The sequence below is a fragment of the Pseudomonas botevensis genome (genome assembly GCF_019145475.1).
GTDB classification, from domain to species: Bacteria; Pseudomonadota; Gammaproteobacteria; order Pseudomonadales; family Pseudomonadaceae; genus Aquipseudomonas; species Aquipseudomonas botevensis.
In genome coordinates, this window is sequence record NZ_JAHTKI010000016.1 from 1 (window position 1) to 115,343 (window position 115,343).

At 61.4% G+C, this 115,343-nt stretch carries 95 protein-coding genes, 1 tRNA gene and 1 pseudogene; 57 read left to right on the forward strand and 40 right to left on the reverse strand.

Annotation, left to right across the window (positions count from 1 at the left end):
• Positions 1-266: 266 nt before the first annotated feature.
• Positions 267-2,318 carry a putative bifunctional diguanylate cyclase/phosphodiesterase gene (locus KVQ74_RS19315; RefSeq protein ID WP_217832763.1) on the reverse strand — a complete coding sequence of 684 codons (2,052 nt, stop codon included), beginning with the start codon at positions 2,316-2,318 and terminating at the stop codon, positions 267-269.
• Between the two features lie 40 nt (positions 2,319-2,358).
• On the opposite strand from KVQ74_RS19315, the gene KVQ74_RS19320 reads away from it, so the two are divergent.
• Entirely contained in the window at positions 2,359-2,619 is a 261-nt protein-coding gene (locus tag KVQ74_RS19320) for a hypothetical protein (protein WP_217832764.1), read from the forward strand.
• Between the two features lie 40 nt (positions 2,620-2,659).
• Here the strand turns inward: KVQ74_RS19320 and KVQ74_RS19325 are convergent, their stop codons facing one another.
• The 3 genes from KVQ74_RS19325 to KVQ74_RS19335 form a co-directional block, all read right to left on the reverse strand.
• The gene (locus tag KVQ74_RS19325; protein ID WP_003227660.1) at positions 2,660-3,256 is read right to left on the reverse strand and encodes a superoxide dismutase; all 597 of its coding nucleotides are present in this window, start codon (positions 3,254-3,256) and stop codon (positions 2,660-2,662) included.
• Between the two features lie 176 nt (positions 3,257-3,432).
• On the reverse strand, positions 3,433-4,035 hold the full coding sequence (locus tag KVQ74_RS19330; RefSeq protein ID WP_217832765.1) for a LysE/ArgO family amino acid transporter: 603 nt from the start codon (positions 4,033-4,035) through the stop codon (positions 3,433-3,435).
• A gap of 5 nt (positions 4,036-4,040) precedes the next feature.
• On the reverse strand, positions 4,041-4,442 hold the full coding sequence (locus KVQ74_RS19335) for an ACT domain-containing protein (RefSeq protein WP_217832766.1): 402 nt from the start codon (positions 4,440-4,442) through the stop codon (positions 4,041-4,043).
• Between the two features lie 96 nt (positions 4,443-4,538).
• Between KVQ74_RS19335 and KVQ74_RS19340 the strand changes: the two genes are divergently transcribed.
• The 4 genes from KVQ74_RS19340 to KVQ74_RS19355 all read left to right on the forward strand — a co-directional run bounded on the left by KVQ74_RS19340 (position 4,539) and on the right by KVQ74_RS19355 (position 8,425).
• The gene (locus KVQ74_RS19340) at positions 4,539-5,432 is read left to right on the forward strand and encodes a LysR family transcriptional regulator ArgP (protein WP_217832767.1); all 894 of its coding nucleotides are present in this window, start codon (positions 4,539-4,541) and stop codon (positions 5,430-5,432) included.
• A 54-nt stretch (positions 5,433-5,486) separates the two neighbouring features.
• Positions 5,487-6,479 carry an NAD-dependent epimerase/dehydratase family protein gene (locus KVQ74_RS19345; RefSeq protein WP_217832768.1) on the forward strand — a complete coding sequence of 331 codons (993 nt, stop codon included), beginning with the start codon at positions 5,487-5,489 and terminating at the stop codon, positions 6,477-6,479.
• A gap of 120 nt (positions 6,480-6,599) precedes the next feature.
• On the forward strand, positions 6,600-7,460 hold the full coding sequence (locus KVQ74_RS19350) for an ATPase (RefSeq protein WP_217832769.1): 861 nt from the start codon (positions 6,600-6,602) through the stop codon (positions 7,458-7,460).
• Positions 7,461-7,576: 116 nt separating this feature from the next.
• Positions 7,577-8,425 (forward strand): cache domain-containing protein, encoded by an 849-nt coding sequence (locus tag KVQ74_RS19355; RefSeq protein WP_217832770.1) that lies wholly within the window; start codon positions 7,577-7,579, stop codon positions 8,423-8,425.
• A 25-nt stretch (positions 8,426-8,450) separates the two neighbouring features.
• Here the strand turns inward: KVQ74_RS19355 and KVQ74_RS19360 are convergent, their stop codons facing one another.
• Both KVQ74_RS19360 and pobA read right to left on the reverse strand, forming a co-directional pair.
• Positions 8,451-9,968: an MDR family MFS transporter gene (locus KVQ74_RS19360; protein ID WP_217832771.1), complete on the reverse strand. Its 1,518-nt coding sequence runs from the start codon at positions 9,966-9,968 to the stop codon at positions 8,451-8,453.
• 79 nt (positions 9,969-10,047) lie between these two features.
• Entirely contained in the window at positions 10,048-11,232 is a 1,185-nt protein-coding gene (gene pobA, locus KVQ74_RS19365; protein WP_217832957.1) for a 4-hydroxybenzoate 3-monooxygenase, read from the reverse strand.
• Positions 11,233-11,419: 187 nt separating this feature from the next.
• Here pobA and KVQ74_RS19370 point away from each other — a divergent pair, with 187 nt between their 5' ends.
• On the forward strand, positions 11,420-12,304 hold the full coding sequence (locus KVQ74_RS19370) for a helix-turn-helix domain-containing protein (protein WP_217832772.1): 885 nt from the start codon (positions 11,420-11,422) through the stop codon (positions 12,302-12,304).
• Between the two features lie 99 nt (positions 12,305-12,403).
• Here KVQ74_RS19370 and KVQ74_RS19375 read toward each other — a convergent pair whose 3' ends face one another.
• Both KVQ74_RS19375 and KVQ74_RS19380 read right to left on the reverse strand, forming a co-directional pair.
• On the reverse strand, positions 12,404-12,580 hold the full coding sequence (locus KVQ74_RS19375; RefSeq protein WP_217832773.1) for a hypothetical protein: 177 nt from the start codon (positions 12,578-12,580) through the stop codon (positions 12,404-12,406).
• A gap of 126 nt (positions 12,581-12,706) precedes the next feature.
• Positions 12,707-13,612, reverse strand: a complete 906-nt coding sequence (locus tag KVQ74_RS19380) for a LysR family transcriptional regulator (RefSeq protein ID WP_217832774.1) — start codon at positions 13,610-13,612, stop codon at positions 12,707-12,709.
• A gap of 115 nt (positions 13,613-13,727) precedes the next feature.
• Here KVQ74_RS19380 and KVQ74_RS19385 point away from each other — a divergent pair, with 115 nt between their 5' ends.
• On the forward strand, positions 13,728-14,606 hold the full coding sequence (locus KVQ74_RS19385) for an MBL fold metallo-hydrolase (protein WP_217832775.1): 879 nt from the start codon (positions 13,728-13,730) through the stop codon (positions 14,604-14,606).
• A 52-nt stretch (positions 14,607-14,658) separates the two neighbouring features.
• A complete protein-coding gene (locus tag KVQ74_RS19390; RefSeq protein ID WP_217832776.1) occupies positions 14,659-15,273 on the forward strand; it encodes an NAD(P)-dependent oxidoreductase in 615 nt (204 codons plus the stop codon).
• A gap of 202 nt (positions 15,274-15,475) precedes the next feature.
• Here the strand turns inward: KVQ74_RS19390 and KVQ74_RS19395 are convergent, their stop codons facing one another.
• Positions 15,476-16,357: a LysR substrate-binding domain-containing protein gene (locus KVQ74_RS19395; protein ID WP_217832777.1), complete on the reverse strand. Its 882-nt coding sequence runs from the start codon at positions 16,355-16,357 to the stop codon at positions 15,476-15,478.
• Positions 16,358-16,522: 165 nt separating this feature from the next.
• On the opposite strand from KVQ74_RS19395, the gene KVQ74_RS19400 reads away from it, so the two are divergent.
• The 6 genes from KVQ74_RS19400 to KVQ74_RS19425 all read left to right on the forward strand — a co-directional run bounded on the left by KVQ74_RS19400 (position 16,523) and on the right by KVQ74_RS19425 (position 23,833).
• On the forward strand, positions 16,523-18,160 hold the full coding sequence (locus KVQ74_RS19400; protein WP_217832778.1) for a 5-guanidino-2-oxopentanoate decarboxylase: 1,638 nt from the start codon (positions 16,523-16,525) through the stop codon (positions 18,158-18,160).
• Positions 18,157-19,605 carry an aldehyde dehydrogenase family protein gene (locus KVQ74_RS19405; RefSeq protein WP_217832779.1) on the forward strand — a complete coding sequence of 483 codons (1,449 nt, stop codon included), beginning with the start codon at positions 18,157-18,159 and terminating at the stop codon, positions 19,603-19,605. The genes KVQ74_RS19400 and KVQ74_RS19405 overlap by 4 nt, the downstream gene beginning before the upstream one ends.
• Before the next feature lie 217 nt (positions 19,606-19,822).
• Positions 19,823-20,926 (forward strand): extracellular solute-binding protein, encoded by a 1,104-nt coding sequence (locus KVQ74_RS19410; RefSeq protein ID WP_217832780.1) that lies wholly within the window; start codon positions 19,823-19,825, stop codon positions 20,924-20,926.
• Positions 20,927-21,010: 84 nt separating this feature from the next.
• Complete coding sequence (locus KVQ74_RS19415) at positions 21,011-21,919, forward strand: ABC transporter permease (protein ID WP_217832781.1); 909 nt, start codon at positions 21,011-21,013, stop codon at positions 21,917-21,919.
• Complete coding sequence (locus KVQ74_RS19420; RefSeq protein ID WP_217832782.1) at positions 21,916-22,764, forward strand: ABC transporter permease; 849 nt, start codon at positions 21,916-21,918, stop codon at positions 22,762-22,764. Before KVQ74_RS19415 ends, KVQ74_RS19420 begins: the two co-directional genes overlap by 4 nt.
• A gap of 13 nt (positions 22,765-22,777) precedes the next feature.
• Positions 22,778-23,833 carry an ABC transporter ATP-binding protein gene (locus tag KVQ74_RS19425; protein WP_217832783.1) on the forward strand — a complete coding sequence of 352 codons (1,056 nt, stop codon included), beginning with the start codon at positions 22,778-22,780 and terminating at the stop codon, positions 23,831-23,833.
• Between the two features lie 186 nt (positions 23,834-24,019).
• Here KVQ74_RS19425 and KVQ74_RS19430 read toward each other — a convergent pair whose 3' ends face one another.
• The gene (locus tag KVQ74_RS19430; RefSeq protein WP_217832784.1) at positions 24,020-24,949 is read right to left on the reverse strand and encodes an AraC family transcriptional regulator; all 930 of its coding nucleotides are present in this window, start codon (positions 24,947-24,949) and stop codon (positions 24,020-24,022) included.
• 336 nt (positions 24,950-25,285) lie between these two features.
• On the opposite strand from KVQ74_RS19430, the gene KVQ74_RS19435 reads away from it, so the two are divergent.
• Positions 25,286-25,639, forward strand: coding sequence for an antibiotic biosynthesis monooxygenase family protein (locus KVQ74_RS19435; RefSeq protein ID WP_217832785.1), 354 nt, complete (start codon positions 25,286-25,288; stop codon positions 25,637-25,639).
• Positions 25,640-25,682: 43 nt separating this feature from the next.
• A complete protein-coding gene (locus tag KVQ74_RS19440; RefSeq protein WP_217832786.1) occupies positions 25,683-25,925 on the forward strand; it encodes a hypothetical protein in 243 nt (80 codons plus the stop codon).
• Here KVQ74_RS19440 and KVQ74_RS19445 read toward each other — a convergent pair whose 3' ends face one another.
• Both KVQ74_RS19445 and KVQ74_RS19450 read right to left on the reverse strand, forming a co-directional pair.
• Positions 25,926-26,555, reverse strand: coding sequence for a flavin reductase family protein (locus KVQ74_RS19445; protein WP_217832787.1), 630 nt, complete (start codon positions 26,553-26,555; stop codon positions 25,926-25,928).
• Between the two features lie 135 nt (positions 26,556-26,690).
• Positions 26,691-27,092: a hypothetical protein gene (locus KVQ74_RS19450; protein WP_217832788.1), complete on the reverse strand. Its 402-nt coding sequence runs from the start codon at positions 27,090-27,092 to the stop codon at positions 26,691-26,693.
• 341 nt (positions 27,093-27,433) lie between these two features.
• Between KVQ74_RS19450 and KVQ74_RS19455 the strand changes: the two genes are divergently transcribed.
• Complete coding sequence (locus tag KVQ74_RS19455) at positions 27,434-28,192, forward strand: COG4705 family protein (RefSeq protein WP_217832789.1); 759 nt, start codon at positions 27,434-27,436, stop codon at positions 28,190-28,192.
• A gap of 112 nt (positions 28,193-28,304) precedes the next feature.
• On the opposite strand, the gene KVQ74_RS19460 is transcribed toward KVQ74_RS19455, so the two are convergent.
• The 7 genes from KVQ74_RS19460 to KVQ74_RS19490 all read right to left on the reverse strand — a co-directional run bounded on the left by KVQ74_RS19460 (position 28,305) and on the right by KVQ74_RS19490 (position 44,657).
• The gene (locus KVQ74_RS19460) at positions 28,305-29,624 is read right to left on the reverse strand and encodes an MFS transporter (RefSeq protein ID WP_217832790.1); all 1,320 of its coding nucleotides are present in this window, start codon (positions 29,622-29,624) and stop codon (positions 28,305-28,307) included.
• Between the two features lie 192 nt (positions 29,625-29,816).
• Positions 29,817-31,145, reverse strand: coding sequence for a sigma-54-dependent transcriptional regulator (locus tag KVQ74_RS19465; RefSeq protein ID WP_217832791.1), 1,329 nt, complete (start codon positions 31,143-31,145; stop codon positions 29,817-29,819).
• A complete protein-coding gene (locus KVQ74_RS19470) occupies positions 31,145-32,905 on the reverse strand; it encodes an ATP-binding protein (RefSeq protein WP_217832792.1) in 1,761 nt (586 codons plus the stop codon). The genes KVQ74_RS19465 and KVQ74_RS19470 overlap by 1 nt, the downstream gene beginning before the upstream one ends.
• Before the next feature lie 85 nt (positions 32,906-32,990).
• Positions 32,991-35,822: an RHS repeat-associated core domain-containing protein gene (locus KVQ74_RS19475; RefSeq protein ID WP_217832793.1), complete on the reverse strand. Its 2,832-nt coding sequence runs from the start codon at positions 35,820-35,822 to the stop codon at positions 32,991-32,993.
• Complete coding sequence (locus KVQ74_RS19480; protein ID WP_217832794.1) at positions 35,812-38,565, reverse strand: RHS repeat domain-containing protein; 2,754 nt, start codon at positions 38,563-38,565, stop codon at positions 35,812-35,814. Before KVQ74_RS19480 ends, KVQ74_RS19475 begins: the two co-directional genes overlap by 11 nt.
• The gene (locus KVQ74_RS19485; protein ID WP_217832795.1) at positions 38,562-42,950 is read right to left on the reverse strand and encodes a SpvB/TcaC N-terminal domain-containing protein; all 4,389 of its coding nucleotides are present in this window, start codon (positions 42,948-42,950) and stop codon (positions 38,562-38,564) included. Before KVQ74_RS19485 ends, KVQ74_RS19480 begins: the two co-directional genes overlap by 4 nt.
• Positions 42,951-43,133: 183 nt before the next feature.
• On the reverse strand, positions 43,134-44,657 hold the full coding sequence (locus KVQ74_RS19490) for a fumarate hydratase (RefSeq protein WP_217832796.1): 1,524 nt from the start codon (positions 44,655-44,657) through the stop codon (positions 43,134-43,136).
• 490 nt (positions 44,658-45,147) lie between these two features.
• On the opposite strand from KVQ74_RS19490, the gene KVQ74_RS19495 reads away from it, so the two are divergent.
• The 3 genes from KVQ74_RS19495 to KVQ74_RS19505 are packed head-to-tail and all read left to right on the forward strand — an operon-like array spanning position 45,148 to position 47,961.
• A complete protein-coding gene (locus KVQ74_RS19495; RefSeq protein ID WP_217832797.1) occupies positions 45,148-46,254 on the forward strand; it encodes a GGDEF domain-containing protein in 1,107 nt (368 codons plus the stop codon).
• Positions 46,247-47,182: an iron-sulfur-binding ferredoxin reductase gene (locus tag KVQ74_RS19500; RefSeq protein WP_217832798.1), complete on the forward strand. Its 936-nt coding sequence runs from the start codon at positions 46,247-46,249 to the stop codon at positions 47,180-47,182. The genes KVQ74_RS19495 and KVQ74_RS19500 overlap by 8 nt, the downstream gene beginning before the upstream one ends.
• Positions 47,183-47,211: 29 nt before the next feature.
• Positions 47,212-47,961 (forward strand): enoyl-CoA hydratase-related protein, encoded by a 750-nt coding sequence (locus KVQ74_RS19505; RefSeq protein ID WP_217832799.1) that lies wholly within the window; start codon positions 47,212-47,214, stop codon positions 47,959-47,961.
• Positions 47,962-48,034: 73 nt separating this feature from the next.
• On the opposite strand, the gene pyk is transcribed toward KVQ74_RS19505, so the two are convergent.
• A complete protein-coding gene (gene pyk / locus KVQ74_RS19510) occupies positions 48,035-49,486 on the reverse strand; it encodes a pyruvate kinase (RefSeq protein WP_217832800.1) in 1,452 nt (483 codons plus the stop codon).
• Between the two features lie 170 nt (positions 49,487-49,656).
• Here pyk and KVQ74_RS19515 point away from each other — a divergent pair, with 170 nt between their 5' ends.
• The 6 genes from KVQ74_RS19515 (at position 49,657) to KVQ74_RS19540 (ending at position 66,240) form a co-directional block, all read left to right on the forward strand.
• Positions 49,657-50,043 (forward strand): tetratricopeptide repeat protein, encoded by a 387-nt coding sequence (locus KVQ74_RS19515; RefSeq protein WP_217832801.1) that lies wholly within the window; start codon positions 49,657-49,659, stop codon positions 50,041-50,043.
• Positions 50,044-50,273: 230 nt separating this feature from the next.
• Positions 50,274-50,633, forward strand: coding sequence for a PilZ domain-containing protein (locus tag KVQ74_RS19520; RefSeq protein ID WP_217832802.1), 360 nt, complete (start codon positions 50,274-50,276; stop codon positions 50,631-50,633).
• Between the two features lie 596 nt (positions 50,634-51,229).
• A complete protein-coding gene (locus KVQ74_RS19525; protein ID WP_217832803.1) occupies positions 51,230-54,046 on the forward strand; it encodes an Ig-like domain-containing protein in 2,817 nt (938 codons plus the stop codon).
• A 118-nt stretch (positions 54,047-54,164) separates the two neighbouring features.
• Positions 54,165-57,788 (forward strand): Tc toxin subunit A, encoded by a 3,624-nt coding sequence (locus KVQ74_RS19530; RefSeq protein WP_217832804.1) that lies wholly within the window; start codon positions 54,165-54,167, stop codon positions 57,786-57,788.
• 54 nt (positions 57,789-57,842) lie between these two features.
• Entirely contained in the window at positions 57,843-61,925 is a 4,083-nt protein-coding gene (locus tag KVQ74_RS19535; protein WP_217832805.1) for a Tc toxin subunit A-related protein, read from the forward strand.
• Complete coding sequence (locus KVQ74_RS19540) at positions 61,918-66,240, forward strand: Ig-like domain-containing protein (protein WP_217832806.1); 4,323 nt, start codon at positions 61,918-61,920, stop codon at positions 66,238-66,240. Before KVQ74_RS19535 ends, KVQ74_RS19540 begins: the two co-directional genes overlap by 8 nt.
• Before the next feature lie 30 nt (positions 66,241-66,270).
• Here KVQ74_RS19540 and KVQ74_RS19545 read toward each other — a convergent pair whose 3' ends face one another.
• The 6 genes from KVQ74_RS19545 to KVQ74_RS19570 are packed head-to-tail and all read right to left on the reverse strand — an operon-like array spanning position 66,271 to position 72,993.
• Complete coding sequence (locus KVQ74_RS19545) at positions 66,271-67,602, reverse strand: DUF58 domain-containing protein (RefSeq protein ID WP_217832807.1); 1,332 nt, start codon at positions 67,600-67,602, stop codon at positions 66,271-66,273.
• Positions 67,599-68,600, reverse strand: a complete 1,002-nt coding sequence (locus tag KVQ74_RS19550) for an AAA family ATPase (RefSeq protein WP_217832808.1) — start codon at positions 68,598-68,600, stop codon at positions 67,599-67,601. The genes KVQ74_RS19545 and KVQ74_RS19550 overlap by 4 nt, the downstream gene beginning before the upstream one ends.
• A complete protein-coding gene (locus KVQ74_RS19555) occupies positions 68,597-69,760 on the reverse strand; it encodes a DUF4350 domain-containing protein (protein WP_217832809.1) in 1,164 nt (387 codons plus the stop codon). Before KVQ74_RS19555 ends, KVQ74_RS19550 begins: the two co-directional genes overlap by 4 nt.
• Positions 69,757-71,307 carry a DUF4129 domain-containing protein gene (locus KVQ74_RS19560; RefSeq protein WP_217832810.1) on the reverse strand — a complete coding sequence of 517 codons (1,551 nt, stop codon included), beginning with the start codon at positions 71,305-71,307 and terminating at the stop codon, positions 69,757-69,759. The genes KVQ74_RS19555 and KVQ74_RS19560 overlap by 4 nt, the downstream gene beginning before the upstream one ends.
• Positions 71,294-72,271, reverse strand: coding sequence for a stage II sporulation protein M (locus KVQ74_RS19565; RefSeq protein WP_217832811.1), 978 nt, complete (start codon positions 72,269-72,271; stop codon positions 71,294-71,296). Before KVQ74_RS19565 ends, KVQ74_RS19560 begins: the two co-directional genes overlap by 14 nt.
• Positions 72,268-72,993, reverse strand: a complete 726-nt coding sequence (locus KVQ74_RS19570) for an RDD family protein (RefSeq protein WP_217832812.1) — start codon at positions 72,991-72,993, stop codon at positions 72,268-72,270. The genes KVQ74_RS19565 and KVQ74_RS19570 overlap by 4 nt, the downstream gene beginning before the upstream one ends.
• Positions 72,994-73,174: 181 nt before the next feature.
• Between KVQ74_RS19570 and sbcB the strand changes: the two genes are divergently transcribed.
• Positions 73,175-74,605 carry an exodeoxyribonuclease I gene (gene sbcB, locus KVQ74_RS19575; protein ID WP_217832813.1) on the forward strand — a complete coding sequence of 477 codons (1,431 nt, stop codon included), beginning with the start codon at positions 73,175-73,177 and terminating at the stop codon, positions 74,603-74,605.
• A 100-nt stretch (positions 74,606-74,705) separates the two neighbouring features.
• Here the strand turns inward: sbcB and mvaT are convergent, their stop codons facing one another.
• Positions 74,706-75,083: a histone-like nucleoid-structuring protein MvaT gene (mvaT, locus tag KVQ74_RS19580; protein WP_217832814.1), complete on the reverse strand. Its 378-nt coding sequence runs from the start codon at positions 75,081-75,083 to the stop codon at positions 74,706-74,708.
• A gap of 349 nt (positions 75,084-75,432) precedes the next feature.
• On the opposite strand from mvaT, the gene purU reads away from it, so the two are divergent.
• The gene (gene purU / locus KVQ74_RS19585) at positions 75,433-76,281 is read left to right on the forward strand and encodes a formyltetrahydrofolate deformylase (RefSeq protein ID WP_217832815.1); all 849 of its coding nucleotides are present in this window, start codon (positions 75,433-75,435) and stop codon (positions 76,279-76,281) included.
• An 87-nt stretch (positions 76,282-76,368) separates the two neighbouring features.
• Entirely contained in the window at positions 76,369-76,575 is a 207-nt protein-coding gene (locus KVQ74_RS19590) for a hypothetical protein (RefSeq protein ID WP_217832816.1), read from the forward strand.
• Here the strand turns inward: KVQ74_RS19590 and KVQ74_RS19595 are convergent.
• From KVQ74_RS19595 to KVQ74_RS29620, 5 genes and pseudogenes are all read right to left on the reverse strand, one after another.
• Positions 76,544-77,539, reverse strand: a complete 996-nt coding sequence (locus KVQ74_RS19595; RefSeq protein WP_217832817.1) for a lysylphosphatidylglycerol synthase transmembrane domain-containing protein — start codon at positions 77,537-77,539, stop codon at positions 76,544-76,546. The two genes, KVQ74_RS19590 and KVQ74_RS19595, sit on opposite strands and share 32 nt — an antisense overlap.
• Complete coding sequence (locus tag KVQ74_RS19600) at positions 77,536-78,312, reverse strand: DUF2334 domain-containing protein (RefSeq protein ID WP_217832818.1); 777 nt, start codon at positions 78,310-78,312, stop codon at positions 77,536-77,538. Before KVQ74_RS19600 ends, KVQ74_RS19595 begins: the two co-directional genes overlap by 4 nt.
• Positions 78,305-79,396: a glycosyltransferase family 4 protein gene (locus tag KVQ74_RS19605; protein WP_217832958.1), complete on the reverse strand. Its 1,092-nt coding sequence runs from the start codon at positions 79,394-79,396 to the stop codon at positions 78,305-78,307. The genes KVQ74_RS19600 and KVQ74_RS19605 overlap by 8 nt, the downstream gene beginning before the upstream one ends.
• 179 nt (positions 79,397-79,575) lie before the next feature.
• The gene (locus KVQ74_RS29615) at positions 79,576-80,340 is read right to left on the reverse strand and encodes a methyl-accepting chemotaxis protein (protein WP_404822708.1); all 765 of its coding nucleotides are present in this window, start codon (positions 80,338-80,340) and stop codon (positions 79,576-79,578) included.
• Positions 80,341-80,433: 93 nt separating this feature from the next.
• Positions 80,434-81,465, reverse strand: a pseudogene (locus tag KVQ74_RS29620) (HAMP domain-containing protein); the annotation flags it as partial.
• Positions 81,466-81,653: 188 nt separating this feature from the next.
• Here KVQ74_RS29620 and KVQ74_RS19615 point away from each other — a divergent pair.
• On the forward strand, positions 81,654-83,141 hold the full coding sequence (locus tag KVQ74_RS19615) for a helicase HerA-like domain-containing protein (RefSeq protein WP_217832820.1): 1,488 nt from the start codon (positions 81,654-81,656) through the stop codon (positions 83,139-83,141).
• Positions 83,142-83,163: 22 nt separating this feature from the next.
• On the opposite strand, the gene KVQ74_RS19620 is transcribed toward KVQ74_RS19615, so the two are convergent.
• Positions 83,164-83,619, reverse strand: coding sequence for a DUF721 domain-containing protein (locus tag KVQ74_RS19620; RefSeq protein WP_217832821.1), 456 nt, complete (start codon positions 83,617-83,619; stop codon positions 83,164-83,166).
• Between the two features lie 307 nt (positions 83,620-83,926).
• Here KVQ74_RS19620 and secA point away from each other — a divergent pair, with 307 nt between their 5' ends.
• The 4 genes from secA to KVQ74_RS19640 all read left to right on the forward strand — a co-directional run bounded on the left by secA (position 83,927) and on the right by KVQ74_RS19640 (position 89,808).
• The gene (gene secA, locus KVQ74_RS19625) at positions 83,927-86,662 is read left to right on the forward strand and encodes a preprotein translocase subunit SecA (protein WP_217832822.1); all 2,736 of its coding nucleotides are present in this window, start codon (positions 83,927-83,929) and stop codon (positions 86,660-86,662) included.
• Between the two features lie 133 nt (positions 86,663-86,795).
• Positions 86,796-88,013 carry a bifunctional glutamate N-acetyltransferase/amino-acid acetyltransferase ArgJ gene (gene argJ / locus KVQ74_RS19630; protein ID WP_217832823.1) on the forward strand — a complete coding sequence of 406 codons (1,218 nt, stop codon included), beginning with the start codon at positions 86,796-86,798 and terminating at the stop codon, positions 88,011-88,013.
• Positions 88,014-88,234: 221 nt separating this feature from the next.
• Positions 88,235-88,867: a glutathione S-transferase family protein gene (locus KVQ74_RS19635; protein ID WP_217832824.1), complete on the forward strand. Its 633-nt coding sequence runs from the start codon at positions 88,235-88,237 to the stop codon at positions 88,865-88,867.
• On the forward strand, positions 88,864-89,808 hold the full coding sequence (locus KVQ74_RS19640; protein WP_217832825.1) for a Nudix family hydrolase: 945 nt from the start codon (positions 88,864-88,866) through the stop codon (positions 89,806-89,808). The genes KVQ74_RS19635 and KVQ74_RS19640 overlap by 4 nt, the downstream gene beginning before the upstream one ends.
• Before the next feature lie 94 nt (positions 89,809-89,902).
• On the opposite strand, the gene KVQ74_RS19645 is transcribed toward KVQ74_RS19640, so the two are convergent.
• From KVQ74_RS19645 to KVQ74_RS19655, 3 genes are read right to left on the reverse strand one after another with little or no spacing between them, the layout of a single operon-like run.
• Positions 89,903-90,484, reverse strand: coding sequence for a cob(I)yrinic acid a,c-diamide adenosyltransferase (locus tag KVQ74_RS19645; protein WP_217832826.1), 582 nt, complete (start codon positions 90,482-90,484; stop codon positions 89,903-89,905).
• A gap of 3 nt (positions 90,485-90,487) precedes the next feature.
• Entirely contained in the window at positions 90,488-92,524 is a 2,037-nt protein-coding gene (locus KVQ74_RS19650) for a sensor histidine kinase (RefSeq protein WP_217832827.1), read from the reverse strand.
• Positions 92,525-92,569: 45 nt separating this feature from the next.
• Entirely contained in the window at positions 92,570-93,487 is a 918-nt protein-coding gene (locus KVQ74_RS19655) for a putative 2-dehydropantoate 2-reductase (RefSeq protein WP_217832828.1), read from the reverse strand.
• A 140-nt stretch (positions 93,488-93,627) separates the two neighbouring features.
• Between KVQ74_RS19655 and KVQ74_RS19660 the strand changes: the two genes are divergently transcribed.
• Complete coding sequence (locus KVQ74_RS19660; RefSeq protein WP_217832829.1) at positions 93,628-94,113, forward strand: YajQ family cyclic di-GMP-binding protein; 486 nt, start codon at positions 93,628-93,630, stop codon at positions 94,111-94,113.
• 136 nt (positions 94,114-94,249) lie between these two features.
• Complete coding sequence (locus tag KVQ74_RS19665) at positions 94,250-95,092, forward strand: mechanosensitive ion channel family protein (RefSeq protein WP_217832830.1); 843 nt, start codon at positions 94,250-94,252, stop codon at positions 95,090-95,092.
• Between the two features lie 145 nt (positions 95,093-95,237).
• Here KVQ74_RS19665 and KVQ74_RS19670 read toward each other — a convergent pair whose 3' ends face one another.
• Positions 95,238-96,566 carry an OprD family porin gene (locus tag KVQ74_RS19670; RefSeq protein WP_217832831.1) on the reverse strand — a complete coding sequence of 443 codons (1,329 nt, stop codon included), beginning with the start codon at positions 96,564-96,566 and terminating at the stop codon, positions 95,238-95,240.
• A gap of 899 nt (positions 96,567-97,465) precedes the next feature.
• Here KVQ74_RS19670 and KVQ74_RS19675 point away from each other — a divergent pair.
• Positions 97,466-97,891 carry an HIT family protein gene (locus KVQ74_RS19675; protein ID WP_217832959.1) on the forward strand — a complete coding sequence of 142 codons (426 nt, stop codon included), beginning with the start codon at positions 97,466-97,468 and terminating at the stop codon, positions 97,889-97,891.
• Between the two features lie 3 nt (positions 97,892-97,894).
• The gene (locus KVQ74_RS19680; RefSeq protein ID WP_217832832.1) at positions 97,895-98,101 is read left to right on the forward strand and encodes a SlyX family protein; all 207 of its coding nucleotides are present in this window, start codon (positions 97,895-97,897) and stop codon (positions 98,099-98,101) included.
• A 63-nt stretch (positions 98,102-98,164) separates the two neighbouring features.
• Here KVQ74_RS19680 and KVQ74_RS29460 read toward each other — a convergent pair whose 3' ends face one another.
• Positions 98,165-98,767 carry a cold-shock protein gene (locus KVQ74_RS29460; RefSeq protein WP_217832833.1) on the reverse strand — a complete coding sequence of 201 codons (603 nt, stop codon included), beginning with the start codon at positions 98,765-98,767 and terminating at the stop codon, positions 98,165-98,167.
• A gap of 306 nt (positions 98,768-99,073) precedes the next feature.
• Between KVQ74_RS29460 and KVQ74_RS19690 the strand changes: the two genes are divergently transcribed.
• The 19 genes from KVQ74_RS19690 to nadA all read left to right on the forward strand — a co-directional run bounded on the left by KVQ74_RS19690 (position 99,074) and on the right by nadA (position 114,226).
• Positions 99,074-99,544: a Dps family protein gene (locus tag KVQ74_RS19690; protein ID WP_217832834.1), complete on the forward strand. Its 471-nt coding sequence runs from the start codon at positions 99,074-99,076 to the stop codon at positions 99,542-99,544.
• Between the two features lie 245 nt (positions 99,545-99,789).
• Complete coding sequence (locus KVQ74_RS19695) at positions 99,790-100,134, forward strand: ribbon-helix-helix domain-containing protein (RefSeq protein ID WP_217832835.1); 345 nt, start codon at positions 99,790-99,792, stop codon at positions 100,132-100,134.
• Between the two features lie 116 nt (positions 100,135-100,250).
• The gene (locus KVQ74_RS19700) at positions 100,251-100,472 is read left to right on the forward strand and encodes an FmdB family zinc ribbon protein (protein ID WP_217832836.1); all 222 of its coding nucleotides are present in this window, start codon (positions 100,251-100,253) and stop codon (positions 100,470-100,472) included.
• Positions 100,473-100,581: 109 nt separating this feature from the next.
• On the forward strand, positions 100,582-102,357 hold the full coding sequence (gene aspS, locus KVQ74_RS19705) for an aspartate--tRNA ligase (protein ID WP_217832837.1): 1,776 nt from the start codon (positions 100,582-100,584) through the stop codon (positions 102,355-102,357).
• Positions 102,358-102,486: 129 nt separating this feature from the next.
• Positions 102,487-103,233 carry a YebC/PmpR family DNA-binding transcriptional regulator gene (locus tag KVQ74_RS19710; protein ID WP_085745204.1) on the forward strand — a complete coding sequence of 249 codons (747 nt, stop codon included), beginning with the start codon at positions 102,487-102,489 and terminating at the stop codon, positions 103,231-103,233.
• Positions 103,234-103,389: 156 nt separating this feature from the next.
• Positions 103,390-103,914: a crossover junction endodeoxyribonuclease RuvC gene (gene ruvC, locus KVQ74_RS19715; RefSeq protein ID WP_217832838.1), complete on the forward strand. Its 525-nt coding sequence runs from the start codon at positions 103,390-103,392 to the stop codon at positions 103,912-103,914.
• Positions 103,915-104,028: 114 nt separating this feature from the next.
• A complete protein-coding gene (ruvA, locus tag KVQ74_RS19720; protein WP_007951205.1) occupies positions 104,029-104,637 on the forward strand; it encodes a Holliday junction branch migration protein RuvA in 609 nt (202 codons plus the stop codon).
• On the forward strand, positions 104,638-105,699 hold the full coding sequence (ruvB, locus tag KVQ74_RS19725) for a Holliday junction branch migration DNA helicase RuvB (protein WP_217832839.1): 1,062 nt from the start codon (positions 104,638-104,640) through the stop codon (positions 105,697-105,699).
• Positions 105,700-105,826: 127 nt separating this feature from the next.
• Complete coding sequence (ybgC, locus tag KVQ74_RS19730) at positions 105,827-106,294, forward strand: tol-pal system-associated acyl-CoA thioesterase (RefSeq protein WP_007951203.1); 468 nt, start codon at positions 105,827-105,829, stop codon at positions 106,292-106,294.
• On the forward strand, positions 106,284-106,979 hold the full coding sequence (gene tolQ / locus KVQ74_RS19735; protein WP_217832840.1) for a protein TolQ: 696 nt from the start codon (positions 106,284-106,286) through the stop codon (positions 106,977-106,979). Before ybgC ends, tolQ begins: the two co-directional genes overlap by 11 nt.
• A 23-nt stretch (positions 106,980-107,002) precedes the next feature.
• Positions 107,003-107,455 (forward strand): protein TolR, encoded by a 453-nt coding sequence (gene tolR / locus KVQ74_RS19740; protein WP_217832960.1) that lies wholly within the window; start codon positions 107,003-107,005, stop codon positions 107,453-107,455.
• Positions 107,455-108,534 (forward strand): cell envelope integrity protein TolA, encoded by a 1,080-nt coding sequence (gene tolA, locus KVQ74_RS19745; RefSeq protein WP_217832841.1) that lies wholly within the window; start codon positions 107,455-107,457, stop codon positions 108,532-108,534. Before tolR ends, tolA begins: the two co-directional genes overlap by 1 nt.
• 17 nt (positions 108,535-108,551) lie before the next feature.
• Complete coding sequence (gene tolB / locus KVQ74_RS19750; RefSeq protein ID WP_217832961.1) at positions 108,552-109,832, forward strand: Tol-Pal system beta propeller repeat protein TolB; 1,281 nt, start codon at positions 108,552-108,554, stop codon at positions 109,830-109,832.
• Positions 109,833-109,884: 52 nt separating this feature from the next.
• On the forward strand, positions 109,885-110,382 hold the full coding sequence (gene pal, locus KVQ74_RS19755; protein WP_003178634.1) for a peptidoglycan-associated lipoprotein Pal: 498 nt from the start codon (positions 109,885-109,887) through the stop codon (positions 110,380-110,382).
• Between the two features lie 6 nt (positions 110,383-110,388).
• Complete coding sequence (gene ybgF / locus KVQ74_RS19760) at positions 110,389-111,234, forward strand: tol-pal system protein YbgF (RefSeq protein WP_217832842.1); 846 nt, start codon at positions 110,389-110,391, stop codon at positions 111,232-111,234.
• Positions 111,235-111,416: 182 nt separating this feature from the next.
• Positions 111,417-112,064 (forward strand): 7-carboxy-7-deazaguanine synthase QueE, encoded by a 648-nt coding sequence (queE, locus tag KVQ74_RS19765; protein WP_217832843.1) that lies wholly within the window; start codon positions 111,417-111,419, stop codon positions 112,062-112,064.
• A 1-nt stretch (position 112,065) separates the two neighbouring features.
• Positions 112,066-112,758, forward strand: coding sequence for a 7-cyano-7-deazaguanine synthase QueC (gene queC, locus KVQ74_RS19770; protein WP_217832844.1), 693 nt, complete (start codon positions 112,066-112,068; stop codon positions 112,756-112,758).
• Between the two features lie 63 nt (positions 112,759-112,821).
• Positions 112,822-112,897 (forward strand) — tRNA-Lys (locus tag KVQ74_RS19775).
• A gap of 270 nt (positions 112,898-113,167) precedes the next feature.
• Positions 113,168-114,226, forward strand: a complete 1,059-nt coding sequence (gene nadA, locus KVQ74_RS19780) for a quinolinate synthase NadA (RefSeq protein ID WP_217832845.1) — start codon at positions 113,168-113,170, stop codon at positions 114,224-114,226.
• A gap of 123 nt (positions 114,227-114,349) precedes the next feature.
• Here nadA and KVQ74_RS19785 read toward each other — a convergent pair whose 3' ends face one another.
• Positions 114,350-114,838 (reverse strand): RDD family protein, encoded by a 489-nt coding sequence (locus tag KVQ74_RS19785; protein ID WP_217832846.1) that lies wholly within the window; start codon positions 114,836-114,838, stop codon positions 114,350-114,352.
• Positions 114,839-114,935: 97 nt separating this feature from the next.
• Entirely contained in the window at positions 114,936-115,148 is a 213-nt protein-coding gene (locus KVQ74_RS19790) for a cold-shock protein (RefSeq protein ID WP_065258514.1), read from the reverse strand.
• Positions 115,149-115,343 lie beyond the last annotated feature (195 nt).

Below are 115,343 nucleotides of genomic sequence, written 5' to 3' on the forward strand. Positions count from 1 at the left end.
CGAACACATCGAGAGGAGGTGCAGCGAAGCAAACCGCAGGCAATGCCCCCGGATGAATCCCGTAACGAAGGAATCCCGAGCCTAGGCGAGGGGCCGAACGCCGGGGCCAAGCCTTTTGGGTTACCTTTTTGCTGGGCCGGCATTCCGGCGTTTGAAAAAGGTGACTCGCCGTAAGGGCGAAACCGCCATCAGCAACACCCACAGAAACGGATATTCACCCAAACCCCAAGAACCTGGCCGGCCCAGAGGCCGCCAAGGTTACAACCCTATAAAATCGCCGCATTACTCCGCTGCGCCTGCTTGAGATAAACACTCAACTCCCGCGCCGGCAACGGCTTGCTGTAGTGATACCCCTGACCTTCGTGGCACCCCTCGGAGATGATGTAAGTCTCCTGCTCGGCAGTCTCCACGCCCTCGGCAATCACCTGCATGCCCAGGCTCTTGCCCAACTGGATGATCGCGCGAACGATGGTCGCATCATCGTCGTCATCCAGCAGATCCTGCACGAAACTCTTGTCGATCTTGATCTTGTCCAGCGGCAGGCTCTTCAGATAGCTCAGCGACGAATAGCCGGTGCCGAAGTCGTCGATGGCGATCAGCGCGCCGGAGCGGCGCAGGCTCAACAGGTGCTGGGCGGCGGTGCTGATGTCTTCCATCAGGCCGGTTTCGGTGACTTCCAGCTCCAGGCTGCGCGGCGGCAGGCGATACATCTGCAACAGGTTGTTGACCACGCGCGGAAGCTCCGCGTGGTGCAGTTGCACCGTGGACAGGTTGACCGCCATGCGCAGGTCGATGAAACCCTGGTCGTGCCATTCGCGCAGTTGCTTGCAGGCCTGATCCAGCACCCACTCGCCGATGGCGATGATGGTGCCGTTCTGTTCGGCCAGTGGAATGAACAGGTCCGGCGGCACCAGGCCGTGTTCCGGATGCTGCCAGCGAATCAGCGCCTCGACGCCCACTACGCGGTGATCGCGGTAACTGATCTGCGGTTGATAGACGAGGTAGAACTGATCGCGCAGCAAGGCATCGCGCAGGTCTTTTTCCAGTTCGCGGCGCCGACGCATTTCGCTGTCGACGCTGGCGATATAGAACTGATAACGGTTGCGCGAGCGGGTCTTGGCCAGGGTCATGGTCTGTTCGGCTTTCTGCAACAGCTTCTCGGTGCTGTCGCCATCCTCCGGGAACAGGGTGATGCCGATGGTCGCGCGCAGGCGGATTTCCTGATGGTCGAGGGCGAATGGCGCCTCGAGATCATCGAGGATGCTTTGCGCCAGTTCCGCCGCTTCGTAAGGTTGTTCGATATCGGCCTGTACCAGGGCGAACTGGTCGCCGCCGAGGCGGGCGAGGGCGCCGAGACGACCGCTGTGGGCGCGCAACCGGTCGGCGAGGGCCAGCAGCAACTGGTCGCCGGTCTGGTAGCTGAATTGTTCGTTGATCCCCTTGAAATCATCCAGCCCCACGCACAACACCGCGACCCGGCGTTGCAACTTGCCGGCGTCCACCAGGATCTTGTCCAGTTGCTGCTGCAATTGCTGACGGTTCGGCAGGCCGGTGAGGAAGTCGTACTGGGCCATGCGCAGCAGGCTGTTTTCCGCTTCGTGGCGCAGGTGGGTGTTACGTTCGATTGATTCGAGCAACTGGTTGGCGGTGTTGATCCAGATCCCCAGTTCGTTTTTCTCGTGGCCCTTGAGCTGCGGAATCTTGTGTTCGCTGGGGCGGTCCGGGTTGATCTCGGTGAGGTGTTCGATGATCCGCGACAGCGGCTTGGTCAGCAGCCAGTGATAGACCAGATACAGCACCAGACCCATGGCCAGGGCGCGCAGCACGCCGGAAATGAAGATGATGACCGAACTGACAATGAAGCTCTCGCCGTACGTGGCGGTGTCGAGGGTGATGCTCAGGTCGCCGTAATACTCGCTGTACGGGCCGCGTCCGACCAGTTGAGTGGTGAACGTGCGTTCCTGGCCGAGGATCAGGTCGGTCAGCCAGCGGCTGTTGGAATGCTGCAGGTCGCGGGATTTCTGCGCGAGCATGGCTTCGTTGGGATGGCCGATGGAGGCCTGACGCACGGCATCGTCCTGGAACAGGCCTTCGATCACCTGCATGCCCATCTCCCGATCCAGGCTGTAGACCGCCTGTGTCGAGGGATCGCGAAACATGTCGAGGATGCGTTCGGCATCGCCGGCGACGGCCTGGCGTGTTTTATAGGCATCGAAAACAATCTGCGCGCAGCTCAAGACCACGCCGACGATCAATGCCGACAGGAGCACGACCCGGAGCAACTTCACCGACAAGCTGTTCTTGAGTTCCAGCTTCAAAGGGTTATTCCTTGTTCCGTGCGGGTAGCGTCAAGTTGCCATGAGTATTGGCAATCCCGTGTTGGCAGTCAAAGGGACAATCAAGCCTTGGGCGAATCGCCTGAAACTTGGCCAATATGCGGCTGACTGGAGTATTTGCCCTATTCGTACTGTTTCGGTTGTTTACGCCTCCAACTTGAGGGGAACGAGCGAAATTTTCCTCTGTTTGATGTTAGTCCGCCGTGGCTCGGGAGCAAGCGCGCCGGGGCGCTATTCGCTGTGGGAAATCTCTGATGCCGGCGCGGATGTTTTTTCGGCATAAAAAAACCCGGCAACAGCCGGGTTTTTGTCTGGCGCGCAGCTTAAGCGGTGAAGGTCTTGCCTTCGAACTGCTCGGCCACGAACTTCCAGTTGACCAGGTTCCAGAACGCTTCAACGTACTTCGGACGCAGGTTGCGGTAGTCGATGTAGTAGGCGTGTTCCCAGACGTCGCAGGTCAGCAGCGGGGTGTCGCCGCTGGTCAGCGGGTTGCCGGCGCCGATGGTGCTGGCCAGGGCCAGGGAACCGTCAGCCTTTTTCACCAGCCAGCCCCAGCCGGAACCGAAGGTGCCGATGGAAGTCTTGCTGAACTCTTCCTTGAACTTGTCGAACGAACCGAAAGCCGCATTGATGGCTTCAGCCAGTGCGCCGGTTGGTTGACCGCCGGCGTTTGGCGCCAGACAGTTCCAGTAGAAGGTGTGGTTCCAGACCTGAGCGGCGTTGTTGAAGATGCCGCCCGAGGAAGTCTTGACGATTTCTTCCAGGGTCTTGCCTTCGAACTCGGTGCCTGGCACCAGGTTGTTCAGGTTCACGACATAGGTGTTGTGGTGCTTGTCGTGGTGGAACTCCAGGGTTTCCTTGGAAATGTGCGGCTGCAGGGCATCGTGTGCGTAAGGCAGCGGCGGCAATTCGAAAGCCATGATGATTCTCCTAATCAGGTCTGTTGCGGTGAGCGCAAGGCCGATCACGGGCGGCCGGAAATACGCCGGCGAGTTTTTACTCTTTGCGGCGCAGGGTTCGGATCATAGCACCGGGGTAGCGGCATAACCACGCAACAACTGTGTGGGATAGAGGTTCCAGAGCTGTTTGGAATAAATCACGAAGCCAATATCAATTGTCCGGCCACGGTGAACATCATCACCGCCACCAGCAGATCGAGAATCCGCCAGGTGCTCGGCCGCGCCAGCCACGGTGCCAGCCACGCCGCGCCGAGGGCCAGGGTGAAGAACCACAGCAGCGACGCACTCGCCGCACCGATCACGTAAGCGCCCGGCACTGATTGTTGGGCGCCGAGGGAGCCGATCAGCAATACGGTGTCGAGGTACACATGCGGGTTGAGCAGGGTCACCGCCAGCGCGCTGAGCATCACCGCGCGCAGAGAGCGCACGGTCTGGTTTTCGCCCTGATCCAGGCTCTGTTTCGAGAACGCCCGGCGCAATGCCTGGCTGCCATACCAGATCAAGAACGTGGCGCCACCCCAGCGGGCGATCGCCAGCAGCGTCGGGTTCTGCGCCAGGATCGTGGCGAGGCCGAATACTCCGGCCGCCACCAGAATCGCGTCGCAGACCACGCACAGTGCAGCCACCGGCAGGTGATGCTCGCGGCGCAGACTTTGCGCCAGCACAAAGGCGTTCTGGGTGCCGATCGCCATGATCAGCCCGAACGCCACCAGCAGCCCGTTCACATAGCTTTGCCACATAACCGTTACTCCGCGTTGGCTGCGAGATCGCGCAGTACTTGCAGGGCGCGCTCGGCGTCGGCCTGGCCGACAAACAAATGGTCGTGGTAGTAGCCGGCGATCACGTTGCAACTGATGCCGGCCTTGCCGAGTGCCGTGGCAAATGCAGCGGTGAGGCCGACCGCTTGCAGCGCCGAATGCACGTTCAGGGTGATCCACGCGGCGACGTAGTCGAAGCTGAAACCGGCGCGCTCGGCGTGGGAGCGTTCGAGGATGACCGTAAGGCCTTCCTGTTCGCGGAAACTTCCCACGACTTCCAGACCGCTCGGCAACCGGCCGTCGCGCAAGGTGCAGAACACGTATTCGCCGGGATTGAGCTGCGGACTCATGCTGCGCAGCAGGGTGGTCAACGAGGTTTCGCCCGCCATGGGAGTGATCCTTGATAAAGAGTGCTTGCTGGCTATTCTCGGGGCAGACGCTGTATAAGAAAAACCAATAGTGCTGATCGCTCATTAGGAAAACTGATGTTCGACTACAAATTGCTTTCCGCTCTGGCCGCCGTGGTCGAGCAGGCCGGATTCGAACGCGCGGCGCAGGTGCTGGGGCTTTCGCAGTCGGCGATTTCCCAGCGGATCAAACTGCTGGAGGCGCGGGTCGGCCAACCGGTGCTGGTGCGCGGCACGCCGCCGTCGCCGACCGAGATCGGTCGACGCCTGCTCAACCATGTGCAGCAGGTGCGCCTGCTCGAACGGGATCTGCAAGGCCTGGTGCCGGCGCTGGACGAAGAGGGGCTGCCGGAGCGTCTGCGCATCGCCCTCAACGCTGACAGTCTGGCGACCTGGTGGGCCGAGGCGGTGGGCGATTTCTGCGCCGAGCAGCATCTGTTGCTGGATCTGATCGTCGAAGACCAGACCGTCGGCCTCAAGCGCATGCGCGCCGGTGAGGTGGCGGCCTGTCTGTGCGCCAGCGAACGACCGGTGGCCGGCGCCCGCAGCGTGTTGCTCGGGGCGATGCGTTACCGGGCGCTGGCGAGCCCTGCGTTCATCGAGCGGCATTTCCCCGATGGCGTGCGCGCCGAACAACTGCCGCGTACCCCGGCGCTGGTGTTCGGCCCGGACGACTTCCTGCAACATCGCTACCTCGCTTCCCTCGGTGTCGATGGCGGTTTCGAGCATCACCTGTGCCCGTCCTCCGAGGGTTTCATCCGCTTGACGGAGGCCGGCCTGGGCTGGGGGCTGGTGCCGGAGCTGCAAGTGCGCGAGCAGTTGCAACGGGGTGTGTTGCGCGAACTGTTGCCAGATAAACCGATCGATGTGCCGTTGTACTGGCATCATTGGCGCAACGGCGGTCAGTTGCTGGGGCTGCTGACCGAGCAACTGGTGCGATCTTCGGGACAATGGCTGGTGCCGTTGGACTGACGGCCAGCGTCAAGACACCCGAATCAGGCAAAACGAAAGACAGCGGAGCTTTACATGAAAATTCTGGTCACCGGCGCAAGCGGCTTCATTGGCGGACGCTTTGCGCGTTTTGCCCTGGAGCAGGGCCTGGACGTGCGGGTCAACGGTCGCCGGGCCGAAGGTGTCGAGCATCTGGTGCGCCGGGGCGCCGAATTTGTCCAAGGCGACTTGAGCGACGCAGATCTGGTGCGTGAACTCTGCGCGGACGTCGAAGCCGTGGTGCATTGCGCTGGCGCCGTCGGCTTGTGGGGGCGCTATCCGGACTTTCATCAGGGCAATGTGCAGGTCACTGAAAACGTGGTCGAAGCCTGTCTCAAGCAGCGGGTGCGGCGGCTGGTGCATCTGTCGTCGCCGTCGATCTACTTCGATGGCCGCGACCATCTCGGCCTGACCGAAGAGCAAGTGCCCAAGCGCTTCAGGCATCCCTACGCAGCGACCAAGTACCTGGCTGAGCAGAAGGTCTTCGGCGCCCAGGAATTCGGCCTCGAAACCCTGGCCCTGCGCCCGCGCTTCGTCACTGGCGCAGGGGATATGAGCATCTTCCCGCGTTTGCTGAAGATGCAGCGCAAGGGGCGTCTGGCGATCATCGGCGACGGGCTGAACAAGGTCGATTTCACCAGCGTACACAACCTCAACGAAGCGCTGCTCAGCAGTCTGCTGGCGACCGGCTCCGCACTGGGCAAGGCCTATAACATCAGCAACGGAGCGCCGGTGCCGTTGTGGGATGTGGTCAATTACGTGATGCGCAGGATGGAAGTCCCGCAGGTCACCCGATACCGTTCCTACGGGCTGGCCTACAGCGTCGCGGCGCTCAACGAGGGCGCGTGCAAGCTCTGGCCGGGGCGCCCCGAGCCGACGTTGTCGCGCCTGGGCATGCAGGTCATGAACAAAAATTTCACCCTCGACATCAGCCGCGCCCGGCATTATCTGGACTACGATCCGAAAGTCAGTCTGTGGACGGCGCTCGATGAGTTCTGTGGCTGGTGGAAAGCCCAGGACATTCGTTGATACGAAACGGGCCGTCGGCCCGTGCTGAACCCTGCTACAGCTTGAGGGTCAATCCCTGCGGTCGCGGGGTTTATACTTCGCCGCAATCAGCCATTACCGCGTTTCCCAAAGGTTGCCTCAATGTCCATGCGTAACGATGCCCACGACGACGATTTCGATGATGTACCGAGCCTGCGCGCCGACAGCCTCGATGACGATGACTTCCCGACCACTACTCGCACCTCCGTGCACTCGCGCACGCCGCCGGTGGTCAAGGTCAAGTCCGCCAGTACCGGGCCGCTGTGGGCGCTGGTCGGCGCATTGTTCTTCGCTTTCATCGGCCTGGCCTGGTGGAGTTTCCAGCAGATCTCGCTGATGGAGCAGCAACTGGTGGCGACCCAGGAAAGTTTCGCGCGGATCAGTGAGGAAGCAGCGGGGCGCCTGCAAGACATTTCCGGCAAGGTCGTCGCCAGCCAGAGCAACGTCACCAGCGACAGTGAAGCCTTGAAGTTGCAGATCAAGCAACTGGAAAGCCGGCTCCAGGATCAGAACAAACAACAGCAGGGGCTGGCCGGGCAGCAGGCCACGGATCTGGACAAGCGCCTGGCGCAAATGGCCGCCCAGGCCACTGAGCAACAGACCGCCAACACTCAGCTGCAGGCCCAGGTCAAAGCCCTGAGCGCTGAACTGGCCACCCTCAAGAGCACCCCGGCCGACACCAGCAAGATCGAGGCCGAGTTCAAGAGCTTCGATGCGCAGTTCAAGAGCCTCGGTGCGGACATCGTGGCGCTGAAAAAACAGGGCAATCCGAGTGCCGCCATCGATCGTCTGGAACAGGAAATCGTGGTGCTCAAAAGCGAGCAGGACAATCGCCCGGCCGCAGCCCAGGGGGGCACCAACACGGCCGAGTTCGATGCCTTCCGTGGGCAGATGACCCGCAACATCAACACCCTCCAGGCGCAGATCCAGAACCTGCAACAGCAGATCAACTCGCGGCCTTGACGCCTCTTTGGCGAGGGAGGCGGCTCCCTCGCAATCTCCAGAAACCTACTGAATATTCATACATAACCCCAGGCCGTCTACGCTCTTGAAACACCAACAGGAACGAGGGATGCGTCATGGGGTTTGTGCATAAGCTGGCCTGGCTCGGCGTGGTGCTGATGCTGAGTCTCGGCCAGGCCAACGCTGCCAAAACGGAGAAGGACGACAGCCAGGCGGCCATCGCCTTGCTGGAGAAGGCCCTGGCCTACTACCACAACAACGGCGACAAGGCGTTTGCCGCTTTCAGTCGTCAGGGGGAGTTCGTCGACAAGGATCGCTACGTGTTCGTGGTCGACACCAAGGGCGTCATGCTCGCCAGCGGCGGGCCATCGTCGGCGCTGATCGGCCGGGATGTCAGCGAAGTGCTCGGGCCAGATTTGCAGAAAGCCTTCAAGGACGCCTTGAAAGTGCCGGAAGGCAACGGCATCCAGCAGGCAGAATACCGCTGGAAGAATCAGGCCGACGGCAAGGTCGAGCGCAAGCATGTGTATTACCAGCGCATCGGCCAGCGGATTCTGGCGGTCGGTTATTACCTGCCCCGGGCCTCGGCCGAGCAGGCGAAGGCGTTGCTGGACAAGGCCGCGACCGATCTGGGCAAGGACGAGAAGGGCACTTTGACGGCGATCAACTCACTCAAGGGCGGCTATCTGGTCGATGACTTGTATGTGTTCGTGGTCGACCTCACCAACCAGCGCTACGTCGCCCATGGCACCAACCTGCGTCTGATCAACACCGACTTCGGCAAGATCAAGGACCCCGAAGGCAAGCCGGTGGGCGAGCCGATCCTGGCGCTGATCGCCACACAGGACGAAGGCGAATACGAATACCGCTGGAAAAACCCGGTGACCGACAAGGTCGAGGACAAGCACGCCTACCTGAAGAAGGTCGGGCATTTTCTCGTGGCGGTCGGGTATTACAGCCCTTGAGCACATGATGGCCGGTGGGAGCCGGTTACCTGGCCGAGTGCTCCCGCCCGCGCAGCAGGTTGTTCGGCATGGCAATCGCCGCCGCCAGTCCCAGCAGCGACACCGCCGTGCTGACCCACAGTAAATGCCGGAACGTCACCAGCAACTCGGCGCGAAGGGCGTTCTGCGCATCGCCAGGGGCGGCATTCAGGCCGTCGAGCAGCACGTTGCCGGAGTGCCCCTCGCCCATCAATGAACTGCTCGCCAGGTGGGCGAAACTGGAGTCCTGCAACAACGCCAGCAACAGTGCCGACATCAACGCCACGCCCACCGCCCCGCCCAGCGAGCGGAACAGGTTGGTGGTGCTGGTGGCGACGCCGATGTCCTTTTGTGCCACCGAATTCTGGGTGCCGACCAGCGATGTCGGGAATTGCATGCCGCCGGCGATACCACTGAGCAGCATGAACAGACCGCTGAGCAGCGTCGCCTGGGGCGGACTGAGCGCCATGCCGATGATCGAGATCGGCATCAGGATCGCCCCGGTCAGGATCTGCGGTTTGTAGCGCCCGGTCACCGACGTGCGGCGGCCGGCGAAGTACGCGCCGATCGGCAGGCCCATCGCCAACGGCAGCAGGTGCAGCGCCGCGCTGTCGGCACCGGCGCCGGTGACGCTCTGGAAGCGCAGCGGCATCAGCACGATCAGCGAAATCGCCTGGAAACTGGTGAAGAAAATCGTGCACCAGCACAGCAGGGCGTTGCGATTGGCGAACAGGTGCATCGGCAGCAACGGCTCCCGCGCACGGCGTTCGTGCCAGACAAACACCGCCAGCACCACCACCGCACAGGCGAACAGTCCGAGGACTTCGCTGCTGCGCCACGAATGGCCCTGGCCGACCTGGGTGATCGCGAGCAGCAGGGCCGTCAGGCCGACGATCATCAGCAGCGTGCCGAGGTAATCGATGATCGGTTTGCGCTGCGGAATCGGCAGCCCGCGCAGATTGCGTCGCGCCACCCAAAACGCGCCCAGACCCAGCGGCAGGTTGATCAGGAACACCCAGCGCCAGGACAGGTATTCAGTCATGTAGCCGCCGAGTACCGGACCGGCGACGCTGGCCACCGCGTACATGCTGCTGAAGTACCCCTGATAACGCCCGCGCTCCCGTGGCGGCACGATGTCGCCGATGATCGCCTGGCTGACCGAAATCATCCCGCCGGCACCGATGCCCTGAAGGATGCGTGCCAGCACCAGTTGCTCCATGCTCTGGGCCATGCCGCAGAACAGCGAGGCGAGGGTAAACACGCCCATGCCGAACAGCATCAGTTTGCGTCGCCCGTACAAGTCACCGAGCTTGCCGTAGATCGGCACCGCTACCGTCATCGCCACCATGTAGCCGGAAATTACCCAGGCCAGCAGGCTGACGTCCTTGAACTGCGCGGAAATCGCCGGCATGGATACGGCGACGATGGTCTGGTCCAGCGCGCCCAGGAAGATCGCCATCATCAGCGCGACCAGCACGCTGCGAATGGCCGGTTTGGGCGTTTCGGGATGGTTGAGATTGGTCACGGGGAAAACCTGCGGGCTGTGAGATTCCCGCAGGTCATCTGGCGAGCGGGGATGCTCGCCAGTGTAAGTCGGTAGCAGGCTATTCGATAGCCTCATAAGGAAGTCCGACGTAATTTTCTGCAATGGTTTTCCGGCCCGCTTCCGAGTCGACGAAGTAGTCCAGCTCCGAAGCGCAGATCCGCTGACTGAAGTCATCGTACTCGTCGAAGCGATGCAGCATCGAGGTCATCCACCAGGAAAAACGCTCGGCTTTCCACACCCGGCGCAGGCAGATTGCAGAATACTTCTCCAGCAGTTCGGTGCGACCTTCGCGGTAAATCTTCAGCAGAATATTGAACAGGGTGCTGACATCGCTGGCCGCCAGATTCAAACCTTTGGCGCCGGTGGGCGGGACGATATGCGCCGCGTCGCCGACCAGAAACAGGCGCCCGTACTGCATGGGTTCGACGACAAAACTGCGCAGCGGCGCGATGCTTTTTTCAATCGACGGGCCGGTCACCAGCATATTGGCGAGGCTCGCGGGGAGGCGGTTTTTCAGCTCGTCCCAGAAGCGCTGATCCGACCACTCACTGACCTGCTCCTCGGCCGGCACTTGCAGGTAATAACGGGTGCGGGTCGCCGAACGCATGCTGCACAGGGCGAAGCCGCGTTCGTGGCGGGCGTAGACCAGTTCATCGTGAACCGGCGGCGTGTCGGCGAGAATGCCGAGCCAGCCAAACGGATAGACCCGTTCGAACACCTTCAGGCATTCCTCGGGAATGGCTTGACGGGCGACGCCGTGGAAACCGTCGCAACCGGCGATGTAGTCGCAGTCGACCCGCCAGGTTTCGCCGTCCTTTTCGAAGGTGACGAAGGCTTCGTCGCTTTTCATGCCGTGGGGAACGACATCGCGAGCTTCATAGATTGTCTGCCCGCCGGTCTCCCGACGAGCGGCCATCAGGTCGCGGGTGACTTCGGTCTGGCCATAGACCATTACGGTTTTTCCGCCAGTCAGGGTCTTCAGGTCGATGTGTACCAGACGTCCGTCCAGAGCCAGGTCGAAGCCTTCATGCACCAGGCCTTCACTGTCCATCCGATGGGCCACGCCGGCCTCGCGCAACAGCTCTACCATGCCCTGTTCGAGGACTCCGGCGCGGATTCGGCCGAGGACATAGTCGGGTGTCTGGCGTTCGAGAATCAGGGTGTCGATGCCGGCGTTATGCAGCAATTGACCGAGGAGTAATCCGGACGGACCGGCGCCAATGATGGCAACTTGGGTTTTCAGCGTTTTCATTGTTTTTGTCACTCGCAAGCTTCACGCGGCACGGACCGGTGAATGATTTTTATGGTTCGAGTGCTTGCATTTTTCCCTTGCGGGTCTGTCAATTGAAGGTGAAAACTGAGCCGATACCTGTACATTCTGCCAATCGGTGCGATTATCGCCCGCAACCCTCGAGGCCTGGATTGAAGTGATGAACAAGCCTGACCTGCCTTCGATTCCGGTGTTCAAGCTCTACGGTGAAAGCCTGGACTGGCCGACCCCCGACTTGCTGCACTGTGAAACCATCTCCAAACGCAGCCGCGACCATCAATGGGAAATCAAACCGCATCGCCATGCTGATCTGTGCCAGTTGCTCTTCGTTTTCAAAGGTCAGGCAGAGCTTGAAATCGAAGGTCAGCGCACACAACTGAACCAGGCCGCCATTCAGGTCCTGCCACCGCTCTCGGTGCATGGATTTCGTTTTTCCGAGGACGTCGAAGGTTTCGTCGTCACCCTGGCGACACCCCTGATCAATCATTTACAGACGCAACTGGGCAACTCGGTGTTCGCCCTGGCCCAGGCTGAAAGCTACCCGGCGGGCAAGGACGGCGAGTACCTCAACAGCTTGTTCGCGGCATTGCAGGCCGAATACAACGGTCACCAGCCGGCGCGCGAAATGCTCATGCATTCGCTGGTCAGCGTGATCATGGTCTGGGTCAGCCGCCAGGCGCTCACCCGCCAGCGCTCGAACCAGCGTCCGCAGCGTCAGCGCGAATACCTCAACGGTTTCATTCAACTGGTGGAGGAGACTTACCGACAGCACGTCAAGGTTGAAGACCTGGCCCATCGCCTGGGCATTTCGGTGTCACACCTTAACGGCACCTGTCGCGAGCTGGCGGGGCAACCGGCGTTGCAGATCATGCACGAGCGGCAATTGCTGGAGGCCAAGCGCCTGCTGACTTACACCAGCATGACCATCTATCAGATGTCCGAGGAATTGGGGTTTTCCGATCCAACCAACTTCACGCGCCTGTTCCGGCGCCGGGTGGGGATTTCGCCGAAGGCGTTTCGCGATCGCCTGAAGACCGAACCATGATTGTGGGCTTGCTCGCGAAGGCGTTGAATCAGTCGACATGCCTGTTGAATGACAAGGTGCATTGGCGAGCAAGCCTGCTCCCTCAAGAAGGCATCCGGATCAGCGCAGCGCGTTAAGCGTCGCGTTGTGCGGGATGCAGCGTTCCAGATTGCAGCTTGCGTAGTCCCGGGGCAGTTGTCGCAGTTGCTCCACCCGCCAGGCAGCGGTGCCGTAGAGCGCCAGCGTGGCCGCGCAGGTGATGAAAATCGCGAGGTATCTTCTTGTTTTGGTGTTCATGGCGTTGACCTCTGAACGAATACCCGTGGGTACTGTTTTCAGCATAGGTCAGCGCTGGGGACTTTCCAGCAAACGGGCTTGTACCCCGATATTCAGGACACTGATGCACCCGCTATGGAAGCGGGCTCACAGGCCAATATCCCATTCCGGCTGCCCGGGGAAGCGCTCCACCAGAAAATCCAGCATGCAGCGCAACGCGGCCGGCATGTGTTTGCGTGAGGCGTAGACCGCGTAAATGTTCATCTGCCGAGGTTCGGCATCGGGCAGCAGCCGAATCAATTCTCCCGTATGAATGTAGGTGCCGGCCTGATAAGTCGGCAGCATCGCCACGCCGGCGCCGGCCAGCGTGGCGCGCAGCAGGGTGCTGGCTTCGTTGGCGCTGATGTTGCCCTGCACCGGGACTGACACCGGCTCGCCGTGTTCTTCGAAATGCCACAGACTCTTGCCGAAATACGAGTGAGTCAGGCAGTTGTGCCGGCTCAGCTCTTCGACCCGGCGGGGTGTCGGGTGCTCTTGCAGATAAGCCGGCGCGGCACAGACCACCGAGCGACAGACGGTCAGGCGTCGAGCGATCAGGTTCGGGTCGAGGTCGCTGCTGGTGCGAATCGCCAGGTCGATGCGTTCATCCACCAGGTTCACCGTGCGATCGAGCATTTGCAGATCGATGTTGACCCCCGGATAGCGTTTGACGAACACCGCCACGGCGTCGGCCAGTTGCGCCTGACCGAAGGAGGTGCTGACGCTGATCCGCAGCAATCCGCGCGGCGCGTCCTGGGGTTCGCTGACGGCGGCCTGCATGTCGCCGGACAGCTCCAGCATCTGCCGACAGCGCGGCAGCACTTCGTTGCCGGCGGCGGTCAGGCTCAATTTGCGCGTGGTGCGATGCATCAGGCGCGCGCCGACCCAGTCTTCCAGTTCTGCCAGATACCGCGACACCACCGGCCGCGACAGGTCCAGGTGATCGGCCGCCGCCGACTGGCTACCCAGATCCACCACCGTGACAAACACCCGCATTGCTTGGAGACGATCCATGATTTGCCCGCTTTCAGAAACAAACTATGTTCAAGCATCGCATTTTTTGTACCGAGTCTGGCAACTAAGCTCTGTACCCATCGCCAAGCATGGCATTCGGACAACGGAGCAACAGATGATCGGCTTCACGGCTCTCAAACGCGTTTTACTGGCCACCGCCACCCTCGGTTTCGCTGCGCACGCGGCGGCGGCCAACCTGACCCTCGATGTCTACAACCCGGGCACCAACGCGATTTTCCCGGTGACCTCGGTACTGGTCAGCGGCGAGAAGGACGCGATTCTGGTCGACGCCCAGTTCGGCAAATCCCAGGCCGAGCAAGTGGTCGAAAAAATTCGCGCCAGCGGCAAGCAACTGACCACCATCTACATCAGCCATGGCGACCCGGACTACTATTTTGGCCTCGACACCCTGACCCAGGCTTTCCCGAACGCCAAAGTGCTGGCTTCGCAACCGACCGTCGATCACATCAAGCAGACCGTCGACGGCAAACTGGCCTTCTGGGGGCCGAAAATGGGTGCCGACGTGCCGGCCAAGACCATCGTTCCCGGCGTGCTCAAAGGCGACAGCCTGATGCTCGAAGGGCAGAAGCTGCAGGTGATCGGTCTTGATGGCAAACAGCCGGATCGCAGCTTCGTGTGGATTCCGTCGCTCAAGGCCGTGGTTGGTGGCGTGGTGGTAGCGCAGAACATCCACGTGTGGATGGCCGACACCCAGACCGCGCAATCCCACGCCGACTGGCTGCAAACCCTGCATTCGATCCAGACCCTGAAACCGCAGACCGTGGTGCCGGGACACTACCTCGGCGACAGCGACCGTTCGCTGAAAGCCGTGACCTTTACCGCCGACTACATCAAGGCGTTCGACGAAGAAACGGCCAAGGCCAAGGACTCTGCAGCACTGATCGCCGCGATGAAAAAACGCTACCCGACACTGGGCGAGGAAAGCTCCCTGGAGCTGAGCGCCAAGGTCGCCAAGGGCGAGATGAAGTGGTAATCGCCTGACCTGTTTATTGATGCACATACACTCAAGCCAACTGGAGAACGTCATGAGCAAGATCGCAATCATCGGAGCCACCGGCCGGGCCGGCAGCCAATTGCTGGAAGAAGCACTGCGTCGCGGCCATAGCGTCACGGCCATCGCCCGCGACACCTCGAAGATCGGCGTCCGTGCCGGTGTGGTCAGCCAGAATGTCGATGTGCTGGACGCGGCCGCGCTGCAAGCGGTCGTGGCCGGTCACGATGTGGTGATCAGCGCCGCGCATTTCACCACCGTCCCGGCCAGCGCCGTGATTGGCCCGGTGAAGCAGGCCGGCGTGAAGCGCTTGCTGGTCGTGGGCGGGGCCGGTTCGCTGTTGCTGCCGGACGGCACACGGGTGATCGACAGCGCCGGTTTCCCGGCCGAGTACAAGACCGAAGCGAGTGCCGGGGGGGCGTTTCTTGAGGCGTTGCGTCAGGAGCAGGAACTGGACTGGACGTTCCTGTCGCCCTCGGCGCAGTTTGTCGAAGGCGAGCGCAGTGGCGCGTTCCGGGTTGGCAAGGATGACCTGCTGGTGAGTGCCGAAGGGCGTAGCTGGATTACCTTTGCCGATTACGCGATTGCGTTGATCGACGAAGTGGAAACGCCGAAGCATTCGCGGCAGCGGTTTACCGTTGGGTATTGAGTGATCGTGAGGGTGGTGACCGGCTGGAGAATCACCCCCTCACCCCAACCCTCTCCCCCAAGGGGGCGAGGGGGAAGGGAGCTGATCTTCGTGCTTTCCAAAGCCTGAGGTCGGCTCGGAATTTCAGGTCGGTGCAGTTCTCAAGCAACCGACAGTCAGTCCCCCCCCTCTCCCCGGGAGAGGGTCAGGGTGAGGGCAAGCTTCACCGCCGATGGGCCTGCTCCACCAGCCATGTCATCAACTCCCGCAGTTTCGCCGAAGGCTGCTGTTTCTCCGGCATCACCACGTAATACCCCATCCCCGTCCGCACCTTCAGCTCAAACGGCATCACCAGCCGTCCGGCATTCAGGTCGTCGCCGATCAGTGACCAGTCGCCAATCGCCACGCCCGTGCCGTGGGAGGCCATCGACATGGCCTGGTCCAGGGTCTCGAAATGCTGACCGCTGCCAATGTTGCTCAGTTGCAAGTCAGCGGCCTTGAGCCAGACCTTCCAGTCTTGATCGTTATGGGTCGGATGCAGCAGCAAATGCTGTTGCAGATCCGCCGGGACGAGCAATGCCGGCAGGCCTTTGAGCAGCGTCGGCGAACAGACGGGCGTCAGTTGCTCATCGAACAGATGCAGGGCGGTCAACGAGTGGTCCGGTGGCGTGCCGTAGATCACGGCGGCATCGAATTGCTCGCGCTGGAAATCCACCCCATGAGCCAGTGTGGTCGTCAGTTTCACCGGCACATCCGGGCGTTCCCGTTGCCACTGCAAAAGGCGCGGCACCAGCCAGCGCATCGCGCAACTCGGGGCCTTGAGTTGCAGGGTCTGGTGCGTCTGGCCGATTTGCTCCATCCCGTCGCCAATCAGTGCGAACGCCTGTTGCACCCGTGGCAGCCACTCGCGACCCTCGGCGGTCAACTCGAGGCCGCGCGCCAGTCGGATGAACAACTCGTAACCCAGATGATCCTCAAGCCCGGCGATCTGTCGGCTCACCGCGCCCTGGGTGATGTGCAACTGCTCGGCGGCGCGGGTGAAGTTGCAGCACTGCGCAGTGATCAGAAACGTATACAGGGCGGGCAGGGGCGGCAGTCGTTTCATTTGGATCCAAGGTATGACGTGAGGACATGGCTAGTATGACTTTTTATCGATTGTTGCTGCCACCTGCCAACCGTTCAATGAGGCCATCCCACGGGCCGCTGCGGGAGCGAGCAAGCCTGCTCTCGCAGCGGCCCGGTGTCTCAAACGAATAAGAAGGGCAATGACATGGCGACGTGTGGCGAAGTACTGGTCAAGTTACTCGAAGGTTACGGGGTCGAGCAGGTGTTCGGCATTCCCGGGGTGCATACCGTGGAGCTGTATCGCGGGCTGGCCCGTTCGAGCATCAACCACGTCACCCCACGCCATGAGCAGGGCGCCGGCTTCATGGCCGACGGCTACGCCCGCACCAGCGGCAAACCGGGTGTGTGCTTCATCATCACCGGCCCGGGCATGACCAACATCACCACCGCCATGGGCCAGGCTTATGCTGATTCGATCCCGATGCTGGTGATCTCCAGCGTGCAGACCCGCAACCAGTTGGGCGGCGGTCGCGGCAAGCTCCACGAGTTGCCGAACCAGAGTGCGCTGGTCGGCGGCGTAGCGGCGTTTTCCCACACCCTGATGTCCGCCTCTGAATTGCCCGGTGTCCTGGCCCGCGCCTTTGCGCTGTTCCAGGCCGGGCGTCCGCGTCCGGTGCATATCGAGATTCCGCTGGACGTACTGGTGGAAGAGGCCGATGAGCTGCTCGCCAGTGTCCCGGTCAGCATCGACCGCGCCGGTGCCGCGCCCGGTGCCGTTAACCGCATGGCACAGTTGCTGGCCGGTGCCCGTCGTCCGTTGATCCTCGCCGGTGGCGGCGCGATCGATGCCGCCGCCGAACTCACCGAACTGGCCGAACTGCTCGACGCCCCGGTGGCGCTGACCATCAACGCCAAAGGCATGTTGCCGTCCAGTCATCCGCTGCTGATCGGTTCGACCCAGAGTCTGGTCGCCACCCGTGCCCTGGTGGCGGATGCCGATGTGGTGCTGGCGATAGGCACCGAACTGGCCGAGACCGATTACGACGTCACCTTCGCCGGTGGCTTCGAGATCCCCGGCAAGTTGCTGCGCATCGACATCGACGCCGACCAGACCGTGCGCAACTACCCGCCGCACGTTGCCCTGGTGGCTGACTCGCGCAACGCCGCGCATGCCCTGTTGACGGCGTTGTCGCACCTGCCGCTGGCCGGGCGTCGCAACGATTGGGGCCAGGTGCGCGCCGCGCGTCTGCGCAATGATCTGGCGGCCACCTGGGACGCACCGACCCTGGCCCAGACCCGCTTCCTCGAAACCGTGCTGCATGAGCTTCCGGACGCGGTGTTCGTCGGCGACTCCACGCAACCGGTGTACACCGGCAACCTCACGTTCAACCCAGAGCGTCCGCGCCGCTGGTTCAACTCGTCCACCGGTTACGGCACCCTCGGTTATGCCTTGCCGGCGGCAATCGGCGCGTGGCTCGGTGGCCAGGTCGAGGATGGCGCCCGTCCTCCGGTGGTCTGCCTGATCGGTGATGGCGGCCTGCAATTCACCCTGCCGGAGCTGGCCAGTGCCGTGGAAGCGCGCACCCCGGTGATCGTCTTGCTGTGGAACAACCAGGGCTACGAAGAGATCAAGAAATACATGGTCAACCGCGCCATCGAGCCGGTCGGCGTGGACATCTACACCCCGGATTTCATTGGTGTCGCCAAGGCCCTGGGCTGCGCGGCGGAGTCGATCAATACGGTCGAACAACTGCGCGGCGCGTTGCGTGCCGCCGCCGACCGGCAAGGCCCGAGCGTGATTGAGATCGATCAGACCCAATGGATGAAGGCGGTGGCCAAATGAGCTTTCCAACAACCCTCGACGGCCTCTACATCAATGGCCAATGGTCCGCCGGTGGTGAACATCTGCGCGTCATCAACCCGGCCACCGAAGCGCTGCTGACCACGGTCAATGGCGGTGACGAACGCGCGGTCGGGCAAGCGGTGAGCGCCGCCAGCGAAGCGTTCAAGTCGTGGTCGCAAACCACCGGCGCCGAGCGCGGGGCGCTCCTGCGCAACATCGCCAACGGCGTGCGCAACGGTCGCGATCACCTGATGAAGTTGCAGTCGAGCAACAACGGCAAACCGCAATTCGAAGCGGCCATCGACGTCGATGACGTGATCGCCACGTTCGAGTATTACGCCGAACTCGCCGAAGGCCTCGACGGCAAACAGGACAGCAACGTGCCGCTGCCCAGCGACGATTTCAGCGCGCGTCTGCGTCGTGAGCCGTGCGGCGTGGTCGGGCTGATCGTGCCGTGGAATTTTCCGATGGTCACCACGGCCTGGAAACTCGCCCCGGCGTTGGCAGCAGGCTGCTGCGTGGTGCTCAAGCCTTCCGAGGTCACGCCGCTGCCGGAGCTGGAACTGGCTGCGATCATTGCCGAGGCCGGTCTGCCGGACGGCGTGTTCAACCTGGTGTGCGGCACCGGTCTGGCGGTCGGTGCGCCGCTGTCGGCGGACCCGCGCATTGCCAAGATTTCCTTCACCGGCAGCAACGCGGTCGGTGTGCAAGTGATGCAGCGTGCCGCTGAAGCCGTAAAGGGTGTGAGCCTGGAGCTGGGTGGCAAGTCCTCGCTGCTGGTGCTGGCCGATGCCGACCTCGATCTGGCGGTGGAGCTGGCGTGCGGCGGCGCGTTCTTCAACGCCGGGCAAATGTGCTCGGCCACCAGCCGGGTGCTGGTTGCCGATGAGCTGGCGGATGAGTTTCTGATGCGCCTCAAGTCGCGAGCGGAAAAAATTCGCGTGGCCGACCCGTTCGACCCGGACGTCGAGATGGGCGCACTGGTCAATCAGGCGCAGTACCAGCGAGTGCTGGGCCACATTGATCGCGGTTTGAGCGCCGGAGCGAGGCTGGTGTGTGGCGGCAATCGTCCCGCCGAACTGTCGCGCGGCTATTTTTTGCAGCCGACGGTGTTCACCGACGTGCCCCTCGACAGTGCGCTGTGGTGCGAAGAGATTTTCGGGCCGGTGGTGTGCGTGCGCAGTTTCAGCAGCGAAGCCGAGGCGATCGCCCTGGCCAATGACAGCCGTTTCGGCCTGGTGGCCAGCGTCGTGAGCCGCGATGGCGACGCGGCGGATCGCGTCGCCAATGCCTTGCAGGCCGGGCTTGTGTGGCTCAACGCGCCGCAGGTGATTTTCCCGCAGACGGCGTGGGGCGGCTACAAGCAGAGCAGCATCGGCCGCGAATTGGGGCCGTGGGGCCTGGCGGCATTTCAGGAAATCAAACACGTTGTTCGGGCGCTCTGAGCGCCCGAAAAAGGTGAGCGCGTGCCTCGCAACGAGGCATGCGTCGGCGTCATGGCTTCAATGAGTTTTTATCGATAGTCAGGTGTTTTGCACGACCTCAGGATGAACCCGCCGGCAGCGTTGAAGCCCTTGTGAAACGGAGCTTTCAGCGGACCCGGCCGCGCGGATGCAACGGTTGCGACCAACCTCATACTTAAAAGAACAAAGGGAGTCCTTCATGGGCAAGCATGATCTGAACAGGCGTCAATTCATTAAAACCGTCGGCGTGGCTTCCGTGGCTGCGGCCGCCATGAGCATGCCCTTCATCGGGGCCCGCGCCAGCGACACCCGGTTCGCCGGCAAGACCCTGCGTTTGCTGACCTGGTCGGATGACACCGGCCTCGCCGCACTGCGCAACATCGCCGCCACGTTCGAAGCCAAGACCGGTGCCAAAGTGATCGCCGACCGCACGGGCAGCACGTCGGAAATGGTCGCCAAGCTCAAGGCCGGCGGTGATCGTCCGCAGTACGACATCATCACCCTGGCCGGGGTCGGCGCCGAAGGCCTGGCTGCCGCCGGGCTGCTGGAAAAGCCCGACCTGAACCGCATCCCCAACCTGATCGATGTGCCGGAGAAATACCGCACCGGCGCCAATGGGCACGGCATCGGTTACCTGCTGTGGTGCAACAGTCTGGTGTACAGCACCCGCACCCAGAAAGAAGTGCCGGACAGTTACGCTGCGCTGTGGGATGCCGATCTGGCGCCGAACATCTTCCTGCCGCCGCCGAACTGGACCGAGGCGATGGACCTGATCATCATCGCCGCCAAACTCGCCGGCGGTGACGAGCACAACATCGAGCCGGGCTTCAAGAAACTCGCCGAACTCAAGGACCGCGTGGTGACGCTGGGCGAAAACCCGAACCAGATTGCCGAGCTGTTCCGCACCGGTTCGCTGGACATGGGCGGCCTGTACGCACCGGCGTTCTTCCCCAAGCAGATCCGCGACCCGAACTACGGGCTGGGCGCCACGTTCGGCATGAAGGAAGGCTTCTACACCGACCTGATGCTGTCGGTGATGCCGAAAAACCGTCCCGGCGACACCGACCTCGCTTACGCCTTCATCGACCACTCCCTCGATCCGCTGGTGCAGGGCAAGATGGCCGAGGACATCTTCAACGGTCCGGTCAATGCCAAGGCGATCATTTCCGCCGAGGCACGCAAGAGCCCGTTCATCCTCACCCCTGAGCAAATTGCCGAGAAGGCGATCATGCACGACAACGCCTTCCTGGCCACCGTGCATGACCAGTGGATTCGTCGCTATACGGAAATCTTTTCTTCCTGACGCAGGCCTCCCACGCGCCGCACGTTCACTGTGGGAGCGGGCGGTGTCTGGGAGATCCGTTTTCCATTGACGAGATCATTTGCTATGGAACATCAATCCCTGACTCAACCCGTCGGTGCGGGTGACGTGCGCGTGGCGCGCAGTGTTTCGCCGACCGCGCGGGCGTGGTTTTTTCTCACGCCTTCGATGCTGTTTCTCGGTGTGCTGATTGCCGCCAGTCTGCTGGTGCTGCGCATGAGCATCGGCACCAAGGGCGCGGAGTGGACGGGCTTCAGCCTCGCCAGCTACGCGCAACTGCTCGAACCCTATTACCTCAAGTCGTTGCTGCTGACCTTGCGTCTGGCGCTGATCAGCGCGGTGATCGCGGTGCTGTTGGCAATCCCGGTGGCCTACACCATGTCGCGCCTGACCTCGCCGTTGGTGCGGCGGATCTTTCTGGCGGCGGTGCTGCTGCCGCTGCTGGTCAACCTGCTGCTGCAAAGCTACGGCTGGCTGGTGATCCTCGGCCCCGGCGGCATGCTCAACCAGACCTTGATGGGGCTGGGGCTGATCAAGCGGCCGATCATGCTGCTGTACAACCAGAACGGCGTGCTGATGGGGCTGGTGCAGACGGCTTTCCCCTTGGCGGTATTGCCGATTGCCAGTGCCATGCGCGGTGTCTCGCGCTCGTATGAAGAAGCCGCCGCGACCCTCGGTGCCAGCCGTTTGCAGGTGTTCCGCCAAGTGGTCTTGCCGATGAGTCTGCCGGGCATCATCACCGGCGCGACCCTGGTGTTCGCTTACAACGCCAGTAGCTTCGTGGTGCCTTTGTTGCTGGGTGGCCGTCGGGTGCCGATGCTGGCGGTGATGGTGCATGACCAGATCGCCCCGTTGATGAACTGGCCCGCCGCATCCGCTGCCGGCGTGGTGCTGATCGTCACCACCCTGGCGATCATGACCCTGTCCGAATACATCACCGGCCGTCGCCGGCGTCTGCTGGAGGCTTCGCAATGAGTGTCCTGACCAAGAAACGCATGACGCTGCTGCCCGGCGACACCGGCAAGTTCGCCGGCATCCTGTCCGGGTTCATTCTGCTGCTGGCGGTGTTGCCGATCCTGACCATGATCGTCATGTCGTTCAGCGGCGCCTCGACCCTGGACTTCCCGCCGAGCAGCTACAGCCTGCAATGGTACAAAGCGGCATGGCACACCTTCGTTTCGCCGGATGCCAGCGATGTGCTGAGCCTGGGCCAGGCCATGGGCACCAGTCTGCTGGTGTCGTGCCTGACCATGATCTTCGCCACGCTGATCGCGGTGCCGGCGGCGTACGCGCTGACCCGTTGCGAGTTCCGGGGCAAGGCTGTGGCGCTGCAACTGATGTCGCTGCCGCTGGTGTTTCCGATGGTGGTGCTGGGCCTGGCGTTGTTGCTGGTGTTCGACAGCCTGCCGTTCCACATGACCACCTCGCGACTGGTGATCGCCCACGTGATTCTGGCGTTGCCGTTCGTGGTGAAGAACTGCACGGCGGCCATGCTCTCCATCGGCAGCGAAGTCGAGGAGGCGGCGCAGATGCTGGGGGCTTCGCCGCTGCGGGCGATCATCGATGTGGTGGTGCCGCTGATGAAATCGGGAATCCTGGCGGGCATGCTGCTGGCGTTCATCGTTTCGTTCAATGAATTCACCGTCACCTATTTCCTCTACACCATCGACGTCATGACCGTGCCGATCTGGATGTACAGCCGCACCGTGTCATCGCTCGACCCTACCGTGTTCTCGTTTGCCGTGCTGATCGTGCTGATCGACTTCGTCCTGATCTGGGCGTTGGAGAAGCTGGTGGGCGAGGGCGGCGTTTCCTTTTGATTTGAGGTGCAACATGACTGGTCTGATTCTGGAAAACGTCGAGAAACATTACGGCTCGGCTTGCGCGGTAAAAGACGTCAACCTGCATTTGCCAGAAGGCAAACTGGTGTGCTTCCTGGGGCCTTCGGGCTGTGGCAAGACCACACTGCTGCGGATGATCGCCGGCCTCGAAACCCTCAGCGGCGGCGAGATTCGCCTGGACGGCGAGGACATCGGCCACACGCCGGCGCACCTGCGCAATTTCGGTATGGTGTTCCAGTCGCTGGCACTGTTCCCGCACATGACGGTCGGCGAAAACATCGCCTATCCGCTGAAGCTGCGCGGCGTGGCCAAGGCCGAGCAACAGGCGCGGGTGGTGGAATTGCTTGAGCTGATTCAACTGCAACCGATGATCGACCGCCCGGTGGCCAAGCTCTCCGGCGGCCAGCGTCAGCGCGTGGCGATTGCCCGGGCGATTGCCTCGCACCCGAAAATCCTCCTGCTCGATGAACCGCTGTCGGCGCTGGACGCCAAACTGCGGGAGTCGATGCAAGTGGAAATCCGCCAGCTGCAACAGCGCCTGAACATCACCACGATCATGGTCACCCACGACCAGCGCGAAGCCATGACCATGGCCGACATCGTTGTCGTACTGGGCGAGCATCGGGTGCAGCAGGTGGGAACGCCGATCGAAATCTACCGGCATCCGGCCAACGAGTTCGTTGCCGACTTCATCGGCTCGGGCAACATTTTCCCGGCCACTGCGCTGGGCGATGGCAAGGTCGGTCTGCCGGGCGGCGACGCGCTGCAAGTGCCGATCTGCAGCAGCATTGTGGTCGGGCAGAAAGTGAAGATGTTGATTCGTCCGGAAGACCTGCAACTGTCCGCCCCCCAGGCCACGGCGGGCAACCGCCTGCTGGGCAAGGTGACGTTCGTGCGGGACATCGGCGCGACCATCGAGACCACGGTGGAGTGTTCCGGGGTGACCTTTACCGCGTTGAGTACGCCGTGTCAGGGGATCGGCTTGGGGGTGGGGCATCCGGTATCGGTGACGTTGCCGAGTGAGGCGTGTCGGGTGTTGGGCGCTTAATAGTGAGTTGCTCCCGAATCCCCCTCACCCCAGCCCTCTCCCCAAGGGGGAGGGAGCCGACCGAGGTGTTTATTCGAGGTACATCGACCTGAAAAATCAAGGTGAACTCAAGGTTGAAAACAACAGAGATCGGCTCTCTTTTCCCCGCGCCACCTTGGGGAGAGGGCCGGGGTGGGGGGGTAGCTTTTAGACCGTCAACCGCAACCGCGCCAGATCCCGCAACGGCGGTGCCCCGAACAACCGGCTGTATTCCCGGCTGAACTGTGAAGGGCTTTCGTACCCGACCCGATACCCCGCCGCCGACGCTTCCAGCCCTTCGGCGAGCATCAGGCGCCGCGCCTCTTGCAGGCGCAGTTGCTTCTGATATTGCAGCGGGCTCATCGCCGTCATCGCTTTGAAACGGTGATGCAGGGTCGACACGCTGAGGTTCACTTCCTTGGCCAGATCATCGATGCGCAGCGGCTGCTCGAAGTTGCCGTTGAGCCATTTGATCGCCTGGCTGATGCGATGGCTCTGGCTGTTGGCGATGGCGATTTCGTACAGGCGATGACCCTGCGGGCTGCGCAACAGGCGATAAAGAATTTCCCGACGGATCAACGGCGCGAGCATGGCGATGTCTTTCGGTGCGTCGAGCAACCGGGCCAGGCGCAGCACCGCGTCGAGCATGGCGCTGTCGATCCTTTCGACATACAGACCGCGCCCGGTCGGCCGGGTGGGCACGCCCATGGGGCCGGCATCGGCGATCAGCGCGGTGATTTCCGCCGGGTCGATGTCCAGACGCACGGCGAGAATCGGTTCCTCCGGCGAGACGTTCACCACCCGCCCGCTCAGCGGCATGGAAACCGAGACCACCAGGTAATTCAGCGGGTCGTAATTGAAGTATTCGTCGACCAGCCGCACCTCTTTGCGTCCCTGGGCCATGATGCACAACGCCGGCTGCGCAAGCACCGGGGCGAAGTCATGGGATTTGGTGTGACGCGACATGACCAGCGAACCGACGGCGGTGGCATAACTGCCATCCTCCGAGGTGTTGCGGCGGATGATCGCCGCCAGTTCCGCGCGCTGTTTTTCCATGTCGGCATCGGGAGGAGCTTGAAAATGATCGAATGACGTCATGCGCGGCATCCTCGGCAAGGGCGGTGGAATGGGGCAGAGCATAAGTTTGTGCAAGCCGGAGCGGTAGACACATCCTGCGAAATGCTTGCCTGATTCTGCACGGACTGAAAGTTGTTGCCAGCCATGTCAGGGGGCAGGCCGGTAAACTTGCTTGAAACTCGTATGACGAAACCGTGAACCTTTTTACAGGTTGTTACAGGTGCAGAATGAAGTCTCGCAGGATTGTGCAACGCCTCGGCAGGAATCGACTAACGGCGCGGGTGACCCGGCCCTTAACCTTGGATCCTGTCGCAGCCCGTCCCCCGGCTGCCTCGCGACTCCCTGGGAGGGTTGAACATGTCCAAGCAAATCCCCGTCAGTCATATGGCCTTCGTTCGAGCGCGCGCCGGGCGCTCGGCGGAACTCGGCGTGCGCCTCAGCACGCTGATCGAACCATCCCGCGCCGCCGCCGGTTGCCTGAGTTTCTCCCTGCAGCATTCGCAGGGTGATCCCGAGTTGTGGCTGGTGTCCGGGTTCTGGAGCAACCAGCAAGCGATGACCGCGTACTTCGGCAGCCCGCAGATGGAAATCTTTGCCGAGCTGGTGCAGGACCTGGTGGTCAACAGTCTTGATTTCCACACCTTCAAAGACGTCTCGGCGGCGCAGGCCCTGGGCCAGTGTCGCGCGCCGATACACAAACTCGCCGGTTGAGGGTTTAATGACCGGCTTATTTGACTGAGCCAGGACCTGCGACATGGCACGTAAAGAGTTCGAACACTTCGAAGCGGTTTCCGCTGTAGTTCCCGTCGAGTTGGGCAGCAACAAGGGCTATCACGCGGCAATCGCGGTCAAGGCGCTGGTCGATGGCGGCGCGCCGCGCTTTCACAAACTGCTGGATGATCAGGTGTTTCCCGGCGCCATCGCTGCCGACGAAGCCGCCATCCAGGAGCTGGATCGCCTGCAGGGCGTCACTGATGACGCCGAGCTGATCTGGTAATTACTTGACCGCACCCGGTCGCCACATCTTGAACAATGCCTCTGGCCCCAGCTGGAAATAATCCGCCGGGCCGCCGCCGCGCAGAATCGGTTCTGCGGCGGCGGTGTCGTAGATGCCGTCCTTCAACAGCCATTTGGCGATGTGTACGGCGACCACTTCACCGAGCACCAGCCAGCTCGGCACCGTCTCGCCGTCCGCTCGCTGCAACTGAATGATCTGGGTGACCTTGCATTCGAAGGACACCGGGCTCTCGGCCACGCGCGGCACGCCAATCACTTTCGACGCCACTGGCGTCAACCCCGCCAATTCAAATTCGTTGACCTCGGGACCGACCATCGCGCAGCTCTGGTTCATCTGCTCGGCCAGCGGCCGGGTGGCGAGGTTCCAGACGAATTCGCCGGTCTGCTCGATGTTGTTCAGGCTGTCTTTGCGCCCGACGCTGGAGAAACCGATGATCGGTGGAATGTAGTTGAAGGCGTTGAAGAAACTGTATGGCGCCAGGTTCAGCCGGCCGTCGGCATCCTGCGAGGAAATCCAGCCGATGGGACGCGGGCCGACGATGGCGTTGAACGGATCGTGGGGCAGCCCGTGGCCGTTGGCGGGTTCGTAGAAATGGATGTCATCGGACATGGCGGGTGATCCTGGAGGCGTTCGGAGGTGGGCAATAGTGCAAGCGCCTTGCGGCAATTTCCAGTCGATCATTAACGCGGGCTTCAGAAAACACTAAGCCCGGCCGAAGCCGGGCTGTGATGAGCATGGAGAGGGTTAGCTGATGGCGGCGGCGGTGCCGGTTTTGTCGAAGCCGTCTGCAGCGATGGCGTTGGCAGTGCCGGTTTTGTCGAAGCCGTCAGCGGCAATGGCGTTGGCAGTGCCGGTTTTGTCGAAGCCGTCGGCAGCGATGGCGTTGGCAGTGCCGGTTTTGTCGAAGCCGTCGGCAGCGATGGCGTTGGCGGTGCCGGTTTTGTCGAAGCCGTCAGCGGCAATGGCGTTGGCAGTGCCGGTTTTGTCGAAGCCATCAGCGGCGTAGGTGCCCGAGTGGCTGCTTTCGATGGCGGCGCTGGCTTCGGAGGTGAAGGACGCGGAGCCGGTCTTGTCGTAGCCGTCGGCGGCGAAAGTGTTGGCGGCCAGTACGGACAGGGTCAGGGCGAGGATCAGTTTGGTTTTCATCTTCTTTACTCCAGGTTCGTTGGCAGGTGTGTCTGCATGGGTTTCATGCTACGCCAAACAAATTGATAAAAAAGCGCAAAATAACGGTAAAAACTATCGATTAAGTAGATATTAAGGGCGACGCATTGAATTCGCTTTCGTTGAGAGGCGAACGTCGCGCAGGTAATCGATCAGGTGAATGCAGAATGCGGGGCGAGCATTAATGGGGGATTAATCGCCGTTTTTGCGTTGGGTGACAGATTTTTCATACTTTGCCGACCGCTTTTTCACCGCTGCAACGCCAGTCTGCCCACGGCCAGAAAACCAAGAACCGGCCGTCATACACTGGAGCTTTACCTGCAATGAACAAACTGCCTCAAATCACCCTGGCGTTCTGGGTCATGAAAATCTGCGCGACGACCCTGGGGGAAACCGCGGGGGATTTGCTGTCGATGACCCTCAACGTCGGCTACGCCATCAGCTCGCTGATTCTGATCAGCGTGTTCGTCCTGACCCTGGTCACGCAGTTGATGGCCAAGACCTACAAGCCGATGCTGTACTGGATCGTGATCCTGTCCACCAGCACCGCCGGCACCACCATGTCCGACTTCATGGATCGCACCCTGGAACTGGGCTACGCCACCGGCTCGATGATCCTGATCGCGATTCTGCTGGCGATCTTTGCTGCCTGGCGTCTGAGTGGTGATTCGCTCAACGTCAGCAAAGTGCAGAGCTTTCGCGGCGAGATGTTCTATTGGATGGCGATCCTGTTTTCCAACACTCTGGGCACCGCGCTTGGCGACTATCTGGCCGACGACTCGGGTCTGGGTTTCGCCGGTGGCGCGCTGCTGATCGGTTCGGCCATCGGCGTGGTCGTGTTGCTCAAATACCTGACGAAGATGTCCTCGGTGTTGCTGTTCTGGGTGGCCTTCGTGCTGACCCGACCGTTCGGCGCAACCCTGGGCGACTTCCTGACCAAATCCCATGAGAAGGGCGGCCTGGACTTCGGCACCATCGGTTCGTCGGCGGTGCTGGCGGGGATTCTGGTGGTGATGATCGGCGGGGCGGCCTATGCGCAGAAGCGTTATGGCAGCAATCGCAACGCTGCTGAATTGACCTGAAACCGCGCGAGCAAGCCTGCTTCCACATGAGCGCTGTAAGGCCCTTGTAGGAGCGGGCTTGCCCGCGAAGAGGTCCGTACAGTCACCGTTGCGGTGACTGCGCAAACCTCTCTCAGTCAGTCACGATCCGCGAATGTTTGCGGGTGTCTTTCATGGTGATGTAGACCAGCAACGACACCGCGATGCACGCGGTCACGTACCAGTAGTAGCCGGTTTCCATGCCGATGCTCTTGAACCACAGCGCGATGTATTCAGCGGTGCCGCCGAAGATCGACACGGTCAGTGCGTACGGCAGGCCGACGCCCAGGGCGCGGATTTCGGTCGGGAACAGTTCGGCTTTCACCACAGCGTTGATCGAGGTGTAGCCGCTGACGATGATCAGCGCCGCCATGATCAGGAAGAACGCGCCCCACCAGGTCTGGATGGTGTGCAGGGTCATCAGGATCGGCACGGTGAAAATCGTGCCCAGCACGCCGAAGGCGATCAGGATCGGACGCCGGCCGATCTTGTCCGACAGACCGCCGATGATCGGCTGCAGGCACATGAACAGGAACAGCGTGGCGGCAGAAATGGTGGTGGAGTCGGAGATGCTCATGCCGACCGTGTTCACCAGGTATTTCTGCATGTAGGTGGTGTAGGTGTAGAACGCCAGCGTACCGCCCATGGTCAGGCCGACCACGGTGAGCAGCTCTTTCGGATGGCGCAGCAAGGTGCGCATCGCGCTTTCCTTGGATTTCTCTTTCTTGGTGAACGACTCGGTTTCTTCCATGCCGCGACGCAGGTACAACGCGACGATCGCACACAGCGCGCCGATGGCGAACGGGATGCGCCAGCCCCATGCGTACAGCTCGTCAGAGGTGAGGAATTGTTGCAGCACGATCAGCACGCCCAGCGCGATGAGCTGGCCGGAGATCAGGGTCACGTACTGGAAGCTGGAGAAGAAGCCGCGACGTTCCTTGGTCGCCATCTCCGACAGGTAGGTCGCCGAGGTGCCGTATTCGCCACCGACCGACAGGCCTTGCAGCAGACGGGCGAACACCAGCAGGATCGGCGCGCCGACACCGATGGTTTCATAGCCAGGGCTCAGGGCGATGATCAGCGAGCCGAAGCACATCAGGTACACCGAAGCCATCAGCGCTTTCTTGCGCCCGACCTTGTCGGCGTACAGCCCCATCAGCCAGCCACCGATCGGACGCATCAGGAAGCCCACGGCGAAGATCGCTGCGGTGTTCAGCAGTTGGGCGGTGGTGTCGCCTTTGGGGAAAAAGACTTTGGCGAAGTACAGCGAGAAGGCGGCGTAGACGTACCAGTCATACCACTCGACCATGTTGCCGACGGAACCGCTGAAGATCGATTTGATCCGGCTCGCGGTGGTTTTTTCTTTTGCCGGCACGGCAGCCGACCCAAGAGGCAGGGCGTTGGAGTTATCCATTGAAGGATCCTTCGTTTAATTGTTTTTGTGGAGCGCGTGGGAACGCAGCCTGCGAGGGCTATAGCAGGAGGTGTGCCAACGGGGAGAGGGCCGGTTTAGAGGGGGTATGGGAATCGGGTGAGCGGAATATTGCCGAGGTATTGGACTGGGTGAGCGGATTTCCGCTTATCGGGTGCAGCGTCAGAAGCCCCCTCACTCAGCCAAAAACATCTCCCGGCTCAACCCATGCCGCTGCATCTTTTCATTGAACGTGCGCCTGGGCAGTTGCAGCTCTTCAAGCACCGCCTTCACATCGCCCTTGTGCCGGGTCAGCGCCGCCCGCAGACACTGCGCCTCGAACGCCTCCTGCTGGGCCGCCAGCGACTGCCCCGGATCGATCCCCGGTGCCGGTTCGTCCAGCCCCAGCACCTGGCGCTCGGCGACGTTCGCCAGTTCGCGCACGTTGCCCGGCCAGTCGTGCCCGAGCAGGTGACTCAACTGCGCCCCGCTCAGTGGCGGAAAGGTCCGGCCCAGGCGTTCGGCGGCGCTGTGGGCGAAGGCTTCGAACAGCAGCGGAATGTCTTCGCGCCGCTCACGCAGCGGTGGCAGGCGCAGTTCGGCGACGTTCAGGCGATAGGCGAGGTCTTCGCGAAAACGCCCGGCCCGGGCTTCATCGAGCAAGTCCGGTTTGGTCGCCGCGACGATCCGCAGGTCCACGCGAATGCTCTGGTTCGATCCCAGCCGTTCGAGTTTCTGCTCCTGCAACACCCGCAGCAATTTCACCTGCTGGGCCAGCGGCATGCTTTCGATTTCGTCGAGGAACAACGTGCCGCCGTCGGCGTATTCCAGCTTGCCGATGCGTTTGCCCGACGCGCCGGTGAACGCGCCGCTTTCGTGGCCGAACAGTTCGGCTTCGAACAATTGCTCGGGGATGGCCGCGCAGTTCAGCGCCACGAACGGTTTGTCCGCACGCGGGCCGAAGTCATGCAGGCAGCGGGCGACCAGTTCCTTGCCGCTGCCGGTTTCGCCACGGATCAGCACGTTGACGGGCAGCGTCGCCAGGTCCAGCACCTGCCGGCGCAAGGTCTGCAAGCCACGGGAGACCCCCAGCAGCGTCGCATCGAGTCGGGCGCGGTTGTCGGCCTGTTCGTGCAGGGCGCGGTTTTCCAGGACCAGACGGCGCTTGTCCAGCGCCCGGCGCAGGCTGCCGAGCAGGGTTTCCGGGCTGAAGGGTTTTTCCAGGAAGTCATAGGCGCCGTCGCGCATCGCCTCGACCGCCATTGGCACATCGCCGTGGCCGGTCAGCAGAATCACCGGCAGATCGGCATCCCGTCGCTGCACTTCGGCGAGCAATTCCAGGCCGCTGAGACCGGGCATGCGCACGTCGCTGAGAATCACCCCGGGGAAATGCCTGGGCAGCGCCGCCAGGCATTCTTCGGCGCGGCTGAACAGTTGCACATCGAACCCGGACAGGCTCAGCCATTGTTCGACGGCGCTGCGGATGCTGCTTTCGTCGTCGACCACCATCACCGAATTGAGCATCAGATGTGCGCCTCCAGATCGATCGGCAAGGTCAGGCTGAACACCGCGCCGACGCTGCCATTGTCGGCGCTCAGGCGGCCGCCGGACTCATGGACGATAGCAAACGAAACCGCCAGTCCCAGGCCCAGCCCGTCACCCACCGGTTTGGTGGTGAAAAACGGATCGAACACCTGGCCCAGGTGTTCTTCGGCGATGCCGGGGCCGTTGTCGATGACACTCAGGCGCCACAGTTGTTCATCGGCTTCCAGACGGATTTCCAGACGCTTGCAAGTGGTGTCGTGCATCGCATCAAGCGCGTTGCGCAGCAGGTTGATCAGCACTTGCTCCAGACGGATCGCATCGCCACGAACCCAGGCCGGACGGGTCAGGTGCAGCACCAGGCTGACCTGTTCGTCGCGTATCCGCGTATCGAGCAATTGCAGGGCCTGATCGACCACGGTTGCCAGATCCAGACGTTCGCGCAATCCGCTGGGACTTTTGCGGGCGAAGGTTTTCAGGTGGCCGGTGAGGGCCGCCATGCGGGTGAGCATGTCATCCACCGGTTTGAGCGCCTTGTAGGCATCGTCCACCCGGCCATGGTCGAGCAACAGGCGCAGGGTCGCCAGTTGCATGCGCTGGGCGGTCAGCGGCTGGTTGATTTCGTGGGCCAGCGCCGCCGACATCTGCCCCAGCGCCGCCAGTTTGGCCGATTGCACCAGACCGTCCTGGGCGGTACGCAAATCGCGGGTGCGTTCCTCGACCAGACGTTCCAGCTCCGCGCGACTGCGCTGGCGCATCTTCGCCAGACGCCAGCGCTGGTTGAGAAACAGCAACAGAAACACCAGCGCCAGCCACACGCCGGCGGCGGCGAGTCCAGCGTTGCGCAGGTCCTCGAAAGCCACTCTGGCCGGGCGCAGCAGATGCAGGGTCCAGCCTTCGGCGGCCAGTGGCAGGGACTCCCACAGATAATCCGCCGTACCCGTCGGGCCTTCGACCCGGGCCAGATCGCTGTTCTCGTCGAAGCGTCGCAGCGACAGGTGGGTCAGCGGCACCAGCGCCTGTTTGTCGTACTGACGGGTGGTCTTGATTTCGGCGTGATCGCCCGGGCTCAGCGGTCGCAACAGGCGATAGCGCCAGCCGGGCTGGTTGGCGATGAAGATGATTCCGCGTGCGTCGCTGACCAGCAGGGTGTCGCTGCCCTGGCTCCATTCGCGCTCCAGTTCCGGGAATTCCAGCTTGACCACCATCGCCCCGAGAAACTCGTCGTTGTCGCCAAGCACCGCGCTGGACAGGAAGTAACCGGGAATCCCGCTGGTCACCCCGACGGCGTAGAAGCGTCCGCTGCCCTGGGTACGGGTCTGGCTGAAATACGGGCGAAAGCCGTAGTTGTGGCCGACATAACTGCTGGGCAGGCGCCAGTTGCTGGCGGCCACCGCGAGGCCGGTGTGGTCGAGCAGTTCAAGGGTCGAGGACTGCGCCGCGCCGTTGATCTTTTCCAGTTTCAGGTTGAGCGCCGCTTGCTGCTCGGCATCGACCGGGCCGCGCAGGGCCGCACGCAATTGCGGGTCCAGCGCCAGTACGGCGGGGAGGGCACGGTAACGGTCGATCAGGGTATGCAGCGAGTTGGCGTACAGCGCCAGTTGCTGACTGGCCCGGGCGGCGTCTTCTTCCTGAGCCTGACGCTCGGCATGGCGCACGGCCAGGGTCGCGGCGATGGCGGCGCCGGCAATGATCAGCAGGGTATACAACGACAGACGCAAGGTACGGGAAGTCGGCGGCATGCTGGGCGAACGGGTGGCAGGACGGGACCGCACGATAGCATGCCGCCGTGGGGCGGCAGTGCCCTGACGGGATAAAAGCCCTCGTTCAGACCGGCGTGCCCTGATTGGCCCGGTGATTGCGAACTCGTTGCCCGAGTCCGTGAAGCAGGTGGGTGATCGCCGAGGTCTGCTGATCCAGATCGTCGATGTCGATGCCGCTGATGCTGTTCAGGGACAGCGCATCGGCGAACGCGTGAACCCTGGCCTGGTTGGTTTCGATCTCGTTGATCAGGCCGGTGATCTGCTGCTCGAACATCTGCATTTTCTCGCCGGATTTGTCGGACAGCGCGCCAAGGGTCTCGTCGATGATTTCCGGCAGTCCGATCAAGGCCGCGATACTGCTGCTGATGGCGCCCATCGCTTCGGAGGGCATGGCCGGCAGGGTCGACTTGAGCAGGTAACCCGCCGACTGGGTGGCGGCCTCCTTGGACAGTTTGAGCTGCGCCTTGCGCGAGTCGGGCTTCATGTTGCGATATTTGGCGACCAGGTATTCCAGTGGCTCCATCTGTTTGTACTCGGCCTTCTGGATGATCTTGTTCGCCGTCAGCCTGGAGGTTTTCAAGTTGACCGTGGCGCTCAGACCCGAGCGTTCGGCGAGGTAATCCACCAGCCCCGAAACCGCAACCTTGGCGCCGATGCCCAGACCGACGCCCACCACGTTGCCAATGCCGGGCGCAGCGGCACCCAGTGCCTGGGCACCGACTCCGACGGCAACGCCGACGCCATAACTGATGCCTTTGCCGATCACCAGCGTCGCGGTCCTGCGCGCGGCTGCCAGGGCGACGCCGCTGCCTGAACCCATCCTGTCGAGTTGCCCCTGGGCATCGACCACCCGCCGTTTGGTCAGCCCGAGAATTTCGATGTGCCGGGTCATTTCCCGGCTCAGGTTTTCCTTGGCATGACGTGTCCCGGCGAGCTGACGGTGTCTGGCATAGCTTTCGTTCTGAGACTGAATGATCCGATGGAGGCCGGCATTGAAGTCTGCCGTCGTGGGCAGTCTGCCCTCGCCGTTGGCATCGATGTTGCCGATCGGATTGCCGCCGACGAACGCATACAGGTTCAGTCCGTCGGCATCCCCCGCCGGGTCGGCGCTGATCCAGCGGCCCAGCCACGGCGCGTAATAGCGTGCGCCGTAGAAGTACAAGCCGCTGTCGTCCATTTCCCTGTTCGAATAGCGCAGCGTGCGGTAACTGACCTCGACCGCCGAGCGCGCCGTCAGACAGGCGGTGGCACCAAACGGTCGATAGCCTTCATCGCTGATGAGGTTTGCCTGCCCGTCCAGTTCTTTCACCGCCGAATCGAGATGATCGCTCAGGGTGTAGCGCCACTGATCGGCGCCGACATTCGCCGGATCTTTTTCCCAGTGCAGGCAGCGCGCGCCGCCGGCCGCCATGCCGATGGAAATGACGTGCAGTTCTTCGCCGGTGTCCCGGGTGCGGATTTCCAGCCCCGGCAGATAGCGCACGTCGTGGAAATGGCTGGCTTTGGGGGTGTGGCTTTCGTGGCGTTTGCCGACCCGTTCGCCCTGGCTGTAGCGGCAGGTTTCCTGATCGTCCGGGCCGTTGCCGCGATCGATCAGGGTCACGCTCTGCAACCGGCCCCGGTTATCCCAGCGCAGCGGTTGCCCCGGTTGCAGGGCCAGCAGGTTGCCGGCGCGGTCGAACAGACTGTCGAAGTCCGGCGGCGGATCACCCCGTTGCCAGCGCACACCCCGGTTGCTGGCGGGATCGATGAACATCTCGTGGGTATGGCTGGCGCCGTCGCGCACATGGGTGGTCTTGATCAGGTTGTTGCCGCTGTCGTAGTCGTAGGTCTCGACGTAATTGCGCCGGTCGTTGGGGTCGGTCGGTTGCGGTCGGCCGGGATTGTCCGAGGGCGCGGCGTCGGCATGGCCGGTGGCGCGGATCAGTCGATACAGCGAGTCGTAGCTGAATGCGCGGTGGCCGTCGATCCGCTGGTTGGCGAAAAACCGGGGGGTGAAGGCGTGATCGAAAATCGCGGTGACGTTGCCCACCGGATCGTATTCATAACCGAGGTCCTGCACCACGGCGCCGCTGTCCTTGTGCGCGGTTTGTTGCAGCAGGCGTCCGTCGGCCGGGTCGTAACACCAGCGGCAGGTGAGGTTGTTGCCCGTCAACTGCTCGACGAGTTGCCCGGCAGCGTTGTATTGCGCTTGCTGCTGAATCGCCTGCCAGGTGGTCTGGCCGTTGAGCTGCAGCCGCACCTGATTGAGCTGCCCGGCGACATCGTAAGTCGACTGCTGCCGGTGGCCGGCGGCGTCGATCTGTTCCAGAGGCGTGCCGAGAGCGCTGAAGGTGCGGTGGCTGACGAGGGCCATGGCGTCGCCGAAAGTGCGGCTTTCGCGCAATGGCTGATCCGGCAGAACAAGGGCGAAACCGTCGAAGGACACTTGGCCCGACGGGTCGCTGAGCGCAATCAACCGGCCCCGAAGATTTCGCCCGGCATCGGCCGACGCATCGGCGTAGGTCGAGGTTTCGATGTCTGCCACACCGTTTTCCTCGATGGCCACCGCGCGTATCTGCTCGTCGTAGGTGGCGCGCCAATGATTACCCCGGGCATCCCAGCGTTGCAGTTCCTGCCCGGCAAGGCCCGGCAGGACCAGAAGCGGGCCGGCGTCGACGTTGTCGATCCTGAGCGGCTGGCCGTCCAGGGCATACAGGTTAGTGATATTGGGCGTGGACAGGCGCGGGTCCTGTTGCACCACCAACCGTCCGGCCGGGTCATGCTGCTGACGGCTGACCAGTGGTTGCGCCGCATCGCCAGCGACCGTGCGCAGATAGGCGATGTGTCTGACCGCCAGGCCACGGCTGTCATTGGCAATGACGGCGGGCGTGCGCAGATGGATGCTACCGGGCACTTCGCGTGAACCAGTGGGTGGGCGAAGGAGCGGGTGGATGCGCCAGGAACTGATTGTCTGTGCTGCCCATTTTCCGATACCAGGCCATGCCCCGTTGTGCGCGGTCGATGTAGTCCAGTGTCTTGCGGTTTTTGCGTTCCAGGGCCGAGCGGTGAACGGGCGCAATGAGCCCGGCAGGCGTCATGTGGTTCACGTTCGGCAACAGATCTTGCGGATAAATCACATCGCTGCCGAGTGCGTTGAAGGCTTTTTCGGTCTGTGCCCAGCGTTCCTCCACGGCGGTTTTCCAATCGGCGAGCAGGGTGTCGATCTTGTTGATTTTTACCGGGTCGAGACGGTTTTTGATGTCTTCGGCTTCTTGAACCCGGCTCCCCATATTCAACAGGTTGCCGATAATTCCCAGCACCGAACCAACGCCCCATCCCACCAGAATATCGGGATTGAGCAGGGCACCAGGAGCCTCGCGCCAATCCATGGTCCCTTCATCCATCAAGCCCAGGGCACTGTCGATGGCCGCCACCGAGATTTTCGAAGTCTGAGGGATCAAGGGGCGTGTCAGGGCGCCTGACAGGGTGGCGTCGACCACCGCAGCGGCCGGGTTTGCCAGCGCATTCCCGGCGGTCAGACCATCGATGTAGGGGGCACCGCTCAGGACCACGCTCCCGTCCACGCCAGACCGCGTTGCCAGAATCGAACCCAGTCCACTGGTGGCGAATGCGTTGATCGACTCGCCCAGCAGGTTTTTCGCCAGCCCGCTCTTGATGTTTTTCTGGTGGATGACGTTGTCGATCTGTCCGAGTGTTTCCTCGGCCACGCCCGACAGGACATTGATGAAATTCGAGTAGTTGTAGATGACGTGTTCTGCTTTTGCCGTGCCTTCAAGGTCGACGTATCGCATCGGATTGTTGCCGACATACGCATACCGATTCAGCCCGTCGACGTTCCCTGCCGGGTCGGCGCTGATCCAGCGTTGCAGCCAGTCGGCGTAATACCTTGAACCGTAATCATAGAGCCGGCTGACATCCATTTCCTTACCCGAGAAACGCACGGTCTTGTAGCTGACTTCCACTTGCGAGCGCGCGGTCAGCACGGCCGTGCCGCCAAACGGGAAATAACGTTCCTGGCTGATCAATTGTGCCTGGCCATCCAGTTCGGTCAGGGCGCAACCCAAGTGATCGGACAGGCTAAAGCGCAGTTGGTCCGCTTCGATGTCCGCCGGTTTGCCAGCCACCCAATGCAGGCAACAGACCTCGCCGACTGCGGTTCTGAGCGTGAGAGTGTGCAGTTCTTCATCATTGTCGCGGGTGCGGATTTGCAGGTTGGGCAAGTAGCGCACTTCATGGACGTGGCTGGCTTTGCGGGTGTGGGTTTCGTGGCGCTTGTAGACCCGCGCGCCGCGACTGTAGCGATAGCTTTCCCGATCATCGTTGCTGCCACCGCGATCGACCAGCGTGACCGCTTGCAACCGGCCACGACTGTCCCAGTGCATCGGCAGGCCGGCTTGCAGGGCCAACAGGTTGCCGGCACGGTCATACAGACGGTCGAAGTCCGGTGGCGGATCGCCGGGCGTCCAGCGTGCTCCCCGGTTGCTGGCGAGGTCGATGAACATCTCGCGGGTATGGTTGGCACCATCACGCACGTGCGTGGTTCTGGTCAGGTTGTTGCCGTGGTCGTATTCGTAGGTTTCGAGATAGTTGCGCCGGTTGCCCGGATCGCTCGGTTGTGGACGGCCGGGCGTGTCGGAGGGCGGGGCGTCGGCGTATCCGCTGGCGCTTCTGATCCGGCTCAGCGAGTCGTAGGTAAATGCCCGGTGTCCATCGATCCGCTGCCCGGCGACAAACATCGGGATGAAGACGTGATCGAGAACTCGCGTGACATTTCCCGTGCGGTCGTACTCATATTCGAAGTCTTGCAGCGCGGGGGCTGCCTCCTTCTGCGCCGTCTGCCGCAGCAATCGCCCATCCGCCGGATCGTACAACCAGCGACTGCTGACACCGTTGCCGGTCTGCTGCTCGATAATTTGCCCGGCAGCGTTGTACTGCGCATCCACCAGCACCGCTTTCCACTCGGCTGTGCCGGCAAGTTGCAACTGGACCCGTTGCAGATGTCCGGCGACGTCGTAGCTCGATTGCTGGCGGTGGCCACCAGCGTCGGTGTGTTCGAGCCCGGCGCCCAGCGCATTGAAGGTCTGGCGGTGAGTAAAGGTCTTGCCGTCATGAAAGGTGCGACTTTCGTGGATCGGCTGATCGAGCAGGCCGTAACCGGTGATCGCGCTGTTGCCGGACGGTTCGCTGAAGGCGATCAGTTGCCCGCGCAGGTTGTGTTGGTGATCGGCATCGCCCGGCGCATAGATGAAGGTTTCAGCGTCCGCCTCGGCGTTTTCTGCGACGGCCACGGCGCGCAGCCGGGCGTCGTAACGGGTCTGCCAATGATTGCCGAGGGCATCCCAGCGCTGCACCTCCTGCCCGGCCAGTCCCGGTAGGCGCAGGCTCTCGCCGGCGTCAACGTTGCAGACCTTGAGTGCCTGGCCGCCCAGCGTATGAACGCGGGTCTCGTTGGGAATGGACAGACGCGGATCCTGTTGCTCGATCAAACGCGCGGCCACGTCGAAGCGCTGGCGGGACATCAGCGTTTGCAGCGGGCCATCGGCCTCAGTGCGCAGATATTCCACCTGCCGCACCGGCAAGCCGCGTGGATCGATGACGGCCACCGAGGGTGTACGCGCATGCACGCTGGCGTTCATCGTCCGGACCTCTTCAGCGGCTTTGTTGGCGGCGACTCGTCGGTGTCGTTGTAGTCATATTTAGCCGTGAACCAGGGATGGATCAGCTCGAACGCCAGATGCCCCTTGGCATTGATCACCTGGATCTGGCGCCCGGTGGCGTCATAAAACAGTTCGTCGAAGTAGCCAGACTCGCGCATCGAGCTGTCGTTGACGCGCTGTTCGCTGTTGATGAAATACGGCTGGAAAACCCTGATCGGCTCGCCTTTATGGTTGAGTTCCGCCCGTCCGCTGACGCGCCAGCGCGGATCCGCCAATGCCTGCCGGGGAACGCCGTTCTCCAGTTCGAGACTGCCGTCGGGGGATCTGACATAGGCAAGGCCTTTCTCGACCAATTGCTTGGTCTGCAAGGTCCGGCCGGAGCCATCCACGTGCGTGATCGAGATCTGGATCTGGCGTTGCGGATCATTGAAGTAACGGTCGGCCCTCAGCGCGGCGCTGTGTACCGGTACGCGCGGCAAATTGCTGAGCAGATCGAGCAAGGCTTGTTCGCCGACATCCGGATTCTTCAGGTGTTTCAAGCGGCGCAGGACCGACGCGCGGACGCGTCCGTCGGGCTGGACCAGCCCCTTGGCGATCCATTGCAGGTGCTCGGCCAGTGCAGTGTTCAAGGGGATTTTCGGCATCCAGCTGAGCAGGTCGTAGGCCAGCGCAATGGCGGCAGCCGCCAGGTACTCCGGGGGATTGCCGAGGGCCGATTCGGGGCTCGGATCGGCGGGTATCGGGTATTCGCTCAGCGGGCGAAACCCGGCCCGCTTGCCGTCTTCGGTGCCGTAGAAACTGGTTGCCTGTGTCCGGCCATCGGGCAGGAACAATGCTTCCTGAATATTGAGGTTCGCATCGCTGACGGACTTCGGCTGGAGATGGTGATAGTCCCAGGTGATATGCGTCTGGCAACCGTCCGGCTGCTTGATGACGGTGGTGCGCAGGTGATCGGTATCGCTGCTGATTTCAGTTTCGCCATGGCTGGCGGTCGGTTGCACCTTGGTGACCTGATAGAAGTCCGCCGCAGCGGCGTAGGTGAAGAATTCGCTTTCAACCGCCCACAGTTCGCGCCGCTTGTCCGCTTCCGGATCGACGGGGAGCGAGAAGGGCATGGGCACGTAGCCAATCCTGTCCAGCTCCAGGCGAATATCGAAATCTGGAACCGCGTCGTAGGCGGCCAGTGCCTGCTTGTCGAAAACAGCGTCATCCCTCGCGATCGCCAGCGGCGGGAAGCTGAGTTCACCTTCGGGCGATTGCTGATAGTGCTGCACCGACAGCGACGTTAATTCGCGCAACGCGTTCCAGGCGTTGCTGTCCTGATGCCGGAGGAAGTGTTCAGCGCTGATCTGCTCCGCACTCAGGCCCACGGGCAGTACGCCTGGCGGCAGGGTCAGCGCGTTGCTGCGCCGGCACCACGGCAGGTTCAGCAGCCAGTGCGGCGGCTCGATCAACTGATGGAATTCGGCGCGCCATTCGCTCAGGTAAAACACGTTCTGGCTCTGATCGAAGCTGTCCCGCCAGGCGCGTTTCTGGCTGTCCTCTTCAAACGGTGGATCGTCGTTTTCATTGCGGCGGCGCGCGCAGTCGACGGTGAGGCTGTGAACAGTTTGACCGTAAGGGTTTCGTTCGAGGATGACGACGTGCTGGCAGCGCGGGTCATTCATGATGCGTTCGTACTGAAAGCGGCGGGTTTCCAGTTCCTGCACGATCAGTCTGGACGGTGCTTCATCGAGCACCTCAACCTGGTAACGCACCTCGTCGAGGGTAAACAGCCGTGCGGGCACGGGATCGTCGGCCTGGGAAGTCTCGCTGCGCAGCAAGCGGCCGCTCAGGGCGTAGGGCATGTCCGGATGGTCTTCCGCGCCTGGTGCCACTTTCGTGGCGCCCAGTGGCCGGTATTCTTGGTCCGACTCACAGGTGTCCTTCAATGGCTGATCGATGGTCCTGCCGACATGGAACCACTGCTTGACCCGCATCGGCGCCGTGTGACCGCTTTCGGCCAGGCCCGGCGTCAGTTCGCTGTCGGTCTGGTAGACCCGGCCGAAACCACGCAGTTCGCGTTCCCGAGGATCGAAGCAGCCTTCGAAATACTGAAACCGTTGCATCAGGTAGTTGCCGGTGACTTCATCGTCCTGACGCAGGTATTTGAGCACTTGCTGGGGAAACGGCAGGTGACAGACCGGCCGCTCACCGGCCTCCAGCAACTGCCGCTTTTCATCCAGCCAGTATTGCGCGCTGCTGGCATGGCCGAGGGTGGCGTCGTAACCCATGTTGTTGTTCGCGCCGCTGAGCAGGTAGGGGCGCTCGCTGACGAAGTGATACACCCAGTGTCGCGGCGTCATGTGCGGTACGGTCAGCAACAGGCTGGCGCAGCCCAGACCTTGCAGGTCGGCGAAGGTTACCTGGCATAGCGGGTCGTAGCGCACGCCGCTGGGCCAGGGCACCCGTAGCGGTTGCTGATCGAGTTCGTTGCCACCGTGGTTGAAGTAGATTTCGAAACCATCGGCACGCAGATAGATCAGGGCTGGCGCGCCGGAGCCGTCGAGGTCGGCGACGCGTACCTGATCGGCATTGAATGTTGCGTAATCAAAAGGCAGGGGAGAGACGGGGTGGCCTTCGGCGAAGGTGCCGTGGCCCAGATTGGCCCAGCATTTGATTTCGTCATGGCGAATGCGGCACAGCGCGACGTGATCGCTGGCATTCAGGTGGCCGAGCATTGTCAGTTCACTGGGCACGTTGCGGTCTGGCAGTGGCAATCGATCATCGGGTTCATGGGGTACATCGATGCCGGCAGCGAAGCCGTCCTCCCGTTGATTGGCGTACACCCGCACGCTTTTCGGGCCGATCACCGCAAAGTCCTGCAGGCCACCACCGGACAGGTCTGCCCATTGGGTGAAGGCCTGAGCGACTTCGGCGGGAAAACGTTCGAACGGCTGGAAATCCGACCAGCTGCGATCCGGTTTGAGCGTGTAGTAACCGGCCATGCCGGGCAAAACGAAAACCCAGTTCAGGCAGCCGTCACCGCTGATGTCGGTGAGGATCTGGATCGCCGGTTTGCTGCTGTCGGCGTTGGGAATCAGCGGCAGCAGCGTCCAGGGGCCGTAGACGACTTCCTCGGTGCCGGCCTCGCCGCGCAAGGGTTCGCGGTAATACCAGGTGCCGTCGTACTGGCACAGGATGCCGGGCAGGCCTTCGCCGTAAAGATCGATGCAGTGATAAGTCTCGCCGTCGTTGAGGCCAGGCATGTGGTCGAGTGCAAGGAACGGTCGCGGTGTGGTGTCGGGCAAGAACGGGGCGTAGGAGAACTCCATCGGCGGGGTTTTCTCGACCTGGCCTTTGGCGTCGTAACCCATGACGTGCGCAGCTGTGAGCTGGCTGTAATGCAGCGGCGTGTTTTCGTATTCCAGCAGCAGACGATGGGTCAGCACCGGCGCCGGCCCGATCCTGTTGAACATCAGAAATTGCCGGCACAGGCGTCGTGTGCCCACTTCGAAGCCGTAACGGTGCATGCGCGAAGGGTCCTGGCGCAGCGGCCAGGCGTCTTCGTCGGCTGCAAAGGTCGGCGCGATGTCCGGGTCGACGCTGCGCGCGCCATAGTCCGCGACCACGGTCAGCAACCACTCCACTGTCTGCGCCGGGTCCTCGTGTGTGAGGCAATACAGTTCGTCGCTGGCGGTCTTGTTGCAGTAGACGATCTGGCTCAGGTAACGCTGGGCGCGGTAGTCGAAACGCGGGTCGGGTTCGACGTCGTCAGCCTGGTATTTGAAGACGAGGTGTTCGCCCAGCGCATTCATGATTTCCACCAGCAGCCAGACGGCGATGCGCTGCGGCTGATCGGGGTCGTGGATGCAGGAGGCACTGTTGTTGCCGTAGCAATACTGGCTGCCGTCGGGGTGGTAGACGATCCAGAAACCGGGTCGGCCGTTGTCGGGCGTCCAGAATTCGTAACGGTTGAAGCCGCTTTCCAGACGCGGAATATAGAGCGTTACGCTGTAGTGGACAGTGCCGTGGCTGTGCGGGCGGGTGAGGACTTGGCCGTCGGCATTCAGCGCGGGCCGCAGTTCGCTGCCATCGGCCAGCATCACATCGGTGTTCAGGTAGCGCGGCACGCCTTTGCTGGTCTTGCGTGAGATGGACGGATGATCCAGGTTCCAGCCGAGGCCGCAGGGGCCGTTGCCGGCATTGCTGTCGTAGGCCAGGCGCAGTTGCGGGTTCAGCGAACGGCCTTGCAGTGTCGGGATGTCCAGGGTGTAAGGCTTTTGTCCCGTCGCGCCGATTTCTCCCCAGGCTCGGCCCTGAGTGGCGATGGACGCCGTTTTGTTGATCGACGGCGGGGTCAGTAACTCTTCCGATGTCGCCATGGCAACGAACCCTGTGCGCCCGGCGGGAAGGGGAATGCGCCGGCAGGGTTTCAAGCTATCAGAGCGTTTACGGGGTGACACCTGTCAGATCTGACAGGTGTTTATGACCAGCCCCCAAGGGGCGGACAAAAAAAGGCCGGGCGGTCATTGCTGACCGCCCGGCCTTTTTATCGGAGCTGAAGCTTACTGCACTTCAACCGCCAGGCTTTCGCTGATCTTCTGTTGCCAGATCGCAGGGCCGGTGATGTGTACCGATTCACCTTTGCTGTCCACCGCGACGGTGACCGGCATGTCCTTGACCTCGAACTCGTAGATCGCTTCCATGCCCAGCTCGGCGAATGCCAATACCTTGGACTTCTTGATCGCCTGGGCCACCAGGTAGGCGGCGCCGCCGACGGCCATCAGGTACACGGCCTTGCTGTCCTTGATCGCGTCGATGGCGGTCGGGCCTCGTTCGGACTTGCCGATCATGCCCAGCAGGCCAGTCTGCTCGAGGATCTGACGGGTGAACTTGTCCATCCGCGTCGCGGTGGTCGGACCGGCCGGGCCAACCACTTCGTCACCGACCGGATCAACCGGGCCGACGTAGTAGATGAAACGACCTTTCAGATCCACCGGCAGGGTTTCGCCCTTGTTCAGCATCTCGACCATGCGCTTGTGCGCGGCGTCGCGACCGGTGAGCATCTTGCCGTTGAGCAGGACGGTTTCGCCCGGCTTCCAGCTCTGCACGTCTTCCGGGGTCAGGGTGTCGAGGTTGACACGACGGGCCGACGGGCCGGCTTCCCAGACGATTTCCGGGTAGGCGTCCAGCGGCGGCGCTTCCAGCGAGGCCGGGCCGGAACCGTCGAGCACGAAGTGCGCGTGACGGGTGGCGGCGCAGTTCGGGATCATGCACACCGGCAGGGAGGCGGCGTGAGTCGGGTAGTCCATGATCTTCACGTCGAGCACGGTGGTCAGGCCACCGAGGCCCTGGGCGCCGATGCCCAACTGGTTGACCTTCTCGAACAGCTCCAGACGCATTTCTTCAATGCGGTTCTGCGGGCCACGGGCTTTCAGCTCATGGATGTCGATGGATTCCATCAACACTTCCTTGGCCATCACTGCGGCTTTCTCGGCGGTGCCGCCGATGCCGATGCCCAGCATGCCCGGTGGGCACCAGCCGGCGCCCATGGTCGGAACGGTCTTGAGCACCCAGTCGACGATCGAGTCGGACGGGTTGAGCATGGCCATTTTCGACTTGTTCTCGGAGCCGCCGCCCTTGGCCGCCACGTCCACTTCCACGGTGTTGCCCGGGACGATGGAGTAGTGGATGACCGCCGGGGTGTTGTCCTTGGTGTTTTTCCGGGCGCCTGCCGGGTCGGCCAGGATCGAGGCACGCAGGACGTTTTCCGGCAGGTTGTAGGCGCGGCGCACGCCTTCGTTGATCATGTCGTCCAGGCTCATGGTCGCGCCATCCCAACGCACGTCCATGCCCACACGCACGAACACGGTCACGATGCCGGTGTCCTGGCAGATCGGCCGGTGGCCGGTGGCGCACATGCGCGAGTTGATCAGGATCTGCGCCATCGAGTCACGGGCCGCTGGCGATTCTTCGCGCAGGTAGGCTTCGTGCATCGCCTGGATGAAGTCCACGGGGTGGTAGTAGGAAATGAATTGCAGGGCGTCGGCAACGCTCTGAATCAGGTCATCTTGCTTGATCACGGTCATGAGTCGCGCTCCTCTAAAAGACGGGAACATTCAATAAGGTGCCTGCGGCTTGGGTGCATCGGTCGGTCGCAAGCACCTTTCAAGGCACGCCGGGGCTGCTGGCGCGACGCTAAAAAGGCGCGGCAGTATACCGCGCCTCCCCGGCGCTGACACGCGCCGACAGTCATTCGTTGGTCGCATGAGTGGGCGAATATCGGGCAGGGGGGGTGCACGTCGAGCCATCCCCAAGGGACGAGGGGGAAAGCGCAAACCGGCGTTCGGCGCGATATTTCAGGTCGGTGTATCTCGAAGGAACACCCCGGTCAGTTCCCTCTCCCTCCGTGAGAGGGTCAGGGTGAGGGGGCTTTCGGCTGCCCACGCCGGTCATGCATTTGACGCCAATTTTTGCGCCCGAAAATCGATGGTGATTTTTTTCTCACGCCACTAAAGTGGCATCCGGTCTGTAGAGTAGGACACTCGGTCAGCCTTCCATCGCACGGTGAGTCAACGATTGACCCATAACGCCATCCAGCGCCTTTTGCTTAAACGTTTCGCCCTTGCCGCAGCCACCTATGGATTGGCCTTGCTGTTGCTGTGGCTCGCGTTTTTTACCGGACATTACGAAGAACCGCTGGCAGACGTGGCCATTGGCAGCGCGCTGGTGGTCATCACTCAGGCCGGGTTGTTCGCCCTGTTCTGGTCGGGGCGCAACCTGCGCTTTCGCGACCCGAGCCTGACCGAAGCCCAAGTGCTGCTCGGCCTCGGCTGGCAGACGTGGCTGATCGCGCATCTGGACGATGCCCGGGGCACGTTCCTGGTGTTCTACGTGCTGATTCTGCTGTTCGGCCTGTTCCATTTATCCCGGCGCGCGTTCGTGCGATGCGCGTTGCTGGTGTTCTTCAGTTTCTGCGCCATTACCCTGTGGGATGGCTACCACATGCGCCTGGCGGACCCGGCGCTGTCGGCATTGCAGGTGTGCGTGCTGCTGATGGTGCTGGCGTGGCTGGTGCTGTACGCGCGCTTCGTCCAGTTGTCGCGGCAACGCATGCGCCAGCGGCGGTTCGCCTTGCAGGCGCACCAGGACACCCTGCGCGGGATGATGCGTCAGCTGGAGGATCTGGTTGCCACCGACGAATTGACCGGCCTGTTCAATCGCCGGCACTTCCTGCGCCTGGCTTCCCGTGAGCTCAATGCGATGGAAGCCGGGGTGGTGCATGGCCTGGCGCTGATCGACCTCGACCACTTCAAACGCATCAACGACCTGCACGGTCACGCGGCCGGCGATCAGGTGCTGCAAGCCTTTGCCGGTGTGGCCGGGGCCTGTCTGCGCGACGGCGATGTGCTGGCGCGTTATGGTGGCGAGGAGTTCGTCGTGCTGCTGCCCGACTGCGACGCCGAACGCCTGACGGCCTGCTGCGAACGTCTGCGTATTGCGTTCACCGACGTCGAACTGGTCGGGCTGAATGTGAAGAGCCTCAGCCTGTCGGCGGGCATGACTCTGCTCGAACTGGGCGATGAGCTGGACGATGCCTTGCAGCGTGCCGATCAGGCGCTGTACCGGGCCAAGCGCGACGGCCGCAATCGCTGCGCGGCCGCGTGGGAGAACGTCGATGCCTGAATTGCGGGTCGGTGAGCGGACATGGTCGGTGGCGGCGGGCAGCAACCTGCTCGATGCCCTCAACCAGAACGGCGTGGCGGTGCCCTACAGCTGCCGCGCCGGCAGTTGCCATGCGTGCCTGGTGCAATGTGTACAAGGCATGCCCGCCGACAGCCGCCCGGATGCCTTGAGCGTCGAGCAGCGTCAGCAGGGCTGGCGGCTGGCCTGTCAGTGTCAGGTGACCGAAGACTTGCAGATCCACGCCTTCGATCCGCAGGCCGATGGCCGTCCGGCGACGGTCGAGGCGCTGGACTGGCTCAGCGACAGCGTCCTGCGCTTGCGCCTGGTTGCACAACGGCCCCTGCGCTACAGTGCCGGCCAGCATATGGTGCTGTGGGCCGGTCATGTCGCGCGTCCCTATTCGCTGGCGAGCCTGCCCGAGGAAGACCGCTTTCTCGAATTCCATCTCGATTGCCGCCAGCCCGGCGAATTCAGCGACGCCGCGCGACGTTTGCAGATCGGCGATGCGATCCGTCTCGGCGAACTGCGTGGCGGGGCGCTGCATTACGATCCGGCCTGGCACGAGCGGCCACTCTGGCTACTGGCCGCCGGCACGGGCCTGGGGCCGTTGTTCGGGGTGTTGCGCGAAGCCTTGCGTCAGGATCACCGGGGCGCCATCCGGATCATTCATGTGGCCCATGACGCCGCCGGGCACTACCTGGCCAAACCCCTTGAAGCACTGGCCGCCCAGCGTGAAAACCTCGATGTCGAGCTGTGGACGACGGCCGAGTTGCCGGGCGCTTTGGCGCAACTGCGGCTTGTTTCCCGGCAAACCCTGGCCTTAGTCTGCGGCTCGACCGCCAGTGTCGACGCCTTCGCCCGGCGCCTGTACCTGGCCGGACTGCCGCGCAATCAACTGCTGGCCGACGTGTTCCTCAGCCGTGGTTGAGCGCTGACTTTTCAGACGCGAGACACGTCATGACTGAAGCCATCCTGCTGGAACGCGAACGCGGTTTGCTGACCCTGCGCCTCAACCGCCCGGACAAGAAAAACGCCCTGACCCGCGCCATGTACAGCCGTCTCGCCGAGGCCCTGAAACAGGCCGACAGCGACCCGCAGATCAACGCCGTGCTGATCACCGGCAGCGCCGAATGCTTCACTGCCGGTAACGACATCGCCGATTTCATCCAGCAACCGCCGAGCGACCTCGACAGCCCGGTGTTTCACTTCATGCTCAACCTGCTCGAATGCCGCAAACCGGTGGTGGCCGCCGTGGCGGGCGCTGCGGTGGGGATTGGTACGACGCTGTTGCTGCATTGCGATCTGGTCTACGTCAGCCGCGATGCGCGTCTGCGCATGCCGTTCGTCAACCTGGGCCTGTGCCCGGAATTTGCGTCCAGCCTGATCCTGCCGCGTTTGCTCGGGCACGCCAAAGCGGCCGAGTTGCTGTTGCTGGGTGAAGGTTTTACCGGTGAACAAGCGGCGGCGTGGGGAATTGCCACCGAGGCGCTGGGCAGCGGGGAAGCGGCGTTGGCCAAGGCGCGGGAGATGGCGTTGCGTTTCGACGAAATGCCGGTGGAGGCGGTGCGTATCAGCAAGCAACTGATGAAGTCGCCGGATCGTGGGTTGATTCGTCAGGTGATTGAAGAGGAGGGGGCGTTGTTTACCCAGCGGTTGCGCTCGCCGGAAGCGTTGGCAGCGTTGACCGGGTTTATCAAACGGCACTGAGAAGCCAAGCCTCACCCGAAACGAAAAAGCCCCGACACTCACATGCCGGGGCTTCTGGTTTTCAGCGTGTCACTCAGACCTGCGGATCGCCAACGTGCAGGATCTTCATGCCGTTGGTGCCGCCGGTGGTGTGATAGCTGTCGCCCTTGGTCAGGATGACCCAGTCGCCTTTCTCCACGACGCCACGTTTGGTCAGCTCGTCGATGGCTTTCTGGCTGACTTCGTGCGGCTCCAGCGAGGCCGGGTCGAACGGGATGGTGTACACGCCACGGAACATCGCCGCGCGGGCCTGGGCTTCACGGTGCGGGGTGAAGCAGTAGATCGGCACCGAAGAACGGATACGCGACATGATCAGCGGGGTGTAGCCGCTTTCGGTCAGCGCGATGATCGCCTTGACGCCCGGGAAGTGGTTGGCGGTGTACATGGTCGCCAGCGCGATGCTTTCGTCGCAGCGCTCGAATTCCTTGCCGATACGGTGGCTGGAAGTCTTGCCGGTCGGGTGCTTTTCAGCGCCGACGCAGATGCGCGCCATGGCCTGCACGGCTTCCAGCGGGTACTGACCGGCAGCGGATTCGGCGGAGAGCATCACGGCGTCGGTGTAGTCGAGCACGGCGTTGGCTACGTCGGACACTTCGGCGCGGGTCGGCATCGGGTTCTGGATCATCGACTCCATCATCTGGGTCGCGACGATCACCGCCTTGTTGTGGCGGCGTGCATGCAGAATTATTTTCTTCTGAATGCCCACCAGCTCGGCGTCGCCGATTTCCACACCCAGGTCACCACGGGCCACCATCACCGCGTCGGAAGCCTTGATCAGGCCGTCGAGGGTTTCGTCGTCGGCCACGGCTTCGGCGCGTTCGATCTTCGCCACCAGCCAGGCAGTGCCGCCGGCTTCGTCGCGCAGTTGACGGGCGTATTCCATGTCGGCGGCGTCACGCGGGAAGGACACGGCGAGGTAGTCGACTTCCATTTCCGCAGCGAGCTTGATGTCGGCCTTGTCTTTTTCAGTCAGGGCCGGAGCGGTCAGACCGCCACCGCGACGGTTGATGCCTTTGTGGTCGGACAGCGGGCCGCCGATGGTCACCACGCAGTTCAGCTCGGTGGCGGTGGCGGTTTCGACGCGCATTACTACGCGGCCGTCGTCGAGCAGCAGCTCGTCGCCCACGCCGCAGTCCTTGACCAGATCCGGGTAGTCGATACCGACCACCTGCTGGTTGCCTTCGGTCAGCGGATGGCTGGTGGAGAAGGTGAACTTGTCACCGATCTTCAGCTCGATGCGCTTGTTGGCGAATTTGGCGATACGGATTTTCGGGCCTTGCAGGTCACCCAGCAGGGCGACGAAGCGGCCATGTTTGGCAGCGAGGTCACGCACCAGTTTCGCGCGAGCCTTGTGCTCGTCGGGGGTGCCGTGGGAGAAGTTCAGACGGGCAACGTCCAGGCCAGCCAGAATCAGCTGTTCGAGAACTTCCGGCGAGTTACTGGCCGGGCCAAGGGTAGCGACGATTTTGGTACGACGGACGGACATGCAAGGTCTCCTGAGTTCAAGCGCCAGCGAAGGCTACTATGCTCTTGGGGTGTAGTCATTGTTCGTTTGCACTACTTATTCTTTTCTTTATTGAACACGACAATCGGCACAAACGGTTCTGAAGATTTCCCGCCCGAGGTCGATACAGAGCACAAGACAGGAGATCTCCCATGCGATTCGTGCCCATTGCCGCCCTTGCCCTTGCTGTTATCAGCGTCACGGGCTGCACCCGTTGGTCGATGAACCATCATTTGAATAATGCCTACAGCGCCTATGACCGGGGCAATTGCGAGCAGGTGATGCTCGAACTGTCCAAGGTCGAACGCGCCAGCCGTGCCCGACCTTATGTGTGGCCGGAAGTGTCGATGATGCGCGGCCAGTGCCTGGAACGGCAAAAAATGTTCGTCGATGCGGCGCAGACCTACCAGTTCATCATCGCCTCGTACCCCAACAGCGAATACGCCTACCGCGCCCGCGCGCGCCTGGAAACCCTGCAGAGCCTGGGCCACTACCCGACTCGCAGCGAAGCCGCCGTGGTGCGTCCGACCCGCTTCTGATGACAGATGTCATACAAAAGCTGGCTGTGTGTACAACGTGAGCTATAGTCGAATGACACCGGTCCGGAACCTTGAATCCAGACTGGCGCAACACCTGCGACTGGCAGAGGTCGACGTGACGGCGTTGTAGCGACCGTCACACCGGGAGCGGGGAGAGCGTACCTGCCACGCAGGTTCGTTCCGAAGCGAAAGTGTGGCTCCGTCAGGAGCCTTGCAGGGCGATACTGCGCATGTTTACCGACCGTCGAATCGAACGGCACCAGCTGCCGTATTTTCTGCGAGTGTTCAACAGCGTCACCGATAAGCCCATCGGGTTTCTCGGCAATGTCTCCGAAGACGGGCTGATGCTCATCAGCCAGCTGCCGATGATGATCGGTGCCGAATTCAATCTGCGTCTGAAGATCCCGGTGGGCGAGGGCTGCCTGCAGGTGATCGACCTCTGTGCGTGTTGCCTGTGGTGCCACGAAGACGCGACCCCCCTGCATTACGACGCCGGCTTCAGCCTGCAACGGGCGCCGCCGGAATATGGGCAACTGGTCGAGGCATTGAAGCAATACTTCAGTTTTCAGCCGTTGCCTGCTTCGGCCTGAGGGCCGGGCTGCCTTTACCAGGGTCTTCGCGGGCAAGCCCGCTCCCACTTGCAATCTGTTGCCTGGTGGGAGCGGGCTTGCCCGCGAAGGCGTCACTCCAGACACCTTTCCATCCAGCGCTGGTTATCCAGGGTTCTCTCAACACCTGACCTGTGACCAAACTGGCGGGTGTCGGCTGCAAGCAGGTCAGTCGACCGGGAGTGCACGTACCGGCACGCCCTGAGGCGCCCTGCGAACAGCCACCCTCAAGTACGGGGATAGGGAATACCCGACTGAATGACGCTGATGCGCAACGTGCTGAGAACCCCGGGCGACTGAACCCGATCGCTGATTGGCAGCGACGCGAACCAAGTTACGGGGCAGCGCCAAGGCGCACAAGCCGGCGGTTTCTGAGGAATGTGTAGGCAAAGGTGCAAGACGCCGTAGCCCCGCGCTGACGGATGAAAGACCCTGCCGGGTGGGGTTGTGGGAAAGGTTACCGTTGGTCGGGACTGTCAGAACTGTCAGGTGTGGAAGTGCAAGGGGTTGTTCTTCAATCAGGGCAAGGATTTTCCTGCCCCCTGCATTGATACCCTTGAACAGCCCCGGAGACAGCTATGGGCACAATAAATGACGGTATGGATAAAGAGCCGCTTGGCGATTCTCAGGGGGTATCTGATGGGGTTGGCTCCGCACCTCCGCCACCCATTATCAACCTGATCAAGAACATTGCCGGCTCACCTTATGCTGTCGCGGGTACAGGTGTCTCCGGAGCCCAGGTTGGAATTGTCATCGGTAATACGGATGTAATCATAGGGACTGCCAATGTCAGGTCCGGAATATGGAATACGGCGATCAGTTATCCGGCCAATGTCAACAAAAGCAGCATCCAGGCATTTCAAACCGTCGACAATCAAGGTTCTGCGCGCACAGCGGTCATGGAGATCTATCGGGCAGTCTTGACCTATCCGAAACCCAGCGACACTACACCCACTGAAGGTCTGGTTTTCCGTGGCATTGGCGCTCCCGGTTCGACGGTGCTTGTCGTCAAGTCACCTCCCAATCACGGTGAAGTTCTCAGCGCTCAATCCAGCATTGATGGTCAAGGCAACTGGCAAGCGCCTCTTACTGCGCGTTTGCCTAGTGGTTCGGTGTCGGTCAGTGCTTTGGTTTCTTACGCCGGTACGACCAGCATCTATACATTGCCGGTGATCTTCAGCGCACAGGCCCCCGTCGTCATCACCAGTCCGGCAGCCGGTTCAACCCAGAACAGTCCCTTCACGCTGGGTGGCACAGGCGGAGTGGGTGGAGCCCTCATGGAGGTCTTTCTCGACTTGAACCACTTCATCAAAGTCGGTGAAGCCCAAATCACCGGCAACATCTGGAGTGTGGCAGTGACAGTCGACCCGGGACGACGCTCACTGGTCGTCCGGCAGACCGATAAAACCGTCCCGTCCGACTTCAGCCAGCCGCGATCCTTTGACGTTCGTCCGCCCGCCGTGAGCAAAGTCGATGTCAGCGTTCCTGGCGCAACCACCGTGAAGTTCGAGGGTGACGGTTACGAAGGTGCCACTGTCGTGATCAGCGTGGTCAGCGGCCCCGGTGGCGCGGCCCCGGCGCAGGCAACGGTGGTCGGTGGCAAGTGGCAGACCAGCGCAACGAACTGGCCCAACGGTCTGTACCGGATGAGTGCGATTCAAAAGGTGCCCGACAACGCGGGTGGCTGGATCGAGTCGGCGCCCTTTGCGTTCGAGTACCTGTTCAATTTTCCGCTGCCCTACGAGGTGAGTGCCACGCCGGAGTACTGGACAACCCTGTCCGGCAAAGGTGTGTTGGGCGCTACCGTGTCGCTTTATGAAGTCGATGGCATCACCCGGATTGCCCCGGATGTCCGGGTTGGTTCCGATAACCGGTGGTCAAGCAAAGCCTATGTCGAGTGGGGGCCAACCTTTGACCGGATCGTTCGTGTCCGCCAGGGGTTGAATAATCAGCAATCCGCCGACGTCGAGTACAAAGTCCGCATCCCGCCGAGGGCACCTGGCATTGACAGGGTTCCACCCGAGGGGTTGTCACCCACCTTCACCGGCAGCTGTGAGTCGGGTGCCCAGGTGAATCTCTTGTTCAGCGGCAGCAGCACCTTGCATTCCGCCGTGGTGAGCGGCCGGACATGGTCGTTTCAGCGTGCGCAGCCGTTTGCTCCGGGTGTCGAACATACCGTCACCGCGACTCAAGTGGCGGCCCAGCAGACCTCGCCGGCGGCGACTGTAACTTTCCTGCTCTTTCTGCCCATGATCCCGCCGGTCATCACCGAACCGGAAAAGGATTCCGACGTCGGTCGTGACGTGACCTTCCGAGGCACGGACGGCATGAAAGGGGCCACGCTGTTCTTGTTTGATTACTTGAGCGGTAGCGACCTGGGTTCGGCCACGCTGACTGCCGACGGGCCGTGGGAAATCACCCTGGAGAAACTGAAATTCGGCCGTTGGGTGGTGCGGGCAAGACAGGAGATCGACGGCCAGGTATCGGCGGACAGCGATTCACACCCCTTTCATGTGGTGTTGCTCGCGCCAGGTTTCACTTCTCCGATAGAGGACGGCAGGTTGACGCGTACCTCGATGATCGAGGGGGAAGGCATGCCGTTGGGGGCCGTCGATGTTTTTCTGCAAGGCGCTGCCGAGCCTTTGTTCGAAAGGCTGCCGATCGACATCAACGGCAAATGGAGGCGCGAAGTGACATTGCCGGTGGGGCATAAAACCCTTTGGGCCAGACAGTATTTCGAAGACCAGACCTCCAGGGACAGCTGGCCGTGCAACTACAGCGTGGTTCCGGAGCCTCCGGTGCTGGAGACCCCGGTATCGGGAGCGCATGTCGGTCAGGGCGAGGTCGCATCAGGCTTCGGCGTGCCGGGGGACACCATCATCGTCTGGTTGATTTATGTCGGAGCGGTGAAGGCAGGAGAAACCACGGTGCAGGCCGACCGAACCTGGTCGGTGGCCCTGGATATCAGGCAACCCTCGCGTGAAAACAGCTTGCATGCGACGGCCACATGCGACGGTTTCAGCTCGGACGGCTCCGATGCGCGGAACGTGATTCTGGGTACTTACCGGCCCGTCTTCGAGAAACCCGCCGAAGGGCAATACGTCAGTGATCCGGTGTCTTTCTCTGGTCAGGGCCGGGCCGGCACGATGCGGGTCCGCAGTTGGTTCAACCCTGAGCGGGAGTGGCTGGCGGCTGGGGTTGCCGGCGGTATCTGGCAGGGCGAGGCTATGGCCGCGCTACCGCCTGGCGGCCATTGGTGCCAGATCCAGCAGTCCCTGACCGACGACGCGGGTGGTGCGACGATTTCCGACCGTGTCATGAGTTCGCGCTTTGAAGTGCTTGCGTCGGCGCCAGAGCAAAACATACACCGATCGTCCGATAAACGGTCGACCTGACTGTCATTTCTGACAGTAGACGAAAGCAGGCGACGGGCGCCAAATCGAATCAACCGAACACATGAACTGCCGAACAAAAGCAGCTCGTCGGGATGGCTTTTGCCGCAAGGAAATCACCATGGCCAAGAACCGCAAACGTCCTGCCGAGCAACTCTATGAACAGTTGTTCGCGACGCGCACGCGCGGCAAGAAATACCCCGACTTGAGCGCCTATCTGAGTGCGGGCGGTTCGATTTTTCCTCTGGTGGAAAAGGGTGTTCACGGCCTCGTGAAGGACTACCGGATGAGCCGTGAAGATGCGCAGGCGTTCCTGCGCCAGGCCAGCAGTATGGCCATCTACGTCAGGCGCCGGTTCATCGAACATACCTTGACGGGCCGCAAGCAGGAAAAAACCGCAGCCGGACAGGAAAGTGCCTCATCGAGCGGGCTGCTGTCGATGGTTGCGGGGCCGACTTTCGAGACGTTGCTCAACCCCGACTTCGACGGCTCCTGCCCACCGACCGCGCTGGAAAGCCTCTGGTCGCCGGTGGCTTATCTGGTCGAGTTGTTGCAGTGGGTCAGCGGACGTATCGAGAGCGTCGGTGACACCGAGGCGGACTACCTGCTGCATAACCGGCGCACTGACTTGAAGCAGTTGGTGGTTGATTTCAACGCGGTTTACCAGTCGGTCTCGGCGGTCGACATCATCAACCATGTGCTGGAAGTGTTCATCACGACCCATGGCACCGCGACCAATCTGGTGGACGCCCTGATCGAGGCGCGCTACCCCAATGACCTGCCTTACTTCCAGCATTGGGTCACCGTCGATGCGATCGCCGAGCATCTGGGCCTGTCGGTGGGTAATTTTGCCCACATGGTCGACCTGCAGTTTCCTTATTTTCTGCAGGTCGATGGCTGGGACGCCGATGCCGGCCGCGCGCTGGCCCATGCCTCGCGGCTGGGGCCTTACCAGCGAACATTGTTGACGCAAGCACGAGCGGTCTTTGCGGACCGGGAAGCCTTTTTCAACGAGAACTTCGGCTCCGATAATCTCGACAAGTACCAGAACCTCGATCAGGTCCAGTTCTTCGGTGAGCGGACTTCACTGGTGGTTGCCGATGTCGAGTCGCTCCTGGCGATTCGCGCTTTCGCACCGCAACGCTCGGCCAATGTGAAGTTCGCCGATACCGCGCCAGCCAGGCCGGAAAGCGAGCGCTTCGGCGCGGTGTACGTCAACGCCGCACAAGGCCCTGCCATCGATATCGTCGAGAACGGGCAGATTCAGAAACTCAATCTGGGACCCGACACGGAAGCCGATTTCGAGCGTTTCGATCGACTGAACCGCAAGGTGCGCCTGGACAAATGGCTGGGCCTGCGCAGTTTTGAGGTGGACACGATGCTGGTCTGCGCGATGAGCGCAGAAGTTCGCGGCGGGGCAAAAGCGGGCGAGTTGTGGATAACCGATAACGTGTTGCATGCGCTGGGACTGTTCCGGCTGCTGCGTGAACGCTATGGGTGTGCTGCTCTGGACTTCGCTGTGTTCCTGGACGAGATGCCGCGGTGGGGAATCGGTGATGAACTCTCGCTGTTTGATCAGGTGTTCAACGGCCAGGGCAACTATCGCCAGCCTTTGATGCTCGATGGCGAGGACTTTGCGGCGATACCCGCCGTGGGCAGCAGCGACCCGACCGTCATTCAGTTGTGCAGCGGTTTGCAGATCGATCTGCTGACCTACAGCTACCTGGCTGTGGCGATAGCCGAAGCGCAAGGGCTGGGTAGAAACCTGCAACGTACGCCAGCGGTGGTTTCCGCGTTTTATCGGTTGGTGAAGCTGGCGCGGATGCTGGGGGTTACCCCGGTCGAAATCGTACTGATGCTGACCTTGATGGGCGGCGGCAACAGCTGGCTCAACGGGTTGGCGGGGTTGCCCAAAATCAATACCGGCGCGGGCGATGCGCCGGATGTATTGAACCTGATCTATGCCCTGCATTCGTGCGTGAGCTGGTGCAAGGAGCGCAACCTGGCGGTACTCGGGATGCTGCAGATGGTGGCGGAGCCACCCGTCAGTGGCACAGCCTCCGCCGCGCAGCTGCAGTTTTTCGACAAGGTTGCCAGTCTGCTGCCGGCGGCCTTGTTGACCGATGCCGGATTCCTGATGGCCGACGTACCGCCCGTGCCCGTGGGGAACTGGCTCAGTCTGCTGGCTTCGCTGGCGGACGCCGATGGCCTGGTGCTCGCGATCACCGTGGATGAATCTCAATACCTGATCGAGGCTCGTCTGCGCCTGGACCGTGCGGTGCAGGATGGCCTGCCGGCGATGGCCACCGAACTGCGGGCGGCCATCGTCGAAAGAATGCTCGGTGTCCTGCTGCAAGCCAGGGAGGCACAAGTCTCGGTGGCCAGGGAGGCACTGGCCGTATTGACCGGCCTTGATCCCGAGCTGGCCATGGTCGTTCTGGCCTGGGCCGATGCCTCGGTCTATCGACTGTTGCGCGCGATCACCGAGCGAGGCGCGCAGAGCCCGCAAAGCGTGCGCGGTGAACGCTTCGTCGAAGGCGATCCGCTGCTCAGGATGTTGGCCAATGTGCAACGCCTCAGCGAGGTCGTCGCAACACTGGGGCTGAGTGTCGCCGTGTTGCAGGAGTATCTGGCTTACGGTCATCGGGCCTGGCTCGGCCAGTCGAGCAAACACGAGTTTTCGATGAGCACGCTCTATTACCTGACCGCGCTCACCCGTGCGTTCGAGATGAGCGAGCAGCCCGCGCAGGTTCTGCTGGACTACCTGCGCGCCGTCGACACTCTGCAAAGCAACATTGCCGGGGATTCGTTGAGGCTTGCCCAGGAGGCCAGCTACATCAAGCTGGCCGGGTTCTTTCGCTGGAGCGTTGTGGAGGTGCGCCAGTGCGTGGCCCGGATCGATCCGTCGCTCAAGATTCTGAAAACCCTGCGCCAACTGGATCTGTTGATGCGCATCCGCACGCTGGCCGCGCACAGCGGTATGGATGCCCGGACGATTTTTCTGCTTGGCAACTTGCCGGAGGCCATCGACAAGGAGGCCTATGCCGACGCCGCCGAGCACGCCCTGCTGAGCCAGTCGCAAGCGCGAGTAGTTGATCTTCAGCTTGTCGGTGACGTGGAGCAACTGGTCGTCAGGACCTGCACGGTGGATAACACCGAGGTCGTGGCCAACTCGGATAACACCATCACCTACACGGTGACGCTGAAGGATGCCGACGGCACGCCATTGAAGGGGATCAGGGTGTTCTGGCAAGCCAGCCTCGGCACCATTGCGACGAAGATCACCGATGAAAACGGCAAACTCAAGGCCGAGTTCGTCCCCGGTCAGGCACTGGGCAGCGACACGCCAGCGTTCTGGATGGATCTGTTCAAACCGGTCAACGCGCCGGAAGTTCGTGTGGTTCCCGACGCCTCGACACTGTTCTTCCCAGGCCCGTTGATGTCGCGAATTCCGCTGGCCAGCGTAGCGGCGGGCGAAGAAGTGCAGCTGTACGCCGAGCTGCGGGACGACTTCAAAAACCGTGGGCCGCACCAGCTCATCGAGTGGTTTTCCGAGCCTGCCGCAGGCGATGAAGGCAAGCCGGTCGTCATCCGGCCAGCGGGGCAATCCTTCACCGATCAGCAAGGGCTGACCAAGGTGTTTATCCACGCTCCTGAAGGCGGGACGTTCACGTTTTCCGTGCGCAGCCAGGGTAGCAACAACAGCGCGATTTTCGAACCGATCCGGTTCCTGCCGCCGGCTTGAGCCGGATCGCACGCGGCAGGTGCGGTTTCGTTCATTGCTTCAGGAGCAACGACCATGGCATCGATTGGCAATATCGGCGGGTTGCAGGAGAAGCGTCGTCAGGCGCTGCTCGCATACGCCATCGGGCAGCTTCGCAAGGACAACGTCAAAAAGTACCCGTTCGCCAGAACACCGGCCGACATGCTGGAGCTTCTGCGCCTGGATACGCTGGACAGTCATGCGGTGCAAAGCTCCTGGGTGGCCGAAGCGACGAGTTGTGTGCAGCAGTACATTCGTGCGGTGTATCACAAGCTCGAGCCTGGTTTCGAGGACACCGAGTTCGAGCCGAAGGATCTCGAGGCGTGGAAGTTTTCCGCTGACTACTCGACCTGGGCGGCGGTGAAAATACTCCAGACCTACCCGGAAAACGTCGTTCAGCCTTCGGTGCGTATCGGCAAGACCAGCCTGTTCAAAACCTTTGAAAACGACTTGAACCAGACCCGCCTGACGACTGACAGCGTGCAGACCGCGATGCAGGCGTATCTCGAAGCGTTCGTCAAAATCTGTGATCTGGAGATGATCAGCGCCTACATGCACGGCGTGTCGCCGGAGCTGGCGGTTTACTACTTCATCAGCCGTACGCGCAGCAGTCCGCCCCAATATTTCTGGCGAAAAGCCGAAGTCGAAGTGGGCGCCACTGAAACGGCCTTGAATCCGGCGGCATGGAGTGACCCGCTGCCCGTAGAGGTGGCCGTGGATGCCCAGGTGCTGGATATGCGGCTGGTGGTCTGGAATGGGCGGCTGTGTGTCGTGTGGGCCACCTGGCGCGACCGGGTCGAACACAAGGACGAGTTTCTCCCGGACAAACTGGACGTTTACCTGGCCTTCAAGCGCCAGAACGATCAGTGGTCACCGCCGACAACATTGCTCACGCGGGAATTTCAGGAAAAAACCTCTCCCGTCGGCGCCCGACTGATCGTCACGGTCTGGACGGATTATCAGATGCCCAAAGGCAAACTCGGGGTGTTGCTGACCAACGAAAAAACTGGCGTTGGCGCCATCCGGGAAAGCGTCGTGCGTGATGTGTTTTTACGGGCCATTGCCCATGACGATGGCGCTTGGCTGGAGCATGTGGCGAGTGACCGTTTCACGGGCGTCGACATGATTCAGCATCCGCTGATGAATCAGCCGCAGGTGGTGGCCAGTGATGCGCCGGCAGGCGCGCTGACGGATTTCCTGGGCCTGCACGCCACGGCGCATCGCGTCGGCAGCGATGATGTGCTGATTGTTCAGGGCTACTGCTGGTCGACAAGGCTTTCCGGAGCCGACGTTTCCCTGACGCTGGCCCTGCAAGGCGCGCTGCCCGGAGACCCTGCGCCACAGACCGCTGACTATCCACGGGCAGGAGGCTGGAGCAGCGTTTCGCAGGTTTTCACCCGGGCCAAGGGTTCCTGGACGCAACCGGTTGTCTTCACCTTTGGCAGTACCACCCAAGGCACAAAGCGTTTCGAAGTGCGGGTCAGGGATCTGACGGATTTCGTTGTTCCGACCCTGCTCAAGAACACGCGCAACGCGGCGCAGTTTCTATCATTCAACCAGGCGCACCTTGCGCTCAAGTTCACCCGGCTCAATACGCTCTTCAGCGCCGAACTGGTGGCGCGTGCCAGCATTTCCGTCGATGCCGTGCTTGACTGGTTCACTCAGTTCCTGGAAGAGCCAGGGCCTTCGAGTGCGCCGTTCGTTGAAACCAATGGCATGTTCGACAGCGCCAACGGCCGCAATGCCTGGGAATTGTTTTTTCACATGGCGCATCTGGTTGCCACGCGCCTGCGCGATGAGCAGCGTTTCCAGGAGGCGCTGGACTGGCTCAATTACCTGTTCGATCCCCAAGGGCCGGCCGACCCTGATGATCCTCCCGTGGACAACCCTAGACCGCCGTACTGGCGGTGCCGGGCATTGCACGGCGATGGCAATCCGGGACACGAAGCCTGGCGCCCGATGGACCCTGATGCCATTTGCTATGGAACCCCCCGGCACTACCAGATTCTGGTGTTCTGCGAATACGTCCAGACCCTGATTGCCAAGGGCGACTGGCACTATCGGCAACTGACTCGCGACAGTCTGGTCGCGGCCCGGCTGTGTTACGTCCATGCCGAGTTTCTGATGGGCAGGCAACCGTCGGTTCGCGCAGTGAACCGCTGGCAAACCATCCGGCTCGACGATCTCTTGACCGCCAGCGAATCACGCCCCCGGCTTGAGGCGTTTGAAAGCGCATTGGCGTTCAGCCTTGGCGATTTCCCGCTGGCGACCGATGCCGATGCCCGCTCGGGATTGCTCGGCTCCGAGATTTTCATAAATCCGCTCAACGAACAGTTGCTCCGGCTATACGCGTTGCCGGGCGAGCGCCTGGATAACCTGCGTAACAATCGCAGCATCGATGGCACGCCGTTGCTCATCGATTTGTTCTCTCCCCCCGCCGACCCTGGCCAGTTACTGCTCGATCTGGCTAGCGGAAACAGTGGTACGCCCAGAGCCATGGGCGGTCGTCTGAAAGTCGTCGCTTTCCGCTGGCGCATGTCGTTCGAGGTCGGGATGCGCGCTGCGCAGATGCTGTCGGACTTCGGCGCGCAGGTGTTGAGTCTGATGCAGCAGGCGGATCAGGCCGAACTACAGGAAACGCAGCAACAGCAACTGGTGGAGCTGGGCGACTTCGCGCAAAGAATGCAGGAACAGACCCTCGAACAACTGCGCCTGCAAGTCACTGCGCTGGAACAGAGCAGAGCCGTGGCCCAGGAACGTGCCGTCGCCTATGAGCAACGCTATGTCGAGGACGTATCGGCGGTCGAGTATGAGGTGATGGACAAGATCCAGTTATCCAAAGAGCTGTCACTCATCGCGTCCAGCATCAAACCGGTTGGCGCAGCCATTGCCGCGTTGCCGAAAATTTTTGGTTTGGCGAATGGTGGGCACCAGGTCGAGAAAGTCACCGATGCCGTGGTGTTCGGGCTGAACGTCGCCGCCTCGGTGCAGCAGATGGAGGCTGACAAGCAATCGGCGACGGCGGCTTACCGTCGCCGACGTGATGATTGGGGCCTGCAACGCGACCAGGCATTGGCGGAAGTGCGTGCGTTGAATGTGCAGATCAGCGCGCAGAGGCAGTCGGTCCTGGCGGCTGAAACCCATCTGGAGCAGACCCTGCGCGGGAACGCCCATGCCCTGATGCTCTACAACTTCCTGAAAAAACGGGCGACCCGGGCCGAGGTGTTCCGCTGGATGCTGGGGCAACTGAAGGCCCTGCAATATCAGGCTCACGATGCCGTGGTCAGCTTGTGTCGCAGTGCGCAGGCATCCATGAGTGCCGAGACCGGCGATTTCGATTCGCCGCGTCCCTTGCCCCAGGTCTGGCTGGACACCCGTCACGGTCTGACGTCCGGCGAGCATCTGCGGATGTGGCTGCTGGGCATGGAGCATGATTACATGCAGCGTTATCAGCGGCGCCTCGAACTGCGCAAAACCGTATCCCTGCGTCAATTGTTCAATGACACCGTGGAACCACAGTTCGCGCTCTACAACTGGGACGAAGCGCTGGCGCAGTTGAAGAGCAAGGGAACGCTGGATTTCTGCCTGACCCAGTTGCTGTTTGACCGTGACCATCCGGGGCATTACTGCCGGCAGATCTGTTCGGTCATGGTTCATCTGCCGGTCATGAAAGGCGCTTACCAGAATGTGCATGCGACGCTGGTGCAGATCAGCAGCAGGATCGCCACCCGGGCAACGGCCCAGTCGGTGGCCCATCTGCACCAGCCTGCGGGTTCCGTGGCGCCGGCCGATGTGTTGATCAACCTGCTGGCCAGCCAGTCAATCGTTGTCTCGACCGGGATCGCCGATAACGGCCTGACCGGTCAGAAGCCCGAGGAGGGCTTGCTCAATCCGTTCGAAAACACCGGGGCGGTTTCCTGCTGGCAGTTGAAGTTTCCCTGGCCGCTGAAAGCGCCGCAGAGCGCCATGCTGGCGTCGCTGACGGACATCATTCTGGAGATCTGTTTTACCGCCAGGGCGGGTGAGCCCACCTTCACGCGTCAGGTCGAGGACATGGTGACGCTCGCCGAGACCCCCGGTAAAAACCAGAAGCGCAAAGGAGAGAGTCGCCATGCGTAAACGGAATGTACGGGCGAACCAGAGTCTGGTGATCAACGGCGCATTCCGCCAGGCGTTGACCAATTGGACGGTGTTTCCCAGAGGCAGCCCCTGGGTTCAGGTGGTGGGGCAGGAGCACAACGGCCTGCCCGTCAGAACCCTGTCGGTCGGGAATGCTGCGTCCGTCAGCCAGGACGTCGTCGCGCCTCTGGACCCTGGGCCAAACGCGCTCTATGTCTTGAAGTTTCTGTGTGAGTCGCGCCATCCCGGCACGGGGCTGGTGCGCATCAGCAGCGAAGGGATGCCGCCCCTCGACATTCAGATTCCGCCGGGGCGGCAGCGCAACGAAGGGCAGCCGCTGGCCTTTGAACCTGACGAGTACGAAGTGGTGCTGGACCCGGCGTTCCGCGCGGGTGCCATGCTGACGTTCAGTATGACCAGCCCGCCGAGCGAGCCCGATGACTATAATTTTTTGCTGTACTTCACCGACATCGTCATCGAGCTGCACCTGCAACCGTTGGTGTTGCGGGCCTTCAGCCTCGACGACCAATCACACCCGCCGACGGCGTGGGTGCCGCTATGTCTGGGGGCACATGACCTTGGGGTTCATCAGCTAGTATTTGACGTCGCCGACGCCAATACCTGGCGGGGTACGGCTTACTCTCTGGCGGTCGATGACAATCCACTGGGGGCGATAGCCGCCGAGCCTGACTGGCCGGTGGATCATCCGCTGGACGTGCCGCGTTCACTGAGCTGCCCGCCGCTCGCCCTGACCGCGCCACACCCGCTGACCCTCACGCTGATCAACCAGTTCAGTGCCGATCCCTATGAGTTGAAGGCTTCGTTGTGGCATCACCGCCTGCAATTCCTGCAAGTGCAGGAGGCCGGGTATTTCCCGGTCCTGGAGCACAACGAGTCCGTCGAACTGGGCGTGCGCGTGGCCTCGTTTTACACGCGCGAACCCCTTGAGGGGCTGACCGTTACCTGGACCGTGGCCGGAACATCGATTCAGGTTGCGGCCGTCACGGACGCGGGTGGCTGGGCGTACTTTGTTTTCCAGCCAGACGTCGCGGGCACCTTTACCGTCGAGGCCTCGGTCGCGAGTCTTTTCTATGCGTCGGGTGTGGTGACGCAGAACCTGGAGGTGCGGGTGCTGGCGACAGATCCCTGGTCACAGGTGATGAGCGTTGTCGCTGGTGAGGCAAACCCTTGGGCGTTAAAGACGGGGTGGCCAAATCGGGGTTCGACTTATCCCCTGTTGGCAACGGTGCCGGAGACCTTGGTGGGAAGCGAAATATCGCTCGAGTGGAAGGGCGACTCCCAGGCGCAACTGAAGGTCGGCGTCAGCCCCGCGATCAAGGAAAATGTGCCGGTAACCTCTACTCGTGAACTGCTCTGGACACTGACCAGCGCAGATGAGCGGGATGGCAACTTCGAGTTGCAGTTGACCTGCTCGAAACTGCTCAGGCCATCGCCGTATAAAAGCATGCGCCTGGCACGCAACGAGATCGAGATTGGCGCCGTGCGCGAAGCTGACAAGGCGTGCGTGGTGGATGAGGGCGAGCGTGCGACGGTCCAACTGGAAGTGTTACATCGGCTGGCGACGGGGCAGGGTGAACCGGTGCAGGGCGCGCTGGCCAAATGGCGGCTGCCGGACGGAAGTTCTGTTGACTCGACCACGGGCGCGGGCGGTTGGGCGAGTTTCTCGTGGCAACCGACCAGCGCCGGAAACCATACCGTTGCGGTACAGATTCAGGCGCACCCGGATGCGATCCCGGTCGAAAGAACTTTCGTCATTACTGCGATTGCGACCAGCCCCTGGAAAAGCCACGTCAGGTTTTTCCTCGACGGTGTTGAAGTCGAGCGCAACACGCTGGGCTTGCTCTGTCACCGTGGACAGACCCACACCCTGAACGTCTTGCCGACTCCCGCCAGCCCCTGGATCGGAAAAAATATCAGCGTGCATTGGCGCAAGGCGGATCCTGTGATCGGTCTGTCCATCAGTGAGCTGGGGGCTGCGAAAACGCTGCTCGCGCAGGGGGTGGAATGGACCCTTTCATCGCCGATCGGCACCAGCCAGAGCAGGCCGTTCGAAGTGGAGTTGCGGATTGAGGGTGAGCCCGGTGTTCGCGAGTTGTCCGGACGTTTGCTGCACCCGGATCTCAGGGAGGAACTGAGCTTGCTGCTCGATCAGGTTTCAGCACACCTGAGCGGCCAGGCGTTTTATCCCTGCCTGGGCGCGCTGCACGGGTTCAGGGCGTTGCCCAACGCGCTCACGCCCTTGCTGGGACTGGACCTGTTTGTGCAATGGACGGGGACGCCGGCCGCCGAACTGGGGGCCACGATCACGCCCGTGCTGGATCGGCCACAGCCGTTGAATGCCGACGGGGCACAGTGGACGCTGGACTTTACCGGTGCGGTGGCCGGTCAATTCAACCTGACGCTGTCTGTGCCTCAGCTCGATTTTGTCGCGACGGCCACGCCGATGCGGCTGGCGCACAACAAACTCCGGCTGACCGAGCTACGCGATCCGGCGATAGACCCGGTCATCGGATTGGACAAGGCGTGGATCCGGGCCAGGGTTGTTTCGCATTTCACCGACAGGCCGGTAGCAGACGCGTCGGTGATATGGGAAGCCGAAGGTGAACGCATTGAGGTTCAGACCGACGCCGATGGCGCGAGCGGTTTTGCCTATGAGCCGAAAGCCGCCGGTGTCCATGTGGTCACGGGCTCGGTCCGCAGCCTTTTTGACAACTTTGAAGAGTCGCGCTCGACAGCGGCCAATGCCTTGGCCGTTGATCCCTGGGAGCAGATGTTCAGCGCTTTCGACGGACTGCCTGTCGATCGACTTGGAAACAAAACCTACTTTCCGCGCCGCAAAGCAGAACATGCGCTTGATGTTTCGGCACCCGAAGGCAATGCCCTGATCGGACGCACGCTGACCTTGGGAATGAGCGGCGATGCGCCAACCGCGCTGGGGGTCGCTTTCGTCCCGGCCAACACCCTGGGTCTGGCGCAAGTGTTCCACGGTGCCTTGCACTATCCGTTTTCCGTAAAGGATCTGAAGGACGGCAGTTGCGCGCTGCGTCTTGCTGCCGAGCGCCTGGCGCGCCTGTCGCCGCCGATGCACATGTCGGTGGGTTCTGGAGCTCTGGTATTGAACATTTCGGCTGAAAGCCGCACCGACCAGGCGCTGGACTGGGGACAGGAACTGGTTGAGCAGGTACGCGTGGTGTCTGGCATCAGCGGTAAGCCGATGGCGGGATGGACGGTCACCTGGTCTAGCCTGGAGCTGGGCGACGTGACCAGCGTGACCGATTTTTATGGTGTGGCGCGGATCCGCTTCGTACCGACAGTGCCCGGCCCGGCAAAATTGACCGCCAGAGTGGGTGATCAGGGCCATTCAGCGTCGGTGTCATTGGCATATACGCTGAACCCGCCCCGAGCCATCATTGAATTGGTCAGCGATACTCCGGGTGGTTATCCGGGAGATGAAGTGTCGGCGCGAGCCATGATCGTCTCGCCAGACACCGGCGAACCCCTGGCGGATGTCGTTGTGATGTGGACGTTTTCCGATAGCGTCCTTGCGTCAACGACCAGCAACGCCGAAGGTGTGGCCCATGTGACGTTCAAGATAACGGATGTCGGGCAGGGCGCTTTGAATGCAGTCGTCAAAGGCGGGGTCGGTGGTTGGGACATGAGAACGCTCGCGTTCGACATCTGGCGGCCCGAGTATTCTCCAACCCTTCTGACAACCGATGCTCCAGCCGTGTTTGTCGGCAGTACGTTGCATGCCAGCCTGAAAGTCGAAAATGCCCCGGCTGGAACCACGGTTAACTGGAGCTTCAGCGGCTTGCCGGACACCCAGTCCGTCACCGATGCAAATGGAATGGCAACCCAGGCATTCGTGCCCTTGGCGATTCCCGAGGGCAGCTTCGTGACGCTGACGGCCAGAGTGGGCGCTTCGCAGCTCTCGAAAGAGCTTTGTGTCAGCTCTGTCGATAATCCGGTTTACGCCAATACCACCGTTCAGATGAACAACATTCCTATTTTTTTGCCCCTGCAGTTTCCCGTGCCGATCAATCGCAACAAGAATATTGGAATCAAGGTCCTGGTCACTCGGGAAATGGTGAATGGCGAGCTGGCGATTTTTTCAAATGGTACATCTGTCCTGTTCGATCCCCCGGCGGGTACTTACCACAACGTCGTGGAGGGATTTACCTGGACCATGAGGGTCGACGATCCAGTAGATACCGATTTTGTCGCCGTCATTGTCGCGGAAGGGGTTGTTGGCTCGACCGGAATACGTTTCAAGATGACAGATGAAGGGGACTGAAAACAGCACGGTTTAAGGCTCAGTCATCCCTTACGACAATCCGGTCCGCTTCATTTCCAGGTATCGGGTGACCAGTGCGGCCCCCATCTCAGAGGGGCGGATGTCTAACACTGCCACTCCATGAGCGTCCAGCCGCTCATGGAGTTCTGCCCGTGCATTCAAATAGTCCACCGCCCCGCAATAGGCCAGTGCCTCGCTCAGTGTCTGCACCGGTGAGTGCCGCACGCCATCGAGCATGTCTTCGCGCAGGCTCGCAACCAACACTCGATGGTGCTGGTTCAGGCGATTGACGGCGGACAGCAGTTCTTCATCGTCTTCGTCGCGCAGATTGGTGACCAGCACCACCAGTGCCCGACGTTGCTGTCGGGCCAGCAGTTGATTCACCGCCGCCGGGTAGTCGGCGGGGTGGCGGGTGCTGGCGAGGTCGTAGACGTTGTTGAGCAGCGCGCTGAGTTGCCCGCTGCCCTTGACCGGAGCCAGGTAGCGTCGCTGATCACCGGCAAAGGTACTCAAGCCCACCGCGTCACCCTGCCGCAACGCTACGTAACTGAGCAGCAGACAGGCATTCAACGCATGATCGAAGTGCGACAGCTCGCCATCCTGGCTGCGCATCTGCCGGCCGCAATCGAGCATGAAGATGATCTGCTGATCGCGCTCGTCCTGGTACTCGCGGGCAATCGGCGTGCGGTGGCGGGCGGTGGCTTTCCAGTCGATCTGGCGCAGGCTGTCACCCTCACGGAAATCCCGCAGTTGGTGAAATTCCATGCCCTGGCCGCGCCGTTGGCGCTGGCGCACGCCGAGCTGGTTGAGCCAGTTGTCCACCGCCAGCAGTTCGCCGCCGTACAGGCGGGCGAAGTCCGGGTAGACGCGGGTGTGATCGGTCACGTTGAGCAGGCGTTTGCCGGACCACAGCCTCAGGGGGCTCGGCAGGTTGACTTCGCAGTGTTCAAAGCTGAAATGCCCGCGCTGCAACGGGCGCAGGCGATAGCCGATCTGGCTGGATCGGCCCGGTTGCAACTCGACGCTCAACGGCAGGTTTTCGACGCTCAGCCCTTGGGGGACGTGGTCGAAAATCCCGGTATGCAACGGCTGCTCGAAGTCATGTTCGACCTCCAGCCGCACTTCACTCCAGCGCCCGAGCGCCAGGCTGCCGGGCATCTGCCGGCGTACTCGGGGCGCAGGCAGATTGTTGAGGCGCACGGCATCAAGGGTCGCCAGTAACAACAGCGCCAGCAGCAGTCCCCAGTTGATCGAGGACAGGGTTGCTGGCACGTCGAAGTCCAGCGCCCGCAACGCGCCCAGTACGATGCCGATGGCGAGCAGGGCGGCGAGCCAGTTCAGCAACAGGCGCGAGGGTTTCACAGACGCGGCGCCGGTACTTGGTCGAGCAACTGCTGAAGCACTTGATCGACTTGCAGGCCTTCGATGTCCAGTTCGGGGGCGATCCGCACGCGATGGCGCAGCACCGCGAGGGCACAGCCCTTGATGTCGTCCGGAATCACGAACTCGCCGCCGCGCAGCAAGGCTCGCGCCCGGGCGCAGCGCACCAGGGCAATCGAGGCGCGCGGCCCGGCACCGAGGATCAGGCCCGGCCAGGTGCGGGTGCTGCGCGCCAGGCGCACGGCGTAATCAAGGACCTGATCGTCCAGCGGCAGGTCACTGGCGATGCGTTGCAGGGCCTGTACGTCCTTGGCTTGCAGCAGCGTGCGCAGCGGCTGGACGTCGAGCATGTCGGCGCGGGTCGAACGGCTGACCTGACGCACCATGTCCAGCTCCTGATCGGCGTCCGGGTAGTCGATGCGCACCTTGAGCATGAAACGGTCGAGTTCGGCTTCGGGCAGCGGGTAGGTGCCTTCCTGTTCGATCGGGTTCTGGGTGGCGAGCACCATGAACGGCTGGGCGATCGGCAGCGCGCGGCCTTCGAGGGTGACCTGGCGCTCCTGCATCGCTTCGAGCAGCGCGGCCTGGGTTTTCGCCGGGGCGCGGTTGATCTCGTCGGCTAGCAACAGGTTGGTAAACAGCGGCCCCTTGCGCAGCTTGAACTGCTCGGTCTGCAAGTCGTAGACCGCGTGGCCGGTGACGTCGCTGGGCATCAGGTCCGGGGTGAACTGGATGCGCGCGAACTCGCCGCCGAAGCAACGTGCCAGCGTCCGCACCAGCAGCGTCTTGCCAAGCCCCGGCACACCTTCGAGCAATACGTGCCCGCCGGCGATCAGCGCGGTCAGCACGTCATCGATCACCGGGTTCTGGCCGATCAGGACCTTTTGCAGTTCCAGGCGTACGGCCTGGGCCAGTTGAATGGCGCGCTGGCGTTGCTGGGCGGCATGAGTGGCGCTGCCGGGCTCGTTCTGTTCGCTCATAAGGCATTCCTCAAGGTTTGCAGGTGCGCGACCTGGCGACTGAATTCAGCGCTGGACAAGCGCTGCTTCGACACCGGGCTCAGGGCCTGACTGATGGCGCGGGTCGGTTGCCGGGTCAGGCGCGACAGCGCCAGCCATTGTTCGGCAACGTTCAATTGGTCGAAACCGGGGTGGCGCCGCCGGGCGCGGCGCAGCACGTCTTGCTGCAAGGCGTGCAGCAAGGTGTGCTGGCCGTTGTGGCGCAGGATGAAATCGGCACTGGCGCGCAGGTGTTCCAGCAACTGTCGACGCCCGGCGGGTGCCGGCAACTGAACCGGGCCATGGCGCACCCCGACGTGCCAGAACCCCAGCCCGACCAGCGCCAGCAACGCGATGATCGCCTGCGGGAAATAGCGCCAGAGCAGGGTCCACAGCCCCTCGTGTTCAGTGTTGAACAGCAGGGTCACGGCGGTATCGGCGCTCAAGTACCAGAGCAGCCAGGCATTGTCGTGCTCGGCGATGGCGGCGGTTTTCCACAGGTCGGCATCGGTGACCACGGTGATCGTGCCGACGCCGTAGGCCAGTTGCATCATGTGCGTGGCCTTGCCGCTGTTGGCCCAGGCCTGGGCCAGGTTCTTCGGGTCTTCGAGATGGAACGCGGTGTCGAAACCGGCATAGGCCGGCGCGTCTTCTTCTTCCAGATACAGTTTGGTCAGGTTCGGGTAGGGATCGTCGGTGGGATCGGCCGGCGGATCCTTGAGATCCTGGCTGAGCATCTGATGCAGTTGCACGCGGTCGAGCAGCAGGTCGTTGCTCTGCCCGGCCTTTTCGTCCCACAACGACTCGGCGACGAACACCAGCCGCCCGCCGGCCCGTGCCCAGTTCAACACTTGATCGACCTGGCGCGGCGTCATCTTCGAACGGTCGCCGAACAGCAACAGGGTGTGCTGGCGCGGGTCGATGCCCGGCAGCACGGACAGGCCTTCGGCGTGACTGACAGTGATGCCCCGTTCGCGCAGGAACATCTCGGCGGCCAGATAGGGATTGGCCTGTGCGGCGGGCGACGGGCCGTGATCGACCACGGCCTGATAGGGCCTGGCCTTGCTATACAGATAAGCGCTGACGCCGCCCAGCAGCAGGACGACCAGGGCAACCGCTAGCCAGATCGCGCGCCGGTTCAAGGGTTGCCTCCGGGGCCGAACAGGACGCGCCAGCCATTGCACAGTTCTTGTTGCAGATGCGCCGCCGGAACCCGATGCCCATAGGCCATGTTTTGCCAATGCACGGTGAGTTGGCGACTGTAGGCCAGCAACTCGGGGCGCTGCAGGTGCTCGATGCGCGCCAGTACCTGGTTTTCGGTGTCGGCGGGTTTCAGGGTCAGATCGAAGTCGTGCAGCAGATGGCTGAGCAATGCCCGGTAGAGCAAGCCGAGGGCCGCGCGGGGCTGGGTCTGCCAGAGCTGTTCGGCGCTGGCGGCGATGTCATCGGGCAAGGTTTCCCGGCTCAGGTCGAGGCCAAAGGCGTGTTGCGGCACGGGGCGTCGGGTTCGGCTCGGCAACCGGGGCCGGCGACTGACGAAGGCTTGCAGAAACTCGCGATAGCGCCACACCAGCCAGCCGAGCAGGGCAATCACCGCCCCCCACAGCAGCACTTCGATCAGGTTGGCCAAGGCGTTGAGCTGCTGGCCGTCGAGCCAGTCGAGCAGGGTCTTGAGCCACTGCGGGGCTTCTCCCTCCTTTTCGGGGCGGGCAGGGGCGGCGGGATCCTCGCCAAAGCGGTAGCGGGTGACGGTTTCCTTGTTCTTGAAGGGTGGCTGCTCGAGCAATGCCTTGATGCTGTCGCGGGACGCCTCGCTGGTGAGCGGCTGGTTCAACAGACGCGGTGCATCCGGGCCGCTGGCGGGCTCGTCGGCCCAGACTGGCGACGGCAGGCCTGGCAGCAACAGGCAGGCTGCGAGCAGCAGCACCGGGACGGCGCCATTGAGGCGTTGGCGCAGGCGACGGAACACCAGTTCGATGTCCCAGGCTTCCAGTTCGGTGCGCCGGTTCAGGTAGAGACTGAAACCGCACGCCACGTAAACCGGCTCCCACACCACCAGCACCAGTGCGTAGAAAGCATTGGTCAGGTGCTCCAGCCACCGCCAGTCGTGGCCGCTGGCGAGGATCAGGCTCTGCCAGTCCCAATCGGTTTCGACCTGTTGCGGCAGGAGCATGTAGAACAGCACCATCAGGCCGATCCATAACGCCGTTTCCAGATGCGCACCGATCACGGTCAGCCAGCGCGGGGCACCGGAATGGCGTTGCAATAACACCTGCAAGCGCTGCTGGCGCTCGGTGCCGTCGAGGCCTTCGAGTTGCACCACCGGCAGCAGGAAACTGCGACTCAGGCTCAGGCGCCGCCACGTCAGACTCGCCAGCAACTGCGGTTTGAGCAAGCGCGGCCATTGGCGCAATGCCTGTTTGAGCGTGGGGGTTTCCCCGAACAAGGCCTTGGACAGGATGTACAGCGGCAGGCGTTCATAAGCCGGTTTCAACCACCAGAAAATCAACAGGGCCAGCGACGGTGAGTCCCACAGCAAAAGGCTCAACAGCGCGAACAGCGGCAGGGTGACGATCGCCCAACTGCTCATCAGCAGGCGCCGGTGTTGCTGGCTCATGAGCACGCCCAGGTCCATGGCTTCCCAGGTCGTGCGCGGGCGGATCACCACGGTGGCGTCACTCAGGCGCATGGCGGATCCTTCCGGCGAACAGCAGATAAGTCGCCACGGCCACCCACAGCGCGGCGCCGACCAGATACTTGGTGAGCGGCGTGACGGCGGTGCGCGACGACCAGTAGGCCTCGATGAACGCCGCAATCAGCAGAAACAGCATGACCCCGCACACCAGCAAGACGCTTTGCCGGGCGGCTTGCCTGAGGGCTTCGCCGCGCGTCAGGCGACCGGGGGCGATCAAGACCCAGCCCAGTTTCAGCCCCGCCGCGCCGGCCAGGGCGATGGCCGTGAGTTCGAACGCGCCATGGCCGATCACGAATGACCAGAACGTCTGGCCGTAGCCGATTTCCGTCAGGTGGCCGGCCACCGCACCGATCATCAGGCCGTTGTAGAAAAGGAAGAACGCACTGCCCAGACCCGCCAGCAAACCGCTGGCGAAGGTCTGAAAGGCGATGCCAATGTTGTGCATGATGTAGTAGCCGAACATCACCCAGTCTTCGCTGGCCGCGCGTTCGGCCGAGCGCCCGAGGTGACCGGCGACCGGGTCGTACATGCCCTGCATTTCGCGCACCTGATCGGCGGGAATCAGGTTGTAGACCAGTTCCGGAAAGACGTATACCAGCACGCCGAAACCGACCAGGCTGCCGAAGAACAGCAGCGCGGCAACCAGGACGAAACGCCATTCCTGGCGCACCAGCCGGGGGAAACCGGCGAGGATGAAACCCAGCAGATTGGCGCCGAGGCGGCTGCGATGGCGATACAACTGCTGGTGGCCGCGCAGCACCTGCTGTTGCAGCGAATCGATCAGAAAACTGCTGTAGCCACGCTCCTGCGCCAGCGCCAGGTGCTGACAGAGACGCCGATAGGCCTTGGGGAAAGCGGCAACTTGCGAGGTGTCCTTGCCGCGCTCGAGGCGCTCCAGCGCCAGGGCGAAGCGCTCCCATTCGGCCTTGTGGCGGTTTTCGAAAAGGCTCTGTTTCATGTCGGCCCCAACAGCCCACGGGCGATGCCGTTGAGTTCGCCCACGGCTTTCGGCGCGCTGATGTGCAACGGCTGGGCGAGCAGGGCCGCCAGTTCATTGACCCGCGCCGGCGACAGTTCAGCCTGGCGTTCGGCGAAACCGAGCAGGGCGCGTTGCTCGCTCAGGCTCAGGGGAATCGGTGAGCGGCGCGGTTCGGCCTCGGGCAGTTGCGGGCGGGTCAGGGGGCGCTCGATGTGGATGACCAGGGTGCCGGCGGCAAGGTCGCCCAGGCGCTTGAAGGTCGGGTGTTGCAGACAACTGATTGCGCCGAGGAAGTAGCCGAACGGCATCAGGTCGACAAAGCGCAGCAGGTTGCGCAACAGCGAGGCCGACCAGCCGACTGGCGTGCCGTCGTCATGCACCACCCGCAGGCCCATCCATTGCTTGCCCGGCGACTGGCCCTGGCGCAGCACCTCGAACAGCACCATGTACCACCAGCTCACCGCGAACAGCAGCAGCGAACCCAGGCCCATGCCGAGCTTGCCAAGAAAGGCCAGCACAATGAACAGCGCGCCGGTGATCACGGCGCGCAGGCCCAGGTCGATCGAGAAGGCCACGGCCCGCACCATCAGCCCGGCCGGACGCAAGGGCAGGTCGATGCCTTCCGGCGTTTCGACCTGATGCCGCGTGTCCAGCGGCGGAATCAGCGGTGCTTTCCCTGGCGGTGCTGTGTGCTCGAGCATGGGCTACCTGACGTTCGCCTGTTCTGGATGCAGTGGGGGCCGATGCTAGCAGCCTCTCGGGGGAAAACGACATAACTATGTATTGCACAGCATGTGGCGAAAGCTGCTCGAATGACACGGCGCTGGCCGCCACGGCGGTCGAGCGCCTAGACTTTGCCGATCTTCAGTTCAGGAACCGCCCGTGACTTCCATCTTCTGGTACGACTACGAAACCACCGGGATCAATCCCCGCTGTGACCGCCCGTTGCAGGTGGCCGGGATTCGCACCGACCATGAACTCAACGAGATCGATGAGCCGGTCAACCTTTATTGCCAGCCCAGCGAAGACATCCTGCCGCATCCGGCCGCGTGCGTGATCACCGGTATCACCCCCGGTCGTCTGGCCGAGCAGGGGTTGAGCGAAGCCGACTTCATGACCCGGATTCACGCGCAACTGGCCGCGCCCGGCACCTGTGGCGCGGGTTACAACACGTTGCGCTTCGACGACGAGATGACCCGCTACAGCCTGTACCGGAATTTTTTCGACCCGTACGCCCGGGAATGGCAGGGCGGCAACAGCCGCTGGGATTTGATCGATGTGGTGCGCGCCGCCTACGCCTTGCGCCCCGACGGCCTGGTGTGGCCGACCGATGACGAGGGCCGGGTGACGCTCAAGCTCGAACGCCTGACCGCCGCCAACGGCCTCGATCATGGTCATGCCCACGAAGCATTGTCCGACGTGCGCGCCACCATCGCCCTGGCCCGGCTGATCCGCGAGAAGCAGCCGAAACTGTATGACTGGCTGTTTCAACTGCGCAGCAAGCAGAAGGTCATGGATCAGGTTCGTCTGTTGCAGCCGATAGTGCACATCTCCGGGCGCTTCTCGGCGGCGCGGCATTACGTGGGCGTGGTGCTGCCGCTGGCCTGGCATCCGCGCAACCGCAATGCGCTGATTGTCTGCGACCTGCACCTGGACCCGCAGGGCCTGCTCGACCTCGACGCCGAAACCTTGCGCCAGCGCCTGTACACCCGTCGCGAGGCTTTGGCCGAAGGTGAATTGCCGGTGCCGCTCAAACTGATTCACGTCAACCGCTGCCCGGTGGTGGCGCCGTTGTCGGTATTGCGCGCGGACGATCAACAGCGTCTCGGGCTGGACATGGCGCTTTATCAGGCCCGCGCATTGCGGCTAAGTGACGCACAACATATCTGGAAAGATAAAGTCGCGACGATTTATGCCAGCGAGGATTTCACCCCGAGTGAAGATCCGGAACAGCAGTTGTACGACGGATTTATCGGTGACCGGGATCGTCGTCTATGTGAGCAAGTGAGGACGGCCGATCCTGCGCAATTAAGCCGAGAGCAATGGCCTTTCGATGACGAACGTTTGCCGGAATTACTCTTTCGATATCGAGCACGTAACTTTCCCGAAACGTTGAGTTCCGAGGAGCGAGAACGCTGGACGATCTTTTGCCGGCAACGCTTGTGCGAAGCGCAAATGGGGGCTCCTAATACCCTCGAATCTTTTGCACAGGCCGCAGAAGAATGGGCGCTTAGTGCCACGCCGACGCAGAATGCGGTGCTTGATGAATGGCGTAACTATGTCGAGGCATTACGCAAACGTTTGTATCTTTGAAATCGAACATGCCCGTCGACGAAATGACGGGCATAAAAAAACGCCAGCGAATGCTGGCGTTTTATTTTCGTCGCGGATCGCTCTGCGACGGGGTTGCGGCTTAGCCCAGCAGGGTCGACCAGCCTTCAACCACGTCACCGCCCCACTTGGCTTTCCACTCTTTCAGAGTCTTGTGGTTGCCACCTTTGGTTTCGATGACTTCACCGTTGTGCGGGTTTTTGTATTGCTTAACTTTGCGAGCACGTTTGGTGCCGGTAGTTTTTACTGCGCCAGTGCGTGGAGCCTTGGCTGCGCCTTGTGGATCCAACAGTGCGATGATGTCGCGCAGGGACTTGGAATATTCGCCCATCAGAGCGCGCAGTTTGCTTTCGAATTGCAGCTCGGTTTGCAGTTTGTCGTCTTCCGACAGGTTTTTCAGACGGGCTTGCAGCTCTTTGATGGCCTCTTCGGTGGCGCGATATTCATTGATCAAGGACATGATTACTACCTTATGTAAAGTGCTGAATGACAGGGGACAGTGGCGCAATAATAGTCAGGCTGTTTCATCAAGTAAACATTTAACCGGGGTTTTTATTTGAATTAGTTACGAAGAGAAGGCCCGAGTTGAATATTCAGTTAAATATTGTGATGCAGTCTTCAGGGTCATTCACAACGACTTGTTTAATCGTCATCTGTGGTGCGCCGGTATTCTGGCGTTAATCGCTGTCAAAAAAACTTCAACGTGGCCCGGACGAGGACTGGCGCAGCGGCCGTGGTCATCAATACTGCAGTTTTCCTGCGCAGTCGCTAGAATGGCGGCCTTTGCGAAGTTCTGGAGTTTCCCCCTCATGCGCACCTTTCGGCTGGTGATTTCTTGCCCGGACCGCGTTGGCATTGTTGCCAAAGTCAGTAATTTCCTGGCATCCCACAACGGCTGGATCACCGAAGCGAGCCACCACTCGGACAATCAGATCGGCTGGTTCTTCATGCGTCACGAAATTCGTGCCGATTCGTTGCCTTTCGGTATTGAAGTCTTGCGCGAGAAGTTCGCGCCGATTGCCGAAGAGTTCTCGATGGACTGGCGTATCACCGACACCGAGCAGAAAAAGCGCGTGGTGTTGATGGCCAGCCGTGAGTCCCATTGCCTGGCCGACCTGCTGCACCGCTGGCACAGCGACGAGCTGGATTGCGAAATCTCCTGCGTGATTTCCAACCACGACGACCTGCGCAGCATGGTCGAGTGGCATGGCATTCCTTATTACCACGTCCCGGTCAATCCGCAGGACAAGGAACCGGCGTTCGCTGAAGTGTCGCGTCTGGTCAAGCAGCACGACGCCGAAGTGGTGGTGCTGGCGCGCTACATGCAGATCCTGCCGCCGGCGCTGTGCCGCGAATACGCACACAAGGTCATCAACATTCACCACAGCTTCCTGCCGTCGTTCGTCGGTGCCAAGCCGTATCACCAGGCATCGTTGCGTGGCGTGAAACTGATCGGCGCGACCTGCCACTACGTGACCGAAGAGCTGGATGCCGGCCCGATCATCGAGCAGGACGTGGTGCGTGTCAGTCACAGCGACAGCATCGAAGACATGGTGCGTTTCGGCCGTGACGTCGAGAAAATGGTGCTGGCCCGTGGTCTGCGCTATCACCTCGAAGACCGCGTGCTGGTCCACGGCAACAAGACCGTGGTGTTCTGATCGAAGCCGTTCACGGTTGAAAAAGACAGGGCCTGGGCGTTCAATCGCTCCAGGCCCTTTCTTTTATTCAGCCTTGAGGTAATACCCATGACCGATCCACTGGATAAAGCCACCTCCAGGGCACCTGCCACGTTGGGTGAGGGTTGCCTGAGCCGCTATGACCCGCAAGACATGGACGAGGAGGATGGAACCGAGTTTCCCGGCGCCGCCGAGTTGTGGGAGAAAGTGAAACCGGAGCCTGACGAAAATTCCGCGTCGTCGATCACGCCTGACGAGTTCTCATCAGTTTCTTGAGCAGCGGCCGTCCCAGCATCAGCAGAAACACCGGCCCGCCCACCAGCAGATAGAAGTAATAGGTCACCACCCGCCAGATCAGAATCGCCGCTGCGGCGGTGGATTTTCCCACCATGGGCGCCAGCAGCGCCGCCGAGGTCAGTTCCGCCGCGCCTGCGCCGCCGGGCAACAGACTGAATTGCCCGGCCCCCAGCGACAGCATCTGGATCAGGAAACTCCACGCCCATTGCAAGTCCGCCCCCAGCCCGCGCAATGCCAGATACAGCACGCTGTAACGCAACAGCCAATGCACGCACGTCAACGCGAAGACCTTGATCAGCGTTTGCCAGGGCAGTTTCAGGGTGTCGGTGAATGCCGCGAGAAAATGCAGAAGCTTGCGCGCCCAGCGTCGACGGGTACTGCCCTTGACGTTGATGCTCGCCAGCAATCGTCCGCTCAGGCGAATCAGTGCGCGGTGATAACGCGCCAGCAGCACGCAACTGAACAGCCCACCGAACAGCGACACGGCGCTGACCATCAGCAGCCATTCGAGGCGATCGCTCAAGTGCTGGAACAGCGCGTAGATCAGGATCCCGCTCAGGGCGCAGAGGAAAAACAGCAGATCGCTCAATTGATCCATGGCGAACACCGCGCTGCCACGGGCCGGGCGCACACCGCTGCGGGCCAGCAGGGCCATGATCGTCAGTGGCCCGCCGCTGCCGCCCGGCGTGGCGCAGTAAGCGAATTCGGCGGCCATCACTACGCCGAGGCTTTTCAGCGGCGTGACCCGTTCGCGTTGATCGCCGAGCAGCAGCCGCAGGCGCAGGGTGTTGATGCCCCAGCACAGCAGGATCATGCCGAACATCAGCAGCAGCCAATGCAGCGGAAAACTTTGCAAGCGCGCCCAGGTTTCGCCGCCGCCCAGCAGGATCGGGATCAGCACCGCCGCGATCAGGCCGATCAATAAAAGAATGCCGCGACTCATGCGGCGTATCCGGGATGCTTGTGCTGTTGCGTCAGCCAGTCGATCTTGGTCATTGGCACGCGGCCTTCATTCAGTAAACGTTCGACGGTGTGCAGCCAGTAGTCGCGGGAAAAACGGTGGCGCATATCCACCGGATGCACGCCCAGGCGAATCACCGGGGCGTGGCGCCAGCGCTGCTCACGTTGCTCGCTGAGCAGTTTAGACAAGCCGCGACGCCATGCACTGCGCGCGCTCCAGACCAGACCAGGGGCGTTGATGGCGGTGAAGTCCGGCAGGCGATAAAGATGTTGCGGGTCGCTGGTGTAGCTCAAGGGCAATTCGCGCAAGGCCTGGCGCGTGCCTTCGCTCATCAGCCATGCCGGCGCGACGAAACCGTGCAGCGGCCAGTCATAACGCTGAAACAACGCGATGCCCGCGTGCAGGCGGGCGAGGGCAGTCTCGCGGGACAGCTGATAAAACTCGCCTTCATGGGTGTAGAACCGGCGCATGAACCAATCCTTTGGCGTGTTTGGCCGGGGTTCCTGATCGTCATGAAAATAGCCGTGCAGTACCAGTTCATCGCCACGGGATACACGCTCGCTCAGCCGTTGGCGAAATGATCGATCGGCGTCCAGTGCATTACGCCGATGGAAATCCGGGACCACCAGCCAGGTCAGTGGCACGCCGCCCAGCGCATCGACAGCTTCGACGAAAGGTTGGTAATCGGCCCAGGTGCATGGCGCCACGTCGTGCAGCACCAGCAACAGCGCCGGGGGATTGTTCGGTTCAACCATTGGCCACCCGGGGCAGCGAATGGCCGAGGACGGCGTGGTAATGCCCGAGCAGGCTGTCGACCACGGTGTCCCAGGCGTAGTGCCGTTCGACATGTTGCCGCGCAAGGCGACCGAGAATCGCCGGATTGCGACTGAACAGCTCGCGCACGGCGTTGGCCATCAACTGCGGATTGTTCGGCGCGCAGAGCAGGCCGCAAGGTTCGCTGACGATCTCCTCGAACGCGCCGGCCGCCACTGCCACCACTGGAATGCCGCAGGCCATCGCTTCGAGGATCACCAGGCCGAAGGTTTCCTGATCACCGGCATGCACCAGCGCATCGGCACTGGCCATCAACCGCGCCACTTGCGGCGTCGGGCAGAAACCATCGATGACGCTGACGTTGTCCGGAACGGCGGCGGGCATCGACGAACCGACCAGCAGCAAGTGATAGCGCGGGCCGAGGCGTTGCATGCACTTGAGCAGCACCGGCAGGTTTTTCTCCTTGGCGCCGCGCCCGGCGAAGATCAGCAGGCGTGCGTCTTCGGCAATCCCCAGTGCGGCGCGCAGGCCCGGATCGCGGGCGTCAGGATGGAACGTGCGCAGATCCACGCCCAGCGGCTGGACGAACACATTGCGTACCCCCAGGCTGCGGAGTTTGTCGGCCATCACCTGACTGGGCGCCAGCACCCGGTCGAAGTTGCCGTAGAGTTTGCTGACGTAGGCCTCGACATTCGGTGTGACCCAGTGGCCCACGCGGTTGCCCGCCAGCAGCGGCAGATCCGAGTGATAGAAGCCGATGACCGGCACATCCAGTTGTCGCCGGGCGTCGAGCGCGGCCCAGGCGGTCAGGTACGGGTCGCCGACTTCGATCAGGTCCGGTTGCAGGTCGTGCAGGACATTGCGCCAGGGCGCCAGACGCAGCGGGAAACGGTAACCCTTGCCGAACGGCAGGGCGGGGGCCGGCACCGTATAAACGCCATCCTGTTCACTCAGGTGCGCACCGGGGATCAGCAGGCTGTGGCGAATTCCCGGGCGATGGCCGAGCCGCCGGTGCTTGGCATCCAGATACGTGCGCACACCGCCGCTGGCCGGGGCGTAAAACATGGTGATGTCGGCGATATGCACGGTGAACGTCCCTCCGCGTTGATCTCCCTTGGTTGACCTTTATCAAGGATAGATGTTCGGTCGGGATTTCGGCGCTGGCAGGTCCGGCGCAGCCCCTGACCCTCTCCCTGGGAAGAGGGCCGGGCGGGTGGCGTTCCGATGAGGGGTGGCTCTTGATCTTAAATGCGGAAGCTCCCTACCAACTGCTTCAACCGCGAAGCCTGCTGCTCCAGGTCCGAGCACGCGCGCAACGTCGCTTGCAGGTTTTCCACACCTTCCTGGTTCAGCGTGTTGATCTCGGTGATATCGACGTTGATCGACTCCACCACCGCCGTCTGTTCCTCGGTCGCGGTCGCTACCGACTGGTTCATCCCGTCGATTTCGCCAATGCGCTGGGTCACGCTGTTCAGGCGTTCTCCGGCAAGGTTGGCGATTTCCACGCTGTCCTGGCTGTGACGCTGGCTGTCGGTCATGGTGCTCACCGATTCGCGGGCGCCGACCTGCAGCTCTTCGATCATGGTCTGCACCTGTTGCGCCGACTCCTGGGTGCGATGCGCCAGGTTGCGCACTTCGTCGGCCACCACCGCAAACCCGCGTCCGGCCTCACCGGCCCGGGCCGCTTCGATCGCCGCGTTAAGTGCCAGCAGGTTGGTCTGCTGGGAAATGCTGGTGATCACCTCAAGAATCTGCCCGATGTTCACGGTCTTGCTGTTCAGCGACTCGATGTTGCTGCTCGACGCGCTGAGCATGTTCGACAACTGGTTCATCGCCTTGATGCTGCGGTCCACCACGTGCTGGCCGTCTTCGGCCAGGCCACGGGCGTCGCTGGCCTGGGTCGAGGCCTGGGCGGCGTTGCGGGCGATTTCCTGGGCGGCGGCGCCGAGTTGGTTGATCGCGGCGGCCACGCTGTTGGTGCGCGAGGCCTGCTGGTCGGAGTTGTACATCGACGAGTTCGACGCCGCGACCACACGCAGGGCGACTTCGTTGACTTGCCCGGTGGCCGAGGACACTTCGCGGATCGAGCCGTGAATGCGCTCGACGAAGCGGTTGAATGCGGTGCCGAGGACACCGAATTCATCCTGGTTCTGGATGGTCAGGCGTTTGGTCAGGTCGCCTTCGCCGTCGGCGATGTCTTCCATGGCACGGGTCATGACGTGCAGCGGCTGGATCAGCAGGCGGATCAGCATGCCGAGCAGGGCGATGATGATAGCCACGGCAATCACGGTGGCGATCACGGCTGAGGTGCGGAACTGGCTGAGCATCGAGAACGCCTGATCCTTGTCCACCGACAGGCCGATGTACCAGTTCACCGACGGCAGGCCCTTGATCGGGGTGAACGTGACGATGCGGGTCTTGCCGTCGACGGTGACTTCACTGAAATCGCTGCTGATGCGCGGGGTGTCCTGCGGATAGGCTTCTTTCAGGGATTTCATCACCAGCGTCTTGTCCGGGTGGACCAGGATCTTGCCGTCGGCGCTGACCAGGAAAACGTAGCCCATGCCGTCGAAATCCCGAGCGGCGAGGGTATCGATCAGGGTTTGCAGGCTCAGGTCACCGCCCACTACGCCCACGCTCTGACCGGCCTTCTTGGAGGCGGTGGCGATGGAAATGATCAACTGGCCGGTGGCGGCGTCGATGTACGGTTCGGTCAGGGTCGAGGTGCTGCTGCTCTCGGCCCCTTTGTACCAGGGGCGAACCCGTGGGTCGAAACCGTCCGGCATCTTCGCATCCGGACGGATGGTGAAGTGACCGGTGGCGTCGCCCAGGTAGGAAGCCATGAACGTCGAGGTCAGGGCTTTCTGTTCCAGCAGGTTGGCGACGGCGGAGGGTTCCGGGTTGATGGCGATGTTCTGGGCGGCGTTCTCGATCAGCAGGATGCGACCGTTGAGCCAGGTCTGGATGTTGCCGGCAGTGACCTCGCCCATCTCATTGAGATAATTGTCCAGATCCGCGCGGATGGCGTTGCGCTGCAACCAGTCGTTGTACAGCGTGAACGAGGCGAAGGCGGCAATGACGATGAGGGCGGCGGCAAGCAAAATTTTATGGCTGAAGCGTAGGTTTTTGTTCATGGCTTGGGGTTCCGCTAAGGTCTTAATGTCCAGGGCGTGCTTTTATAAAGGCTCGCAAAATGGGCAGGGTTGAAAGCAAACTGATATTTCCGACTCTCCTTAGGGAAATGTCAGACCTGACTTGTGGTCTGGTCTCTCATCTATAGCTATCGGCCATGCCCGACAAAGATTAATCACTAGGTGACCAAATGCCTGATTCCTCGAAACTCGTTATCGGCGCTGATCTCACAGGGCAACCGATCGCCCAGGCCATGCGCCTGGCCAATCGCCATGGACTGGTGGCCGGCGCCACCGGCACCGGCAAGACTGTCACCTTGCAACGCCTGGCCGAAGCCTTCAGTGATGCCGGGATCGCGGTGTTCGCCGCTGACATCAAAGGCGACCTGTGCGGCCTGGGTGCCGCCGGTAACCCTCAGGGCAAGATTGCCGAGCGTATTGCCGGCATGCCGTGGCTCAATTACCAGGCCCGGGCTTATCCGGTGACGTTGTGGGACATTCACGGTCAGTCCGGTCATCCGCTTCGCACCACGTTGAGCGAAATGGGGCCGCTGCTGATCGGCAGCCTGCTGGAACTCACCGACAGCCAGCAGTCGGCGCTGTACGCGGCGTTCAAAGTGGCGGACCGCGAAGGCCTGTTGCTGCTGGATCTGAAGGATCTGAAAGCACTGCTCAATCACCTCAAGGACAATCCGCAACTGCTGGGCGAAGACGCCGCGCTGATGACCACCGGCTCCAGTCAGGCGCTGTTGCGGCGTCTGGCAACCCTGGAACAGCAGGGCGCTGAAGCGCTGTTCGGCGAGCCGGCCCTGCAACTGGAGGATATTCTGCAACCGGCCGCCGACGGTCGCGGGCGCATTCATTTGCTCGACGCCAGCCGTCTGGTTCATGAAGCGCCGAAAGTCTACGCGACGTTCCTGCTGTGGTTGTTGGCCGAATTGTTCGAGCAACTGCCGGAGCGCGGCGATGCCGACAAACCGCTGCTTGCGCTGTTTTTCGACGAGGCGCACCTGCTGTTCGCCGATACGCCGAAGGCCTTGCAGGAACGGCTGGAGCAAGTGGTGCGGCTGATTCGCTCCAAGGGCGTCGGCGTGTATTTCGTCACCCAGTCGCCCGGCGACCTGCCGGATGACGTGCTGGCGCAGCTGGGGTTGCGGATCCAGCACGGGCTGCGGGCGTTTACCGCCAAGGAGCAGAAATCCCTGCGTGCGGTGGCGGATGGGTTCCGGCCGAATCCGGCGTTCGACAGCCTGACGGTTTTGACCGAACTGGGCATCGGCGAAGCGCTGGTTGGCACCTTGCAGGAAAAAGGCACGCCGGAAATGGTCCAGCGGGTGCTGGTGGCGCCGCCGCAGTCGCGGATCGGGCCGTTGACCGACACCGAGCGCACGATGCTGATCGCCGGGTCGCCGTTCAAGGGGCGTTATGACAAGCCGATCGACCGTGAGTCAGCCTATGAAATCCTGATGGGGCGCAAAGGCCTCGCACCGGAGGCCGAGGCGGCACCGGGCAGACCGCCCGTCGAAGAGCCGAGTCTGGCCGACCGGGCCGGAGAGTTCCTCGGCACGGCGGCGGGGCAGGCGCTGAAGTCGGCGATGCGTCAGGCGGCGAACCAGTTGGGCAAGCAATTGGTGCGCGGCTTGATGGGCTCGTTGCTGGGCGGCAGCAAACGCCGCTGAAACGATTGCTGGGGGCAGGCGATCAGGACTTGGGTTTGGCGTGTGCTGCAAGGCGCTCCAGCGCCGCGCGCAGGTTCGGATCGCTGATACCGTCGGCGGTGGACTGAATGGTCGCCGCCGCATCCGTCGACAGGTCGATGGTGTGTCCGCTCGGCTCGTGCTGAACGGTCGCAGGTCGTACCATGAAGCGGATCTGCATGAGGTTGGCGAACTCATCGAACAGTTGCAGCTGCCGTTGCAAGCGTTTCTGCTGGTAGCGCAGGCGCGTGGCCCAGTGGCCATTGTTGACGACCAGGGTCAGCGTGCCTTCCTTCCATGACCCGACACTGCAGTGTTCGCGGGCGGCGGGTTGCAGTTGGCTGTCGAGCAGGCGTTGCAGGTGGGCGAGTCGTTGCGCGTGGCCGAGAAGGGCTTTGAGCGGCTTGGCTTCGCGAAGCAGAACGGCGGGCGCTCTGGCTGTAAGTGGGCGAAATGCCATGATCGAACACCTGAAGTCACAGAGGCGCCATGGTAGCAGAAAGCACCCATTTCACTCGCCCATTGCTTTTGTCCCTGCTTTGCCCATTAAATCCACGACTGACTTCTGCCGTGAACGGCTTGAAGTTGAGCAAAACGCCCTTATTTTAAGTGAGCCCCGTCAAAGCGCTGTGCCAGCATCGTGGAATATCCCCACTTTCCTCACCACCGTTTCCGGGTAGAATGCTCGTTCGCATGCGGCCATGAGGGCTGCACGGGCGACTCACGGGGCCGCCCTCCATCCCTTTAGTGTGGAAGATCCTGCCGATATGTTTGCGCCTTTGTTAAAGAAACTTTTTGGAAGCAAGAACGAGCGTGAAGTCAAACGCATGCTCAAGACGGTGCAGCTCGTCAATGCCTTCGAAGAGAAAATGGTCGCCCTCTCGGACGATCAACTGCGCGCCAAGACTGCCGAGTTCAAGGACCGCATCGCCAAAGGGGAAACCCTCGACAAGCTGTTGCCCGAAGCCTTTGCGGTCGCCCGCGAAGCCGGCAAGCGCGTCATGGGTATGCGTCACTTCGATGTCCAGCTGATCGGCGGCATGACCCTGCATGAAGGCCGGATCGCCGAAATGCGTACCGGTGAAGGCAAGACCCTGGTGGGTACTCTGGGCGTTTACCTCAACGCGCTGTCCGGCAAGGGCGTACACGTTGTGACCGTGAACGACTACCTGGCCCGCCGGGACGCCAACTGGATGCGTCCGCTGTATGAATTCCTCGGCCTGACCGTCGGCATCGTGACGCCGTTCCAGCCGCCGGAAGAAAAACGCCTGGCCTACGCCGCCGACATCACCTACGGCACCAACAACGAATTCGGGTTCGACTACCTGCGCGACAACATGGCGTTCAGCATGGAAGAAAAATTCCAGCGCGAACTCAACTTTGCCGTGATCGACGAAGTCGACTCCATCCTCATCGACGAAGCCCGTACCCCGCTGATCATTTCCGGTCAGGCCGAGGACAGCTCCAAGCTGTACATCGAGATCAACAAGCTGATCCCGAAACTCAAGCTGCACGTCGAAGAAGTCGAAGGCGAAGTCACCCAGGAAGGCCACTACACCGTTGACGAGAAGACCCGTCAGGTTGAACTCAACGAAGCCGGTCACCAGTTCATCGAAGACCAGCTCACCAGCATCGGCTTGCTGGCCGAAGGCGAAAGCCTGTACTCGGCGCACAACCTGAGCCTGCTGACTCACGTCTACGCCGGCCTGCGTGCGCACAAGCTGTTCCACCGCAACGTCGAATACATCGTGCAGGACGGTCAGGTTGTCCTGGTCGACGAACACACCGGTCGTACCATGCCGGGCCGTCGTCTGTCCGAGGGCCTGCACCAGGCCATCGAAGCCAAGGAAAACCTCAACATCCAGGCCGAAAGCCAGACCCTGGCGTCGACCACGTTCCAGAACTACTTCCGTCTGTACGAAAAGCTGTCCGGCATGACCGGTACGGCCGACACCGAAGCGTTCGAGTTCCATCAGATCTACGGTCTGCCGGTCATCGTCATTCCGACCAACAAACCGTTGGCCCGTAAGGACTACAACGACCTGGTGTTCCTGACCGCCGACGAGAAATACGCGGCCATCGTCAACGACATCAAGGAAAGCATGGCCGCCGGTCGTCCGGTGCTGGTGGGTACTGCCACCATCGAAACCTCCGAGCACATGTCCAGCCTGCTGGTCAAAGAAGGCATCGAACACAAGGTTCTGAACGCCAAGTTCCACGAGAAGGAAGCCGAGATCATTGCCCAGGCCGGTCGTCCGGGCGCGCTGACCATCGCGACCAACATGGCCGGTCGTGGGACCGACATCCTGTTGGGCGGCAACTGGGAAGTTGAAGTCGCGTCGCTGGAAAACCCGACCCCCGAGCAGATCGCCCAGATCAAGGCCGACTGGCAGAAGCGTCACCAGCAAGTGCTGGAGTCCGGTGGCCTGCAGGTGATCGCGTCCGAGCGTCACGAATCCCGTCGTATCGACAACCAGCTGCGTGGCCGTGCCGGCCGTCAGGGCGACGCCGGTTCGAGCCGCTTCTACCTGTCGCTGGAAGACAGCCTGATGCGCATCTTCGCCTCTGACCGGGTGAAGAACTTCATGAAGGCCCTGGGCATGCAGCCGGGCGAGGCGATCGAGCACCGCATGGTGACCAACGCCATCGAGAAGGCGCAGCGCAAGGTTGAAGGTCGCAACTTCGACATCCGCAAGCAACTGCTCGAGTTCGACGACGTCAACAACGAACAGCGTAAAGTGATCTATCACATGCGTAACACGTTGCTGGCCGCGGACAACGTCGGCGAAACCATTGCCGATTTCCGTCAGGACGTGCTCAACGCCACCGTCAGCGCACACATTCCGCCGCAATCGCTGCCTGAGCAGTGGGACGTGACCGGTCTGGAGTCCGCGTTGCAGAGCGACTTCGGTGTGTCGCTGCCGATCCAGCAATGGCTCGACGAAGACGATCACCTGTACGAAGAAACCCTGCGCGAGAAGCTGCTGGCCGAACTGATCGCCGCGTACAACGAGAAAGAAGACCAGGCCGGTGCCGACGCACTGCGCTCCTTCGAGAAGCAGATCGTGCTGCGCGTACTGGACGACCTGTGGAAAGACCACCTGTCGACCATGGATCACCTGCGTCACGGTATTCACCTGCGTGGTTATGCGCAGAAGAACCCGAAGCAGGAATACAAGCGCGAGTCGTTCACGCTGTTCTCCGAGCTGCTGGATTCGATCAAGCGCGACTCGATTCGTGTGCTGTCGCACGTTCAGGTTCGCCGCGAAGATCCGGCCGAAGAAGAAGCGCGTCTGCGCCAGGAAGCCGAGGCGCTGGCCGCGCGCATGCAGTTCGAACATGCCGAAGCGCCAGGTCTGGAAGCGCAGCCGGAAATCGGTGAAGAGGTCGATGTGGCCCTCGCCACCGCCCCGGTTCGCAACGAGCAGAAACTGGGCCGCAACGAGCTGTGCTACTGCGGTTCGGGCAAGAAATTCAAGCATTGCCACGGGCAGATCCAGTAAACCCCGTTTCAATCGCTGAAATACCCGCGCCGCGACCGGCATCAGCCGTCGCGGCGTTTTGCCATTTACACCGCCGCTTTCTTGTAGATAAACAGCGTAGCGGTGCTGACATCACTGATTAAGGAGCGCATTCATGGCTGTTGGTCTTGGTCCTTTGCCAACGTTGCACCCGGTTGCCGGTTTTGAACTCGGTATCGCCTCGGCCGGCATCAAGCGCCCCGGGCGCAAAGATGTGGTCGTGATGCGCTGTGCCGAAGGCTCGACCGTGGCCGGCGTGTTCACACTGAACGCCTTTTGCGCGGCGCCGGTGATCCTGGCGAAAAAGCGCGTGCAGAACGCCGTGCGTTATCTGCTGACCAACACCGGTAACGCCAACGCCGGTACTGGCGAGCCGGGCCTGGCCGCTGCGGAGCGCACCTGCGCGAAACTGGCCGAACTGACGGGCGTCGACGCCAGCCAGATCCTGCCGTATTCCACCGGCGTGATTGGCGAGCCGCTGCCGGTCGAGAAGATCGAAGGCGCGTTGCAGGCTGCGCTGGATGATCTCTCGGAGAACAACTGGGAAGCTGCCGCCACCGGCATCATGACCACCGACACCCTGCCCAAGGGCGCCAGCCGCCAGTTCCAGCATGACGGCGTGACCATCACGGTCACCGGCATCAGCAAGGGCGCAGGCATGATTCGTCCGAACATGGCGACCATGCTCGGCTACATCGCCACCGACGCCAAAGTCTCCCGCGAAGTGTTGCAGAGCCTGATGCTGGACGGCGCGAACAAGTCGTTCAACCGCATCACCATCGACGGCGACACCTCGACCAACGACTGCTGCATGCTGATCGCCACCGGCAAGGCTGCGCTGCCGGAAATCACCCGCGCCGAAGGCGAGCTGTTCGCCAAGCTCAAGCAAGCGGTGTTCGAAGTGTGCATGGACGTGGCCCAGGCCATCGTTCGCGACGGCGAAGGCGCGACCAAGTTCGTCACCGTTGAAGTCAACGGCGGCGGCAATCACCAGGAATGCCTGGACGTCGGTTACACCGTGGCGCACTCGCCGCTGATCAAGACCGCGCTGTTCGCCTCTGACCCGAACTGGGGCCGTATCCTCGCCGCCGTGGGCCGTGCCGGCGTGCCGGATCTGGACGTGAGCAAGATCGACGTGTTCCTCGGCGAAGTGTGCATCGCCAGCCGTGGCGCCCGTGCGGCGACCTACACTGAAGCCCAGGGCTCGGCGGTGATGCAGCAGGAAGAGATCACCATCCGTATCGAGTTGGGTCGCGGCGATTGCAGCGAAACCATCTGGACCACCGACCTGTCGCACGAATACGTGAAGATCAACGCCGAATACCGCACGTAATCGCCAGGGTGGAAGCGGGTTTGCCCGCGAAAGCGGTTCGTCAGTCAGCCAATGTGTTGAATCTGATGCTCCCTTCGCGGGCAAGCCCGCTCCCACAGTGGATGGTGTGACCACAAAAGTTATGCACGCCGCAGAACCTGTGGGAGTGGGCTTGCCCGCGAAGACGGACGACCAGGCGCTGGAAGTTCTGGATTGTCCCCCTGACAAGAAGGTATCGAACCATGTCCCTGCACCTGATCATCGGCGACAAACTGCTCTCTTCCTGGTCGCTGCGCGCCGCTCTGGCGCTCGACCTGACCGGCGCTGCGTACACGGAGGAGTTGATCAGGCTCGGCAAGCCCGACACCCGCGAACGGATGCTCAAGCATTCGCCGACCGCCAAGGTGCCTTTGCTGAAAACCGCACACGGCACCATTGCCGATTCCCTGGCGATCGCCGAATACCTGGCCGAACAGTTTCCGGCCGCCCATCTCTGGCCGAAAGATCCCGCCGCGCGTGCCCAGGCGCGTTCCGCCTGCGCACAAATGCACAGCGGCTTCTTCGCCATGCGCAATCACATGCCGTTCAAGCTGAGCCATGACGCGCCGCTGAACCCGGTGCCACCGGAAGTGAAGGTCGATATCGAACGGATGCTTGCGCTGTGGGCCGAATGTCGCGCTGTTGCCACCGAGCCTGGCCCGTACCTGTTCGGGCGGATGACCCTGGCCGATGCCTTTTTTGCACCGATTGCCGTGCGTCTGCGTACCTATCAGGTGCAGTTGCCGGCAGTGGATGCCGCCTATGTTGAAACCGTCTACCAATGGCCAGCCTTCAAGGCCTGGCAGAAGGCCGGACTGGAGGAGTTGCAGTCGTGAAACGTGTACACGTCGCCGCCGCCGTCATTCGTGACAGCGCCGGCAAAATTCTGATCGCCCGCCGTGCCGACACCCAGCATCAGGGTGGGCTTTGGGAGTTTCCCGGTGGCAAGGTCGAGGCCGACGAGTCGGTGCAAACCGCGCTGGCCCGTGAGCTGCAGGAAGAGTTGGGCATCGTCGTCGGTGCCGCCCGGCCACTGATCAAGGTGCGCCACGATTACCCGGACAAACAGGTGTTGCTGGATGTCTGGGAAGTCTCGGACTTCAGCGGCGAACCCCACGGCGCCGAAGGTCAGCCACTGGCCTGGGTGACGGCCAGGGAGCTGACGGATTACGAGTTCCCGGCGGCCAATCAAGCGATCGTCGCAGCGGCACGCTTGCCCGGCGAATACCTGATCACCCCGGAAGACCTGGAAACCCCGGCCCTGCTGCGTGGCATCCAGAAAGCGATTGCCGGCGGGATCAAGTTGATCCAGTTGCGCGCGCCCAACGGCTACGACCCGAAGTACCGCGATCTGGCGGTGGATGCGGTCGGCCTGTGCGCCGGCAAGGCGCAGTTGATGATCAAAGGCCCGTTCGAATGGCTGGGGGATTTCCCCTCCGCCGGTTGGCACATCACCTCGGCGCAGTTGCGCAAGTACGCGGCGGCCGGGCGTCCATTGCCGGCGCAGCGCTGGTTGGCGGCGTCGTGTCACAACGCTGAAGAACTGGCGCTGGCCGAGCAGATGGGCGTGGACTTCGTGACCCTGTCACCGGTACAGCCGACCCTGACTCACCCGGATGCGCAGCCATTGGGCTGGGAGCAGGCGTCGACGCTGATCGAAGGTTTCAGCAAGCCGGTGTTCCTGCTGGGCGGAGTCGGCCCGACGGAGCGCGAGCAGGCCTGGAATGCCGGGGCTCAGGGTGTGGCGGGGATTCGGGCGTTCTGGCCTCAGGGCTGATGTTGCGCTGAGGCTGCCGGTCTGTTCGCGGCAAGCGCGCTTCCACAGAGTGTGGTGCTTTTGTGGGAGCGGGATTGCCCGCGAAGGCGTCCGGTCAGGCTGAAGGTTTGGCCGCCGGCTGCCACAAAATCTCTGCAATCCCCTGGCGCCGCGCAATCAATCGCGCCGCCACGAACAACAGATCCGACAGTCGATTGATGTAGGCCAGGCCAACCCCGGCCAGTGGCTCCACGGCATTCAAGTGCTGGCAACGCCGCTCGGCACTGCGCGCCAGACTGCGGCAGACGTGGGCCTGGGCAATCAGCATCGAGCCGCCCGGCAGAATGAAATTCTCCAGTGGTCCCAACTCTTCGTTCCACACGTCGATGGCTGTTTCCAGGCGCTCGATTTCCGCCGTGTTCAGGGCCTGATATTCCGGCATCGCCAGTTCGCCGCCGAGATCGAACAGACGGTGCTGGCAGGGCGCCAGAACCTCGATCAGCTCATTCAGCCCCGGACACGCCTCACGTTCGGCGAGTAATCCGGCCAGCAGCACACCGACCTGACTGTTCAGCGTATCGACTTCGCCGATGGCTTCGATTCGGGGGTGATCCTTGGGCACGCGGCGGCCATCGCCCAGGCCGGTCTCGCCTTTGTCCCCGGTGCGGGTGTAAATCTTCGACAAGCGAAAGCCCATGGCTTACCTCGATAATTGATGGGTGGGCGCGGCGATGGGCGCCGGTGGGGTCAGTGGCAGGCGCAGAGTGAAGCATGTGCCTTGCCCCGGCGCCGATTGCACTTCCATCTGGCCCTTGTGGTTGTTGGTGATGATGAAGTACGACACCGACAGGCCAAGGCCCGTGCCCTGGCCGATTTCCTTGGTGGTGAAGAACGGCTCGAAGGTGCGTTTGCGCACGTTCTCGCTCATGCCGATGCCGTTGTCTTCGACCTGGATTTCCGCCCATGGCGGATTGAGCCGGGTGCGCAGAATGATTCGCCCGGGTTCGCTGTCGTCCTCGCGCTGGTGGATTGCCTGCGCGGCGTTTTTCAGCAGGTTGAGCAGCACTTGCTCCAGTTCGTTCGCGGTGCCCGGCACCGGGCCGAGGGCCGGGTCGAACTGGCGGATGATCGCCTGGCCCTTGAAGTCGAAGCCGATCGCCAGATCGAAGTCGTTGCCGGCGATTTCCACCGCTTGATCGATCAGTGCCGGCAGGTCGCATGGGGCCATTTGCCGGGTGCTGCGGCGGCTGAAACTGAGCATGTGGGTGACGATTTTCGCTGCCCGGGCGCCGGCTTGCTGGATGCCGTCGAGCAGTTGCGGGACTTCCCGCACTTTCAGGTAGCGATTCACCGTTTCCAGCTCGACGCCCAGTTGTTCGGCCTGTTCGAGGTTTTTCGGCAGGTCCGTCGACAGGCGTCGACGGATGTTCTGGACGTTGTGCAGGATCGCGCCCAGCGGGTTGTTGATCTCGTGGGCCATGCCGGCGGCGAGGCCACCGACCGAGAGCATTTTCTCCGACTGCACCATCATTTCTTCCAGGGACAGGCGCTGGGTGATGTCGTCGATACGGATCACCACACCGCGCCCGGCACCGCCCATCAATGGGTAGAACGTCAGGGCGTAATGCTTGGGCTCATCATCCTTGAACCAGGTCACGCGCTCGATCTTCGCCACGGTGTGCTGCTCGACAGTCTGCTTGAGCTGCGGCAGGAACGGCTTCAAGGGCTCGAAGGCGAGGAAGATCGGCTGGTTCAGCGCCTCATCCAGCCGCGTCCCGGAAAGCGCACTGGCCTCCTGGTTCCATTGGGTGACGTAGAGCTGTTCGTCGAGGGCGATCAGCGCCGACGGCATGGAGTCGATGATGCTGTTGAGGTAGTTCTGGAACCCGGTGAGCTTCTTCTCGATCTTGCTGCGCACCTGGACTTCCAGCTCCAGCTTGCGGTTGGTGTGGCGGGTTTCCTCGGCCAGGCCTTGCGCCTGATCGTAGGCGGCCTGCGAATCGTCACGGGCGCGTTTGAGCTGCTGCTCACGGGCCTCGATGCGCGACAGCATGGTATTGAAGGCTTCGGCGAGGCTGCCGATTTCGTCGTGGTTGCCACGGGAGGCGCGCAGGGCGTAGTTCTCCTCGCGGGTCACCTGGCGTGACAGTTCTTCGAGTTGATGGATCGGCCGGGTAATCAGGCGTTTGATCTGCCGGGCAATCACCAGCCACAACAGCACGCTGAAAATCAGGATGCCCAGACTGGCCGTGAGGGTGCCGGTGTAGAACGCCACCGGCAGTTCGCTGCTTGCCACCAGCAACAGGTGCCCCGGCGCGGTGCCGGGGCGGGGCAGGGTGATCAGTTGATTGCTGCGAAACTCGGTCAGTTGCCAGGCTTCGATATGCCGGTAACGCTCCGGCAGCTTGAGTTTGTCGCCATGTTGCAATTGCGCCAGACGCTCGCCCTTGCCGTCGTAGAGCGCGGCAGCGCGCAGCGGCGAGTAACTGTCGAGCTCCTTGAGCAGGCGCTCGGCGCTTTGTTGCGACTGCAGGGCCTCGGCCACCAGGCTCGGATTGGACACCAGCCGGCCGATGGTCTGCAGGGCCTGCGGAGCCATGCTTTCCTGGGAGATGTAGTAGGCGGCGCTGATGAAAGTCAGGTTGGCGACCAGCAAAACGGTGGTCAACAGCACCAGCAGGGCGGCCAGCAGTTTCTGGCCGACCGGCAGGTTTTCAAGGCGCTGGCGCAATGGCATCGGGTTTATCGCAACAAAGGAACAAGTGGGCAGCGTAGCCGCTGCTCAGTCGCTGGGCAATCCGAGGCGTTGCAGATGAGCGATCAGGCGCTGCTGCAATTGCTTGAGATGCGGCAGGTTCAGTCGATGGCGCTCGGCGACCTTGCAGGCATGACCCAGCAGATAGCTGATTTCAGTGCGGCGCTGATTGGCGACGTCCTGATACATCGAAGAGTAATTGGCGGCGGTGGCGTGGATCACCCGTTCGACTTCCGGTTGCAGATTGTCCGCCGCAGCCGGTTGTCCACAGCGCTCCAGCAATTCGGCCAGTTCCGAACACAGCGTGGCGACTTCGCAATGATGCTGCTGCAAACCGCCATTTCGGCAGTCGTGCAGCACGGTCAGCGGATTGATCGCACAGTTGAGGGCCAGTTTTCGCCACAGGCGGGTAAGGATGTCGGCGCTCCACTCGTGGGGAATGTTCGCCGCTTCCAGGTCATCCAGCCAGAAAGGCGGCACCGGATGACCGGCGTCACCCAGCCAGGTGTAACCGTGACCGGCGAACACCACGCGCCAGTCGCCATCGCGAAACGCCCCTTCGGTGCTGGAGGCGCAGATACAGCGCGCTTGAGGGACTCGATTGGCCACCGCTTCCTGGCTGCCGAGGCCGTTCTGCAACAGGATCAGCTCGGCATCCGGCGCCAGGCGATGCGCCACGCCGGCCACGGCGTTTTCCGCATCGTAGGCTTTGCACGCCACCAGCAGGCGGCGGATCGGTTCGTCGGCGTCCGGTGTCTCGCCGGGTACGTCGTAGGTATTGGCTTTGCCCTGCTCGACCAGGGTCAGGCCGCCGGCGGCCTGATAGCTGAGCAGGCGTTCGGCATCGCGCACGATCAGCCTGACCGGCAGGCCGGCGCGGGCCAGGCGTGTGGCCCAGAGCGTGCCGAGGCTTCCGGCGCCGAGAACATGCCAGGTGGTGGACATCAGTTTTTTGCTCGATTGCGTACAGGCATGTGCGGCTCGCCGTGTCGGTAGGAAAAGACCCGTTATAATGAGCGCGATTTTAACCGCAAGCCAAGCGCGCTCCATCCTGATCGAGCGCGCCTTTTTATTGGAGAGACTACATGCCGTCGTTCGACGTGGTATCCGAACTGGACAAACACGAGCTCACCAACGCGGTCGAGAACGCCGTGAAGGATCTCGACCGTCGTTATGACCTGAAAGGCAAGGGCAGCTTCGAGTTCAAGGAAAAGGACCTGACCGTCAGCCTGACCGCGGAAGCCGAGTTCCAGCTCGAAGCGATGATCGAGATCCTCAAGCTGGCCCTGATCAAGCGCAAGATCGATGTGCAGTGCCTTGAGGTCAAGGACGCTTTCGCCTCGGGCAAGGTCATGAAACAGGACGCCGTGCTCAAGGAAGGCATCGACAAGGAGTTGGCGAAGAAGATCGTTTCGCACATCAAGGAAGCCAAGCTCAAGGTGCAGGCCGCCATTCAGGGCGAGCAGGTGCGTGTGACCGGCAAGAAGCGTGATGACCTGCAAGAAGCCATTGCAGCGCTGCGTGGCCATGAGTTCGGCATGCCACTGCAGTTCAACAACTTCCGCGACTAAGCGTCACTGCGGAACCTCTCGGCGTTTAAAGCGTCCGAGGCCCAAGCAACGGCAGAAACGATTGAGCCCTAACCGGTTCAGTCTTTCTGCCGCTGACTTTTTACAGGCCGGGTAGCCGGAAATCAGGAGATAGAAGATGGATTTGAATGCTGAGGTGGACAACCTGGTCAAGGCTTCCCAGGCGTGGATTCCGATGATCATGGAATACGGCAGCCGTGTGCTGCTGGCGATCGTGACGCTGGCCATCGGCTGGTGGTTGATCAACAAGGTCACGCAAAAGCTCGGCGGCCTGCTGGCCCTGCGCAATGCCGATCTGGCGCTGCAAGGTTTCATCAGCAGCCTGGCGAACATCATTCTCAAGGTGCTGCTGATTGTCAGCGTGGCGTCGATGATCGGCGTCGAAACCACGTCATTCGTGGCGGCAATCGGTGCGGCCGGCCTGGCGATCGGTCTGGCGTTGCAGGGCAGCCTGGCCAACTTCGCTGGCGGTGTGCTGATTCTGCTGTTCCGTCCGTTCCGTATCGGTGACTGGATCGAAGCCCAGGGTGTGGCGGGTACGGTCGACAGCATCCAGATTTTCCACACCGTACTGCGCACCGGTGACAACAAGACCATCATCGTGCCTAACGGCAATCTGTCGAACGGCATCATCACCAACACCAACCGTCAGCCAACCCGCAAAGTGGTATTCGATGTCGGTGTGGATTACGAAGCGGATCTGCAAAAGGCCCGTCAGGTGTTGCTGGATCTGGCCAAGGATGAGCGCGTATTGCAGGATCCGGCGCCACAAGCGGTTATTTCGACCCTGGGTGACAGTTCGATCACTGTTTCCCTGCGTGTGTGGGTTAAAACCGCAGACTATTGGGATGTGATGTTCATGTTTAACGAACAGTCCCGCGATCGTTTAAAGACTGCCGGTATTGATATTCCATTTCCGCAGCGGGTTATTCGTGTGGTTCAGGAATCGGCGGTGCAGTGATCGGTAACAGACATTCAAACACTGACTCTTTGGTCAGTAGTTTAATGTTTAGCTGGCTAACTAAATCAGCGAATTCCGTGCAATAAAAAAGGCCCATCGCAAGATGGGCCTTTTTATATTGCTAACGCAAACTAACCGGCGTCGATTACAGGATCGACAGCGGGTAGTCGACGATCAGGCGGAACTCGTCAACGTTGCCTTCGCCTTCGTCAGCATTGGCACGGTGCCAAGCTTGACGGATGCGGAAGGACAGGTCTTTGGCCGGGCCCGACTGAACAACGTATTTGGCTTCAACGTTGGTTTCGCGGTGTTTGCCATCTTCACCGTACAGACCGGTGTAGGCGCTGCCTGCCGGAGTGTTGGTGCCGTCGATGTCCCAACCTTTCACGTAACGGGCCATGAAGCTCAGGCCAGGCACGCCGTACTCGGCCATTTTCAGGTCATAACGAACCTGGGCAGACTTCTCGCCAGGGGCGTTGAAGTCAGAGTACTGGATGGAGTTGGCGAGGAAGATCGAGTCGCCACCACGGTTGTTTTTACCCACGCCGATGTAGTCGAACGGAGTGTCGCCATTCACTTTCTGGAAGGCCAGGGTGATGGTGTGTGCTTTCAGGAACGACAGGGCGGTAGCCAGGGAGAACGCGGTGTTGCTGATGTCGCCCGCGTTGGCGCTGCCGGTGTCGGTAGTGCGGTAGATGTTGAAGTCGGTGTTCAGCGAAGTGTCACCGCTGAATGGGGTGGTCAGGTTCACGTTGGCGTAGTACTGGTTCCAGATGTCTTCCAGTTGTGCGCCATACAGCGATACCGACAGGTTGTCGTTGATGCCGTATTTGCCACCGAGGTAGTCGATGGAGTTGGCTTTCACGCCAGCGTAGGTAGCCCACAGGTCGCCGTCACGGGCGTTGCGGTCCTGGCTGGTGGCCGAAGTGAAGTGACCGGCTTCGAGGTCGAGGTCTTTGACTTCGCTGCTCTGCAGTTGGATACCGCTGGCAGTTTGATGAAGGATACGGGAGCCGCCAACTGCGAACACAGGTGCGGTGGAAGGCTGCATGTCACCGATTTTCAGCTCGGTCTTGGAAACGCGGAACTTGACGGCAGCGCCGGCTTTGCCCTGGCTGTCGTTGTTCTCGCCCTGGGCGTTGGTGCTCAGGTTGCCCGAACCGGAGTACTTGTCGGAACCGTCCAGTTTGATTGCCAGTTGACCCCAGGCTTCAACACCAACACCAACGGTGCCTTGGGTGTAGCCGGAGCTGAAGTTGCCCTGAATGCCCTGGGTCCAGTCTTTGTCGTCTACTGCACCGTCTTTCTTGTTACGGTTGTAGTAGTAGTTACGGATCAGCAAGTCGGCTTTTGCGCCTTCAACGAAACCCTTGGCGTCAGCTTGGTCTTCTACGAACGGTGCGGCTGTTGCCACTTGAGTACTGGCTGCTGCTGCAACTGCCAGTGCGATCATGCTCCACTTCATCACGCGCATCGTGATTTGCTCCTTTGGTTTTAGAAGAGTACTGCCGTCCCACCTGTTTTATTATCTGGGCGGCTCTTTCTTTTTGTGTCGGCGCAAACTTATATCACGCCGACATTGTTGGCGATACTTGCGAATCCATCCTTTCGGCATCTTTACGACGTTGTCGCAAATGGCTTGGTAGATGTCGCAAATTCACAGTACCAATGCAATCGGACTGACAACTTTTCAGCTGTTTTCCAGTCATCTGCATCGCTAAAAAAGAGTCCCTGGCAAAACATCTGAATCTCCATCGGGCAACCCTGCCACTGTTCTTATTGGGCTTAAGGCATTCACTTCCAGTGATGCGCTTATAGTCCATATGAGTACCAATGCAACAAGCGTGCACAAACCGCATTTTCGGTACGGTTATTTTTCTGCGCGCTTGTCTGTACCTGTAAAAACCTCATAAATACGGGGCTTCAAGCCTGTTTTTCTTCGGGCTTGACGCCGCTGTGGCTATGGTGTTGGCGCGTCGGAGGGAAGCACGCGACAACCAGAAACGTTACCGGTTCACCCCGCCTGTGAGTATTTGGCGGATGGCCGACGCACTGAGCGTAGACGCACTGTGCGGTTTTGGTGCAAAAAAAATTACGGGCTGTACCGAAATCACACAGTTCGAGTCGGTGGCGGGCTTGAACGTGTCTCGGCTCGCCGGTCATTTCCGTGTATTCAACAGCCCTGCTGGTGCCGTGATGGTGCGGGCTGTCGACAAATGTCACATGTCGGGGCGTCGGGAGAAGGTCGCCATTGGCTGGCTCGTCGTGAAGCCGCGTGCAATCGCAGGTATGCTGCCTGCCTGTCGCTTGGTGCGCCGTCCATTGGGGAGGGCCGCTAAGCTGAATTATGTCGATCAGCCGGGAGTGCGCGCAGTGTTTGCTTTAGATTCACGACTTCAACAGGACACGCTGACTATCGGCGACTTCCCGCTCTGCCGGCTGCTGCTGTCCAACGATTCCAACTACCCATGGTTCATCCTGGTGCCTCGTCGCGACGATATCAGCGAGTTGTTTCAGTTGGATGTCGCCGACCAGCAGCAACTGTGGCAGGAAACCACTGCCTTGGCCGAGGTGCTGAAGGACTCGTTCGACGCCGACAAGCTGAACGTCGCGACCTTGGGCAACGTCGTCAGTCAATTGCATATGCATGTGATCGTGCGCAAGCGTGATGACGCCGCATGGCCGGCGCCGGTCTGGGGCAAACACCCGGCAAAACCTTACGTGGCGGATCAGGTCGAGGCCATTCGTGAGCGGCTGCGCCTGGTGCTGCCGGCAGATTTCACGTTTCTGGAGGGCTGAATCATGAGCCTGGAACAGCGTGTTACCGATCTTGAAAGCCGGCTGGCGTTTCAGGATGACACCATTCAGACGTTGAACGACGAACTGGTGGCGCAGCAGAAGATCATCGAGCGTCTGCAATTGCAGATGGCGGCGGTGCTCAAGCGTCAGGAGGAGATGGTCGGGCAGTTCGGATCCTTCGAGGAAGACGCGCCGCCACCTCACTACTGAGGTTTCATCAGGCACAAAAAAACCGCGAGCAGCCTGGGCTGCTCGCGGTTTTTTTTGCGTGGATCAGCGGCGCGGCAGCGCGGCGATCACGTCTTCGGCCTGCAGGCCCTTGTCACGGTTCATCACCGAGAACTCCACACGCTGGCCTTCGACCAGAACGCGGTGGCCTTCGCCACGGATGGCGCGAAAGTGTACGAAAATATCATCGCCGGAATCCCGGGAGATAAAGCCAAAGCCCTTGGAGGTGTTGAACCACTTGACGGTGCCGGTATCGCGGTTGCTCATGTCGTAGCTTTGCGCTGCGGCGGCCGGTGACGATTTGTAGAAGCTGACGGCCAGGTGCAGGACCACGGCTACCAGGGCGATCACCAGGCTGAACAGCACGGCGGGCTGACCGGCGATGACGGGCATCGGGGCGATCAGGGTCAGGGTTTGCAGGACGACGGTCAGTACCAGCAAGGCGCTGACCAGATTTTGCAGATGCTGGCGCGGACCCTTGTTCCAGTACGGAATGACTGGCGCGAGGATCAGGTTCAGCAGGCCGAAAAAGGCCAGGTAAAGTGCATCGGGTTGTTGCAGGTAAGGTACGGCTTCGGGTTTCAGGCTAGGTATGAACGACAGCAGCAAGGCCGCTGCGCCCACTAGCAGATGGACGATTTTCAACATTTTTAATGACTCACGTTATGACGGCTCACAAGGAAGAGCTGAAGGCGCACGGTTCGCTTCGAAACAATAAGAGGCGGTGGACACGTACCCGGTATCAGCCTATGCGCAGCCCCGGATTACGGGGCATGGCGACACGCCGTCTATTTAACCGCAAAGCCTGCGCCTACTCAAATCAGCCCGGCCAGTGGCACTTTGCCGGTCAATTGGTCGCAGCTATCGCCTCGATTTGGGGCTGCGACAGGCGGATTGCCTTGCTAGAGTGGGTCGGCATCCGTTGGATAAATTCAATCGCCTTAGGGGGTAAGCATGGCAATCGATATCGGTATCAGTGAAGAAGACCGCAAATCCATCGTCGAAGGGTTGTCCCGTCTGCTGTCGGACACTTATGTGCTGTACCTGAAAACCCATAATTTCCACTGGAATGTCACCGGGCCGATGTTCCGCACCCTGCACCTGATGTTCGAAGAGCAATACAACGAGCTCGCGCTGGCCGTGGATTCGATTGCCGAGCGTATCCGTGCGTTGGGCTATCCGGCGCCGGGTGCCTACGCCACGTACGCGCGCCTGTCTTCTATCAAGGAAGAGGAGGGCGTGCCCAGCGCCGAGGAAATGATCAAGCAACTGGTGGCGGGGCAGGAAGCCGTGACGCGCACCGCCCGTGGCATTTTCCCGCTGCTGGACAAGGTGAGCGACGAACCCACCGCCGATCTGCTGACCCAGCGCATGCAGGTACACGAGAAGACCGCATGGATGTTGCGGGTGCTGCTGGAGGGCTGACGATGTAAGGCGCACGGATAAATGATGTCCGTGCGCTTTCGCGCCTTTGGTGGCAGGAAAGAGCACCTGATCTGGTAGGAAATCGAGAAGCACAGCCGGCGCTCCATGATCTGCCTTGTATTGTCGGCTTATCCTACGTTGCCGGTCATAAAGTCGTCTGGATATGCCTTTGCCTCTGCGCCTTTAATGAGGGCACAGGATGTCGCCTGGATCACAGGCAGAGATGGCAAAGGAGTGTCAGCGATATGGTAGATGGAGGCAGGCGAGAGGACAGGATTGCCGGTACGCGACAGCACATGGCTGTCGATCCGTTTCTCGATGAGTTTGATATGGGGCTGATCCGTCCGTTGTCGCGGTCGGTACGCCTGAACGGTTTTGCAACCTGCATGCGTCTGGAGCAGGTCTACTGGAATATCCTCGGCGGCATGGCTGAAGATAACGGCTGTTCGGTCGGTACATTGCTGTCCAGGGTGGATCGTGAAGTACACCTGCGCCACGGCGGGGTGAAAAACTTCAGCGGTCTGGTGCGGGTGGTGTGTGTCATGCATGGCCTCAGGGATTCTCCGGGGGACAGTGCAGGGCGGTGTTGACGAGTAGACGGCCTGTGCAGTCTTCCGGCTGCACAGGCCGCATTTAATCGATATAATCCCGCTCTTTCGCCGCACGGCCCTGCTTGCGGCAGCAATCTGATCGCCGAGACACCTCCATGCCGATGTACGATTACCAATGTGCTTCCTGTGGTCATCAGTTGGAAGCCATTCAAAAGATCAGCGAGGCAGCGCTGGTCGACTGCCCTGCCTGCCAGGCGCCAGAGCTCAAGAAATTGCTGTCCATGCCGGGCTTTCGCCTCAGCGGCAGCGGTTGGTACGAAACCGATTTCAAGACCGGCGCGAAGAAGAATCTGGCCGGTGGCGACAAATCTGACTAGGGTTTAGGCCCGGGTTGAACGACACGCGTGAGCTTCCACATGTTGCACAGTGCTTGAGTGCGACGGGATCTCCACCGAATTTCGAATTACGAGAAGCGAAACCACTACCATGATGCGCAGCCATTATTGCGGCCAACTGAACGAAAGCCTGGAAGGCCAGGAAATTACCCTTTGCGGATGGGTTCACCGTCGTCGCGACCACGGCGGGGTGATTTTCCTCGATATCCGTGATCGTGAAGGTCTGGCCCAGGTGGTGTTCGACCCGGATCGCGCCGAGACTTTCGCCGCTGCCGACCGTGTGCGCAGCGAATACGTGGTCAAGATCACCGGCAAGGTGCGTCTGCGTCCTGCCGGCGCCGGCAACGCCAACATGGCTTCGGGCATGATCGAAGTGCTGGGCTACGAGCTAGAAGTGCTGAACGAAGCCGAAACCCCGCCGTTCCCGCTCAACGAATACTCTGACGTCGGCGAAGAAACCCGCCTGCGTTATCGCTTCATCGACCTGCGTCGTCCGGAAATGGCCGAGAAGCTGCGTCTGCGTTCGCGCATGACCACCAGCATCCGTCGTTATCTCGACGAGAACGGCTTCCTCGACGTGGAAACGCCGATCCTGACCCGCGCCACGCCGGAAGGCGCTCGCGACTACCTGGTGCCGAGCCGTACCCACGCCGGTTCGTTCTTCGCCCTGCCGCAATCGCCGCAGCTGTTCAAGCAACTGCTGATGGTGGCCGGCTTCGACCGTTACTACCAGATCGCCAAGTGCTTCCGCGACGAAGACCTGCGTGCCGACCGTCAGCCGGAATTCACCCAGATCGACATCGAGACCAGCTTCCTCGATGAAAAAGACATCATGGGCCTGACCGAAGGCATGATCCGCGCCCTGTTCAAGGAAGTGCTGGGTCTGGAGTTCGGTGAATTCCCGCACATGACCTTCGAAGAGGCCATGCGTCGCTACGGTTCCGACAAGCCTGACCTGCGTATCCCGCTGGAACTGGTTGACGTTGCCGACCAGCTCAAAGACGTTGAATTCAAGGTGTTCAGCGGCCCGGCCAACGACCCTAAATGCCGTATCGCCGCGCTGCGCGTTCCAGGCGGGGCGAGCATGCCGCGCAAGCAGATCGACGACTACACCAAGTTCGTCGGCATCTACGGTGCCAAGGGCCTGGCGTACATCAAGGTCAACGAGCGTGCCGCCGGTGTTGACGGTCTGCAATCACCGATCGTGAAAAACATCCCGGAAGCCAACCTGAACGTGATCCTCGATCGCGTCGGCGCAGTCGACGGCGACATCGTGTTCTTCGGCGCCGACAAGGCCAAGATTGTCAGCGAGGCCCTGGGCGCACTGCGCATCAAGCTCGGTCACGACCTGAACCTGCTGACCTGCGAATGGGCACCGATGTGGGTTGTCGACTTCCCGATGTTCGAAGAGAACGACGACGGCAGCTTCACCGCCTTGCACCACCCGTTCACCGCGCCGAAGTGCACGCCTGAAGAGCTGGAGGCCAACCCGGCCACCGCTCTGTCGCGCGCCTACGACATGGTTCTGAACGGCACCGAGCTGGGTGGCGGTTCGATCCGTATCCATCGCAAGGAAATGCAACAGGCGGTATTCCGCCTGCTGGGCATCAACGAAGCGGAACAGGAAGAGAAATTCGGCTTCCTGCTCGACGCCCTGAAGTACGGTGCCCCGCCGCACGGTGGCCTGGCCTTCGGTCTGGACCGTCTGGTGATGCTGATGACCGGCGCCCAGTCGATCCGTGAAGTGATCGCCTTCCCGAAAACCCAGAGCGCGGCGTGCGTCATGACGCAGGCACCGGGTCTGGTGGATGCCAAGGCACTGCGCGAGCTGCACATTCGTTTGCGCGAAACGCCAAAGGCTGAGTAAGACGGGCCTGAAGGCGCATCTTCGGATGCGCCTTTTTTCTTTCTGTGGAAAACAGATCGAGATTTTTTGTTTGCCGGCCGGCGCGGTTCGCGCGGCGGGCGACGTTTCAAAGAGAATTCGGAGCGAGTTATGGCAGGTCATTCCAAGTGGGCGAACATCAAGCACCGCAAAGAACGTCAGGATGCCAAGAGAGGCAAGATTTTCACCAAGTGGATCCGTGAGCTGACCGTCGCGGCCCGTCAGGGCGGTGGCGATCCGGGTTCCAACCCGCGTCTGCGCCTGGCGCTGGACAAGGCTCTGGGTGCGAACATGAGCCGCGACATCATTGATCGCGCAGTCGCTCGTGGCGCCGGTGCGACCGAGGCTGACAACGTTGAAGAGCTGACCTATGAAGGTTACGGTCCGGGCGGCGTGGCGGTGATGGTCGAGTGCATGACCGACAACCGCAACCGCACCGCGGCAGCCGTGCGTCATGCGTTCAGCAAGTGCGGCGGCAACCTCGGCACCGACGGTTCGGTGGCGTACCTGTTCGAGCGCAAGGGGCAGATCAGCTTCGCGCCGGGCGTGGACGAGGATGCGTTGACCGAAGCGGCGCTGGAGGCCGATGCCGACGACGTGGTCAGCCACGAAGACGGTTCGATTGACGTATTCACCTCGTTCACCGGGTTCTACGCGGTGCGCAATGCTCTCGAAGCTGCTGGCTTCAAGGGCGACGACGCGGAAATCGTCATGCAGCCGACCACCAGCGCCGAACTGGATCTGGAGGGTGCCGAGAAAGTGCTGAAGCTGATCGACATGCTCGAGGATCTGGACGACGTGCAGAACGTCTACTCCAACGCGGACATCCCGGAAGACGTGGCCGCTCAGCTCGGCTAAGAGCGACTACGATTGAATGTGGGAGCGGGCTTGCTCGCGAAGGCGGCGTATCAACAAACATTGATGCTGAATGACACACCGTTTTCGCGAGCAAGCCCGCTCCCACATTGGTTATTCGCTGTTTGAATTTATGTGTTTACCGACTCCACAGGCGTTATGACTTTAATTCTTGGTATCGACCCCGGTTCGCGCATCACCGGTTACGGCGTGGTACGCGATACCGGGCGTGGTTGCGTGTACGTGGCTTCGGGTTGCATTCGCACCGGAGGCGGCGAGCTGCATGAGCGTCTGCAAATCGTCTACCGCGGCGTGCGGGAGATCATCCAGACCTACGGCCCGGTGACCATGGGCATCGAAAAGGTGTTCATGGCGCGCAACGCCGATTCGGCGCTGAAGCTCGGCCAGGCCCGAGGTGCGGCCATCGTTGCCGGCGCCGAGGAAAGCCTGGAAATCGCTGAGTACACGGCGACCCAGGTCAAGCAGGCGGTGGTCGGTACCGGTGCGGCGAACAAGGAACAGGTGCAAATGATGGTCATGCACATGCTCAAACTCACCAGCAAGCCGCAGATCGACGCCTCGGACGCCCTGGCGATCGCCATTTGTCATGCCCACACCCGGGCGAGCCTGTTGCCCCATGGGTTGGGGACGGCACGCAGTCGTGGCGGACGCCTGCGTCTCTGATAGCATCAGCAGTTATTTTTACGCAAGGCGGGTTTTGCGCCTGGGTCGTCGGCCCGAAACCCGGCCTCTGTCAGTCGCCAGCCCATGGCTGGCCAACGCTCAAGGATCTGAAACGTGATTGGACGCTTGCGCGGCACACTGGCTGAAAAGCAGCCGCCGCACCTGATTCTGGATGTAAACGGCCTCGGGTATGAGCTGGAAGTGCCCATGACCACCCTCTATCGTCTGCCGTCGGTCGGTGAACCGCTGACCTTGCACACCCATTTGGTCGTACGTGAAGACGCGCAGTTACTCTATGGCTTTGCCGGTAAGCGTGAGCGAGACTTTTTTCGTGAGTTGATCCGTCTCAATGGTGTCGGGCCGAAACTGGCCCTGGCCTTGATGTCGAGCCTGGAAGTCGACGAGCTGATCCGTTGCGTGCAATCCCAGGACACTTCGGCGTTGACCAAAGTCCCGGGGGTCGGCAAGAAAACCGCTGAGCGTCTGCTGGTCGAGCTCAAGGATCGCTTCAAGGCGTGGGAAACCTCGCCGGCCATGTTTGCCCTGGTGCCGAACCAGCCCGATGGCCCGGCGCCGGTCAACACCGCCGAAAACGACGCGGTCAGCGCGCTGATTTCCCTGGGCTACAAGCCGCAGGAAGCGAGCAAGGCGATTTCCGCGATCAAGGAGAAAGGCTTGAGCAGTGAAGACATGATTCGCCGTGCCCTGAAGGGAATGATTTAAGTGATTGAAGCTGATCGTCTGATCGCCGCCACGCACAGTCCGCGTGAGCGCGAAGAAGTCCAGGATCGGGCGATTCGCCCCGTCAGTCTGGCCGAATACATCGGCCAGCCGACCGTGCGCGAGCAAATGGAACTGTTCATCCAGGCCGCCCGTGGCCGCAGCGAGTCCCTCGATCACACGCTGATCTTCGGCCCGCCGGGCCTGGGCAAAACCACCCTGGCCAACATCATTGCCCAGGAAATGGGCGTGTCGATCAAGAGCACCTCGGGTCCGGTACTTGAGCGGCCGGGGGACCTGGCGGCGCTGTTGACCAATCTCGAGCCCCATGACGTGTTGTTCATCGACGAAATCCATCGGTTGTCGCCGATCGTCGAAGAAGTGCTGTACCCGGCCATGGAAGATTTCCAGCTCGACATCATGATCGGCGAAGGCCCGGCGGCGCGCTCGATCAAGCTCGATCTGCCGCCGTTCACCCTGGTGGGCGCGACCACCCGGGCGGGCATGCTGACCAACCCGTTGCGCGACCGTTTCGGCATCGTCCAGCGTCTGGAGTTCTACAGCACTGCGGACCTGGCGACCATTGTCAGCCGTTCGGCGAATATCCTTGGCTTGCCGCTGGATCCGGAAGGCTCCTTCGAAATTGCCCGTCGCGCCCGTGGTACGCCGCGAATCGCCAACCGGCTGTTGCGGCGGGTGCGGGATTTCGCTGAAGTCCGGGCCAAGGGCCACATTACCAAGGCCGTGGCCGATCAGGCACTGAATCTGCTGGATGTCGACGAACATGGTTTCGATCATCAGGACCGGCGCCTGCTGCTGACCATGATCGAGAAGTTCGATGGCGGCCCGGTGGGCATCGACAGCCTGGCGGCGGCGATCAGCGAGGAGCGCCATACCATCGAAGACGTGCTGGAGCCGTATCTGATCCAGCAGGGTTACATCATGCGCACGCCGCGAGGCCGGGTGGTGACCCGGCACGCGTACCTGCACTTTGGTTTAAACATTCCGACACGAATGGGCGAGATGCCCGTGGTAGACGAGTTTCTCGATGCCGTGGACGATTAATACACATTTATTGTCGATTTATTCAGCGTTTGTACTGTCTCAGGACGGTACTTTTGCGGTAAAGCCTTCGAACAATGAAAAACAGTTGCCTGGCCGGATTGGCAACCCGAGGAGTAAGCACTAGAGTATGCGCGCGCAAAACGGGCTTGAGCCGTTCGCACATCGTTGTCGCGTTTATTACGAGGACACCGATGCGGGCGGCATCGTGTATTACGTTAATTACCTCAAGTTTATGGAACGGGCTCGAACCGAGCGGCTCCGCGAGCTGGGCTTTGCCCAGTCGGCGCTGGCCGGGGAGGACCTGTTGTTTGTCGTGCATTCCAGCGAAGCGCGTTATCACGCGCCGGCGCGACTGGACGACGAACTGCTGGTAAGCGCTGATGTAATCGAATTGAACCGTGCCAGCCTGCGCTTCAGACAGCAGGTCAGGCGGGCGACGGATAATGTGCTGCTCTGCGAAGGGCAGTTTCTGGTGGCCTGTGTGCGCACTAACAGTTTGAAACCCCGGGCCCTTCCCGAAGACCTGCGTGCGGCCTTTGCCGACGCGGTCGGCACGGGTACACACTCAAAGCAGGAGATAAAGCGTGGAAGCTAACGTCGTCGACCATTCCTCCATGTGGAGCCTGGTCAGCAATGCCAGCATCGTGGTGCAGTTGGTAATGTTGACCCTGGTGGCCGCATCGGTGACCTCATGGATCATGATCTTTCAGCGCAGCAATCTGCTGCGCGCCGGTCGACGTGCCCTGGAGAGCTTCGAGGAGCGCTTCTGGTCGGGTATCGACCTGTCCAAACTCTATCGCCAGGCCGGCAGCAACCCGGATCCGGATTCGGGTGTGGAGCAGATCTTCCGCGCCGGTTTCAAGGAGTTCTCCCGTCTGCGTCAGCAGCCAGGTGTCGATCCTGAAGCGGTGATGGAAGGCGTGGCCCGTGCCATGCGCGTTGCCATCTCCCGCGAAGAAGAGAAGCTGGAGCAGAGCCTGCCGTTCCTCGCGACCGTCGGTTCGGTCAGCCCGTACATCGGTCTGTTCGGTACGGTCTGGGGCATCATGAACTCCTTCCGTGGTCTGGCCAGTGCGCAGCAGGCGACCCTGGCCACCGTGGCTCCGGGTATCGCCGAGGCTCTGGTCGCTACCGCAATCGGTCTGTTCGCCGCGATCCCGGCCGTTATCGCTTACAACCGTTTCTCTGCCCGCAGCGAAACCTTGCTGGGCCGCTACTACACCTTCGCCGATGAGTTCCAGGCGATCCTGCACCGTAAAGTGCACACCAGCGAAGACTGAGCAGGTAATTCCCGATGGCTTTAATCGCTCGAGCCCGAAACAAGCGCAAGCCGGTCGCCGAGATGAACGTAGTGCCTTACATCGACGTGATGCTGGTGCTGCTGGTTATCTTCATGGTGACGGCTCCGATGCTCAATCAGGGCGTGAAAGTGGATCTGCCCAAGGTTTCCAGCGAAGCCTTGCCGCAGGACAACAACACCCAGGTGCTGACCATTTCGATCAAGGCTGACAAGACCTACTACTGGAACCTTGGCAGCGAAGTCGACACCGACAAGCAGCAGGACAGGGCGATGACCCTGCCGCAGATGACTGACGCAGTGACCAAGATCATTCGTGTCGGCAATGAAAACGGCAAGCACACCCAGGTCTTCATTCGCGGCGACAAGAGCGTCGACTACGGCGCCGTGATGGGCGCAATGGGCGGCCTGCAAAAAGCCGGGGTCGGTAATGTTGGTTTGATTACCGAGGCCCCCTGATGCAGCAACAGCGAGAGCCGTCTGCCTCGGAAAGCTACTTCTGGCCCAGTGTCTGGGCGATTGGCTTGCACGTGCTGGTGTTCGGCATGCTGTTCGTCAGTTTCGCCCTGACGCCGGAGCTGCCGCCGGCCAAGCCGATTGTCCAGGCGACCCTGTACCAACTGAAATCGAAAAGTCAGGCAACCACCCAGACCAATCAGAAGATTGCGGGTGAGGCGAAGAAATCCGCCGCGCGCCAGACCGAAGTCGAGCAGATGGAGCAGAAAAAGGTCGAGCAGGAAGCGATAAAGGCTGCGGAACAAAAGAAAGAAGAAGCGGCTCAAAAGGCCGAGGAAGCCAAGAAGGCCGATGAGGCGAAGAAAGCGGACGAGGCGAAAAAGGCTGATGAAGCCAAGAAAGCCGATGATGCGAAGAAAGCCGCCGACGCCAAGAAGGCAGAAGAGAAACAATTGGCTGATATAGCCAAGAAGAAAGCTGAAGAAGAAGCCAAGAAGGCTGCTGAAGAAGAGGCCAAGAAAGCGGCCGCTGAAGAAGCCAAGAAGAAGATCGTCGAAGACGCGAAGAAGAAAGCCGCCGAAGACGCCAAGAAGAAAGCTGAAGCTGAAGAGGCGAAGAAGAAAGTCGCCGACGAAGCGAAGAAGAAAGCTGCTGCCGATGCTGCGAAGAAGAAATCGCAAGAGGCGGCACGTAAATCCGCCGAAGACAAAAAGGCTCAGGCCCTGGCAGATTTGCTTTCCGACACGCCGCAGCGTCAGCAGGCCTTGGCCGATGAGCAGGGTGACGAAGTCGCGGGCAGTTTCGATGACCTGATTCGTGCGCGAGCAGCGGAAGGCTGGGCACGTCCTCCTTCGGCACGCAAAGGCATGACGGTCGTGCTGCAAATCGGCATGTTGCCGGACGGTACGGTGACTTCGGTCAGCGTGGCCAAGTCCAGTGGCGACGGTCCGTTCGATGCTTCGGCAGTGGCGGCGGTCAAGAATATTGGACGTTTGACGGAAATGCAGGGAATGAAGCCGAGCGATTTCGCTCCGTATCGTTCGTTCAAGATGACATTTACACCTGAGGATCTAGCCTTGTGAGAAACCTTCTTCGAGGAATGCTCGTTGTGATCTGCTGCATGGCAGGGATCGCGATGGCAGATGAAAAGAACATTCTGGTTACCAGCGGCAGTGATCGGGCCACCCCGATCGCGGTTGTGCCGTTCGGTTTCCAGGGCGGTGCCGTCCTACCGGATGACATGGCTGAAATCATTGGTAACGATTTGCGGAACTCGGGCTACTACTCGCCGATTCCGAAGCAGAACCTGATCGGCCAGCCGAGCCAGGCCAGCGAAATCATCTTCCGTGACTTCAAGGCACTGGGCGCGCAGTACGTCATGGTCGGCAGCATCGTTCCGGCCGGCGGCAAACTGTCGGTGAACTATGCGCTGTTCAACGTCGCGACCGAGCAGCAAGTGCTGACCGGTTCGGTGTCGGGCGGTGTCGATCAGTTGCGTGACATGGCGCACTACATCTCTGACCAGTCGTTCGAAAAGCTCACCGGTATCAAAGGTGCATTCTCCACTCGCCTGCTGTACGTGACGGCCGAGCGTTTCTCCGAGAAGAACACCCGTTACACCCTGCAGCGTTCGGACTATGACGGTGCCCGCGCCGTGACCCTGCTGCAATCGCGCGAGCCGATCCTGTCGCCGCGTTTCGCACCGGATGGCAAGCGTATCGCCTACGTGTCGTTCGAACAGAAGCGTCCGCGCATCTTCATGCAGAACATCGACACCGGTCGCCGCGAGCAGATCACCAACTTCGAAGGCCTGAACGGCGCGCCGGCCTGGTCGCCGGATGGCAATCGCCTGGCGTTCGTGCTGTCGAAGGACGGTAACCCGGACATCTACGTGATGAACCTCGGCTCGCGTCAGATCACCCGTGTGACTGCGGGTCCTGGCATCAACACCGAACCGTACTGGGGCAAGGATGGTTCGACCATCTATTTCACCTCCGACCGTGGTGGCAAGCCGCAGATCTACAAGACCAGCGCCGGTGGCGGTGGTGCCGAGCGCGTGACGTTCGTAGGTAACTACAACGCCAACCCGAAGCTTTCGGCGGATGAAAAGACCCTGGTGATGATCCATCGTCAGGACGGTTTCACCAATTTCAAAGTGGCGGCTCAGGATTTGCAACGCGGAAGTGTAAAAATCCTCACTGATAGCACTCTGGACGAGTCGCCTACTGTTGCGCCCAACGGCACCATGGTAATCTACGCCACCCGCCAGCAGGGCCGGGGAGTCTTGATGCTCGTGTCCATTAATGGACGCGTGAGGCTCCCGCTTCCTACCGCTCAAGGCGAAGTCAGAGAACCGTCCTGGTCCCCTTACCTGAACTGACGCGGCGCTTTACGTTTTACTTAACACACTGGGGTTCATTAGGAGTTTCACGATGGAAATGCTGAAGTTTGGTAAATTTGCTGCGCTGGCTCTGGCCATGGCTGTAGCTGTAGGTTGCTCCTCCAAGGGCGGCGACAACGCTGGTGAAGGCGCTGTTGATCCAAACGCTGGTTACGGCGCAAACACTGGTGCAGTTGACGGTTCCCTGAGCGAAGAAGCTGCTCTGCGCGCAATCACCACCTTCTACTTCGAATACGACAGCTCGGACCTGAAGCCAGAAGCCATGCGCGCTCTGGATGTTCACGCCAAAGACCTGAAAGCAAACGGCGCTCGCGTTGTTCTGGAAGGCAACACCGACGAACGTGGTACTCGTGAGTACAACATGGCACTGGGCGAGCGTCGTGCGAAAGCCGTTCAGCGCTACCTGGTACTGCAAGGTGTTTCCCCAGCTCAGCTGGAACTGGTTTCCTACGGCGAAGAGCGTCCAGTTGCTACCGGCAACGACGAGCAGTCCTGGGCTCAAAACCGTCGCGTCGAACTGCGTAAGTAATTCGATATGCGAACGTGCCGTCGTGCTGTAACTGTTCTGGCTCTCAGCCTCGCGCCGCTTGCGGCGTGGGCTGCGGTTCCTGTGGTCGATGACAACTCCGGTTATAACAATAGCGGGAGCAGTTATCCGCCTGCGGGTTACGGTACGAACGGCGCCTATGCCGGGGGAGCGGCTTCGGCCCCTGCCTCGGCAAACGGCATGCTGTTCAACCAATTGCAACAGATGCAGGATCAGATTTCGCGCCAGCAAGGCGTGATCGAAGAACTGCAGAATCAGGTTGCGCGCATGAAGCAGGAATCCCTGGAGCGATACCAGGATCTTGATCGGCGCATAGGATCCGGTGCTGCACCTGCCGCGACTCCTGAGAATTCTTCTGCCGGTGGCGATGCAAGTGCTGCTGCCGGTGCTGCTGGTGCCGCCGCCGGCGCCGGGGCTGCTGCAGCCCAGGCCCCTGCCGCTGGTGGTGAACCGGCTGATCCGGCCAAGGAAAAGCTGTATTACGATGCCGCTTTCGACCTGATCAAAGCCAAGGATTTCGACAAGGCCAGCCAGGCTTTCTCGGCATTCCTGCGCAAATACCCGAACAGCCAATACGCGGGCAACGCCCAGTACTGGTTGGGTGAAGTAAACCTGGCCAAAGGTGATCTGCAAGGTGCGGGTCAGGCCTTCGCCAAGGTTTCGCAGCTGTATCCCAAGCACGCCAAGGTGCCGGACTCGCTGTACAAGCTGGCTGACGTAGAGCGCCGCCTCGGTCACACCGACAAGGTAAAAGGCATTCTGCAGCAGGTCGTGGCCCAGTATCCGGGTACGTCCGCCGCTCAGTTGGCCCAGCGCGATCTGCAGCGCATGTGAGGCGACTGCCTTGTAAAAAGAGTTACCCCGTTTGGAAGAAACCCGCGCCTGTCGCGGGTTTTTTCGTTAGAATTCACGCCCTTTTTATGAAACACGCTTCTGGTGATCTACGCGTTGGCGGGGTTGCCTGAAGTGCCTGACGGAGGCGGACAGCCTGTTTAGCTGTTACGCCCGTGGCGACTATGCAAGACACATTGAGAATCACCGAAGTTTTCTACTCGTTGCAGGGGGAAACGCGGACTGCCGGGCTGCCCACGGTTTTTGTGCGCCTGACCGGTTGCCCTTTGCGTTGCCAGTACTGCGACAGTGCCTACGCGTTCAGCGGCGGCACGATCCGTACCCTCGACGACATCCTTGAGCAAGTGGCCGGATTTCGCCCGCGTTACGTGTGCGTCACGGGTGGCGAGCCATTGGCGCAGCCCAATGCCATTCCTTTGCTAACGCAGTTGTGCGATGCCGGTTACGAAGTGTCGCTGGAAACCAGCGGCGCCCTCGATATCTCGCCCGTCGATCCGCGCGTCAGTCGCGTACTCGACCTGAAGACCCCGGGTTCGAAAGAAGCCCATCGCAATCGTTACGAGAACATTGAACTGCTGACCCCCAACGATCAGGTGAAGTTTGTCATCTGCTCGCGGGAGGACTATGACTGGGCCGTGTCCAAGCTGATTCAGTACGGTCTCGACCGGCGTGCCGGCGAAGTGCTGTTTTCTCCGAGCCATCACGATCTCAACGCACGGGATCTGGCGGACTGGATAGTCGCGGACAACCTGCCAGTGCGTTTGCAATTGCAGCTGCATAAATATCTTTGGAATGACGAGCCGGGGCGCTGAGATGACTGAACAACTGAACACCACTGAAAAGCGCGCGGTCATTTTGCTGTCCGGCGGACTGGACTCGGCCACCGTCGTGGCGATGGCTCGTGCTGAAGGCTATAGCTGCTACACCATGAGCTTCGATTACGGTCAGCGTTCCCACGCAGAACTGCACGCCGCTGCACGGGTCGCCCGTGATCTGGGCGTGGTCGAGCATAAGGTGATTGGCCTGAACCTGAATGGCATGGGCGGTTCGGCGCTGACCGATACCAGCATCGACATTCCAGAAGAGTTGGGCGAAGGCATTCCGGTGACCTACGTACCGGCGCGCAATACCGTGTTTCTGTCGTTGGCATTGGGCTGGGCCGAAGTGCTGGGCGCCCGTGACATCTTTATCGGGGTCAACGCGGTGGATTATTCCGGTTACCCGGACTGCCGTCCCGAGTTCATCGAGTCTTTCGAGCGCATGGCCAATCTGGCGACCAAGGCGGGCGTGGAGGGCAACGGTTTTCGCATCCAGGCACCGCTGCAGAACCTGAGCAAGGCGCAGATTGTCGAGGCGGGTGTGAAGCTGGGCGTCGACTACGGGCTGACCGTTTCCTGCTATCAGGCTGACGATAATGGCCGTGCTTGCGGCAAATGCGACAGCTGCCGCCTGCGTGCTGACGGCTTTGCAGCAGCCGGAATCAGCGATCCAACACCTTATTTTTGATTATTTTCAAATTAGGTGTTGAATAGTCCTTAAAAATCAGTATTATACGCGCCACCACACAGCGGGTCGTTAGCTCAGTTGGTAGAGCAGTTGGCTTTTAACCAATTGGTCGTAGGTTCGAATCCCACACGACCCACCATATTTGGCGGTTTAGAAAATCCGGAAGGCCCACGAAAGTGAGGATTTCCGGGTTTTTTTTTGCCTGCGATTCAGCATTTCTCCTTTCGGCGCCGGCTGCGCTGACACAGGTCAGAATCATCTTTTGCATCAGCGGGATATTCTGTAGCCTTGCGCAGCTTCAACGCTGTCCGTGCCTGATAATACTCACTCTCCCGGCGGTGCCCTGAATGGGTCCGGAGCCGGGTGTATACTCGACTTTCGCGCGAATGCGCCTGCAGGTCTTGCGAACATGACGCAGATTTCCGAACGCCTCCTGGTACAAGCCCACCTCGACGCCAAGCAGCCCAAGCCGCTGTCGGCCGAGGAAGAGGCTCATTACCGTTCCGCCATCGCCGCCGAGCTCAAGGCTCAGGACGCGGTGCTGGTGGCCCACTTTTATTGCGATCCGATCATTCAGGCCCTGGCCGAAGAAACCGGCGGCTGTGTTTCCGACTCCCTGGAAATGGCCCGCTTCGGCAATGCGCATCCGGCCAAGACCGTGGTTGTTGCCGGCGTGAAATTCATGGGTGAGACCGCGAAGATTCTCAACCCGGAAAAACGCGTGCTGATGCCGACCCTGGAAGCGACGTGCTCGCTGGATCTGGGTTGCCCGGTGGATGAGTTCTCGGCGTTCTGCGATCAGCACCCGGAACGCACCGTGGTGGTTTACGCCAACACCTCGGCGGCTGTCAAAGCCCGGGCGGACTGGGTGGTGACCTCCAGTTGCGCGCTGGAAATCGTCGAAAGCCTGATGGATAACGGCGAGACCATTATCTGGGGGCCGGACAAGCATCTGGGCACTTACATCCAGCGTCAGACCGGCGCTGACATGCTGCTGTGGGATGGTGCCTGCATCGTTCACGAAGAGTTCAAGTCCAAGCAGCTGGAAGACATGAAGGCGCTGTATCCGGATGCGGCCATTCTGGTACACCCGGAGTCGCCGACTTCGGTGATCGAGCTGGCGGATGCCGTAGGCTCCACCAGTCAATTGATCGCCGCCGCCCAGACCTTGCCGAACAAGACCCTGATCGTGGCCACCGATCGCGGGATCTTCTACAAGATGCAGCAATTGTGTCCGGACAAGGTCTTCATCGAGGCGCCAACCGCCGGTAACGGCGCGGCGTGCCGCAGTTGCGCCCATTGCCCGTGGATGGCCATGAACACCCTGGAGCGCACGCTGAAGTGCCTGAAGGACGGTTCGAACGAAATATTCGTCGACCCGGCGTTGATTCCCCAGGCGATTCGCCCGCTCAAGCGCATGCTCGATTTCACCCAGGCGGCGCGGATGAAGCTGGCCGGCAACGCTTAAGCGGCAAAAAAACTGTGGGAGCGGGCTTGCTCGCGAAGAGGGTTATCAGTCGACATCAAGGTTTACTGATACACCGCCTTCGCGAGCAAGCCTGCTCCCACATTTGTTTTCGGCGTCGGAAAATTATTTGCTCTTCTTCGGAATCCGCACCACGCGGGTATCGGAATAGATGTCATGCCAGGTGCGTTTCTGCTTGTCGAACAGCGACCAGAAAAACCCCACGCCCAGACACAGCCACGATGCGATGGATACCATGAACCGCAGCAGCGCCTGCCACAGGCTGATTGCGCGGCCATCGGCGTTCTGCACGCGAATGCCCCACACCTGCATGCCCAGCGTCTGGCCGGCGTGGGTCCAGAACTTGGCGAAGAAGGCGAACAGCACCAGCAGCAGCACGGTGGAGTACAGCGGGTCGCCATCCAGCTTCCCGGCATCGGTCAGGACGCGCAGGCGCTCTTCGCCGATGATTGCGGCCTGAATCATCTTGTAGATGCCGCCGGTGACGATCAGCAGGGCGGTACACAGGAGGAAGTCATAGAACATCGCTGCCAGGCGACGGCCGAGGCCAACGGGGGGGAAGTCGCCCTGGGGGGTGAGCAGGTGTTTCGACATGGCAGCCTCTGGACCGGAAATGAAGCGCCATTTTACGGATTCGCGCGCACAAAAAAGCCCCTGATATCAATATCAGGGGCTTTTTCGTTACAGAAGATCAGGCTTCTGCGATGACTTCATCAGCCTGCATGCCTTTCTGGCCTTGCACGGCAACGAAGGTCACTTTCTGGCCTTCTTTCAGGCTCTTGAAGCCGCTGCCTTGAATGGCGCGGAAATGCACGAACAGATCCGGACCGCTTTCTGGAGTGATAAAACCAAAACCTTTCTCGTCGTTAAACCACTTGACGGTACCGCTCTGACGTGTGGACATTTCTTATTTCCTTTGACGCAAAAATTGATGACAGTCTCTTTCTCATGAAAGAGTACTGGGGCTGGTTGCAGGAGAGTAAGAAGACGTCGAACGGGATGTAGCTAACTTGTAGGCTACTGCCCAGGTCACGATTCCAAGCTGACCCATGCAAACACAGTGGACAAACTCTACGCCAACTACGGGAGGAAAAACAAG

What these genes read in the sequence shown, in the direction of transcription:
- KVQ74_RS19500 (WP_217832798.1), top strand. Translation starts at nt 46,247, where the DNA reads ATGCCTGAATTGCGGGTCGGTGAGCGGACATGGTCGGTGGCGGCGGGC.
- KVQ74_RS19600 (WP_217832818.1), bottom strand. Translation starts at nt 78,312, where the DNA reads ATGGTTGAACCGAACAATCCCCCGGCGCTGTTGCTGGTGCTGCACGAC.
- KVQ74_RS19680 (WP_217832832.1), top strand. Translation starts at nt 97,895, where the DNA reads ATGAGCCTGGAACAGCGTGTTACCGATCTTGAAAGCCGGCTGGCGTTT.
- KVQ74_RS19455 (WP_217832789.1), top strand. Translation starts at nt 27,434, where the DNA reads ATGAACAAACTGCCTCAAATCACCCTGGCGTTCTGGGTCATGAAAATC.
- secA (WP_217832822.1), top strand. Translation starts at nt 83,927, where the DNA reads ATGTTTGCGCCTTTGTTAAAGAAACTTTTTGGAAGCAAGAACGAGCGT.
- KVQ74_RS29615 (WP_404822708.1), bottom strand. Translation starts at nt 80,340, where the DNA reads ATGTACAACTCCGACCAGCAGGCCTCGCGCACCAACAGCGTGGCCGCC.
- KVQ74_RS19645 (WP_217832826.1), bottom strand. Translation starts at nt 90,484, where the DNA reads ATGGGCTTTCGCTTGTCGAAGATTTACACCCGCACCGGGGACAAAGGC.
- pyk (WP_217832800.1), bottom strand. Translation starts at nt 49,486, where the DNA reads ATGTCCGTCCGTCGTACCAAAATCGTCGCTACCCTTGGCCCGGCCAGT.
- purU (WP_217832815.1), top strand. Translation starts at nt 75,433, where the DNA reads ATGCGCACCTTTCGGCTGGTGATTTCTTGCCCGGACCGCGTTGGCATT.
- KVQ74_RS19700 (WP_217832836.1), top strand. Translation starts at nt 100,251, where the DNA reads ATGCCGATGTACGATTACCAATGTGCTTCCTGTGGTCATCAGTTGGAA.
- KVQ74_RS19785 (WP_217832846.1), bottom strand. Translation starts at nt 114,838, where the DNA reads ATGTCGAAACACCTGCTCACCCCCCAGGGCGACTTCCCCCCCGTTGGC.
- KVQ74_RS19380 (WP_217832774.1), bottom strand. Translation starts at nt 13,612, where the DNA reads ATGGATCGTCTCCAAGCAATGCGGGTGTTTGTCACGGTGGTGGATCTG.
- KVQ74_RS19590 (WP_217832816.1), top strand. Translation starts at nt 76,369, where the DNA reads ATGACCGATCCACTGGATAAAGCCACCTCCAGGGCACCTGCCACGTTG.
- nadA (WP_217832845.1), top strand. Translation starts at nt 113,168, where the DNA reads ATGACGCAGATTTCCGAACGCCTCCTGGTACAAGCCCACCTCGACGCC.
- KVQ74_RS19465 (WP_217832791.1), bottom strand. Translation starts at nt 31,145, where the DNA reads ATGCTCAATTCGGTGATGGTGGTCGACGACGAAAGCAGCATCCGCAGC.
- KVQ74_RS19530 (WP_217832804.1), top strand. Translation starts at nt 54,165, where the DNA reads ATGGCCAAGAACCGCAAACGTCCTGCCGAGCAACTCTATGAACAGTTG.
- pal (WP_003178634.1), top strand. Translation starts at nt 109,885, where the DNA reads ATGGAAATGCTGAAGTTTGGTAAATTTGCTGCGCTGGCTCTGGCCATG.
- KVQ74_RS19515 (WP_217832801.1), top strand. Translation starts at nt 49,657, where the DNA reads ATGCGATTCGTGCCCATTGCCGCCCTTGCCCTTGCTGTTATCAGCGTC.
- ybgF (WP_217832842.1), top strand. Translation starts at nt 110,389, where the DNA reads ATGCGAACGTGCCGTCGTGCTGTAACTGTTCTGGCTCTCAGCCTCGCG.
- KVQ74_RS19595 (WP_217832817.1), bottom strand. Translation starts at nt 77,539, where the DNA reads ATGAGTCGCGGCATTCTTTTATTGATCGGCCTGATCGCGGCGGTGCTG.
- queE (WP_217832843.1), top strand. Translation starts at nt 111,417, where the DNA reads ATGCAAGACACATTGAGAATCACCGAAGTTTTCTACTCGTTGCAGGGG.
- KVQ74_RS19405 (WP_217832779.1), top strand. Translation starts at nt 18,157, where the DNA reads ATGAGCTTTCCAACAACCCTCGACGGCCTCTACATCAATGGCCAATGG.
- KVQ74_RS19370 (WP_217832772.1), top strand. Translation starts at nt 11,420, where the DNA reads ATGAACAAGCCTGACCTGCCTTCGATTCCGGTGTTCAAGCTCTACGGT.
- KVQ74_RS19355 (WP_217832770.1), top strand. Translation starts at nt 7,577, where the DNA reads ATGGGGTTTGTGCATAAGCTGGCCTGGCTCGGCGTGGTGCTGATGCTG.
- KVQ74_RS19650 (WP_217832827.1), bottom strand. Translation starts at nt 92,524, where the DNA reads ATGCCATTGCGCCAGCGCCTTGAAAACCTGCCGGTCGGCCAGAAACTG.
- KVQ74_RS19415 (WP_217832781.1), top strand. Translation starts at nt 21,011, where the DNA reads ATGGAACATCAATCCCTGACTCAACCCGTCGGTGCGGGTGACGTGCGC.
- KVQ74_RS19385 (WP_217832775.1), top strand. Translation starts at nt 13,728, where the DNA reads ATGATCGGCTTCACGGCTCTCAAACGCGTTTTACTGGCCACCGCCACC.
- KVQ74_RS19430 (WP_217832784.1), bottom strand. Translation starts at nt 24,949, where the DNA reads ATGACGTCATTCGATCATTTTCAAGCTCCTCCCGATGCCGACATGGAA.
- queC (WP_217832844.1), top strand. Translation starts at nt 112,066, where the DNA reads ATGACTGAACAACTGAACACCACTGAAAAGCGCGCGGTCATTTTGCTG.
- ruvC (WP_217832838.1), top strand. Translation starts at nt 103,390, where the DNA reads ATGACTTTAATTCTTGGTATCGACCCCGGTTCGCGCATCACCGGTTAC.
- KVQ74_RS19435 (WP_217832785.1), top strand. Translation starts at nt 25,286, where the DNA reads ATGTCCAAGCAAATCCCCGTCAGTCATATGGCCTTCGTTCGAGCGCGC.
- KVQ74_RS19330 (WP_217832765.1), bottom strand. Translation starts at nt 4,035, where the DNA reads ATGTGGCAAAGCTATGTGAACGGGCTGCTGGTGGCGTTCGGGCTGATC.
- KVQ74_RS19790 (WP_065258514.1), bottom strand. Translation starts at nt 115,148, where the DNA reads ATGTCCACACGTCAGAGCGGTACCGTCAAGTGGTTTAACGACGAGAAA.
- KVQ74_RS19480 (WP_217832794.1), bottom strand. Translation starts at nt 38,565, where the DNA reads ATGAACGCCAGCGTGCATGCGCGTACACCCTCGGTGGCCGTCATCGAT.
- aspS (WP_217832837.1), top strand. Translation starts at nt 100,582, where the DNA reads ATGATGCGCAGCCATTATTGCGGCCAACTGAACGAAAGCCTGGAAGGC.
- KVQ74_RS19325 (WP_003227660.1), bottom strand. Translation starts at nt 3,256, where the DNA reads ATGGCTTTCGAATTGCCGCCGCTGCCTTACGCACACGATGCCCTGCAG.
- KVQ74_RS19505 (WP_217832799.1), top strand. Translation starts at nt 47,212, where the DNA reads ATGACTGAAGCCATCCTGCTGGAACGCGAACGCGGTTTGCTGACCCTG.
- KVQ74_RS19470 (WP_217832792.1), bottom strand. Translation starts at nt 32,905, where the DNA reads ATGCCGCCGACTTCCCGTACCTTGCGTCTGTCGTTGTATACCCTGCTG.
- KVQ74_RS19440 (WP_217832786.1), top strand. Translation starts at nt 25,683, where the DNA reads ATGGCACGTAAAGAGTTCGAACACTTCGAAGCGGTTTCCGCTGTAGTT.
- KVQ74_RS19340 (WP_217832767.1), top strand. Translation starts at nt 4,539, where the DNA reads ATGTTCGACTACAAATTGCTTTCCGCTCTGGCCGCCGTGGTCGAGCAG.
- KVQ74_RS19320 (WP_217832764.1), top strand. Translation starts at nt 2,359, where the DNA reads ATGAGTATTGGCAATCCCGTGTTGGCAGTCAAAGGGACAATCAAGCCT.
- KVQ74_RS19335 (WP_217832766.1), bottom strand. Translation starts at nt 4,442, where the DNA reads ATGGCGGGCGAAACCTCGTTGACCACCCTGCTGCGCAGCATGAGTCCG.
- KVQ74_RS19450 (WP_217832788.1), bottom strand. Translation starts at nt 27,092, where the DNA reads ATGAAAACCAAACTGATCCTCGCCCTGACCCTGTCCGTACTGGCCGCC.
- KVQ74_RS19390 (WP_217832776.1), top strand. Translation starts at nt 14,659, where the DNA reads ATGAGCAAGATCGCAATCATCGGAGCCACCGGCCGGGCCGGCAGCCAA.
- tolA (WP_217832841.1), top strand. Translation starts at nt 107,455, where the DNA reads ATGCAGCAACAGCGAGAGCCGTCTGCCTCGGAAAGCTACTTCTGGCCC.
- KVQ74_RS19460 (WP_217832790.1), bottom strand. Translation starts at nt 29,624, where the DNA reads ATGGATAACTCCAACGCCCTGCCTCTTGGGTCGGCTGCCGTGCCGGCA.
- KVQ74_RS19665 (WP_217832830.1), top strand. Translation starts at nt 94,250, where the DNA reads ATGGATTTGAATGCTGAGGTGGACAACCTGGTCAAGGCTTCCCAGGCG.
- KVQ74_RS19485 (WP_217832795.1), bottom strand. Translation starts at nt 42,950, where the DNA reads ATGGCGACATCGGAAGAGTTACTGACCCCGCCGTCGATCAACAAAACG.
- KVQ74_RS29460 (WP_217832833.1), bottom strand. Translation starts at nt 98,767, where the DNA reads ATGTTGAAAATCGTCCATCTGCTAGTGGGCGCAGCGGCCTTGCTGCTG.
- KVQ74_RS19345 (WP_217832768.1), top strand. Translation starts at nt 5,487, where the DNA reads ATGAAAATTCTGGTCACCGGCGCAAGCGGCTTCATTGGCGGACGCTTT.
- ybgC (WP_007951203.1), top strand. Translation starts at nt 105,827, where the DNA reads ATGCGCGCGCAAAACGGGCTTGAGCCGTTCGCACATCGTTGTCGCGTT.
- KVQ74_RS19605 (WP_217832958.1), bottom strand. Translation starts at nt 79,396, where the DNA reads ATGTTTTACGCCCCGGCCAGCGGCGGTGTGCGCACGTATCTGGATGCC.
- KVQ74_RS19395 (WP_217832777.1), bottom strand. Translation starts at nt 16,357, where the DNA reads ATGAAACGACTGCCGCCCCTGCCCGCCCTGTATACGTTTCTGATCACT.
- KVQ74_RS19710 (WP_085745204.1), top strand. Translation starts at nt 102,487, where the DNA reads ATGGCAGGTCATTCCAAGTGGGCGAACATCAAGCACCGCAAAGAACGT.
- KVQ74_RS19410 (WP_217832780.1), top strand. Translation starts at nt 19,823, where the DNA reads ATGGGCAAGCATGATCTGAACAGGCGTCAATTCATTAAAACCGTCGGC.
- KVQ74_RS19620 (WP_217832821.1), bottom strand. Translation starts at nt 83,619, where the DNA reads ATGGCATTTCGCCCACTTACAGCCAGAGCGCCCGCCGTTCTGCTTCGC.
- KVQ74_RS19400 (WP_217832778.1), top strand. Translation starts at nt 16,523, where the DNA reads ATGGCGACGTGTGGCGAAGTACTGGTCAAGTTACTCGAAGGTTACGGG.
- KVQ74_RS19540 (WP_217832806.1), top strand. Translation starts at nt 61,918, where the DNA reads ATGCGTAAACGGAATGTACGGGCGAACCAGAGTCTGGTGATCAACGGC.
- KVQ74_RS19445 (WP_217832787.1), bottom strand. Translation starts at nt 26,555, where the DNA reads ATGTCCGATGACATCCATTTCTACGAACCCGCCAACGGCCACGGGCTG.
- KVQ74_RS19550 (WP_217832808.1), bottom strand. Translation starts at nt 68,600, where the DNA reads ATGAGCGAACAGAACGAGCCCGGCAGCGCCACTCATGCCGCCCAGCAA.
- KVQ74_RS19350 (WP_217832769.1), top strand. Translation starts at nt 6,600, where the DNA reads ATGTCCATGCGTAACGATGCCCACGACGACGATTTCGATGATGTACCG.
- KVQ74_RS19425 (WP_217832783.1), top strand. Translation starts at nt 22,778, where the DNA reads ATGACTGGTCTGATTCTGGAAAACGTCGAGAAACATTACGGCTCGGCT.
- KVQ74_RS19655 (WP_217832828.1), bottom strand. Translation starts at nt 93,487, where the DNA reads ATGTCCACCACCTGGCATGTTCTCGGCGCCGGAAGCCTCGGCACGCTC.
- mvaT (WP_217832814.1), bottom strand. Translation starts at nt 75,083, where the DNA reads ATGTCCTTGATCAATGAATATCGCGCCACCGAAGAGGCCATCAAAGAG.
- KVQ74_RS19560 (WP_217832810.1), bottom strand. Translation starts at nt 71,307, where the DNA reads ATGCGCCTGAGTGACGCCACCGTGGTGATCCGCCCGCGCACGACCTGG.
- KVQ74_RS19525 (WP_217832803.1), top strand. Translation starts at nt 51,230, where the DNA reads ATGGGCACAATAAATGACGGTATGGATAAAGAGCCGCTTGGCGATTCT.
- KVQ74_RS19570 (WP_217832812.1), bottom strand. Translation starts at nt 72,993, where the DNA reads ATGCTCGAGCACACAGCACCGCCAGGGAAAGCACCGCTGATTCCGCCG.
- KVQ74_RS19660 (WP_217832829.1), top strand. Translation starts at nt 93,628, where the DNA reads ATGCCGTCGTTCGACGTGGTATCCGAACTGGACAAACACGAGCTCACC.
- KVQ74_RS19565 (WP_217832811.1), bottom strand. Translation starts at nt 72,271, where the DNA reads ATGAAACAGAGCCTTTTCGAAAACCGCCACAAGGCCGAATGGGAGCGC.
- KVQ74_RS19695 (WP_217832835.1), top strand. Translation starts at nt 99,790, where the DNA reads ATGGTAGATGGAGGCAGGCGAGAGGACAGGATTGCCGGTACGCGACAG.
- KVQ74_RS19615 (WP_217832820.1), top strand. Translation starts at nt 81,654, where the DNA reads ATGCCTGATTCCTCGAAACTCGTTATCGGCGCTGATCTCACAGGGCAA.
- KVQ74_RS19420 (WP_217832782.1), top strand. Translation starts at nt 21,916, where the DNA reads ATGAGTGTCCTGACCAAGAAACGCATGACGCTGCTGCCCGGCGACACC.
- KVQ74_RS19535 (WP_217832805.1), top strand. Translation starts at nt 57,843, where the DNA reads ATGGCATCGATTGGCAATATCGGCGGGTTGCAGGAGAAGCGTCGTCAG.
- argJ (WP_217832823.1), top strand. Translation starts at nt 86,796, where the DNA reads ATGGCTGTTGGTCTTGGTCCTTTGCCAACGTTGCACCCGGTTGCCGGT.
- KVQ74_RS19490 (WP_217832796.1), bottom strand. Translation starts at nt 44,657, where the DNA reads ATGACCGTGATCAAGCAAGATGACCTGATTCAGAGCGTTGCCGACGCC.
- tolB (WP_217832961.1), top strand. Translation starts at nt 108,552, where the DNA reads ATGCTCGTTGTGATCTGCTGCATGGCAGGGATCGCGATGGCAGATGAA.
- KVQ74_RS19670 (WP_217832831.1), bottom strand. Translation starts at nt 96,566, where the DNA reads ATGCGCGTGATGAAGTGGAGCATGATCGCACTGGCAGTTGCAGCAGCA.
- KVQ74_RS19690 (WP_217832834.1), top strand. Translation starts at nt 99,074, where the DNA reads ATGGCAATCGATATCGGTATCAGTGAAGAAGACCGCAAATCCATCGTC.
- KVQ74_RS19375 (WP_217832773.1), bottom strand. Translation starts at nt 12,580, where the DNA reads ATGAACACCAAAACAAGAAGATACCTCGCGATTTTCATCACCTGCGCG.
- KVQ74_RS19635 (WP_217832824.1), top strand. Translation starts at nt 88,235, where the DNA reads ATGTCCCTGCACCTGATCATCGGCGACAAACTGCTCTCTTCCTGGTCG.
- KVQ74_RS19520 (WP_217832802.1), top strand. Translation starts at nt 50,274, where the DNA reads ATGTTTACCGACCGTCGAATCGAACGGCACCAGCTGCCGTATTTTCTG.